The sequence below is a fragment of the Shewanella sp. BC20 genome (assembly GCF_003129585.1).
Taxonomy (GTDB): Bacteria; Pseudomonadota; Gammaproteobacteria; order Enterobacterales; family Shewanellaceae; genus Shewanella; species Shewanella seohaensis.
Map to the genome: position 1 here is coordinate 56,964 of NZ_NHRI01000007.1, position 115,343 is coordinate 172,306.

At 48.1% G+C, this 115,343-nt stretch carries 86 protein-coding genes (1 of these 86 only partly in view); 38 read left to right on the forward strand and 48 right to left on the reverse strand.

Annotated features, from left to right (window positions below):
- Positions 1-158 precede the first annotated feature (158 nt).
- Entirely contained in the window at positions 159-3,893 is a 3,735-nt protein-coding gene (metH, locus tag CBX96_RS09270) for a methionine synthase (protein WP_109286484.1), read from the forward strand.
- 491 nt (positions 3,894-4,384) lie between these two features.
- On the opposite strand, the gene CBX96_RS09275 is transcribed toward metH, so the two are convergent.
- The 3 genes from CBX96_RS09275 to CBX96_RS09290 form a co-directional block, all read right to left on the reverse strand.
- A complete protein-coding gene (locus CBX96_RS09275; RefSeq protein ID WP_109286485.1) occupies positions 4,385-6,115 on the reverse strand; it encodes a DUF262 domain-containing protein in 1,731 nt (576 codons plus the stop codon).
- A gap of 370 nt (positions 6,116-6,485) precedes the next feature.
- Positions 6,486-6,905: a hypothetical protein gene (locus CBX96_RS09280; protein ID WP_109286486.1), complete on the reverse strand. Its 420-nt coding sequence runs from the start codon at positions 6,903-6,905 to the stop codon at positions 6,486-6,488.
- Between the two features lie 850 nt (positions 6,906-7,755).
- The gene (locus tag CBX96_RS09290) at positions 7,756-8,718 is read right to left on the reverse strand and encodes a dienelactone hydrolase family protein (RefSeq protein WP_109286488.1); all 963 of its coding nucleotides are present in this window, start codon (positions 8,716-8,718) and stop codon (positions 7,756-7,758) included.
- Positions 8,719-8,989: 271 nt separating this feature from the next.
- Here CBX96_RS09290 and CBX96_RS09295 point away from each other — a divergent pair, with 271 nt between their 5' ends.
- From CBX96_RS09295 to CBX96_RS09305, 3 genes are all read left to right on the forward strand, one after another.
- Positions 8,990-11,278 carry a hypothetical protein gene (locus CBX96_RS09295; protein ID WP_109286489.1) on the forward strand — a complete coding sequence of 763 codons (2,289 nt, stop codon included), beginning with the start codon at positions 8,990-8,992 and terminating at the stop codon, positions 11,276-11,278.
- A 9-nt stretch (positions 11,279-11,287) separates the two neighbouring features.
- Positions 11,288-13,021, forward strand: coding sequence for a toxin-antitoxin system YwqK family antitoxin (locus tag CBX96_RS09300; protein ID WP_109286490.1), 1,734 nt, complete (start codon positions 11,288-11,290; stop codon positions 13,019-13,021).
- A gap of 160 nt (positions 13,022-13,181) precedes the next feature.
- Positions 13,182-15,491: a toxin-antitoxin system YwqK family antitoxin gene (locus CBX96_RS09305; RefSeq protein WP_109286491.1), complete on the forward strand. Its 2,310-nt coding sequence runs from the start codon at positions 13,182-13,184 to the stop codon at positions 15,489-15,491.
- Positions 15,492-15,578: 87 nt separating this feature from the next.
- Here the strand turns inward: CBX96_RS09305 and CBX96_RS09310 are convergent, their stop codons facing one another.
- The 4 genes from CBX96_RS09310 to prfB form a co-directional block, all read right to left on the reverse strand.
- On the reverse strand, positions 15,579-17,141 hold the full coding sequence (locus CBX96_RS09310; protein WP_109286492.1) for a rhomboid family intramembrane serine protease: 1,563 nt from the start codon (positions 17,139-17,141) through the stop codon (positions 15,579-15,581).
- Positions 17,142-17,595: 454 nt separating this feature from the next.
- Positions 17,596-18,552, reverse strand: coding sequence for a D-alanyl-D-alanine endopeptidase (pbpG, locus tag CBX96_RS09315; protein WP_011621623.1), 957 nt, complete (start codon positions 18,550-18,552; stop codon positions 17,596-17,598).
- Between the two features lie 376 nt (positions 18,553-18,928).
- Positions 18,929-20,431, reverse strand: coding sequence for a lysine--tRNA ligase (gene lysS / locus CBX96_RS09320; protein ID WP_086902673.1), 1,503 nt, complete (start codon positions 20,429-20,431; stop codon positions 18,929-18,931).
- A gap of 29 nt (positions 20,432-20,460) precedes the next feature.
- A protein-coding gene (gene prfB / locus CBX96_RS09325; RefSeq protein WP_161629216.1) for a peptide chain release factor 2 occupies positions 20,461-21,559 on the reverse strand; the annotation gives its coding sequence in 2 pieces (ribosomal slippage) (positions 20,461-21,483 and positions 21,485-21,559; 1,098 coding nt in all).
- Positions 21,560-22,086: 527 nt separating this feature from the next.
- Between prfB and fdhF the strand changes: the two genes are divergently transcribed.
- Positions 22,087-26,385, forward strand: coding sequence for a formate dehydrogenase subunit alpha (fdhF, locus tag CBX96_RS09330; RefSeq protein WP_109286494.1), 4,299 nt, complete (start codon positions 22,087-22,089; stop codon positions 26,383-26,385).
- A 119-nt stretch (positions 26,386-26,504) separates the two neighbouring features.
- Here the strand turns inward: fdhF and CBX96_RS09335 are convergent, their stop codons facing one another.
- The 3 genes from CBX96_RS09335 to CBX96_RS09345 form a co-directional block, all read right to left on the reverse strand.
- The gene (locus CBX96_RS09335) at positions 26,505-28,169 is read right to left on the reverse strand and encodes a methyl-accepting chemotaxis protein (RefSeq protein ID WP_109286495.1); all 1,665 of its coding nucleotides are present in this window, start codon (positions 28,167-28,169) and stop codon (positions 26,505-26,507) included.
- Positions 28,170-28,304: 135 nt separating this feature from the next.
- On the reverse strand, positions 28,305-29,456 hold the full coding sequence (chrA, locus tag CBX96_RS09340) for a chromate efflux transporter (RefSeq protein ID WP_109286496.1): 1,152 nt from the start codon (positions 29,454-29,456) through the stop codon (positions 28,305-28,307).
- Positions 29,457-29,639: 183 nt separating this feature from the next.
- Positions 29,640-34,757: a S8 family serine peptidase gene (locus tag CBX96_RS09345; protein ID WP_109286553.1), complete on the reverse strand. Its 5,118-nt coding sequence runs from the start codon at positions 34,755-34,757 to the stop codon at positions 29,640-29,642.
- 353 nt (positions 34,758-35,110) lie between these two features.
- Here CBX96_RS09345 and CBX96_RS09350 point away from each other — a divergent pair, with 353 nt between their 5' ends.
- From CBX96_RS09350 to CBX96_RS09365, 4 genes are read left to right on the forward strand one after another with little or no spacing between them, the layout of a single operon-like run.
- Positions 35,111-35,893, forward strand: coding sequence for a MipA/OmpV family protein (locus CBX96_RS09350; RefSeq protein WP_258294392.1), 783 nt, complete (start codon positions 35,111-35,113; stop codon positions 35,891-35,893).
- On the forward strand, positions 35,883-36,302 hold the full coding sequence (locus CBX96_RS09355; protein WP_109286498.1) for a DUF3019 domain-containing protein: 420 nt from the start codon (positions 35,883-35,885) through the stop codon (positions 36,300-36,302). Before CBX96_RS09350 ends, CBX96_RS09355 begins: the two co-directional genes overlap by 11 nt.
- Positions 36,299-37,015, forward strand: a complete 717-nt coding sequence (locus CBX96_RS09360) for a response regulator transcription factor (RefSeq protein ID WP_089067087.1) — start codon at positions 36,299-36,301, stop codon at positions 37,013-37,015. Before CBX96_RS09355 ends, CBX96_RS09360 begins: the two co-directional genes overlap by 4 nt.
- Positions 37,016-37,026: 11 nt before the next feature.
- Complete coding sequence (locus tag CBX96_RS09365) at positions 37,027-38,256, forward strand: ATP-binding protein (RefSeq protein ID WP_109286499.1); 1,230 nt, start codon at positions 37,027-37,029, stop codon at positions 38,254-38,256.
- A 14-nt stretch (positions 38,257-38,270) separates the two neighbouring features.
- On the opposite strand, the gene rlmC is transcribed toward CBX96_RS09365, so the two are convergent.
- The 3 genes from rlmC to ohrR form a co-directional block, all read right to left on the reverse strand.
- Positions 38,271-39,425, reverse strand: a complete 1,155-nt coding sequence (gene rlmC / locus CBX96_RS09370; protein WP_011627086.1) for a 23S rRNA (uracil(747)-C(5))-methyltransferase RlmC — start codon at positions 39,423-39,425, stop codon at positions 38,271-38,273.
- Between the two features lie 179 nt (positions 39,426-39,604).
- Complete coding sequence (locus tag CBX96_RS09375) at positions 39,605-40,780, reverse strand: glycerol-3-phosphate dehydrogenase/oxidase (protein WP_109286554.1); 1,176 nt, start codon at positions 40,778-40,780, stop codon at positions 39,605-39,607.
- A gap of 80 nt (positions 40,781-40,860) precedes the next feature.
- Positions 40,861-41,358 (reverse strand): hydroperoxide resistance transcriptional regulator OhrR, encoded by a 498-nt coding sequence (ohrR, locus tag CBX96_RS09380; protein ID WP_089067084.1) that lies wholly within the window; start codon positions 41,356-41,358, stop codon positions 40,861-40,863.
- A gap of 128 nt (positions 41,359-41,486) precedes the next feature.
- Here ohrR and CBX96_RS09385 point away from each other — a divergent pair, with 128 nt between their 5' ends.
- The 3 genes from CBX96_RS09385 to CBX96_RS09395 all read left to right on the forward strand — a co-directional run bounded on the left by CBX96_RS09385 (position 41,487) and on the right by CBX96_RS09395 (position 43,847).
- Positions 41,487-41,912, forward strand: coding sequence for an organic hydroperoxide resistance protein (locus CBX96_RS09385; protein WP_011627089.1), 426 nt, complete (start codon positions 41,487-41,489; stop codon positions 41,910-41,912).
- A gap of 226 nt (positions 41,913-42,138) precedes the next feature.
- Positions 42,139-43,563, forward strand: a complete 1,425-nt coding sequence (locus CBX96_RS09390; RefSeq protein ID WP_109286500.1) for a cytochrome C biosynthesis protein — start codon at positions 42,139-42,141, stop codon at positions 43,561-43,563.
- A gap of 98 nt (positions 43,564-43,661) precedes the next feature.
- A complete protein-coding gene (locus CBX96_RS09395) occupies positions 43,662-43,847 on the forward strand; it encodes a hypothetical protein (protein ID WP_011621607.1) in 186 nt (61 codons plus the stop codon).
- Positions 43,848-43,967: 120 nt separating this feature from the next.
- Here the strand turns inward: CBX96_RS09395 and CBX96_RS09400 are convergent, their stop codons facing one another.
- The 3 genes from CBX96_RS09400 to CBX96_RS09410 all read right to left on the reverse strand — a co-directional run bounded on the left by CBX96_RS09400 (position 43,968) and on the right by CBX96_RS09410 (position 45,251).
- Positions 43,968-44,258 (reverse strand): hypothetical protein, encoded by a 291-nt coding sequence (locus tag CBX96_RS09400; protein WP_109286501.1) that lies wholly within the window; start codon positions 44,256-44,258, stop codon positions 43,968-43,970.
- 61 nt (positions 44,259-44,319) lie between these two features.
- Complete coding sequence (locus tag CBX96_RS09405; RefSeq protein WP_109286502.1) at positions 44,320-44,844, reverse strand: bifunctional 2-polyprenyl-6-hydroxyphenol methylase/3-demethylubiquinol 3-O-methyltransferase UbiG; 525 nt, start codon at positions 44,842-44,844, stop codon at positions 44,320-44,322.
- On the reverse strand, positions 44,841-45,251 hold the full coding sequence (locus CBX96_RS09410; RefSeq protein WP_109286503.1) for a hypothetical protein: 411 nt from the start codon (positions 45,249-45,251) through the stop codon (positions 44,841-44,843). The genes CBX96_RS09405 and CBX96_RS09410 overlap by 4 nt, the downstream gene beginning before the upstream one ends.
- Positions 45,252-45,755: 504 nt before the next feature.
- Here CBX96_RS09410 and fccA point away from each other — a divergent pair.
- The 3 genes from fccA (at position 45,756) to CBX96_RS09425 (ending at position 49,586) form a co-directional block, all read left to right on the forward strand.
- On the forward strand, positions 45,756-47,546 hold the full coding sequence (fccA, locus tag CBX96_RS09415; RefSeq protein ID WP_086902662.1) for a fumarate reductase flavoprotein subunit FccA: 1,791 nt from the start codon (positions 45,756-45,758) through the stop codon (positions 47,544-47,546).
- Positions 47,547-47,791: 245 nt separating this feature from the next.
- Positions 47,792-48,781: a lactate dehydrogenase LdhA gene (ldhA, locus tag CBX96_RS09420; RefSeq protein ID WP_011621602.1), complete on the forward strand. Its 990-nt coding sequence runs from the start codon at positions 47,792-47,794 to the stop codon at positions 48,779-48,781.
- A 67-nt stretch (positions 48,782-48,848) separates the two neighbouring features.
- On the forward strand, positions 48,849-49,586 hold the full coding sequence (locus CBX96_RS09425) for a dienelactone hydrolase family protein (RefSeq protein WP_011621601.1): 738 nt from the start codon (positions 48,849-48,851) through the stop codon (positions 49,584-49,586).
- A gap of 96 nt (positions 49,587-49,682) precedes the next feature.
- On the opposite strand, the gene CBX96_RS09430 is transcribed toward CBX96_RS09425, so the two are convergent.
- Both CBX96_RS09430 and CBX96_RS09435 read right to left on the reverse strand, forming a co-directional pair.
- Complete coding sequence (locus CBX96_RS09430; RefSeq protein ID WP_011621600.1) at positions 49,683-50,228, reverse strand: DUF3332 domain-containing protein; 546 nt, start codon at positions 50,226-50,228, stop codon at positions 49,683-49,685.
- Positions 50,229-50,476: 248 nt separating this feature from the next.
- Positions 50,477-51,022, reverse strand: a complete 546-nt coding sequence (locus CBX96_RS09435; protein WP_011621599.1) for a mechanosensitive ion channel family protein — start codon at positions 51,020-51,022, stop codon at positions 50,477-50,479.
- 100 nt (positions 51,023-51,122) lie between these two features.
- On the opposite strand from CBX96_RS09435, the gene CBX96_RS09440 reads away from it, so the two are divergent.
- The 4 genes from CBX96_RS09440 (at position 51,123) to ahpF (ending at position 56,217) form a co-directional block, all read left to right on the forward strand.
- A complete protein-coding gene (locus CBX96_RS09440) occupies positions 51,123-51,866 on the forward strand; it encodes a spermidine synthase (RefSeq protein ID WP_011621598.1) in 744 nt (247 codons plus the stop codon).
- Between the two features lie 89 nt (positions 51,867-51,955).
- The gene (locus CBX96_RS09445) at positions 51,956-53,491 is read left to right on the forward strand and encodes a leucyl aminopeptidase (protein WP_011621597.1); all 1,536 of its coding nucleotides are present in this window, start codon (positions 51,956-51,958) and stop codon (positions 53,489-53,491) included.
- A 341-nt stretch (positions 53,492-53,832) separates the two neighbouring features.
- Entirely contained in the window at positions 53,833-54,402 is a 570-nt protein-coding gene (gene ahpC, locus CBX96_RS09450; protein WP_011621596.1) for an alkyl hydroperoxide reductase subunit C, read from the forward strand.
- Between the two features lie 237 nt (positions 54,403-54,639).
- The gene (gene ahpF, locus CBX96_RS09455; protein ID WP_109286504.1) at positions 54,640-56,217 is read left to right on the forward strand and encodes an alkyl hydroperoxide reductase subunit F; all 1,578 of its coding nucleotides are present in this window, start codon (positions 54,640-54,642) and stop codon (positions 56,215-56,217) included.
- A gap of 74 nt (positions 56,218-56,291) precedes the next feature.
- On the opposite strand, the gene CBX96_RS09460 is transcribed toward ahpF, so the two are convergent.
- The 6 genes from CBX96_RS09460 to brnQ all read right to left on the reverse strand — a co-directional run bounded on the left by CBX96_RS09460 (position 56,292) and on the right by brnQ (position 62,185).
- On the reverse strand, positions 56,292-56,711 hold the full coding sequence (locus tag CBX96_RS09460; RefSeq protein WP_109286505.1) for a GNAT family N-acetyltransferase: 420 nt from the start codon (positions 56,709-56,711) through the stop codon (positions 56,292-56,294).
- A gap of 13 nt (positions 56,712-56,724) precedes the next feature.
- Entirely contained in the window at positions 56,725-57,054 is a 330-nt protein-coding gene (locus CBX96_RS09465) for a hypothetical protein (RefSeq protein WP_011718131.1), read from the reverse strand.
- A 38-nt stretch (positions 57,055-57,092) separates the two neighbouring features.
- A complete protein-coding gene (recJ, locus tag CBX96_RS09470; protein WP_109286506.1) occupies positions 57,093-58,817 on the reverse strand; it encodes a single-stranded-DNA-specific exonuclease RecJ in 1,725 nt (574 codons plus the stop codon).
- A gap of 91 nt (positions 58,818-58,908) precedes the next feature.
- Positions 58,909-59,634, reverse strand: a complete 726-nt coding sequence (gene dsbC, locus CBX96_RS09475) for a bifunctional protein-disulfide isomerase/oxidoreductase DsbC (protein WP_109286507.1) — start codon at positions 59,632-59,634, stop codon at positions 58,909-58,911.
- 150 nt (positions 59,635-59,784) lie between these two features.
- Positions 59,785-60,687: a site-specific tyrosine recombinase XerD gene (gene xerD, locus CBX96_RS09480; protein ID WP_109286508.1), complete on the reverse strand. Its 903-nt coding sequence runs from the start codon at positions 60,685-60,687 to the stop codon at positions 59,785-59,787.
- 82 nt (positions 60,688-60,769) lie between these two features.
- Positions 60,770-62,185: a branched-chain amino acid transport system II carrier protein gene (gene brnQ, locus CBX96_RS09485; RefSeq protein WP_055647416.1), complete on the reverse strand. Its 1,416-nt coding sequence runs from the start codon at positions 62,183-62,185 to the stop codon at positions 60,770-60,772.
- 526 nt (positions 62,186-62,711) lie between these two features.
- Here brnQ and CBX96_RS09490 point away from each other — a divergent pair.
- Positions 62,712-63,437, forward strand: coding sequence for a tRNA1(Val) (adenine(37)-N6)-methyltransferase (locus tag CBX96_RS09490; RefSeq protein WP_109286509.1), 726 nt, complete (start codon positions 62,712-62,714; stop codon positions 63,435-63,437).
- 57 nt (positions 63,438-63,494) lie between these two features.
- Here the strand turns inward: CBX96_RS09490 and CBX96_RS09495 are convergent, their stop codons facing one another.
- Positions 63,495-64,490, reverse strand: coding sequence for a two-component system response regulator (locus tag CBX96_RS09495; RefSeq protein WP_109286510.1), 996 nt, complete (start codon positions 64,488-64,490; stop codon positions 63,495-63,497).
- A gap of 2 nt (positions 64,491-64,492) precedes the next feature.
- On the reverse strand, positions 64,493-67,843 hold the full coding sequence (locus tag CBX96_RS09500) for an MHYT domain-containing protein (RefSeq protein WP_109286511.1): 3,351 nt from the start codon (positions 67,841-67,843) through the stop codon (positions 64,493-64,495).
- A 400-nt stretch (positions 67,844-68,243) separates the two neighbouring features.
- Between CBX96_RS09500 and srmB the strand changes: the two genes are divergently transcribed.
- The 5 genes from srmB to CBX96_RS09525 all read left to right on the forward strand — a co-directional run bounded on the left by srmB (position 68,244) and on the right by CBX96_RS09525 (position 77,442).
- A complete protein-coding gene (gene srmB / locus CBX96_RS09505) occupies positions 68,244-69,506 on the forward strand; it encodes an ATP-dependent RNA helicase SrmB (RefSeq protein WP_109286512.1) in 1,263 nt (420 codons plus the stop codon).
- Positions 69,507-69,761: 255 nt separating this feature from the next.
- Positions 69,762-70,979, forward strand: coding sequence for an efflux RND transporter periplasmic adaptor subunit (locus CBX96_RS09510; RefSeq protein WP_037430327.1), 1,218 nt, complete (start codon positions 69,762-69,764; stop codon positions 70,977-70,979).
- On the forward strand, positions 70,979-74,182 hold the full coding sequence (locus tag CBX96_RS09515) for an efflux RND transporter permease subunit (protein ID WP_109286513.1): 3,204 nt from the start codon (positions 70,979-70,981) through the stop codon (positions 74,180-74,182). Before CBX96_RS09510 ends, CBX96_RS09515 begins: the two co-directional genes overlap by 1 nt.
- Before the next feature lie 187 nt (positions 74,183-74,369).
- The gene (locus CBX96_RS09520) at positions 74,370-75,074 is read left to right on the forward strand and encodes a TatD family nuclease-associated radical SAM protein (RefSeq protein WP_089067067.1); all 705 of its coding nucleotides are present in this window, start codon (positions 74,370-74,372) and stop codon (positions 75,072-75,074) included.
- A 133-nt stretch (positions 75,075-75,207) separates the two neighbouring features.
- Positions 75,208-77,442, forward strand: a complete 2,235-nt coding sequence (locus CBX96_RS09525; RefSeq protein WP_109286514.1) for a PAS domain-containing protein — start codon at positions 75,208-75,210, stop codon at positions 77,440-77,442.
- Here the strand turns inward: CBX96_RS09525 and CBX96_RS09530 are convergent.
- The 3 genes from CBX96_RS09530 to CBX96_RS09540 all read right to left on the reverse strand — a co-directional run bounded on the left by CBX96_RS09530 (position 77,426) and on the right by CBX96_RS09540 (position 80,174).
- Positions 77,426-78,823, reverse strand: coding sequence for a hypothetical protein (locus tag CBX96_RS09530; protein WP_011627107.1), 1,398 nt, complete (start codon positions 78,821-78,823; stop codon positions 77,426-77,428). The two genes, CBX96_RS09525 and CBX96_RS09530, sit on opposite strands and share 17 nt — an antisense overlap.
- Positions 78,824-78,907: 84 nt before the next feature.
- Positions 78,908-79,438 carry a hypothetical protein gene (locus CBX96_RS09535; RefSeq protein ID WP_011627108.1) on the reverse strand — a complete coding sequence of 177 codons (531 nt, stop codon included), beginning with the start codon at positions 79,436-79,438 and terminating at the stop codon, positions 78,908-78,910.
- On the reverse strand, positions 79,431-80,174 hold the full coding sequence (locus CBX96_RS09540; RefSeq protein WP_109286515.1) for a helix-turn-helix domain-containing protein: 744 nt from the start codon (positions 80,172-80,174) through the stop codon (positions 79,431-79,433). The genes CBX96_RS09535 and CBX96_RS09540 overlap by 8 nt, the downstream gene beginning before the upstream one ends.
- Positions 80,175-80,618: 444 nt before the next feature.
- On the opposite strand from CBX96_RS09540, the gene CBX96_RS09545 reads away from it, so the two are divergent.
- Both CBX96_RS09545 and CBX96_RS09550 read left to right on the forward strand, forming a co-directional pair.
- The gene (locus CBX96_RS09545) at positions 80,619-81,440 is read left to right on the forward strand and encodes a hypothetical protein (protein ID WP_041408969.1); all 822 of its coding nucleotides are present in this window, start codon (positions 80,619-80,621) and stop codon (positions 81,438-81,440) included.
- Positions 81,441-81,450: 10 nt separating this feature from the next.
- Positions 81,451-81,975 (forward strand): hypothetical protein, encoded by a 525-nt coding sequence (locus CBX96_RS09550; RefSeq protein WP_109286516.1) that lies wholly within the window; start codon positions 81,451-81,453, stop codon positions 81,973-81,975.
- A 60-nt stretch (positions 81,976-82,035) separates the two neighbouring features.
- On the opposite strand, the gene CBX96_RS09555 is transcribed toward CBX96_RS09550, so the two are convergent.
- The 8 genes from CBX96_RS09555 to tkt all read right to left on the reverse strand — a co-directional run bounded on the left by CBX96_RS09555 (position 82,036) and on the right by tkt (position 91,791).
- Complete coding sequence (locus CBX96_RS09555) at positions 82,036-82,584, reverse strand: hypothetical protein (RefSeq protein WP_109286517.1); 549 nt, start codon at positions 82,582-82,584, stop codon at positions 82,036-82,038.
- Positions 82,577-83,326, reverse strand: coding sequence for a helix-turn-helix domain-containing protein (locus tag CBX96_RS09560; RefSeq protein ID WP_109286518.1), 750 nt, complete (start codon positions 83,324-83,326; stop codon positions 82,577-82,579). The genes CBX96_RS09555 and CBX96_RS09560 overlap by 8 nt, the downstream gene beginning before the upstream one ends.
- A 166-nt stretch (positions 83,327-83,492) precedes the next feature.
- Positions 83,493-84,962 (reverse strand): sodium:proton antiporter NhaD, encoded by a 1,470-nt coding sequence (gene nhaD, locus CBX96_RS09565; protein ID WP_089067060.1) that lies wholly within the window; start codon positions 84,960-84,962, stop codon positions 83,493-83,495.
- A 240-nt stretch (positions 84,963-85,202) separates the two neighbouring features.
- On the reverse strand, positions 85,203-85,940 hold the full coding sequence (locus CBX96_RS09570; RefSeq protein WP_039977835.1) for a YdiY family protein: 738 nt from the start codon (positions 85,938-85,940) through the stop codon (positions 85,203-85,205).
- Between the two features lie 136 nt (positions 85,941-86,076).
- The gene (gene fba, locus CBX96_RS09575) at positions 86,077-87,144 is read right to left on the reverse strand and encodes a class II fructose-bisphosphate aldolase (protein WP_011621571.1); all 1,068 of its coding nucleotides are present in this window, start codon (positions 87,142-87,144) and stop codon (positions 86,077-86,079) included.
- A 199-nt stretch (positions 87,145-87,343) separates the two neighbouring features.
- On the reverse strand, positions 87,344-88,519 hold the full coding sequence (locus CBX96_RS09580; RefSeq protein WP_011718153.1) for a phosphoglycerate kinase: 1,176 nt from the start codon (positions 88,517-88,519) through the stop codon (positions 87,344-87,346).
- Between the two features lie 132 nt (positions 88,520-88,651).
- The gene (gene epd / locus CBX96_RS09585; protein ID WP_109286519.1) at positions 88,652-89,668 is read right to left on the reverse strand and encodes an erythrose-4-phosphate dehydrogenase; all 1,017 of its coding nucleotides are present in this window, start codon (positions 89,666-89,668) and stop codon (positions 88,652-88,654) included.
- Between the two features lie 128 nt (positions 89,669-89,796).
- Positions 89,797-91,791 carry a transketolase gene (gene tkt / locus CBX96_RS09590; protein ID WP_109286520.1) on the reverse strand — a complete coding sequence of 665 codons (1,995 nt, stop codon included), beginning with the start codon at positions 91,789-91,791 and terminating at the stop codon, positions 89,797-89,799.
- A gap of 479 nt (positions 91,792-92,270) precedes the next feature.
- Between tkt and metK the strand changes: the two genes are divergently transcribed.
- Together metK and CBX96_RS09600 are read left to right on the forward strand one after the other, a co-directional pair.
- Positions 92,271-93,422 carry a methionine adenosyltransferase gene (gene metK, locus CBX96_RS09595; protein WP_011621567.1) on the forward strand — a complete coding sequence of 384 codons (1,152 nt, stop codon included), beginning with the start codon at positions 92,271-92,273 and terminating at the stop codon, positions 93,420-93,422.
- A gap of 129 nt (positions 93,423-93,551) precedes the next feature.
- A complete protein-coding gene (locus CBX96_RS09600) occupies positions 93,552-94,001 on the forward strand; it encodes a hypothetical protein (RefSeq protein ID WP_109286521.1) in 450 nt (149 codons plus the stop codon).
- A 6-nt stretch (positions 94,002-94,007) separates the two neighbouring features.
- Here the strand turns inward: CBX96_RS09600 and CBX96_RS09605 are convergent, their stop codons facing one another.
- The 3 genes from CBX96_RS09605 to CBX96_RS09615 form a co-directional block, all read right to left on the reverse strand.
- Positions 94,008-94,349: a hypothetical protein gene (locus CBX96_RS09605; RefSeq protein WP_109286522.1), complete on the reverse strand. Its 342-nt coding sequence runs from the start codon at positions 94,347-94,349 to the stop codon at positions 94,008-94,010.
- Complete coding sequence (locus tag CBX96_RS09610; protein WP_109286523.1) at positions 94,342-96,357, reverse strand: EAL domain-containing protein; 2,016 nt, start codon at positions 96,355-96,357, stop codon at positions 94,342-94,344. Before CBX96_RS09610 ends, CBX96_RS09605 begins: the two co-directional genes overlap by 8 nt.
- Before the next feature lie 117 nt (positions 96,358-96,474).
- Complete coding sequence (locus CBX96_RS09615) at positions 96,475-97,023, reverse strand: GNAT family N-acetyltransferase (RefSeq protein ID WP_089067053.1); 549 nt, start codon at positions 97,021-97,023, stop codon at positions 96,475-96,477.
- Positions 97,024-97,196: 173 nt separating this feature from the next.
- On the opposite strand from CBX96_RS09615, the gene CBX96_RS09620 reads away from it, so the two are divergent.
- The gene (locus CBX96_RS09620; protein WP_109286524.1) at positions 97,197-98,210 is read left to right on the forward strand and encodes a GGDEF domain-containing protein; all 1,014 of its coding nucleotides are present in this window, start codon (positions 97,197-97,199) and stop codon (positions 98,208-98,210) included.
- A 15-nt stretch (positions 98,211-98,225) separates the two neighbouring features.
- Here the strand turns inward: CBX96_RS09620 and CBX96_RS09625 are convergent, their stop codons facing one another.
- Positions 98,226-98,480, reverse strand: a complete 255-nt coding sequence (locus CBX96_RS09625; RefSeq protein WP_109286525.1) for a hypothetical protein — start codon at positions 98,478-98,480, stop codon at positions 98,226-98,228.
- A gap of 70 nt (positions 98,481-98,550) precedes the next feature.
- On the opposite strand from CBX96_RS09625, the gene CBX96_RS09630 reads away from it, so the two are divergent.
- Positions 98,551-98,967, forward strand: a complete 417-nt coding sequence (locus CBX96_RS09630) for an META domain-containing protein (RefSeq protein WP_011621560.1) — start codon at positions 98,551-98,553, stop codon at positions 98,965-98,967.
- A 55-nt stretch (positions 98,968-99,022) separates the two neighbouring features.
- Here the strand turns inward: CBX96_RS09630 and CBX96_RS09635 are convergent, their stop codons facing one another.
- Positions 99,023-100,345 carry a dicarboxylate/amino acid:cation symporter gene (locus CBX96_RS09635; protein ID WP_089067050.1) on the reverse strand — a complete coding sequence of 441 codons (1,323 nt, stop codon included), beginning with the start codon at positions 100,343-100,345 and terminating at the stop codon, positions 99,023-99,025.
- 161 nt (positions 100,346-100,506) lie between these two features.
- Entirely contained in the window at positions 100,507-100,803 is a 297-nt protein-coding gene (locus tag CBX96_RS09640; protein ID WP_109286555.1) for a DUF4234 domain-containing protein, read from the reverse strand.
- A gap of 220 nt (positions 100,804-101,023) precedes the next feature.
- On the opposite strand from CBX96_RS09640, the gene CBX96_RS09645 reads away from it, so the two are divergent.
- On the forward strand, positions 101,024-101,467 hold the full coding sequence (locus CBX96_RS09645; RefSeq protein ID WP_109286526.1) for a GNAT family N-acetyltransferase: 444 nt from the start codon (positions 101,024-101,026) through the stop codon (positions 101,465-101,467).
- A gap of 59 nt (positions 101,468-101,526) precedes the next feature.
- On the opposite strand, the gene CBX96_RS09650 is transcribed toward CBX96_RS09645, so the two are convergent.
- Together CBX96_RS09650 and CBX96_RS09660 are read right to left on the reverse strand one after the other, a co-directional pair.
- Complete coding sequence (locus CBX96_RS09650; RefSeq protein WP_109286527.1) at positions 101,527-102,819, reverse strand: serine/threonine transporter; 1,293 nt, start codon at positions 102,817-102,819, stop codon at positions 101,527-101,529.
- A gap of 442 nt (positions 102,820-103,261) precedes the next feature.
- On the reverse strand, positions 103,262-105,829 hold the full coding sequence (locus tag CBX96_RS09660) for an acylase (protein WP_109286529.1): 2,568 nt from the start codon (positions 105,827-105,829) through the stop codon (positions 103,262-103,264).
- A 256-nt stretch (positions 105,830-106,085) separates the two neighbouring features.
- On the opposite strand from CBX96_RS09660, the gene yjjX reads away from it, so the two are divergent.
- From yjjX to CBX96_RS09675, 3 genes are all read left to right on the forward strand, one after another.
- Positions 106,086-106,625 carry an inosine/xanthosine triphosphatase gene (gene yjjX / locus CBX96_RS09665; RefSeq protein ID WP_011627128.1) on the forward strand — a complete coding sequence of 180 codons (540 nt, stop codon included), beginning with the start codon at positions 106,086-106,088 and terminating at the stop codon, positions 106,623-106,625.
- A 107-nt stretch (positions 106,626-106,732) separates the two neighbouring features.
- Entirely contained in the window at positions 106,733-107,713 is a 981-nt protein-coding gene (locus CBX96_RS09670; protein WP_258294411.1) for a GNAT family N-acetyltransferase, read from the forward strand.
- Positions 107,714-107,952: 239 nt separating this feature from the next.
- Complete coding sequence (locus CBX96_RS09675; RefSeq protein ID WP_109286530.1) at positions 107,953-110,403, forward strand: ankyrin repeat domain-containing protein; 2,451 nt, start codon at positions 107,953-107,955, stop codon at positions 110,401-110,403.
- Between the two features lie 136 nt (positions 110,404-110,539).
- Here CBX96_RS09675 and CBX96_RS21750 read toward each other — a convergent pair whose 3' ends face one another.
- Together CBX96_RS21750 and CBX96_RS09680 are read right to left on the reverse strand one after the other, a co-directional pair.
- The gene (locus CBX96_RS21750; RefSeq protein ID WP_258294412.1) at positions 110,540-110,821 is read right to left on the reverse strand and encodes a hypothetical protein; all 282 of its coding nucleotides are present in this window, start codon (positions 110,819-110,821) and stop codon (positions 110,540-110,542) included.
- A 45-nt stretch (positions 110,822-110,866) separates the two neighbouring features.
- Entirely contained in the window at positions 110,867-111,724 is an 858-nt protein-coding gene (locus CBX96_RS09680) for a serine hydrolase domain-containing protein (protein WP_258294413.1), read from the reverse strand.
- A gap of 499 nt (positions 111,725-112,223) precedes the next feature.
- Between CBX96_RS09680 and CBX96_RS09685 the strand changes: the two genes are divergently transcribed.
- The 3 genes from CBX96_RS09685 (at position 112,224) to CBX96_RS09695 (ending at position 114,104) form a co-directional block, all read left to right on the forward strand.
- Positions 112,224-112,703: a hypothetical protein gene (locus CBX96_RS09685; RefSeq protein ID WP_109286531.1), complete on the forward strand. Its 480-nt coding sequence runs from the start codon at positions 112,224-112,226 to the stop codon at positions 112,701-112,703.
- Between the two features lie 477 nt (positions 112,704-113,180).
- On the forward strand, positions 113,181-113,744 hold the full coding sequence (locus tag CBX96_RS09690) for a hypothetical protein (protein WP_109286532.1): 564 nt from the start codon (positions 113,181-113,183) through the stop codon (positions 113,742-113,744).
- Between the two features lie 42 nt (positions 113,745-113,786).
- Positions 113,787-114,104, forward strand: coding sequence for an ankyrin repeat domain-containing protein (locus CBX96_RS09695; RefSeq protein WP_109286533.1), 318 nt, complete (start codon positions 113,787-113,789; stop codon positions 114,102-114,104).
- A 97-nt stretch (positions 114,105-114,201) separates the two neighbouring features.
- Here the strand turns inward: CBX96_RS09695 and nqrF are convergent, their stop codons facing one another.
- Positions 114,202-115,343 carry the 3' portion of an NADH:ubiquinone reductase (Na(+)-transporting) subunit F gene (gene nqrF / locus CBX96_RS09700; RefSeq protein WP_109286534.1) on the reverse strand. The gene runs 76 nt beyond the window's last position, so only the last 1,142 of its 1,218 coding nucleotides appear in the window; its start codon lies off the right edge, out of view — the gene reads right to left on this strand; its stop codon occupies positions 114,202-114,204.

The window sequence follows — 115,343 nt, forward strand, 5'->3', positions numbered from 1 at the left end:
AACTTTAGCCTTGCCCTGACAATCCGATGTCGCGTATTATGGACGTCTATACGTATAAATGTCCAAAACATAACGAACGACATTCAATAATAAAATGCAATTTGTCACCCGATTGCGTACTTTGGACTCAACTTAGCTGTAGTAAAGGTAATCATTTTATGGCGATATCTCTCCATCGAGCCAGCCAAACACTGGCAGACATTCGCAACCAGTTGTCAAAGCGCATTCTGATTTTAGACGGCGCTATGGGCACTATGATCCAAGGCTACAAGCTGGAAGAAGCCGATTACCGTGGCGAGCGTTTCAAGGATTGGCATACCGACGTTAAGGGCAATAACGATCTTTTAGTGCTCACGCAGCCACACATCATCAAACAAATTCACACCGACTACCTATTAGCCGGTGCCGATATTATTGAAACCAACACCTTCAACGCCACCACGATCGCCATGGCCGACTACGACATGCAGTCACTGTCCGCCGAAATTAACCGTGAAGGTGCGCGTCTCGCCCGTGAGGCCTGTGATGAAATCGAAAAAGCCACGGGGAAACCACGTTATGTTGCCGGTGTGTTAGGGCCCACTAACCGCACTTGCTCTATCAGTCCCGATGTTAACGATCCCGGATATCGCAATATCCACTTCGATGAGTTAGTGACCGCTTACTGCGAATCGACCCGCGCCTTAATTGAAGGCGGCGCCGATATCATTATGGTCGAGACCATCTTCGATACCTTAAACGCCAAGGCCGCCTTATTTGCTATCGAAACCGTGTTCGATGAACTCTTTGGGCCAAATTCGCCAGCGCGTTTGCCCGTGATGATCTCAGGCACCATTACCGATGCCTCGGGCCGAACCCTGACCGGACAAACCACCGAAGCCTTTTATAACTCCCTTCGCCATATCAAGCCCTTATCCATCGGCCTTAACTGTGCCCTTGGCCCTAAGGAGCTGCGCCCCTACGTCGAAGAGCTGTCTCGCATCGCCGAATGTTATGTCTCGGCGCACCCTAACGCGGGTCTGCCAAACGAGTTTGGCGGTTACGATGAAACCCCAGAAGATATGGCGAGCGTTATCCAAGAATGGGCCCGTGAAGGCATGCTCAACATTATCGGTGGTTGCTGTGGTAGCACGCCCGAGCATATTAAGGTCATTCGCGAAGCCGTTGAGCCGTTTGCGCCACGGGTACTACCCGAGATCCCCGTCGCCTGCCGTTTATCGGGTTTGGAACCGCTCACTATCGACGCCCAAACCCTGTTTGTGAACGTGGGTGAACGTACCAACGTTACTGGCTCGGCCAAGTTCTTAAAGCTGATCAAAGAAGGTAAATTCGAGCAGGCGCTCGATGTCGCCCGTGAACAGGTAGAAAGCGGCGCGCAGATCATCGACATCAACATGGACGAAGGCATGCTCGATGGTGTGGAGGTGATGCATAAGTTTTTAAATCTTATCGCCTCTGAGCCGGATATCAGCCGTGTGCCTATTATGATCGACTCCTCAAAGTGGGAGGTGATTGAAGCGGGCCTCAAATGTATTCAAGGCAAGGGAATCGTCAACTCTATCTCCTTGAAGGAAGGCGAAGAGAAGTTTATCGAGCAGGCAACCCTAGTGAAACGCTACGGCGCTGCGGCGATTATTATGGCGTTCGACGAGCAAGGTCAGGCCGACACTAAGGCGCGCAAAGTCGAGATCTGTACCCGCGCCTACCGCGTGCTGGTCGATAAGGTCGGCTTTCCGCCCGAAGACATTATCTTCGACCCGAATATCTTCGCCATCGCCACGGGTATCGATGAGCACGATAACTATGCCGTCGATTTTATTGAAGCCATTAAAGAGATTAAGGCCACCCTGCCCCACGCGATGATTTCGGGCGGGGTGTCGAACGTGTCGTTCTCCTTCCGCGGTAACAACCCAGTGCGCGAGGCGATTCACGCGGTATTCCTGTACCACGCGATTAAAGTCGGCATGGACATGGGTATCGTTAACGCGGGCCAATTAGCGATTTACGATGATATCGACCCCGAACTTAAGGATAAGGTCGAGAACGTCGTGCTCAACCTGCCTTGCCCAGTTGAAGGCTCAAACAATACCGAGCAATTGCTTGAGATTGCTGAAAAATTCCGTGGCGATGGCTCAAGTGCCGCCAAGAAGGAAGACTTAGAATGGCGCTCATGGCCAGTTAATCAACGTCTCGCCCATGCGCTGGTCAAAGGCATCACCGAATTTATCGACGAAGATACTGAAGCGGCTCGTCAGCTCGCCTCCCGTCCGCTGGATGTGATCGAAGGCCCGCTGATGGACGGTATGAATATCGTCGGCGACCTGTTTGGCTCGGGCAAAATGTTCCTGCCACAGGTGGTGAAGTCGGCGCGGGTGATGAAAAAGGCTGTGGCCTACCTCAATCCTTTTATCGAGCAAGAGAAGGTCGAGGGCCAATCTAACGGCAGAATTTTGATGGTCACGGTTAAGGGCGATGTGCACGATATCGGCAAGAATATTGTCGGCGTGGTGCTCGCCTGTAACGGCTTTGAGGTGTTCGATTTAGGCGTGATGGTGTCGGTGGAGCGCATTCTTGAGGCCGTGAAAGAGCACAATATCGACATTATCGGCATGTCTGGGCTTATCACCCCAAGCCTCGATGAAATGGTGCACAATGTGAAAACCTTCCACCGTGAAGGCCTCACCATTCCAGCGATTATCGGCGGCGCGACCTGCTCGAAAATCCATACCGCGGTGAAGATTGCGCCCCATTATCCCCATGGCGCGATTTACATTGCCGACGCCTCGCGTGCCGTGCCTATGGTCAGCAAACTAGTCAGCAATGAAACTCGCCAAGCCACTATCGATGAGACTTACGCCGAATACGAAGAGATGCGCGTTAAGCGTTTATCGCAAACCAAGCGTAAGGAAATCGTCTCGCTGGAAGCCGCCCGCGAAAACCGCTGCCAGCACGACTGGGCAAACTACACCCCGTTCAAGCCCAATGTGCTGGGTCGCCAAGTATTTGAAGACTATCCATTAACCGACTTAGTCGACCGCATCGACTGGACACCCTTCTTCCGCGCCTGGGAGCTGCACGGCCATTACCCCGAGATCTTAACCGACAACGTAGTGGGGGTTGAGGCGCAGAAACTGTTCGCCGATGGTCAGGCGATGCTTAAAAAAATCATCGATGAAAAATGGCTCACCGCCAAGGGCGTGATTGGGTTATTCCCCGCCAATACTGTCGGCTTCGATGATATTGAGCTTTATACCGACGAGACTCGCACCGAAGTCGAAATGACCACCCATCACTTGCGGATGCAGCTTGAGCGTGTGGGTAACGATAACTTCTGTCTGGCCGACTTTGTGGCGCCAAAGGACAGCGGCGTTGCCGACTATATGGGCGGTTTTGCCGTGACCGCAGGCCATGGTATCGATGAGCATATCGCCCGCTTTGAGGCCAACCACGATGACTACAACGCCATTATGCTCAAGTGCTTAGCCGACCGTTTAGCCGAAGCCTTTGCCGAGCGGATGCACGAGCGCGTGCGTAAGGAATTCTGGGGTTATGCCGCCGATGAGCAGCTCGATAACGAAGCCTTAATTCGTGAGAAATACAAAGGGATCCGCCCCGCACCGGGTTACCCCGCCTGCCCGGATCACACCGAAAAAGGCCTGCTGTGGGAACTGTTAAAGCCGAATGAGACCATCGACTTAAACATTACCGAAAGCTACGCCATGTTCCCCACCGCCGCAGTATCCGGCTGGTACTTTGCCCACCCGAAATCCCGCTACTTCGGCGTGACCAATATTGGCCGCGATCAGGTGGAGGATTACGCTAAGCGTAAGGGGATGACAGTCGCAGAGACGGAGAAGTGGCTGGCGCCAGTGTTGGATTATGATCCTGAATAATCAGGATCTTTATTACGCTAACGCGGTATGAGATCTAAGATCGGTCTTGCGACCGAAAAGGTCGTGGGGCTTCACCCCACACCCGACCAAGGAGGACTGCTCGTCCTATCCTCCTTGGATTCTCCAAGACGCCCCTAGCGAAGTTACATGCATTGATTAGTGGCTTCGTGCTTATTCGAAAATAGCTAACGCTTCCGATGGGGCGTCCCTTCCCCCCGAAAGCTACGCAGACGTCCTGTCTGCGTCACGCGATTTCCTTCAACGCCCTTCAGCAACTTCGCAGGGGATAGGTGAACTTCTCTGGCATTAGAATTCACTTTTCGCATTGAAAGATTTATGCCAGTTCCATCTCTTTTGTTTGGTAAAGATTATCTGAATGATATCCTAAAAAGGCCAGTTACTAAAACCGTAAGCTATTAAAGAGTAAAAATTATATCTTTATAAATAGTATAAAAAATTTATTAATCGTACCGACAATTAAGGATGCAATGTTATCTCCATATAATATCATATGCATATTCAGCAAGATTTTGTGTTCTTGCCATTATTAATTCTTCAGTCCACTCATCTTGTGGATTTCCATTCAAAAATTCTTGAACAACATAATAATTTGAATTTTGATATACCATTTTTTTTGCAATAAAATCTACTGTTGCCGCATTACCATTAATCATTTCACCCATAGGTAACAAGTTACCAATAGAACCGATAATAGCTAATGGAATAGTCTGGTCAGATTGATTTTTTATATGCTCCAGCGATAAATCGCTTGGTTCAAATTCGTTAGTAGAACGTAGTTTTCTTTCCATTTTAGTAAAAATATATTGTATCAGTTTCTTATTACTTGTATTTTTATTTAAAAACTGTAGTCCTACAAATTTATTTATAAAGTATTCTCTGGTTGGTTTTCTCTCTTCCAACGTCTGGATTACATCTGCAATTATTTCACTACACTCTCTTGTATTTGTGGCATATGTCAAGTTTCTTGCGTTTTTTGCATATATACCTTCAATACCTGATGGGCGCAAACTACAAATTGCATTAAACATAAAATGAAAGTTTTCAATTTTATTTAATGTTTGAATTAACCTTCTTTGCTTTATAAAACCTCTGGATCTTGCCTTGAATAAAGAAAGTAAAAACGAACGCATAATACTCACATTGAAAATACTTAAAGAATTTAGTGAGTTATATATCCCCCTCTGATCTGATTGCGGCCAATCAGTGAGTAACGGTACTGAAATTTTTATATAAGCGTTACAATCAGCATGCAACTCTAAGAGATAATTTTCAGATGTTATATTTCCAGCATCCCATTGCTTTTTAAAAGCTTTATATATATTACGTTTACTTGTGTATGCAAACTTTGTGGTCCAATGATTTATGGAATATTCCTCTAAACTAATTCGTGTTTCTCTAGATGATAGCTCCCTTATTATCTCATTCCATTTTGTTTTAGCAAAATCAATTGGATATGTACTAACCCACTCTTGTAGAACTTTATTTTTAATCAAATCAATAGGGCTAAGATTAATTCCTCTTGCATTTAAAATTTCAAATATAGTATAAGCATCATCACTATTTAATACGTTTACCCTGATAACCTTTAAATGATCTAGTATTAAATCTAGAAACAGATTAAGCAATTCACTATATCTTTGATTATCAATTTCATCTTCAATTCCTAAAGCCTTCTTTAATGATGGTTTTGATATTAACCTAGAAATTTGAGCAAAAGCAGATCTAACTAACTCGTCCTCTTCTGACTCTGGTTCAGATGGATGTCTTTGTAAATCTTGAATTGCGAGTTTAAAATAATTAGTTTGAGATCTTTTATCTAATTTAGGGAATTCTACACCTCGCCTATCTGATGCTTTAATATACGTACTGAACGTTGAGCTTGCAGCACGAACATCACCTATCTCATTCATTGCTCTACAAATTGCTGAAATAAACATTGTAATAACAGTTAATCGCTGTTGACCATCAACAACTTCGACTTCAAAGTCTTCTTCACGTCCAGCAAGAACAAGAGTACCTAAAAAATATTCCTCACAAATAAACGAGTTCTCTTCTTTTTGCATATTCCCAATCAAATCAGCCCATAGTTCATCGATATTCTCTTTAGTCCAAGAGAAGTCACGTTGGTAACGAGGAATAAAATATTGTTTATTAACGGATAACAGGGCATTGATTGTTACTGGATCGGCTTGAAAGTGCATAGAATATACTCTAAAATTTTTCAGATTATATGCTTGTCATTAATCAATGACGAACATGTTAAGGTTATACATTAAGCAGCATTACTGCTCATGATTTCCGGCTTGCTTGAATTATTACATTTGCTTTCAACCAAAAAACAATATGCCTGAGGGCTTCAATTACTTGAAGTTCGTCAACTGAATTATGCCCCTCGATTTCAACACATTGATCGTTTAGATAAGCATTAAACTCATTAAATTTTGTCTCATTTTATTGTAAATATCCGCTTGAATACCTTCGGCAATAGCACAAAAGAACAGGAAAGCCATTACTTTATGGCCAAAAAATATACCATCCTCATTTTTCACGTGATAAATATCCACGATTCTATTACGGCAGTACTAATTCCCCTGAATCGTATGCCCTATCAAATTCTGCTTTGGCATCGGCTTTATGGTTTAGGCAGTTAACCATATGTTCATCTGACTTATAGTTTTTGCAGTCTTCAGGGACGATATAGTATTTGCGCCATGCTTCGGCTTTACGTATGCGTGCCGCTTCGTTTTGTTGTGCTATTCGTCGTTGTTCCGCAGCCCGCTGAATTGCAATTTGTTGCTGTTGGTATTCAGCAAGCTGACGCTCTTTTACAGCTTGTTGATGAGCTTTTTCTCGCTGTTGCTGCTGTAGCGCGATTTCGTTTATTTCTTGCTTAACCCGATATTCGACATAGCTTAGATAGCCAATTCGAACTAACAAAGTAACCAAGCTCGCTAGCAAGATCCCTAAGGTAATTTGTAAAACTGATTTCATTCCAAAATCCATTTCTATTCTGAACAGCTCTTTTCATCAGAAAACATAAATACTACGGGATACACCCGAATTGGCATTGTTGCACCAGTGACCTTCTAAAACATGGATGTTTTAGTAGAGCCTACAGGGATGTATTTACGGCGTGTCACTGGTGTAACAGTGCAAAAGCCTGCGGCAGGCAATTAGCTACACTGATAATCGGCAGAGATAACATTGCTAATTAGCAGCGCCCAGCAAAGCAGCACTATCAAAACGTTTTAACTTTGTCGTTCGACAAAGCTTTCCCATAGCTACCGCACTTGGCTAACGGTCATTAGCCAATCATGGTAAGGGCTGGATAGTTCAGGAGGCGTTTCTTGCGAGATAAAGATACATCTTCCTGATGCAAGTGAACTGAACCGAGGTCACGATTAAGTTTCATCCTTGTTAAAAACCTAAGATAACGTTCTGTTTAATATCTGTCTACCACTTTCACATTACAAATTAACTAGTTAAGTGATGACTAATCTTGGCACATAGCTTTTATGAGCAAACCCACAACACCACTGCTAATGGGAACGCCAGAAGTGGCACTGTTGCACCAGTGACCTTCTAAAACATGGATGTTTTAGTAGAGCCTACAGGGACGCATTCACGGCGTGTCACTGGTGTAACAGTGCAAAAGCCTGCGGCAGGCAATGAGTTACAAAGTTACTTTGCAGCGACACAATTGCCAGTTCGCGATACCAAGCGAACCAGCAATATCATCGGGTGTGGGTTGAAGACCCACGACTTTAAACATATCTCGGCCGAAAGGCCGCAGCAAATGTGCCCCCGCATCCCAAAATTCCCTTTTGCAATTCGGCAACCCCTAACCTTGTAGGTACTTCCCAAAGAAATCCAAGGTTCTTGCCCATGCGAGCTCGGCGGTTGGCTCATCGTAGCGGGCGGTGGAATCGTTATGGAAACCATGATTCACATTGGGATAGAGGTAGGCAATATACTCGGCCTTGTTAGCCTTTAATTGGATTTCGTAATCGGCCCAAGTGTCGTTAATCCGTTGATCTAAAGCGGCAAATTGCAACATCAGCGGGCCTGTGACTCGGCTGCGAAGCTCTGTTGCCGCAGGGGTACCATAAAAAGGCACGCCAGCCGCGAGTTCATCGGGAATGCTGGCGGCGATCATATTTACTATGTAGCCACCAAAGCAGAAACCGACGGCGCCGAGTTTGCCATTACTCTGGGGATGCGCCTTTAAAAAACGGGCGGCAGCGATAAAATCCTGCTCGATTTTGGCTCTGTCGAGGCTGGCTTGCATGGCGCGGCCCGCATCGTCATTACCGGGATAACCGCCGAGGCTGTAAAGCGCATCGGGGGCGAAGGCGATGTAACCCTTGGCCGCTAAGCGGCGGGCCACATCTTCGATATAGGGATTCAGGCCACGATTTTCATGCACCACTAACACCACAGGGGCTTTTTTAGTGGGGTCTAAGGTCTTAGGATCGCCCGCCTCTTTACCGGGAATAAGCATAGAAGCTGGCATCACTAAATAGCCGCGCCCTTCGCCATAGCCCTCGGGGGAGGGAAACTTCACATAACTGGCTTGAATGCTGGAATCGTTAAAGGAGACTTGTTCGGCTAAGGCATAGTTGGGCATGAGTGCGCCAGTGAGCGTTGTCATGGTAAACCCCAGTGCCACAAGACCGGCGAGGCGAGCCATAAACTCGCGGCGGTCGATGATGCCGTGGGCATATTCATCGTACCAATCAAAGGCCTCCTGCGGGATAGGCTGCGAAGCATGCGCGTTATTATCGGACTTGGGTTGTGGGCTCATCGTTCTTTCTCCATTGAACAAGCTACCACAGGTTTATCTTCCCTAGCTTGTGAGTTATCTAGCGGCGTTAACAAGAGTAAAGGATGAAGCCTTATCAGGGCAATCGGCTTTCTCTCCTTAAACCACTATTCATCATGCAAACTTACGACTGATCTTGCCCCCAAATTGGCATGAGCTTTTTATTCCCTAGAGGATTTTTTGTGTATAATGTCGCCAATTTTTAGATTAATAGATTTACATTTCAATAACATAAGTTGCCGATGGAGTTCAAATGGCTATAGGGATATGCAGGGTAATTTGTACCAGTCTCACGCTCACCTTGGGATTAACGGCGTGCGATAGCGCTGGCTCCAATAAATCGGGGGGCATCCCCAGCGCACGCGAATATCAGGTGATTTCGACCCTCAGCATCAATGATGGTATCGAAACCCAAAAGCACATGCAGGGGCGCGTGCTACTGAATTACCAGTTGCAGGATGCTCAAGGTAAAGCGACCAGCTTAACTACCCCATTAACCAATGATGCCCACTTCTTCGTTCAGCCGAGCCTGATGCAATTAAGCGATCGCGGCCTGCCTATCCCCATCAGCAATATCGATCCGAAAAACAGCGGCAAAGAACTCACCTCCATCATTCAAGCGGGCTTTAATCTCGAACTGAAAAATGGTGACAACAATCGGCTTACGCCCGTTACCAAGATAGAGGAGAAGGATATCGCCGAGCTGTTTAACCGCTGGACGAGCCTTAAGTCCCTACTTGAGCAATCGCCTACCCTGCCCGTGCAGCTTGAGCCCCGCGTGGGTTATAGCACCAGCGCCCCCATGGATGAGCGGTTAATCTGGACGGTTGAACAAGTGAGCGACGATAGATTGCAGGCTTTGTTGCAGACTAAACAGCAACCGGGCGAAAACAGTCATCTTAAGGTTTACGGCAAGTTCGAGCTTAACCGTAAAACCGGTTGGTTAGAGAGCATGGCACTGTTTAAACAGGATGAACAGCGGGGTAAAACCTTTGTCCAGCGCATCGTTATGGCACCTAAGGATCGCCCCGATGTGATGAGCCTGCTTTGGTATGCCGATGACAACTACGATGCCGAGCGGGATATAGATGATAAGCAAAAAGAGCTTTATCCCATCAGCGATGTGCCGCGGGAATACAAGCCTATCGACAAGGCATTTATCCAATCCTTATTAGCTGATCACCAAGGGATTATTGATAATATTGGCGACTGGGGCAGCGATACTCCCGAGGAGATCCAACTGCGCTTTGTGCATGCCATGAGTCCGCAATATGTGGTCGGCAATATGCGCTATGAGGACATCACCGCCTTTGATGAGAGCGGAAAAGCGTTAGATCTCGACTTCTGGCAACACAGCACGGGGGCGGCGGTCAATTTCAGCCGCAACATTGAGTCGTCGACCAATATTATCGCCACGGGGTGGGATAACACCGCCGATAAACTCAAGCGGATAAGTTATATCAACGCTAAGCTCACCTTGGTTCCCGAGGCGAATAGCATCATCGATAAATCCTGGGACGAACTGCTCGCTACGCCCTATACCTTTGGCGATGCCAGCCTCACGATTCAGCCCCTAGATGCCAACGCTAAGCTATTTAAAGTAGTCATCAAGCAGAGCGACAGCCACAAGATCCACCTCGGTCTTCAGCAGTTAACAGGCAAAATGGCCTATGCCAGCCCCGAATCAGAATATCCTAAGTGGCTCACCCTGACCGATAAAGAACTGCTAACGGAATTGACCAGTGCCAATGATAGTCATCCGCTGACCACCAACGCACTGCTGCTTAAGTTAGACGAAATCCCAAAAACCTTAGTGTTAGTAACGAGTCAACCCCAACCTGAGCTCAGCCAAAGCAAGCAGATCCGTTTTGTTCCCGAAGCCGAGTACAACCAAAATCTTGCCAATCCCCTGAGCGAGTTTGGCAGCGTCAGCATCGGCGACCCCTTCTCGGATAAGCTGGCCTCGTCCAAGCCAGAAATCAGTGCGGTGAAAGATATAAAAACGGCAACTGAAAATGGCCACAACTTGTATATCCCCATGTCTGCCGCGTTAGCGACGGCCTGTAAGCCCGAAATAGAACAAGGCTTTAATGAAGGCACACAGACTGTGGCTTGGCAGTTTGTGCCCAATGGGCCCGAAGGCGCGGCTTACCATTTGATGACACCCGACCGCGTGCGCCAGTACTTCTACGATAAGCGCATTCAAGGCACTATCCATTGCAAAGGCGATATCCACTGGCAAACCTTGCCGCAATCTGTCACCGAGCGTCCTTGGTTAATCGATTTGCAAACCTGGCTGACCGATACGGGTTATGGCAAGGAGCCGAGCAAAGATTTACCCAATTACATTAGAGTCGAGAATGCTCAAGGCAAGCCACTAACGATTCGTTTGCCCGAAGAGACTGAGTATAGGATTGATGAGGTGCTGTTAGATGGCCGCTATTTAAGTGTCACAGGCGCCGCCGCTAAGGTGAGTTATATGACTATCTCCCAAGAAGCCGTCGATATTCCCTATGAATTCACCTTTAAACCTTTGCCTTAAGGAGCGGTTATGCGTCCATTTACTGTAAAACTGCTCCTAGGAGCGCTCGCCCTCATCAGTACCCATGCCAATGCGGAAAAGGTATTACTCGATGCCAATTGGAATGTCATAAAGGATGAAAAAAAGGCTCTGTACTATTTTGAGCAACCCGTTGATCAGACTGATGGTTACTACAAGATCGAGGTTTACTACAAAGAGAAGAATAGGCTTTTCTGCTCAACGGCCATCGCCGATAAAAATATTGGTAAGGCACTCACTAGCGAGCAATTTCGCGGACCTTATCAATGTAACTTCGACGATGGAAAACCCTACGAACAGGGCTTTCGTAACGCGCAAGGTCAGCTTGATGGCGTCATCAAAAAGTACATTGCCACGGGTCAGTTATATACTGAGTCACACTATGAAAATGGTGTGAAACAAGGCCTAGAAACGGGTTATTGGAATGGCGGCAATATCCGCTACAAAACCACCTTTAAAGATGGCCAAGAAGTCGGCATCAGCGAACATTTTGGACCAGAAGGTGAAGTCACCGCCAAAATCTGCCATGACCCTACCTGTGTGAGCCAATATTTTAACCTAGGCAAGCTCAATCGAGAGGAGCATAAGGTTGATGGTCTACTGCAAGGCACTGAGACCACTTGGGGGCTGAATGGACAAGTCATCTCGACCCAAGAGTGGTTTAAAGATAAAAAACACGGCGACTATTTCAGCTATTTTGACAATGGCAAGGTAGAGGAGCACTTCCAGTATCAACAGAATTATAAGGTCGGTGAGCAGCTTACTTATTTTGAAAATGGCCAGCTCAAATTAAAGGAAGTGACCAACGATAAGGGCGACGTCATCCAGTCCATCGAATACGATGACAAGGGTGTGATAAAACGCACCGCCGACAGCAAATACCAAGGTAATCGCTGGGTTTATCGCAAACAGCAGCGCTATCGCGACGGCCAATTGATTGAGACTCAAGAAGAGGACAAACTCAAAAACGGGTCGCTTTCTGAAACCTTCAAACAAGGCTTGTTAATCGAGCGTCAGGAGCTACTCAATAAGCAATTGAATGGCTTACAAATCAAATCCTTCGACTACAACGATGTCATCACCCTCACCCGTGAATATTATCAGGCGGGTAAGCGTGAAGGCGCCTATGAGACGGTAAAAATTGAGCCTGCCACGGGCAAAAGTCAGCTGGTAGAGCAAGGCCAGTATGCCAAGGATAAACAAGCAGGCACTTGGAAGAAATTTCAAGATGACGCCACTATCACCTATAGCCACGATGATAATGGCCAGCTCCACGGTGAATATCTCAACAAGACCAACTCAGGGCAGTTGCTTGAATCCATGCACTTTAAACATGGCAAACCCGATGGTTTAGTCCAGCGTTACGCCAGCAATGGCCAAGTGTACGAAAAAGGCGAATACCTTAATGAACTGCGCCAAGGCGATTGGGTATTCACCGATAACGAATTCCAATATCGCCCAAGCCCGAATCCTGAAAGACGCTCTTGGCATGGTCGCTTCGACAAGGGTAAGCAAGTCGGCCACTGGGAACTGCGTACAGTCGAGGATTATGTGCTTGAAATTGCTAGCTATGACGACCAAGGTAACTTGCATGGTAAGCAATACCAGTTTGAGAATAATGGCTCGATACAGGTGATTAATCATTACAATCACGGCCAGTTTTTAAATCAGGAAACACCGCCGCCCGTCTTACCCGTTGAAGATAGCGTGTTTCCTTTTTATTGACGAAAGCAAGTGGCGTTAAGCTGTTTAGCTTAACGCCAATCGCGTAAACTAACTCGCCGTGCACTCGGCCAAAGTGTACAGCATCAACATAGTGTAAACGTTAGGATTCTTATACTGGCCGCCCATTGCGCGGCCCTAAGATCCACAGCAAGGGATCAGCATGTACAACTCGCCATTTCGCTTTATTAGCCTCGCCATTGCCGGGAGCAGCCTAGTCGGCGTCCATGCTCAGGCGGCGCAAAACCTCTCCTCCATGATGGTCGAAATTCGCCAGCAGGACGGTATTCCCAGCTATTACAATCTCGCCACGGGCATGCCCTTAAATGGTGATATCGCCATCGTTCGCGATAACCAAGGTTATACTTTAGGGCAATTTTCGCAGGGGATACCGAATGGAAAATGGCAAGTATTTCATAGTAATAACAGCAGAATTGTCGAAGGTAACTATCAACTCGGTTACCAAGATGGCACCTGGCGACTGTTCGACTTAGATGGCGCCATGACCGAGGAGCAGCAATTTGCCAAGGGGGTTCCGGTTGGCGAATGGAAGGAATTTAGCGCCACGGGCAATGTTACCCAAAGCACCCTCTATAAAAATGGCCAAAAGTCCCAAGTAAAACGTTTCTTCCCGAGTGGCAAATTACAGGCGCAAGAAAGCTACCTCGATAACCTTCGCCACGGTAAATGGGAAAGCTTTTATGAAAACGGCACTCTATCCCAAAGCCAAACCTACGCTAATAACCAACTCTCAGGCCCCTACCTCGAGCAAAATGCCGAGGGTCAAGTCGTTGTAAGTGGCCGCTTCGATGCCGATGGCCGCCGCCAAGGTTTATGGGAAACCTTTTTCGACGATGGCACTAAGGCCAGTGCCAGCCAATTTAATCTCGATAAACTCGAGGGTGAAGAACGCACCTTTTATCCCAATGGCGAACTGGCAAGCCTGTGCCACTATCAAGCCGGGCTTCGCCACGGTAAATGCCAACAATTCAACGAACTGGGCAAACTCCAAGTGGAGGAGCAATACCTCAACGATGTACTAGAGGGACGCCAGCAATACTTTAACCTTGAGGGTGTGCTGACCAGCGATTTGAACTATAAGCAGGATATGCTCGCTGGCACGCAAAAGTATTTCCATCCCAACGGCCAACTGAAAGAGCTGCGAACCTATCAGAACTCGCAACTGGCCGATAATGGTCAATACCCCTTGCATGGCCCATCTGAGCGTTATGATGCGGACGGTAATCTTATCGAAAAAAGCAGCTACAACATGGGCTTGAAAGATGGGTTATTTGAACGCTATAACGGCGGTAAACTGCAAACCGCAGAGGTATGGAAGCTAGGTCAACGGGACGGAGAATTCCGTCGTTACCACACTAATGGCCAGCTCCGCAGCTTAGATGTGTACGTCGATGGCAAACTCACTGGCCGCTCCGAATCCTACTATGAGGATGGCTCGGTGAATGAACGCGGTGAGCGCATCGAAGGCGCGTGGGTCGGTAAATACGAATCCTTTTACGACAATGGCAAGCCAAGAGAACTCGCCCACTATCCCCACACGAAAGCGGATAACAGCAATAGCTATCCCCTCGATGGCCACTTTAGTCGTTGGTACTACAATGGCGATCTCAATGAGGAAGGAGATTATCAAAGCGGCGTAAAAGAAGGACTGTGGATCCAATATCAACAGGGGCAAAAACAAAAAGAACAGACCTTTGTTAACGGCAAACTCAATGGCAATTATGCCGAGTATTACCAAGGTCGCCGCCGCGTCACTGGCCAATATGAGGATAATCAAAAAACTGGTCTCTGGATTGATTACCGCTATGAAGCCAAAGACCCAACCTATGGCGCGATCCCCGAGGGCAATATCAGTCAGAAAACCCATTGGAAGGATAATAAACGTAACGGCACAAGCGAGTACTACAGCTTTAAGCAAGTGGTTTATCGTTTAGAAACCTATGATAACAATGATAAAACGGGCACCTATGCCGAATATTATCCTAACAATGGCCAGCTCAAACTGAGCGGCACTATGGATAAAGGTCAGCAAACAGGACTGTGGGAAAGCTGGTATGAGGATGGCATTTTAGCCGCCAGCAGCGAATTTTTAGATAATCAGCAGCATGGCAGCAGCAAAGAGTATTACAGCAATGGCCAGCTCAAACTCGAAGCCCAATACACTAAAGGCGAACTCGACGGCGAGCGCAGGGAATACCACCAAAATGGTAAACCTAAACTGAGTGAAACTTGGCTAAAAGGCCAGAAGGAAGGCAATGCCAGCTATTACCACACCAATGGCAAACTCGCCGAACAAGGCTCTTACCTTAAGGATCGCAGGGAAGGTTTATGGCAACAGTTTTGGCCCAATGGCGAAAAACGCAGTGAAGGCAGCTATATCGCCGACCGCCAAGCAGGGGATTGGAGCCACTACGATCAGCTCGGTAAGTTGATTAATACCGAGCATTTCTAATAGCTTACCGTTTCGATTCAACCCTCAGTGTTTAAAGATTGCTGAAGCTGCCTGTTTACGGTCAGCTTCAGCAATCACCTTAGGCTGTCATTTATGCTGTATGGCCGCCTTTCGCGTTGGCAGTAAAACGCATCCCAATAACAAACCACTCCCTAAACCACCTAGGTGCGCGGCATTATCCACACCGCCAAAGAGCCCCATCACAAGACTTGCAGTAACAAATAGGGTCAGATTCAGGGCGAGTGGCATATTGTCCGCCAAGGGCAATAAGCCTAACCAAATCCACATGATCAACACCCCAAATAATCCCATAATGGCGCCCGAGGCACCGATACTGATCATCGCCTCATACCAGCTAATACTGGCAATACTCGCCACTAAACCACAACATAAGTAGACCCCGAGTAAACGCCATTTACCCAGCAGAGGCTCCAAAAACATCCCCGCAAAAAACAGCCCATATAAATTAAAAACCAAATGCATCAGGCCGCCATGCAAAAACACATTACTGAGTAAACGCCAAACTTGCTGCTCAAGCACCAACTGCCGAAGGTTTGCACCCCAATCGAGTAACACGCTGTTTGGAAAAGCGATAAAGTGTTGACTGGCAAAGGCCATCAATACAAATATCAAGCTGTTGATATAGAGCAAGATAGGCGTGATAACAAAGCCCTGCCGAGGTTTAAATTCGGCTAAAAAGCCATACAGCTCCGCCTTAGGTTTTTCTAGGCTTAGCTGTGCCGCCTTAGACGCCTGTGTTTCATCCAGCTTTAACATCAGACTCATCAACAACCACAGAATGGCCCCAAAGCTTAACCAAGCGATAATCCACGCCAGTTTATGACCATTACGCGCCTCGAAGGGTTGATTCACTGGCATCAAGACGGTTTGATACCCCTCGAAGTAGACTGAGCTTTTTTGGGCTGCGGTGAGTAACTGACTGTAACGGTTCGACGGGCCGATACGGTCAAGATAGATAAAGTCATCAGGATTTAAGGCATTAAACTCTTGTTGGCTATGATGAATAAACTCTTGAAATAGCGCTTCTTTCTCCTGTTGTTCGAGTCGATTACTGATCGTTTTCTCATAAACTTTGCCATACCATGCCAAGGCCTTAGCACCGACCCGCCAACTCTCGTTACGTTTAGCGAAAATTGGCATCGCAATATACAGACTCATGCGCAGCTCACTGTTGCCCTTGCCTATGGGCTCAATATTGCGCTGCACCCCTATGTGTTTTTTGTCGATATAAAACTGATTTAATTGGTAATACTTGGTCTGCGGCTGATGCAATAGTGCATTGATGGACTCGAGTTGAGTCAACTTGCCCGTTGCGCTATTAAGGTATTCCTGCGCCACGATAGTGGGTACGGCCAGCAACAGCACGGCAATCACAAAATAGATAAAACGGCTATTACTCTTGGTAAAACGGAATAACTTAAGCCGAGGTCTTAAGTAGAAAAACAGTAAGGGCCAAGGCAATATCAGCGGCAACCAGAAATTGATAATCGATTCGTCAATGCTCAGCAGTTGGAACTCGATAATCAACAACCAATGGAGCAAGCTGTAACCTAAGACAAATAGCAGGCTGAGCAGTATAAAGGGCACATAGATCAACTGGAGTTTTTTTAAGATTAACGCCACACGCATATCATCCTTGAGAGAAAAATCCCGCCAATGATACGGCGTATCGCCACACAACGCACCCTTAGCGGGATGATTGCTTGGTTTTATACCAATCACATTAAATATCTAATCAGTTCAGAGCCTCACAGGCATCTCAATCCAAGGCGCATTGACGAAGAAATGGTTATTCCCTTTTAAGTCAATGTAACACGGGAGTGAGATGCCAGTGAGACTCCCCAAGGGCGGGGTTAAACGTACTTTATACTGCGTTTAAGGCTTTCGACAGAGCGCCACTATGCCTTCAAGCCTTCGCCTTGTCTAAAGCCCGTTTAACTCCCGCTGAATGAACAGATATTTAATACGATTGGTATTAGTGAAGCCAATCAATCCCCTACAACAAAAGTGCTAGAAAAATGACAACAAAAAGGCCAGAACGATTCTGGCCTTTTTGTTGAGTGGATAAGCAATTAATGCATGCTTAGGTCTCGCTGACTTTGGCAAACTGCTGTTGGCTGCGCTGCTTTTTATACTGCTTAGCTTCGGCTGGGATAGGAGTCACTTTGCCTGTTTCTAACCAGTTACGTAAACGGTTGGCATCCGCCATATGGGTGTATTTACCATAGGCATCGAGTACCACAAAGGCCACTTGGCGTTTAGCCATTTCGGTACGCATTACTAAACAATGGCCTGCTTCATTGGTAAAGCCGGTTTTAGTGAGATGAATATTCCAGTTATCTTTGTAAACCAAACGGTTAGTGTTTCTAAAGTCGAGGCTGTACTTAGGTTTACCAAAGGTGACGGTTTTCTTTTCGGTCGAGCTTAACTGACCTAACATGGGATAGCCTTCGCTGGCCTTGAGTAACACCACCAGATCGCGGGCACTCGAAACGTTTTTCTCTGACAGCCCAGTCGGCTCCACATAACGAGTATTCTTCATACCTAGGGCTTTAGCCTTAGCGTTCATCGCCTTAATAAAGGCCTTATGACCACCGGGATAATGGTGGGCAAGACTCGCCGCAGCACGGTTTTCTGATGACATTAATGTCAGCAATAACATATCTTTACGGCTAATTTCACTGCCGATACGCACTCGAGAGTAGACACCGCGCATTTCCTTAGTGTCATTGATATTGATGGCAAGCTTTTCATCCATAGGCAACTTAGCATCTAAGGTCACCATGGCGGTCATCAGTTTAGTCACTGAGGCAATGGGCCTTACGGCATCGGGATTACTGGAATAGAGAATTTCGTTGGTTTTTAGATCCACCACCAGCGCACTATTGGCGGCCACTTCCTGCTGTTTTGCAGGGGCTTTTTTCGCCGTGGCGGTGCTTTTTGTAGTGACAGAAGCCGAATCGGCAGAATGCGCTGTCGCGGCAACAGTTAAACTGCTGCATACCAAGATAAAACTACCAAGCAGAGAAGGGATCTTCATGTAGATTTCACTGAGTCGTTAAAATAAGTCGAATGTGCTACGCACAAGGTTGAAGCTAAGTATAAGAGGTCTGTGGAAAAAGGAATAGAATCCCCATCGACTTTTATCAGTAATATCAGCACTTTTTACATTAAAAAATGAATGAAAAATAACAGCGTAAAACATTAGCATAAATGAATAACTAAGCAGCGCGATCCATAGGCATAGCCACTAGCAGTAACTAAACCTATAAAATCACTTTTTTATAGTGAAATGATTCAAAAGCTTTACACATAAAAATATCACAGCCATAAAAAAACCAGCCATTAGGCTGGTTTTTTTATGATTGCTTTATGCGCTGTTGGGGCTAACGTTTAATCAACAACCCCAATAAGGCTTAGGCTTGTGGGCGCATTGCTGGGAACAGGATCACGTCACGGATAGTGTGAGTGTTAGTGAATAGCATCACTAAACGGTCGATACCGATACCTTGACCCGCTGTTGGTGGTAAACCGTGTTCCAGTGCAGTGATGTAGTCTGCATCGTAGAACATGGCTTCGTCGTCACCCGCGTCTTTCGCATCAACCTGCGCCTTAAAGCGGCTGTCTTGGTCTTCAGCATCGTTTAACTCGCTGAAACCGTTAGCGACTTCACGGCCACCGATGAAGAATTCAAAACGGTCAGTGATGAAGTGATTGTCATCGTTACGACGTGCCAGTGGCGAAATGTCCGCTGGGTAGCCAGTGATGAAAGTCGGTTGCATTAGCTGCCATTCAGCGGTTTCACCGAAGATTTCTTCTAATAACTGACCACAGGTCCAAAACTTCTCGATCTTGATGCCTAGGCTGATCGCCAGTTCACGCATGAATTCAAGATCTTTCACTTGCTCGTAGGTCATGGCTTGGATAGTTGCGTTGTCAGGATTGTACTTCTGAATCGCTTCTAACATGCTTAAACGGGCATATGGACCACCGAAATCAACAGTGTGCTCGCCGTATGGCATTTGCGCGCTGCCTAACAGTTCAATCGCGATAGAGCTTAACAGTTCTTCGGTTAAGTCCATCAGATCTTTGTAGTCTGCATAGGCCATATAGAATTCCATCATAGTGAATTCTGGGTTATGGCGTGGCGACAGACCTTCGTTACGGAAGTTACGGTTGATTTCGAACACACGCTCAAAACCACCTACCACTAAACGCTTGAGGTATAACTCTGGCGCGATACGCAGGTACATTGGCATATCCAGCGCATTGTGGTGAGTGATAAATGGACGGGCTGAAGCGCCGCCTGGGATCACGTGCATCATTGGAGTTTCAACTTCCATGAACTCTTTTTTGATCATGAAGTTACGGATAGCAGCAACCACTTTTGAACGCATAACGAAGGCTTGACGAGATTCTTCGTTAACGATTAAGTCCACATAACGTTGGCGATAACGAGTTTCTTGGTCGGTCAGGCCGTGGAATTTTTCTGGCAGAGGACGCAGTGCTTTAGTCAGCAGTTGGTACTCTTCCATGTTCACGTACAGATCGCCTTTACCAGACAAGTGCAACTGACCCGTTACGCCGATGATGTCACCGATATCCAGACCTTGGTATTTATCCTTCAGATCCGCTTGAACGCCCTTTTCAGCGTAAGCTTGGATACGACCAGACACGTCTTGGATCACCAGGAATGGGCCACGTTTTGCCATGATACGGCCAGCGATGCTGGTTTTAAAACCTAAGGCTTCGAGTTCTTCCTTAGTGTTTTGACCGTATTTTTCCTGCAACTCAGCCGCTTTGTGGGTGCGACGGAAAGTATTAGGGTGAGCATTAGCGCTGCAGTTCGGGCGAATGCTTTCTAGCTTGGCACGACGCTCGGCAATCAGTTTGTTTTCATCTTGTACTTGTTCAGTCATCTTATTTCTCGTCTATACCTTTGAATTAATTACAGCCCTGATTTCAAACTGGCTTCGATAAACTTGTCCAGATCGCCATCGAGTACCGCTTGGGTATTGCGCGTCTCCACGCTAGTGCGTAAGTCTTTAATACGGGAATCATCTAATACATAAGAACGGATCTGGCTGCCCCAACCGATGTCAGACTTGGCATCTTCGGCGGCTTGCTTTTCCGCATTTTGCTTATGCATTTCTAATTCGAACAGTTTGGCTTTTAACTGTTTCATCGCCGAATCTTTGTTCTTGTGCTGTGAACGGTCGTTCTGGCACTGCACTACCGTGTTGGTCGGTAAGTGGGTAATACGTACCGCAGATTCGGTTCGGTTAACGTGCTGACCACCCGCTCCCGAGGCGCGGTATACATCGATACGTAAGTCAGCAGGATTGATATCGATGGTGATATCGTCATCAATCTCTGGGTAAACGAATACCGAGCAGAAAGAGGTATGGCGACGACCCGATGAGTCGAATGGCGATTTACGCACTAAACGATGCACGCCCGTCTCGGTACGTAACCAACCGAAAGCATACTCACCGGTGAATTTAATGGTCGCGCCCTTAATACCGGCGACGTCACCGTCGGTGACTTCCATCAGCTCAGGGCTGAATCCGTGGGCTTCGCCCCAACGCAGGTACATACGCAGTACCATGTTGGCCCAGTCTTGCGCCTCAGTACCGCCACTGCCCGATTGAATGTCTAAGTAACAATCGGAGGCATCATGTTGACCAGAGAACATACGGCGGAATTCGAGTTCGGCCAAACGGCTCTCTAAATAATCCAGCTCTTTGGTGGTTTCATTGAAGGTGTCTTCGTCTTCTTCTTCGATGGCAAGCTCTAGCAGACCTTCAACGTCTTCGAGACCAGCGTCCATATCATCGATAGTTTTGACTACGGCTTCGAGGCTGGCGCGCTCTTTACCTAGGGCTTGAGCACGTTCTGGCTCGTTCCACACCTCAGAACTTTCAAGTTCACGGCTGACTTCTTCTAGACGCTCATGCTTAGCATCGTAGTCAAAGATACCCCCTAAGAAGCTGCGTACGCTCGGCAAGCTCCTTAATTTTGAATTTTACTGGATTAACTTCAAACATGGATTTTCAACTTCGCTTTATTTTTGCCGTTTCAATGGATTTTCCATCAAAGGAGGCGGCGATTAACAGTATTTGCAACCGCGCATTTTAACCTAACAACGGCTGTAAACCTAGGGCGTGTTGACACTTCAGGGCGATTTTATCAGCCTAAAAAGCACCGCTGGCGCCAGCAGATTAACAGACAATGCCGAGTTAAGACTGTGATCCTACATGAAATAACCCGTTTAACGCCGCGTTCAAACATAAATTTGAGCAAGCTAAACAGTGATAATCACTAAAAACCTCAAAGGATTAAGCAAGATACAGATAAATCAAATGCAAAACACCAAGCAAATCACAACTTTCCACCAGCAAACCTTCATCAGCGCACAGTCTGGTACGGGATTGTGATGACAACAGCAATTTAGCGTCAAACTTCCCCAGCCCATAAGCGTCTTCTAAAGCGCTCTAGTTATACTCAAACCCACCTTAAGCCTGCCGCTTTACGCCAATGCAGCAAGTACCCTACAAATATAAAAGGCCTTGGGATGATAGAACTTAACATCGACAATCACAGCGTCACGGCCGAGCCGAGCGAAACCCTATTACAGGCGGCCCGTAAGGCGGGCATAGCCATTCCGAGTCTGTGCGAACCAACGGATGCGACACGGCAATTAGGCGCAGCGCCTAACGCCGATAAACAGGACTGCAACCTCTGCTTAGTGCAAATCGAAAACACCGATGCCAGCCTGCGCTGCGTAAAAGCCTGTGAAACGCCCGCCGAAGCGGGCATGAAGGTCATCACCCAATCGGCATATTTAACCAAACAGCGCCAAGCCGCACTGAGCACAATTTTAACTGACCACTTTGCCGACTGTGAGGCGCCCTGCCAGCAGGCCTGCCCCGCGGGCGTCGATGTGCAAACTTACCTGTACCACATTGCCCAAGGTGACCATACCCAAGCCATTAAAGTCATTAAAGACACCCTGCCGCTGCCGCTGTCGATTGGCCGAGTCTGCCCCGCATTTTGCGAAACTGAATGCCGCCGCGGCCTCGTCGATGACCCCATTGCCATTCGTCAACTTAAGCGCCACGCCGCCGATTTAGACTTGGCCGACGATGAACAAGGCGGCTGTTATCAACCACCACGCCTCGCGGATACGGGCAAAAAGATTGCCATTATTGGCGCGGGCCCAGCAGGATTAAGCGCGGGTTATTACCTATCAAACCAAGGGCATCATGTTGAGATTTTTGAAGCTATGCCCAAGGCGGGCGGGTGGCTGCGCTACGGGATCCCCGAATACCGTTTACCCAAGGCAATTCTCGATAAAGAAATCGAGCTGCTGTGCCGCAATGGGTTAACCATTCATACGGATACTCGCCTCGGCCATGAAATTCATTTAGCCCAACTGGTCGCTGATTTCGATGCTGTGTGCCTTGCCATCGGCGCCCAAAAGGCGGTGCCGATGAACTACAAAGGCTCAGAACTTGCGGGCTGTTACCTTGGGGTGGATTTTCTTAAGGATCATTGCCTCGACAAACAATTGAAGTTGGGCAAAAAAGTCGCCGTGATTGGTGGCGGCAACACCGCCATCGACTGCGCCCGCACCGCCGTGCGCGAAGGCTGCGATGTCACCTTAATCTACCGCCGTACCCGCGCCGAAATGCCCGCCGAAGCCTACGAAGTGCACGAGGCCGAGGTTGAAGGCGTCAAATTCCACTTTTTAACCAATCCCATTGAAAATCATAGCGATGCCAATGGACAGGTAGAAGCTGTCACCTTCAGCAAAATGGCGCTCGGCGAAGCCGATGCCTCGGGCAGACGCGCGCCCGTGGACACTGGGGAAACCTTTACCGAGACCTTCGATACCGTTATCGCCGCCGTCTCCCAAGCGCCGGATCTGAGTTTTATGCAGGATCCTATGGGGCAACTCAGTCATGGCGAACTGGCGCTGAGCCGCTGGAACACCCTGATAGGCTGCGAGCAAACCATGTCATCGGGAGTCGAAAAACTGTTTGTGATGGGCGATGCCCGCCGTGGCCCCGCGACTGCCGTCGCCGCGATTGGCGATGGCCGTAAAGCGGCCATCGCTATTGATAAGATGTTAAAAATTGGCCTTAGCTGCGATTTACATGCCCATGAGTTTAACTCGGTCAAAAGCATTCCAAGCGCCCTCATTCCAAACGCCCTAAAGCAAACCGAAACAAGTTCAAAAGCAGGATCAACGCTTTATCCCCATACGCCGCGTCAGCCCCGCTTGAAGATGCCCGAACTCACGGCGCTGCAACGGCTACTGAATTACAGTGAAGTCGAGTTAGGTTTTCCCGCAGATGCCGCCATGCAAGAGGCGGCGCGCTGTCTCGAATGCGCCTGTCAGGCCAATACCGACTGTAAGCTGAGGGATTACGCCACGGATTACGGTGTCGAGTCCAAACGCTTAGCCACTGAAAATGCACGGCATTTCAGTGTTGATAAGAGCGCGCCCTTTATTCAATTCGATGCTAATCGCTGTATTAGTTGCGGTAAATGCGTCGATGTGTGTCAGCAGCAGAGTGGCCACTGCGCCATCCAATTTAGCCAAGATTCCTATCAGGCGCTGCCGCAGGAAATAAGTCAAAACCTTGAGCGCCGCGCGCCGAGAGTCGGCTTTAATGCGAGCATGGCCGATAGCCAGTGTGTGCAATGTGGTAACTGTGTACAGGTTTGTCCAACGGGCGCACTGGTCGATGCTCGGGATAAACGCCAAGGCGATAGCACAGAGTTAAAAACCGCCTCGACAATTTGTACTTACTGCGGCGTGGGCTGTCGTCTCGACCTTAAAATCGACCCCAACGCCAATCGCATTCGTCATATCGAAGGCAATAAGGACTCGGTCGTTAACCAAGGCATGCTGTGTGTTAAGGGACGTTTTGGCTTCGATTTTATTCACAGCGACAAACGTCTCACTACGCCACTGATCCGTAAAAATGGCGAGCTGCAACCGAGTAGCTGGCCCGAAGCCATCGCCTATGTGGCAAAACGCTTAACCGAAATAAAACAAAAAGATGGCAGCAATGCCCTCGCCAGTCTCGCCTCGGCCAAGGCCACCAACGAAGATAACTTTGTGCTGCAAAAGTTTGTCCGCAGCGTTCTTGGCACCAACAATATCGATCACTGCGCCCGCCTATGCCATTCATCGACGGTAACAGGCTTGCAGCAGAGTATTGGTAGCGGCGCCATGACCAATGATATTCCGAGCATTAAGGACTCGGACGTCATCTTTATTTTAGGGTCGGATACCACCTGCGCCCATCCGATTATCGCCTCGAAAATTCAGCAGGCGGTGATACAGCACGGCGCGCGTTTGCTGGTTGCCGATCCGAAGCGGGTTGGCATTGCTGAAAAGGCCGAGCTGTATGTCGCCCACAGACCGGGGACGGATGTGATGCTGCTCAACGCCATTATGGCGGAAATTATTCGTAACGATTGGCAGGATAAAGCCTATATCGCCCAGCGTACCGAAGGCATTGAGGCCCTCTATGCGGAGTTAGCCAAGGAGGATTACTCCCTCGAAAACGCGGCGCTCATCACGGGCGTAAAAGCCGAAGACATTGCCCGCCTCGCGCGCACCATAGGCACGGCGCAAAAGACCGCAGTTTACTACGCCATGGGTATCACTCAGCATACGACGGGGCACGATAACGTCACGGCTATCTCTAATTTGCAGTTACTTTGCGGCAATATTGGTGTGTCAGGCGCGGGGATTAATCCACTTCGCGGCCAGAGTAATGTCCAAGGTGCCTGCGACATGGGCGCACTGCCCAACTATTTTAGCGGTTACCAAAAGGTCACGGATATTCATGCCAGAATGCGCTTCGAAGACCACTGGCAAACGCCGTTATCGAGGGAGATTGGCGTCACCGCAACCCATATGATGCACGATATTGCCAAGGGTAAAATTAAAGCCTTGTATGTGATGGGCGAGAATCCCGTACTCAGCGACCCCGACCAAGCCCATGTACTTAATGCATTGAGCAAAATCGAGTTCTTAGTGGTGCAGGATATCTTTTTAACCGAGACGGCCGAGCTTGCCCATGTGGTCTTGCCCGCCGCCGCATTCGTGGAAAAACGCGGTCACTTTACCAATACCGAGCGTCGGGTACAGCGACTCGAGCAAGCGCTTGCCTCACCGGGTGAAGCCTTGCCCGATTGGCAGATAGTGCAAGCGGTCGCTAACGCCATGGGCGCTAACTGGGATTATGCCAACGAAGAAGCTATCTGGCGCGAGATCAACGAGCTTACTCCGCAGTATCGCGGTATTCGCTGGGACAGATTAAGTGCCAATGCCGAAGGTCAAATCTCCCAAGGGATTCAATGGCCCTGTCCGGATGAAACCCATCCTGGGACGCCGATTATGCACCAAAGCCAATTCACTCGAGGCTTAGGCTTATTTACGCCCGTCAGTTATCGCCTGCCCGCTGAGATGCCCTGCAACGAGTATCCACTAACGCTATCGACGGGGCGGTTATTGGAACAATTCCACACGGGTACACTCACCCGTAAAACACCTGGGCTGGATTTACTCGGCGCGCCTAAGGTAATGATTTCTGTCTATGATGCGGAGCAATTGGGGATAAACAATGGCGATAAACTTCGCCTCACCACCCGCCGCGGAAAGATTGAAATCGATGCCTTTGTGACTAAACGCGCCCAAGCTGGGGTGCTGTTCCTGCCGTTCCATTTTGTGGAAGCAGCAGCGAATAAACTCACCATCAATGCCTTAGATCCTGTGGCTTATATTCCCGAATATAAGGTCTGCGCGGTCAGGGCTGAAAAGGTGACTGCAATCGAGAGTGAACCAGCCTAGGACTGCATAGCAAGCATAAAATTAAGCCCAAAGATGAACATAAAAAACGGGAGACACTGTCTCCCGTTTTTATTCGCTAGCTTAATTAACTGCTTAATTAACTTGCTTAATTAGCCGAGTTAAATCTTAAACTGCCCTACTAATTTACCCAGGTTAACCCCTTCCTGGGACACGGTTTGGCTCACCTTGGCCGCATCTTCACTGGAGTGCAGCAGCTCGTTAACGATCTCTTGTATGGCATAAACGTTACGGTTGATTTCTTCGGTCACAGAGCTTTGCTCGGTCGCCGCCGTCGCAATTTGGGTACTCATATCATTAATCGCGGTTACCGCCGATGTCACAGAGCCTAAGCTTTCCGAAATAGCGCGGGAAGAATCCACCGAGCGCACGCAGCTCTGCTGGCTCTCGTCCATGGTTTTGACTGCCAAGGCCACCAGCTTATGGAGTTCTGAAAGCATTTCATTGATTTCTAAGGTGCTTGCCTGAGTCCGGCTGGCAAGATTACGCACTTCATCGGCCACCACGGCAAAGCCACGGCCTTGCTCACCGGCGCGGGCTGCTTCAATCGCCGCGTTAAGGGCCAGCAGGTTGGTTTGCTCGGCAATGCCACCAATCACAGACAAGACACTGTTAATCTTTTGCGATTGCTCGCTTAGGGACTTAATGCTGCCCGCGGCATTATTAATTTGCGCCATTAGACCTGCAATCTCTTCGAGTGAGGCATCGACGCAGCGCTGCGCATTAGCCACATCACCTGTAGCAGCTTGGGTCGCCTCGGCCACTTGGGTGGTATTTTGCGCCACTTCACTGGCGGTAGATGACATCTCGGTAATTGCCGTCACCACTTGGTCTGTCTCGTTGTTGTGGCTCAGCAGTTGGCTCGACATCACTTTGGTTTGATCATGAATCGCATTCGCGGCGGATTTCACCTTAGCCGTGGCGTTGGCCACATCGCCAATAATGGTTTGTAGCTTATCGACGAATAAGTTAAAGGCTTGACCTAACTGAGCAATTTCATCCTCGCCCTTCACGCTTAAGCGTTTAGTTAAATCCCCTTCTCCCTTGGCGATATCGTTCAGACTATCCGCCATATTTTTAATCGGCACCACCATACGATGGGCTGCAACCATAATGATAAAGGCCGTGATCCCCGTCAGCACGAGAGCAATTAACAGGATCATGAAGGATTTATCGGCCATTTGTTCGGTCACGGTTTGGCGGTAATCCTCCACCACGGCTTCGATATCGTCGATATAGGCCCCAGTACCGAGCATCCAGTCGGTCCCGGGAACCATCATCACGTAGCTAATCTTCTCGATTTGCTCGTTGGTATTGGGCTTTTGGTAGTAATAGGAAAAGTTACCGTCGCCGCGTTTGGCCGCATCCAACAAACCGACGATGATCTTAGTACCGCGAGGGTCTGTCATATCGATTTTGTTTTGACCTTCGAGATTCGGCATTAAGGCATGGAAAATGTTTTTACCTTGGGAATCATAAATAAAGAAATAACCGGCACTGCCAAAACGAATATCACGTAGGGCTTGGTTCACATTGCCTTGGTCCTTGAGGGACAGTTGATACTGCACGATCCCGGCGGCAATTTCGGTCGCTTCTTTGATTTGTTGTTTACGTTCGCCAACCAGTTTCGTCCTAAAGGTCACTACTTCTTCCGCGAGGGATTCTTGTTCGACATAGTAGGAAACAGTCATGAGCACTAACAGGGTCAAAATGAGGGGAAACAAAGACAACAGCAATAATTTATTACGCAGGCTTAAATTCGACATGCTTGCTTACTCCAGGGTGATCGAGCTTATATTTTTTTATATTTTCAAAGTATAGCCAAAACGGTGCAACATCTTTGGGTTTAACTTAACAAATATTGTATTAATTTGCGCCAGCCAGCATGTCGAAAATTGAGTTTAACCAAGTAATATCAATCCGATACCGCATACGCTAAAGCCAAGGACCAGCAGTACCATCTGCGGTTTAAAGAGTTTTAATGCACCAAAACCCAGCAGAACTACGGCCATATCCATGGCAGATAACACGCCTTGAGTAAACACGGGTTGATACAGTGCCGCCGCCAATAATCCCACCACACAGGCATTCACGCCCGAGAGCATGCCGGCAATCTTGGGTCTGGCGGCAATAGCATGCCAACTCTTTAAACCCACCAGCATCAATAAAAATCCCGGTAAAAAGATAGCTACAGTTGCAATGGCGGCACCGACAAAGGGATTGTCTAGCATCATCTCGGCGCCAAGGAAGGTGGCAAAGGTAAACATAGGCCCAGGCACGGCTTGGGCAAAGGCGTACCCTGTGAGAAAACGATCGCCGCTCATCGTATCACCCACCGCAGTTTCAAGCAGTGGCAGCACCACATGGCCGCCACCAAAGACTAAGCTCCCCACACGAAAGAACTCGCCAAAGATCCCCGCCTCGGCGCCGAGGTTAATGGCAAAAAAACTCGCCGCAAACAAGGCGATAAATATAGCGAGGCTCAGGTAATTTAATCGAACAGGTTCAGGTTTTTGTGATTCGCTCTCACTCGCACTGAGGAATGATAAGCCTAAGAGAGCGGCAAGAATTAACAATACAATTTGGGTCCACAAAAACGGAAAAATCAAAATCGCCGCGGCGCTGCCAAGCATAACTAGACGGGCGGCTTGACGTTGGCAAAACTGCTTAAACATCGCCAGCACAGCATCTGCAACCACTACGACCGCCAGCAGTTTCAAGCCATGGATGATGCCCTGCATATATTCATTGCCTAACCAGGCCGCGGTTGTCACGGCCAGCAGATACATCAACACAAAGGAAGGTAAGGTAAATCCGGCAAAGGCCGCAATGGCGCCTAAAAGCCCACCGCGGTGGTAACCAATGGCAAATCCTACTTGGCTCGACCCTGGTCCCGGCATAAATTGGCTTAAGGCGACCAAGCTGGCATAGCGTTTATCATCGAGCCAGCCGAGTTCGTTAACAAAGGTTTGTCGAAAATAGCCGATATGCGCCGCAGGTCCACCAAAACTCATCAACCCAAGGGAAAAAAAACGTAAGAATATCTGCAGCATAAGCTTTGCCTTTCGATGCATAAAGTGAGCAAGATTATGCCACTAAAAAGACAATTTAATGAAAGTGAAATGTGAAATCTTCGAAGTATCGCGGATTCCATAAACAAAAAAGCCAGCAAAATCCATTTGCCGGCATCCTAAATTCAGGATAAATATCAATTGACTAGGAAGTCAAACCCATGATTAGTGAGTTTTTCTTCTTCTGATCAATGCCCCGAGAGCCAGTAGCATAGATAAACCACCTAATGCACCACCGCTGCTATCTTTAGCTGGTGTTTCTGGTGTAGTCGGTGTCACTGGAGTGGTCGGTTCAACACCATCGGATTCAACGGTCAGCATAAAGCTGGTGCTCGCTGCATCGGCAGGGTTTTCCACATCACTTACCGTCACTGTGACTTCTACGTCGCCGTGGAAGTTAGCTTCTGGTGTAATTGTGATGGTTGAACCTGAAGTATTGCCATTCACTACAGCGCTGATGTGCTCTCCGGTTACGGTGATCTTGTTCACGCTGTTTTGCTCATCGGCAAACACGACCTTAAGACCTTCTAGGCTAGTGTTTTCCGCGATCGTTTGGTCGGCAATCGCACCAATACTGATATTGGACGGCACAGTTACACTGTGGCTCATGCTGATGTCGGCCATACCTTCAACTTGGCTAACCGCATCAACCGTCAACACTTGGCCTGCGGCGTTATTTTTCACGGTAGTCCATGCAGTCACTTCAAACTGTGACGACTCTGGGCCAACGTAGTCATAACAAATCACTAAACCGTTGTGGATTTTGTCCTTCAGATTATTGAAGGCATATTGCTCACCTAGGTACTTCTGCAGTGGACCATAGGCATATAGACCGCCTTGGAAGCCTTGCAGACCAATAGAACCACGGTCATCTTGAGAACCAAAGTTGATATTGTCGTAAGCCATCATCAATTCGTATTCACCATCACCGAAGCGAGTGTTAGCGTTGAAGATCAGCTCGAAGTCGAACCTATCATCCTTCTCTTCCCATTGGTAAACACGGTTTGCATCGTATCCTAAAGGCTTATAAGAACGAGCATTATCGTATTCCAAAATACCCCAACCGCTTGGTGTACTCGCGATAGAGATACCCGCACGTTCAGTAGTCTTATTAATCAATGGCACACTCAGAATATCTTGAGTTGCCCCCGCACCTAGACCAAATCCACGCCACAGCATACCGATAGAAGCGTATGGGAAGCTGTTGTACGGGAAGATGTCATGGTATGGGTAGAAGAATGGCTGATTTTGGAATAAGGACACGATACCGTGACCACGAATATCCAAGTGGTTCTGCTTCCAAACGTTGATGCTATCTTTGTTGTTGTACAGGTGGAAACTGTCATAGGCACCATTAAAGACGGTACTGATTGGTAAGGTAATACCGTTGCGATACAGGATATTATTATCCTTACCACTTAATGCCTTACCGTTAGCACCATACTCAACTGGCGCAAAACCACTGAAGATTGGGTAGATAGTGAACTCTTCTAAGTTCACGTAACCGCCCGGTTTCTTGTTACCGAAGTCCGGCGTACGGCACATAGCATCATCAACGTTAGTGGTGATGTTGTAACGTGGCTCAAGCTCGCTGGTATCGGGTTGAACACCGCTGATCGTCAGCTTGCCATTTTCCAGTTTCACATCTTTAACGATAGTGCTTGAAGAGCTTAGAACGTCCTCAGCACGTAGGCTAAATCCTGACGGAATGGTCGCGACAATGCTAAATGCACGGTCTGCACCCGTATTGTTAGGTTGCACCTCGAAGGTAAACGGAATTTGATCGCCAGCCACTGCCGCAGTTTGGGTTGCGTCTAAGTGAACATCGTCCACACCGCGTTCCAGTTTAAAGGCAACTTTACCAATGTTACCGGCGTTCACCTCTGAGGTTCCAAAGTCCAGTAACGAGTAGTACACGTCACCTTCTTTCATCTCTGGCATATCCCAGTTAACTGTAATATCAACCGGATCACGACCATTACTCGCAGGAACGTCGACACTCATTTCGCTGGCAACTTGGTCCATCACAACTGTCGTTGCATATTGGAAGGTTTCTTCCAACGCATTGTAATAGTTGTTACTCGCAGAGCCTTTTCTTGGGTTATAGAACAACGCCCAATACTTACCTTCTTCTGGTTGGTTAATATTACAGAAGTTGTTGTATTGGATGTGGTTAGACACACAAAGCAGCTCTTCGAAAGGATCGGCCTTACCGTTACCGTTATAGTCCTTACCAACGAAGACGATCAGGTTACCTTTGTCTAAAACTTCACTGAGTTCAGACTGAGTCGTACCAAAGGATTCGACGATTAAACGGCGAGCATTAGCAGGCACATCAATCATTTCCACATGGGTGGCTTCATCGATACGCTCGTCCATACTGACGGTTAAATCAGCATTGCTACTCCATGGGAAGTTACCATCGTTGTCCTTCGGCAGCACAACGGTTTTCACATCCGCTTTCACAGGGCTAAAGATACGACCATGAATGTTGTCGCCCTCAGGTAAATCGATACCTTTGATGACAGCATTTGCCTCATTACGGTGAGCCACGGCACTCAAGCGTCCTGGCATACCATTTTTGTCGTATTTGAATACCACAGGCCAGTGCGCTTCTGACGCTCTACCACTGGTTTCGGTGAAGGTTAAGTTTGAATGCAGTTCAACTTCTGCGTTACTGAACCAGTCTTGAGTATCCATGATCGATGCTTCGACCACGATATCCATGGTTTCGCCGGCCGCTAGAGTAAACTCGTTTGGCGTAACTTTAATTGACACACCGTTTTGGACGAACTGTGAACGTGAATCGACGCTCCAGTTAATCACATCACCGTTGGTCACGCTCCAAGTGCCATCTTTGGTCGCCTTGATAGTACGGATCCATTGACACTTAGGCTTACATTCAAAGTTCACTAACTGCGGAATATTCAGCTTATGAACGGCACCGCCATTATGTGGATCAGCCGCTTTAAAGCGTTCAACGGTTTCATCCATCACAAAGCCAGCATTTACTGCGTTGGCCACGTTGATACGGCCAGTCCCCGCACGGTAGGTTGAAGCTAAAGCCACATCACCATTCTTGTCATCCAAGCGGTAGTATTGCACTTTGTTTTCAGCCGTCATCGCCAATGCAGATTGGATCTCAGTCGCGCTCCAGCTTGGTTGAGCCTGACGTAACAGGGCCATAGAGCCCGCTACATGTGGCGATGCCATTGAAGTACCACTTAGGAAGGCAAAATCACCCGATGCTGCTGAACTGCTGAATGGGTGTTCATCGGCGAAGGCTGCATAAATATCCACCCCTGGCGCAGCAACGGCAGGGATCAGCGCCTCAGGCGTTGATGGGCTTGGACCGCGAGATGAGAATGCGGCTAACCAATCGGCACGCTCTGGATCCATTGTACGTTCGATGGTCGTGCCAGAAATGGTCAGCATGTGATTGCTACCCTTTGCCAGCCAATCACTTAGACCATAACCCGCCAAACCATTATCATAGCGACCATCCCACTCTTCCTTAGTAATATGGATACTTGGAACAGAGTAAGAAGCGGTAGGCACCAACGCATCGGCGGTCGCATAGTTGTACATGATCATGCCATCTGCGCCGCCAGCTTTGATGTTATCAGCCTTAGCAGTACGGGCTACCGCATTGGGATCTTCTAGGCTATTACGCTTACATACCACGATCACATCAGTTGGATTACCGTCGCCATCTTTCAGATCGAAGGTACCCGCTGGGAAGGGTTTAGCACAGTATTCATCACCAAAGTTTTTAGCGTTAACCACCATACCTGTGACTGGTGCCGTGTTGATTGCACCACCAACAATTTCGCTCCATTTTGGCACTTCACTGCCGCCCATAGGGTCAATCAGCTTAGTGGTGATTTCAACTTCGCGAGCATGGGTACTAGCAGCAACGTTCATTAACCAAGGTGACGCGTGGTCAATTCGGCCAAAATATTCTTTGTAACCCACTGGTTGACCAGAGTTACCCGCAGCCACCGCAACGGAAATACCGGCTTCGCGAGCCGATAAGAAAGCTAATTCCACATCGTCAGCCCATGGGTTTGAATCCTGACCGCCGATGGAGAAGTTGATCACGTCAACACCATCGTTGATCGCATCTTCAATACCCGCAATTAACGCTTCACCAGGACAGCCTGCATTGATTGCGTTAGAAGGGTGACACACTTGGTAAGCAACGATGTTCGCGTGTGGCGCTACACCACTCATACGAGGGAATAGTTTAGGCTTAATCACGGAACCATCTGATGCCTCAGTCCCCGAATCAGGGTTGACATAATCGACATCTAACAGGACGTTACCCGCAGCGGTTGAAGCAACGTGTGTACCGTGGCCTTGATAATCTTCACCCACGGCTGGACGAGTCGCACCATAAACACCACTGGTAAAATTATCAGTGATAACAGGATATGAGCGAACGCCAATTAACTTGTCGTTACACATGGTCTCAAAACCGCTCTTGGTACAGTCACCTATGTAGTTACCCGCACCCCATGGGTTAGTGTGGTCGTAACCATCATCACCGACATCGGCGAATGAACGGTGATCCGAGTTAATCCCAGTATCGACGATACCAACGATAATCCCTTCACCTTTGTAAGGTACTGAATCTGTTGCCTCACCAGACCAAATCTTATTGGCTTGAATTAGCTCAGGGCCCGCATCCGATAATAATTCATAGGTTTTAGAGCGACGAACCGAGGACACATTGGCCAGTTGAGACACGCGCTGCGCCTCTTCCTGTGTCATTGCGATAGAGAAGCCGTTGACCGCATTGGTAAATTGTTGACGTACTTGACGGGCACCCAAGGTGGACTGAACGTCAGCAATCACTTGTCTTTGGCTGTCGAGTAAGCGGCTACGATAGTTTTTTACCGCGCTGCTGGCAGGTTGACCGGCAACGAATAATTTTGAGTTTGACGATTTGCCAAAGGTTTTGCTGGCAGCCGTGCTGGCTAACAGTTCCGTACTGACTTGCGCCAGTGGTTTTTGATTCAGACGAACGATATAGATCTGCTCACCCGTTATGCCATCCTCAAATTCGAATTTGTTAGCTTGAGGGGTAATTTGAAGGTTGAGTCCTATCCCTAAATCAGCGTCATCGATCTTCGTTTCAGGGGCATTTAACTTTGCAATTTGATCAGATGTTAACTGCAAACCTTTAAGTTTATGTACATCGCCTATGCTAGCAGCAGCCTGCATAGCACCAGCACCATAAAGGGCGGCAGCAATAGTACAAGTTAGTATTTTAAGCTTCACTTTGCTTTCTCCGTTATTGTTATCGCGAGCCGTTATCCACGGGCAAGCTGCCAAGCGGCATACCATCTAAGCATCCAAATTGGAGAAAACATCAACACTTTCACGTAGCATTTTGTACAACTGATTAACACTAATTAAACACAAACAGCACACATTCCTTTACAGACAAAGATGTAGCATTTTGTAGCGCAATGAATAATTATGCTTAAATTTTGTGAACAAGATGATAGGCTGAGGCTCGTCTTAATGCGGTTTAGCAATGTATTTGAACAACATTGGGGATTATCTAAGAAGTGACTGTTAACGCTAGCAAACGATTCTTACTGCTCGCACTATTACTAAGTAATTGTGCCATGCTGCAAGCTAAAGAAATTGAAACAGTTTCCGCTGGAGACTGGCAGATTTCCCTTGCCGCGGGTTATGGCGCACTCGAAAACCCAAGGGCGAAGGTGGATAACGTCAACACTTGGATATTGCCCACTTGGTATTACTACGGTGAGAACTTTTATGTCGAGAACTTCACCTTAGGTTACAGCCTGTATGAGTCGGAAAATTTTATTGTTGACCTGCAGACACGCTTTAATGAGGACGGTTTTTTCTACGAATTCGATGGACTGAATAAACTATTACTGAGTGATATTTTAGGTTACACCCCAGTGAAGCAGCCCATTAATCCAAAAGTCGTTAAATTTGAGGAAATTGAACGCAATCTTTCCTATCTAGGTGGCGTCAATACCACTTGGGTGACGCCCTATCTCGATGTAAGTCTCGGGTACTTCCACGATATTACCGGGGTACACCAAGGCAATGAAATTCAGCTCAGGCTCAAACGCAGTCAGGCGTTTTCTTGGGGCGCGCTCGGCTTTGAAGTCGGGGCGATTCGAAAAAGTGAAAACCTCGTCAGTTACTACTACAAACTCACCAAGGAGGAAGAAGGACCACTGCATCCTAAATATAATCCCTCGGCCGCAATCAATTATCATGCCCGTACAGTCGTCAACGTCCCCATTTTCGACAACGTCAACTTTGTCGGGATCCTCGAGTATACTTGGTTAGGGCAAGAAATCACCGACAGCGTACTGATCGATAAGTCCGGCTATTTTTCTGGCTTTGTAGGGTTTAGCTATGATTTCTAAACCTTATCATTCAAGCTCACTCTGGCTCACCTATTGTACCTATTGCAGCTTAATCTTGGCCTGCTTCGTCAGCCTGACGTCCCTCGCCGACGAGCTGAAAATCACACCGAATACCTGTGCAGTCACCCTCGAAAAGCCCGACTGCCATCTGGACTTACTCATTGAGTATCAATCGGATATTCCACAGTCACTCTGTGTGTGGCTCACTACGGAAGCGGTCGCACTCACCTGCTTTGAGGACAGTCTCAATTTTAAATACCAAGTGCAATTGACCCTCGCAAAAGATGCCTTATTTGAACTCAGGGATCCGCAAAGCAACCACATAGTGACTACAGCGTCAGTCAAAGTCGCTAAGTTTGAACCCGCCAATCCCAGAAGACGTCGCGGACTAAACTGGAACTTATTATGACAAGCGCGCCAATGTCCGAGCCCCAATTGCAAATCCTGTTGATTGAAGACGACCAACCCCTTGCAGACTTGGTCTGTACCTATTTAACCCAAGAGGGTTATAAGCTTATCCATTTAGATAATGCCGAAGATGCACTCATCCGCCAGGATACCGATGATTTTGACCTCATCATTTGCGATGTCATGCTGCCAGGACAAGATGGCTTTAGCAGCTATCCCCAGTTGGCCGCGAGTTATCCCTGCCCGATTATCTTCCTAACGGCGCTCGATAATCATGCCGATCAAATTCGGGGATTAAATCTAGGCGCCTGCGATTACTTGCTCAAACCCGTGGTGCCGCCTTTACTGCTGGCGCGGATTAAGGCCAACCTGCGCAAACAACAATCCAGCAGCAGTCGCAGTAAACTTAAGCTACACGACTTATTTTTAGACCCAAACCTCCAGCAAGTGAATCTGGGGGATGAAGCCCTCTCCTTTACCACTAAAGAGTTTTCACTGCTGTGGATCTTCGCCCTGCACGCCGGCAAAGTGTTATCACGGGAGTTTTTATTCGAACAACTCGTCGGCCGCGAATATGACGGTTTAGACAGGGCCATAGACTTAAAAATCAGCCGCCTGCGTAAACGCTTAGATGAGCTCAATGTGCCAGGATTAGCCATTACGACTATTCACGGCAAAGGCTATTTATTCAATTATTTACCCAAAAAAGGCTAGGTTTAACCGAAATGAAATTTCAGTTCTACCGCTTGTTTATATTTTTATTGTTGTCCTGCGGATTAGTGATCTGGAGCTTTGGTGAACTCGCCGAGCATTTTGCCCACGATGAGTACAACTACCAAATCGACGTCGACGACCTGCTGCATAACTATGATGAGCAGCTTCCGAAGATACAACGCCTCCCCATCGGCGCTATCTCACTGCCGGAAAACCTAGAGGACTCGCTGCAACAGGGGGCAACCATCGCTCTGCGCCATAGCAGCAATGAACTTTATTATTACCACTTAGATAAAGACAAACAGCACATCTTGATGCTGGGCCCATTGCAAACCTCTGCGCCAAAAGAGCGTAATACTAGTTTGATTTTATTAGGGTTGTATTCATCACTCTGCTTAGTTGCCCTCTGGTGGATCTGGCCAGTATTTCGGGATCTTAACCATTTGCAGGAGGCCGCTATCGAATTTGGCCAAGCCCCGCGTAAACGTCCCAACGAAGTCCATAAACACTCGGCAATTTTCCCGCTTGCTAAGGCTTTTAACAGCGTCAGTCACCAAATCGTCGACTTTATCCAGATGCATAAGGAGCTGTCCCGCACCATCTCCCATGAGGTACGTACGCCTCTTGCGCGGATGCGCTTTGCGCTGGAAATTATTCGACCACAGATAGACAGCAATTACGCCAATCGCTTAAATGAAGATATCGATGATATTGAACAACTTGCTGCAAATTATCTGTCTTTTGCCCGTCTAGAGCATAAGGAAGAAACCCTCAGCCAAGAGTCGCAAGCCATCAGCTTGTTTATGGAAAAGCTGGCCCACAAATACGCCATCTACCAGCCTAAGTTCAACATAGTGTTTCACCATGACTCGCAGCAGGCCCACTTCGACCCGATTGCGATGACGATTGCGATTCAAAACCTTATCCAAAATGCCATGCGGTTCGCCCAGCACGACATCCATGTCCACTTCCATCAGCAAGGTGGCATAAATCGGCTCAGTGTCGAGGATGATGGTCCAGGGTTTGAGGGCAAAGGTAAAAAACTGGTGGCGGCCTTCGAGCGGGATAGCCAGCAAAGCGATACCAGTGGCTATGGTTTAGGGCTATATATCGTTAAGAAAATTGCCACTTGGCATTATGGCACGCTGGAGTTAAGCCGCTCACAGGCCTTAGGCGGCGCCGAAATCAGCATTAGCTGGGACGATGCCTTAACGCCTAAAGCCGACACTGACGCCGAGTAATGGCGTGTTGAGGTTTAGTCTTTCACTAATAAGGCTAATACTTCGAAATGATCCGAGTGGGGAAAGAGATCGAACAACTGCACCTTAGTTAACCGATAACCTCGAATATGGCCGAGATCTTTGGCTAAGGTTTTAGGATTGCAGCTGGAATACAAAATCGCCTTAGGGGCAAACTCACTTAAGGAATGGCACAGAGACTCGCCGATCCCACGGCGCGGCGGGTTGACAATAATCAACTCGGGCTTAGTTTGCGCCGCATCGCCCTTGGCAAAGTCAGTGGAATCGAGCGCCATAAACTGCACCTTATCCAGCCCCATCAACTGCGCCGACATCTTAGCGCAGGCAATGGCTTCGGCCTCAATTTCAATCCCTGTCAATGGGATATCCTTAGCTGCACAGTGCAAACCAAAACCGCCCACACCACAAAATAAGTCCCAAAGTGAAGCTGGTGCGAAGTCGGCCACCCACTCACGGGCGGTTTGATACAGCTTTGCCGCGACCTGCGGGTTGGTTTGAAAAAAGCTCTTGGGACGAATAAACAGAGGCACATCGTTAAAGCGCTCTTCGAGGCGAGTATTTTCGGTTAGGAAAATCTCCTCCTCACCTTCCAAGATGGCCATATGAATAGGCTGCAAATTGACTGAGACGACTTTGATCTGTGGATATTCGGCCATCAGCGCTGGCAATTCACGCTCGATACGGGCGATGGCATCCCGCGAGCGCAGCACAAACCGCAGCATGTACTCGCCACGCACTTGGCTGCGCGTCAGTAGGATAAATTTAAGCTCGCCCTTGGCCTTATCGACACGGTAAGGCGGAATGCCCGCCTGCTGCACAAAGCGCTCTAAACGGTGGAGTAAGGCTTGCATATCAGCAGGATACAACAGACAGTCACACAGGCTCACCGCCTCGCCGCTGGGGCTGACAATCCCCAGTACAGGCGCATGGGCTGCGCCCAAGACGACCATTTTCGCCTTGTTACGAAAACCGCTGCTGTCACCCACAACCGGAGGTAAAAACTGCGCTTCGGCGTTATCGACAAAAGGCGCTAACAATTGCTGCAATTCTTGAGTTTTGGCCGCCAGTTGCTGCGCCATAGGGAGTTTAATATGGCGACAGGATTGGCATTGGCCTCGTTCAAAATACCCACATTGTACTAATGTACTCACAGCATCGTACCCACAGCAGTGCCCGTCTATCTTATCTATTGAGATGGCGAGTGAAATTTGGATGACAACTGAAGCATAACAAACACGATTTAGGCTCCAGTCAAAAAGCGCCACACTTTAGCGTTTTTATGCCGAAAAATCACCTTGAAGTGCAGCCTTGGCCGATTATTCGGCCCAGATTAACTTAATCTCAGGCTATCGACATCGGCGATGGGAGTACGTTTTCCGAGTTTTTGTTCAACCCACTCAAGCACTTCGGCCGAGGTGCTCCTAAAGGTCGTGAGTTTTCCGCCGTAGAGACTCAGTAATCTCGGGTGAGAGATCGAGGTTTGCATTAGGGTATCCCTTGGGCGCTCAAAGGCGGAGCTTGCCTGTTTAGGTAACACCCTCACGCCACAAAACGTCTGTACTATCTTAGTTTTGAGTTCTTCAATCGAAGGTGACATAGGAAAGTAGTGCCGATAAATACCTAAAAGGTAATTTATTTCAGACTCAGTCACTTGGGGTGGCATATCTAGAGATGTCAGCTCGGTTTCTGTGGTGCCAATTAGCAGTTGACCATACCAAGGCATCACAAAAATCACCCGCTTATCGAAGCAAGATTCTAAATATAAGATGCCGTCGGGGGCGGGTAAATCCAGCAGTAAATGCGCGCCCTGCACCCAATCAAGTTCGACTCCAGCCAGTGGCGGTGACACCTTTGCCAGCACCTCATTCACCCAAGGACCAGCGGCATTAATCACCAGCTTAGCCTCAATCTGTTGCACTTCGCCGCGATGGCGAAAGCTTAGGTCAATCTGCTCACTCAGATGATTAAGCTGTAAAAACTCCGCCTCGGCATACACATGGGCACCCAATGCCTCGGCACTTCGCGCCACCGCTTGGGTCAGCAATTTATCGTCGGTTTGCGCATCCCAATACTGGAATACCGCCTTTAACCCCGAGAGCTTAAGCCCTTTAAAACGATGCCAATGCACGGCGGGAATAGACACAAAGCGACCGAGCGGATCAAATTCACTAAGAAGCGCATACAGACTCAAGCCCGCCCGAATCGTCCAGGGGTTACGCTGACTGTCTTGATAGACGGGAATATAAAAAGGCACTGGCTTGACTAAGCTGGGCGCGAAGTCGAGCAGATGGCGCCGCTCCTGCAAGGATTTGCGCACTAGGTTCACTTGTCCGCTTTCAAGATATCGCAAACCGCCATGGATCAACTTGCTGGAATTGGCCGAGGTTTGGCCGCCTATCTCGCCTTTTTCGATAAGCAGGGTCGAATACCCCGCCGCTGCCGCGTATTGAGCGATACCGACACCGCTGATCCCACCACCGATAATCGCAATATCGTATGAACTCATACCGACTTTATCCATCCCAGCGCCTTGATGGTGTGTTTATCCATGTTCCACTCCCTTGCTATCACAGATTGGCTTTCACACTATTCGATACTGGCGTGCAATTGCTTTAACGCTTTGTCACACATGGCTTTTAGCGCCTTAAGATCTTCTATCTCTGCACCGATTTTACAGCGCATCAGATGCGGGATCTCACTCGCCTCGAGTTTTAGCGCCTGTCCAGCAGTTGTCAGAGACAATACCCGCACCCTTTCATCTTGGTCGCTGCGTCCACGACTCACCAGTCCTTTCGACTCTAAACGTTTTAACAAGGGCGTCAACGTCCCCGAATCGAGGAACAATTTATCCCCTAGGGTCTTCACGCTGATCCCCTGCTCCTGCCACAACACCAGCATGACTAAATACTGGGGATAGGTTAAATCCAACTTATCGAGCATAGGACGATAGGCGCGCACCATGGCATTTGCGGCGCTGTAAAGAGAGAAGCAAACCTGATTCTCTAAACATAAGGCATTGTCTGCTTGAGTATTTTCCGCCGTATCCGACGTTTTATCTAAGGATGATAACTCTGAGTTAGGCATAGTCGATCCAAAAAACTTAAATATATTGCGCACAATATACTTGCATTCAGGGTAAAAATCGAATTATAGTTTATCACAATTAAATTGCGCGCAACTTAAATTATCTTTGACACTATGAGGAACGAAACATGAAAACATTATATGAAACTCGAGCTACCGCCAGAGCCGGTCGCCAAGGCCAAGTCAGTACCGATGATGGTTTACTCGATGTTGCGCTGGCCTATCCAAAGGCGATGGGCGGAAGTGGATTAGCAACCAACCCAGAGCAACTGTTTGCAGCGGGTTATGCGGCCTGTTTCTCTAATGCGGTTTTACATGTCGCCAAAATCGGCAAAGTGGCCATTACTGAAGCGCCAGTCAGCGCAGTAGTTGGCATTGGCGCCAATGATGCGGGTGGCTTCGCCTTAACCGTCGCCCTAGAGGTTAATCTTGACCTTCCCCAAGCTGAAGCCGAAGCCCTAGTGCGTCATGCCCATCAAGTGTGTCCTTATTCCAATGCCACGCGTAATAATATCGATGTAAAACTGAGTGTTAATGGCGCGGCGTTAAACTAAGCCCATAAGACAACAGTCACTCTCGTCTAAAAAGCACCTCAGGGTGCTTTTTAGTTATCTGCGGCGAATCGTCCTTCCCATAAACCTGCCTTACTTCCCAAAAAACAGCTAATCGCGAGTTAACTAACATTTCTTAATGCTTAATTTAATCAAGGGGATTGAATTCAGTAGAGTAGTAGTCAGAGAACCGTTTTAATACCTATAACCCCACTATTGTGGAGGCGCTATGACTAAATACTTAACCAAATTCGCTCTACTATGCACCCTTGCATTGGCCATGCTGAGCACACCAAGCTGGGCCGAAGATGCCAATAATGCGGACCAAACTTGGCATTATGTGAACGCCCAAGGTGATCTGAAGATCAAGCTCTACTTCTTTTGGTCGAAAACCTGCCCACACTGCGCCGAGGCCCATCCCTTTATCGACTCGCTGCCGCAGAAATACCCTTGGATAGAACTCGAATCCCATATGGTTTCGGCTCCTGGCGTGCAGGACATTTGGCAAGGTATCGCGGCTAAAACCACTACCGAAGCCCGTTCTGTGCCTTATATGGCAAGCTGCGAGAAGGCCATTGTCGGTTATTCCAGCGAGGCGGTGACAGGTGAGTTTTTAGTTAATCGCTTGAAGAACTGTTACTTATCCCTTGGCGGTCAGCTAAGTGAAGCGGATATGCCCACCACAGGAACGCCTGCAGCAGCGCCAACCAATAGTGAGCCCCTATTTGGCACCTGTGGAACCGACTCAGGCGAAGGCACCTGTGATGCCACCAGCCTTGCAAGTGCTGACCAAGCCGAAGTGCAACCCGTTGAGTTACCACTTGTGGGTGTAGTCACTCCCGAAAGCATGTCACTTCCCCTGCTGACTTTAGTGCTGGCGGGCGTCGATGCCTTTAACCCCTGCGCCTTCTTCGTGCTGCTGTTTTTACTGTCGATTATGGTTAACGCTAAGAGTCGCAGCCGTATGCTGTTAGTTGGCGGTATCTTTGTGTTCTTCTCAGGCTTTATTTACTTCCTATTTATGACGGCCTGGCTAAACATCTTCCAGCTGTTAGGTGCTGGCAGTGATGGCGGGATGATCATTCTAGCCGCGGGGATCCTAGCCTTGATCGCAGGCACGATAAACGTGAAGGATTACTTCTTCACAAAGGGCGATGTCACCCTGTCGATGTCGGCAGAAAACCGCACTAGCCTTATCAAACGCATGGGCAAACTGTCGAACTCCAGCAGCCTAGGCGCGCTGATTGTCGGCTCAACCGTGCTGGCCATTTTAGCTAATGCCTACGAGCTACTCTGTACTGCGGGCTTCCCGATGATTTATACCAGCGTGCTATCCATGCATAATCTGCCGGACATTGAGCGCTATATGTATTTGGTTTTATACAATATTGTCTATGTAATCCCTCTCGCGATTATTGTGATTGTGTTTAGCGCTACCTTAGGTAAACGCAAACTGACCGAAAAAGAGGGTCAAGCACTCAAGCTGATGTCCGGTGTGATGATGTTTGGTATGGGTGTCGCGCTAGTGTTAGATCCCACGGCACTGCAGAGTGTTGGGCTGGCACTGGGATTAATTCTTGGTTCATTGGGCTTAACCGCCATCATAGTTCTGAGTCGTAAGTTACTCACGGCAAAAGCGAATAAAGCGGTATAAGCAATAGCAGGGTTTTGGATTGGCAAACTTGGGATAAAGGGCTAAAGTAAAACCTGAGCTTGCCGATACAAAGACTCAGCTTACAATTGAGGTTAGTTATGTCTATTTCACTGAACACCCAAGCTATCACGCCTAACTTAGAAAATGGTGCCGTTGGCGTTAAAGTGGCGCAGTTAGCCAAAGAGCAGCAAAAGGCGGAAGGTCAAATTGCCGTTGATTTAATTAACGCAGCCACACCTCAACCCGTGGGAAATACCGGCCACAATATCAACACTACGGCCTAACCCACCCGCAAAAGATTGATAAAAAGCGCCCCGAACATCGGGGCGCTTTTTTTATTTAAGGAATTTGAATGGAGTTAAGCCATTTGAACGGGCTAACCTGAGGCTCTAGCCGGTTCAGCCCTAAGAAAAGGCGTTACCATTGACATGCATAATGGTGAATGTCCACACCACAAACGCGAGTGGAATATGCACTAAGGCGTAGAAGCATTGATCCAACCGACTCATTCCCTTGGCCAGCCAAATCAAATACAGATGCAGGCCAATCACCACAGGGAACAATATAAATAACGGATACAAGGCAAAAGGGCTGGCATCGGCTAATAGGCTGTGACTCAACAGCGCCCAAGCCACCATCAGCGCCGTGGTTAAAGGTGGCGTGGCAACACGATACTGCTCTGGATACGGGAACATCCTTGGCCTCTTACACTTCTGCAATACTGATACGGTCAGTCGCCCCGCGTTGGGGTGACGTCTAGGGTTTTCGTGCGATCAGCTGCGCCTTGGCACTTTCAGTACCAGCAGCATCGCTTAACCGACCTTCAAAGTAATGCAAAGGTTGCCAGTTAGCAAATACGGATTGCAGTTCGTTCTCTGTGAGTAAAAAATCGGGGTTGCGAGGTCGACCAATTTGCGCCTGTTGCCAAGTAAAGGTCTCATACACAATCAGTCCGCCGGACTTTAGGCTCGCAGCGATTTGCGGGAACAGTGGTCGATGTAAGTAATTAAAGACTAATACAATATCAAAGGACTCTTGGGGTAACTGAGGCGCGCTGCCGTCTTCTAAATTCCACTGCCATTGATGTGCTTTGTCGTGTGTCAGCTTAGCCAAGGCACTCAAATCCTGGTCGATAAAGGTCACTTCACAACCTTGGGAGAGAAACCACAGACCATTTCGGCCCGAACCGCAGGCTAAATCCAATACCTTAAGCCCTGTAAGCTCAGGCCATGAAAACTGGGTAATTAAGCTCGAGGCCGTGCTGAGTGTAGCGTGTGTCATCCCTTTATCTCTTTTTTAGTGTCTATCTGTTTGCGATGCACTATCGAATAGTGTCTCAGCCCCGATGGGCCATGGGATACTATCACAGATAAAAATAACACTAAGATAAACAGTTCAGGCTTGTAGTTGGCAAGCGGCACAAACAGGCAAAGTAGCCCTAATTTCCCAAGAGTTAACACGCCTTTCAGTTGAATTAACCAACGCCAATCTCGAGTAATTTCCCACAACATCAATATGCTGCCGGTCCCCATCGCCAGATACCAATAATTCAACCAGAGGGATTTATCAACGCTCAATAATATTCCACCGCCCGCTCCGGCAATACCCAATATATGTAAGGCTCTTAGGGTTGTTTTACTCAGCCGCTGTACCCAAAAACGTCTTTCAGACATCTGCTGCCTTGCCATAGATTTAACCCCTTAGCACCACTCAAGTAACATTTTTGAAAAAATACATGTTATTTTCTCAAAAAACACTGGTGAGATTTAATTATTTACTGAATACTCACAGGATAAATATTCGAATATTTACACTAAATAATCAAATCAAAAATAAATCATAAAAATTATAAAGTTAAAATAAATCCACCGTACAAGACTTTATTTTTTCACATCAATTCAGCAATGATAATTTAGCCCATCAAAATATGTTAACTCACGCAAGTTATACCGTATTCACTGAGTGATTAACTTCAATTTCGTTAATATTTTCAGCCATGTTGCACATTTCAAATATGTAATTCCTTTTGCAACAATCGTTATGTGACCTAAGTACGCATATACCTCTTTAGATAGTGGTAACTTTGTTCATGGAGAATACTCTAAAAGCGCGTGAGCCACGTAAAATATAAATATCACGCCATGATGAATAACCCTTATTAAGTAGATGAAATGTACGGCGGAGGAACGATTATGTTCACAAGAAAGATTCAAAAAACAGCACTAGCCATGCTGATCTCTGGCGCAATGGCAGGCACAGCCTATGCCGCGCCAGAAGTACTAGCCGATTTTCACGGTGAAATGGGCGGCTGCGATAGCTGCCACGTATCAGACAAAGGTGGCGTGACTAACGACAACCTGACCCATGAAAATGCCCAATGCGTTAGCTGCCACGGCGATTTAAAAGAACTGGCTGCTGCAACGCCAAAAGATAAAGTTTCTCCGCACAAATCTCACTTAATTGGTGAAATCGCTTGTACTAGCTGCCATAAAGGCCACGAAAAATCAGTAACTTATTGTGATGCTTGCCACAGCTTCGGCTTCGATATGCCATTTGGCGGCAAGTGGGAACGTAAGTTTGTGCCTGTTGATGCAGACAAAGCGGCTCAAGATAAAGCCATTGCCGCTGGCGTGAAAGAAACCACAGACGTCGTGGTTATCGGTTCGGGTGGTGCAGGTCTTGCTGCCGCCGTTTCAGCCCGTGATGCTGGCGCGAATGTGATTCTGTTAGAAAAAGAACCTATCCCAGGTGGTAACACTAAACTGGCTGCCGGTGGTATGAACGCTGCAGAAACTAAGCCACAGGCTAAGTTAGGTATCGAAGATAAGAAACAAATCATGATCGACGACACCATGAAAGGTGGTCGTAACATCAACGATCCTGAATTAGTGAAAGTCCTGGCCAACAACTCTTCAGACTCTATCGATTGGTTAACCTCTATGGGTGCCGACATGACTGACGTGGGCCGTATGGGTGGCGCAAGCGTTAACCGTAGTCACCGTCCAACCGGTGGTGCGGGTGTGGGTGCACACGTTGCACAAGTGCTGTGGGACAACGCCGTTAAACGTGGTACTGACATTCGTTTAAACAGCCGTGTTGTCCGCATCCTTGAAGATGCAAGCGGCAAAGTGACCGGCGTTTTAGTGAAAGGTGAATACACTGGCTACTATGTGATCAAGGCCGATGCCGTCGTGATTGCTGCCGGTGGTTTTGCGAAAAACAACGACCGCGTTGCTAAGTACGATCCTAAGTTAAAAGGCTTTAAAGCGACTAACCACCCAGGTGCAACCGGTGACGGCTTAGACGTTGCGCTGCAAGCGGGCGCAGCAACTCGTGACTTAGAATACATCCAAGCTCACCCAACTTACTCACCAGCCGGTGGTGTGATGATCACCGAAGCGGTACGTGGTAACGGTGCTATCGTGGTTAACCGTGACGGTAACCGCTTCATGAACGAAATCACGACTCGTGATAAAGCGTCTGCTGCAATTCTGCAACAGAAAGGCGAAAGCGCTTACCTCGTATTCGATGACTCTATCCGTAAGAGCTTAAAAGCCATCGAAGGCTATGTTCACTTGAACATCGTTAAAGAAGGCAAAACCATCGAAGATTTAGCGAAACAACTCGATGTGCCTGCCGCTGAACTGGCGAAAACCGTCACTTCTTACAACGGTTTTGTGAAATCAGGTAAAGACACACAATTCGAGCGTCCAAACCTGCCACGTGAAATCGCCACTGCGCCTTTCTATGCTTTAGAAATCGCACCAGCGGTTCACCACACTATGGGTGGTATCGTTATCGATACTCAAGCCGAAGTGAAGAGTGAAAAAACCGGCAAACCTATCAGCGGTTTATACGCTGCTGGTGAAGTGACTGGTGGTGTTCACGGTGCTAACCGTTTAGGTGGTAACGCCATCTCTGATATCGTGACCTACGGCCGTATCGCGGGTGCATCTGCCGCGAAATACGCGAAAGATCACTAGTATCAAACGTTTCTAGGTTAAGGGACTAACCTAAGGCTCACATAGCACGACCCATTTGAGCCCAGCTTGAATCTTCAAGCTTATCAGTACAAGCGAGCCGTCAGGGGCTCGCTTTTTTTATGATTTTTTGTGCAATTGATGACAAAGCTCACTCTTTTTACGGGGTAAATTCATCACCAGAGGACAAACGTCGCCGAGTCACATACACTCAGTGCCAGTAACAATGTAACCTTTAGGTGATTGAAATGAGAATTGGATTTTTTAGCGCAAAACACTACGACATGCAGCATTTTAACCGTACAAATGCCGCATTTGGTGCGCAAATTGAGTATTTCGATTATCGCCTCTGCATGCAAACCGTTAAGCTTGCCGAAGGTTTTGAGGTGGTGTGCGCCTTTGTTAACGATTCCCTCTGTGAAGAAGTGTTGGTCGAGCTTGCCAAAGGTGGCACGAAAATCATTGCCATGCGCTGCGCGGGTTTTAACAATGTCGACTTAGTCGCCGCCAAACGCTTAGGCATGCAAGTGGTCAACGTGCCCGCTTATTCCCCCGAATCTGTGGCCGAGCATACTGTCGCCTTAATGCTGACCTTAAACCGTAAAATCCATAAGGCCTACCAACGCACCCGTGATGCGAACTTCTCCCTCGAAGGCTTGGTCGGTTTTAACATGTTTGGCAAAACCGTTGGCGTAATAGGCACAGGTAAGATTGGGGTCGCCACGATTAAAGTATTGCTCGGTTTTGGCTGTAAAGTCATAGCCTTTGACCCTTACCCAAATCCTGCCGTAGAAGCGCTCAATGTGGAATATCAGGATCTGGATACCATTTACGCCAACAGCGATATTATCAGCCTGCATTGCCCATTAACCGCCGATAACCACCATCTGCTGAATAAAGAAAGCTTTGCCAAGATGAAACCCGGCGTCATGGTGATCAACACCAGCCGCGGCGGTTTGCTCAATGCCTTCGATGCAATGGAAGCCTTAAAGCTTGGCCAGATTGGCTCCTTAGGGCTCGATGTGTATGAAAACGAAAAAGAATTGTTTTTCGAGGACAAGTCGAACCAAATCATTCAAGACGATGTGTTCCGTCGCTTATCCGCCTGCCACAACGTGATTTTTACCGGTCACCAAGCCTTCCTCACCGAAGAAGCGCTGGGCGCGATTGCACATACAACCCTGAGCAACGTCAAAGCCCTACTCGCGGGCGAGCGCTCTGGTAACGAACTGTTTTAACTGACAGAACCATACCTGACTGCTAAAGTGAGGCTTCAACATTGAAGCCTCACAGAGGAAACTAAATATGTTAGTGACTCAGCAAACTCAGGATATCAACACGCCCACAGGGCCGATGCGTACTTATGTCTATCGCCCAGATGCCCCAGGGCAATTTCCCTGTATCCTCTTCTATTCTGAGATTTTTCAGCAAACCGCGCCCATCGCCCGCACCGCGACTATCCTCGCTGGCCATGGTTTTGTGGTGTTAGTGCCAGAAGTCTTCCATGAGCTTAATCCGATAGGCACAGTGCTGGCCTACGATGATGTGGGTAAAGATAAAGGCAATGCCGATAAATTTGCCAAGCCCTTAGAGCAGCACGACAGCGACACCCAAGCCCTTATCGATTTTGCCCGCCAGCAAAGTTATTGCACCGGAAAAGTCGGCAGTATGGGCGTGTGTATTGGCGGCCACTTAGCCTACCGCGCCGCTCTTAATCCCGAGATTTTGGGGGCGTTTTGCCTCTATCCGACCGACATTCACTCCAATACCCTGCCCTGCGCCTACGGCAATGACTCACTGAGTCGCAGCGGCGATATTCAAGGGGAATTAGTGTTAGTGTTTGGCAAGCAAGATCCCCATGTATCGCCCGAAGGTCGAGTTTTGATCCACCAACAGTTGATGGCTAAAAACCGCAATTTCAGTTGGTTAGAGGTTAATGCTCAGCATGCTTTTATGCGTGATGAGGGTGAGCGCTACGATCCCGCACTGGCGCTGCAAATGTATCAACAATCCGTGGCGTTTTTTCACCGAGTATTGAGATAGTCAAAACCGAAAGCATCAAGCCAACCCCTTAACCAATATGATTAATGGGTTGGCTTAGCTAAATGCTTAACTTTAAGAGCTTAAGCCTCTTAATCTTTACACCTCAGGACTTACCTGCCCTTGTAAGCGGCTTTGGCTATAGGCCACCAGCTCTTGGTTGCTCACGCGGGCAATAAACGTATCGTCGAGGAAGAAGTCCACATCATCCCCAGATTTACGGCCCGACAATAACTGAGAGCTGCCATCTTCGTAGGCTAACGTCATAGTGACCGTGTGCTCATCGGGATAGGCAATTTGCGCCTGAGTCAGTTTAACGGGCGCCGATTTCAACTCATCACTCACATGAGGATTCACCTTAAAAATCGCGTCCACTGGCATATCAACTACCGCAGGCGATTTATCGGTGATCGGATTCTTACCCGTCCAAAACTCAATAGTGTTAACAATAAACAAATCGCCCGTTGCCGCCAGACCATACACAGGGCTTAACAAAATAAATAAGCCCGCGCGGCCATAACGGTTGTCCACCGCACTTAAGTTGCCCTTAGTCACCATTTGGCTCAGGCCCATTTGTCCCATACAGCCAGTTAACTGAGTGGTTAACAGCGCGCCGATCGTCACAGCTAAGAGTTTAGATTTCATCAGGTTTGCTCCAATTCGCTAAAAACAAAAACACGAATTCTAAGGATTAGACAGGGCTAAACCGTGCGACGGGACACAAACCAAGGTAAACAAAAGGGAGTGGATGTAAGCAAGAACGCTGATTTTGTTATGAAAAACGCATCAAGAAAGTAAAGCTCACGGGAAGATAATAAAACTGAGTATCTCACCCCGCGCCGACAACAGTTTGCTAATAAATGTACTGCTGCGGCGCACGAATGCAAGAAGACCTACTCGAGATCAAAGCGCTTTTTCCCCTCCTGCAGCGCTTGGCGCTCGGCGAGCGGCGCTTGATCCGCCAGCTTTAACACCGCCTTTTGCAGCATTAAATTGTTGGGATAAGTGATGGTATCGCCATTATCCCTAAGGATAAGCACATGAAACAGCGCGATTTCAATAATCACTCCGCTGATATCTTCATCCTTATCCACCACCCGAATACGTTCACCAATCCGATACGGGAACACAAAGAAAATCAGCACACCAGCGGTTAAATTGCTCAGTATCGACCACTGAGCGACTAAGGCGACGCCCATCACCGCAAACGCGGAGGAGACGAAAAGCGACACGTCCTGATAACCCAAGCCGAGGGATACCGCCATCAAAGACAAAGTGATAAAAAACATCACATAGGAAATAAACCGAGTGACAAGGCTGGTACGGGCGGCACTCACCTGCTTCATCAATGAGAGTTTTTTCACCCATTGAGTTAAGGCACGCTGCAAAAAGAGAAACACCGCAAGATAAATACAGGCAAGCAGGATTTGATTTGTCATAATAGCCACTTAAAAAACGAAACCAGCTGAATTCTAACTTTTTTGCACCAGCAGTTATAGAGTCCCAAATCAGCCCAACGCAAATAGAGTAATAAGTACTATGGCCGACGCAACTTTACTACATGAAACCCAAGATGCCCTAGGGCCGATCCGCGTGCTCGACTATGGTGATACCCGCGTGCTGTCCTTTGGCGACAACGATGAGCAGAGCAAAATTCTTAAAACCGCCCCGCATATTCCGCAGCATACTTATGTGCAAGGCATGCTACTGGTGTTGTTGTTTTGCCAACCCAAAAGTGCCATCGTACTCGGCCTTGGTGGCGGTGCCCTCATTCATGCCCTGCGCCGCTTCGATGCCGCAATCAAACTTACTGCGGTTGAACTTCGCCCGGCGGTGATTGAACTTGCCAAGCGTTATTTTCAATTACCGATTGGCAAAAAGCTTAATCTCATCAACGAAGATGCCGTCGCCTTTATGGCATCGGCCGAGCATAAAAAGGTCGATGTGATTTTCGCCGATATCTACAGCGCCAAAGGGGTCGACACAGGGCAGCTCTCGCCCACTTTTCTTCAGCAGTGCACACAGCTAATTAAACCCAATGGTTATTTAGTGTTGAATTGCTGGAAGGAACACAGCCAAAATCGTGAGTTACTCGCCGATCTGCAGCACCATTTTGCCCACGTGCATGCCTGCCTCACCAGCGGTGGCAACTGGGTGATTTTTGCCAGCCAAACACCACAATCTTTGGGCGCGTCGGCGCTGAAAAGTCAGGCGCAAACCCTGTCACAACAACTGGATTTTGCCCTTGAACGTTCACTGACTCGTTTTGGCCCTTGGATTTAAGATTAATCTCAGTCAAATGACTTAAATTAGTTAACCCTAAGACTCAGCTTTGCTATGCTTCACACTCTCTATTGATATGAGCTGTCACCATGAAAAATAAGAATAAATTTTTGTTAAGCGTTATGGCGCTGGCGTGCCTTAACTCTCTCAATGCTAACGCCGAAACCTTTAGTTTTGACACTCGTAACTCACTCAATTCCGACACATTAGTGCTGTTCCAAAGCGCTGATTCGACAACCTATAGTCTCGATTTTTTACCCCAATCGACCCAAGACCAACTTAACCTTGCGGTCGCCGACAACAGTTTTGCGGGTAAACGCGGTGAAATCCTCGAAATCCTAGTCCCGAGCGAAATCGACGCTAAGCGAGTATTACTGGTTGGGATTGGCGATGCAAAAACCTTAACACCCGGTGAAATTAATACCTTAGGTGGCAATATAGCCGCCAAGCTTGAAACCGTGCCTCAAGCCACTGTGCGCGTACTGACTCAAGGCTTAAGTAACGCGCCGCTGTTTGGCTCAGAACTGGCCCACGGCATTGAACTGCGCAGCTACCGCTATACTCAATTTAAAGCCAGCAATCGCGCCGAGAAGAACTATCAAATCGGGGTTGATGACTTAAGCCAAAACCAAAAACACCATAAGAATCTACAAGCTATCGAAGCGGGTGTGTTTTTAGCGCGAGATCTCACCAATGCCCCGGCTGGGATCATGTATCCCGAAAGCTTTGCCAACGAGGCGCGTAAACTTAAGTCCCTTGGCGTAAAAGTCACTGTACTTGAGGCCAAAGATATTGAACGTTTAAACCTCGGCGCCTTAGCCGCTGTGGGTAAAGGCAGCGAGCGTCCACCTAAGTTGGTCGTCGCCCACTGGCCCGGCAGCAAAGAAGCGCCGATTGCTCTGGTGGGTAAAGGCATTACCTTCGACTCTGGCGGCTACAATATCAAGGCCACGGGTACCTCTATCGCGCGGATGAAGTCCGATATGGCGGGCGCGGCGACCGTGCTCGGCACAGTCAAAGCCATGGCCATTCAAAAGGCGCCGGTAAACCTAGTCGCGATTATGCCGATGGCGGAAAACATGGTGTCGGGACATGCGATGATCCCAGGCGATGTGATTAAAACCGCTCAAGGTCTCACGGTTGAAGTGCTCAACACCGATGCCGAAGGCCGTTTAGTATTAGCCGATGGCCTCTGGTATGCCCGTGAGAATTATCGCCCTTCGATTATCGTCGATGTGGCGACTCTCACAGGCTCGAAAGTGGGCGCGCTGGGTAGCGTTTATGCGGGATTGTTTACCGATTCTGAGCCGCTGGTGCAGCAACTCACCTTTGCGGGTCAACAGGTGGGTGAAAAAGTCTGGCGCTTGCCGTTAGATCAAGCCTACGATGATGAGCTGAAATCCACTATCGCCGATTTAAAGAATACTGGTAAAGAAGGCAGCGCGGGGGCATCGTCTGCCGCCATGTTCCTCAAACGCTTTGCGGGTGAGCAACCTTGGGCTCACCTCGATATCGCTGGCAACGCCTTAACCGCCACCGATACCGCCGTCGTGCCAGCTGGCGCCACGGGTTATGGCGTGCGCCTGCTCAGCACTTGGTTAACTCAGCCTAAGGCACAAAACTAACGCTATATTGTGAGTTAACTAGATCCAAACCCGCTCAAGCCGAGTCTATGGCTGGTTTGAGAAGCTAGATTAAGGGATATCGTCGATATCCCTTTTTTATTGCCCTGCACTTGTGCCACTTCATTAAAGTAAACAATCAATTAGCCGCTATGGCGCGCCAGTGCTGAAAAATCGATTAATCCCCCATCTCAAACCCGCCAGATTCGATAAAATCGATTAGGATGATAGTTTTTATGCGTTATATTTATAATTCTAGGCTGGGTAATATGCTTCACATCAACGGGACACAAGTTAAGTGCCTCGTACTTAATTCACCATAATCAACTAAATGGAAGCATAAAATGACTCAGTCAATTATCAACAGCACAATCAAACCATTCAAAGCCACTGCTTACCACAATGGTGAGTTCGTTCCTGTAACTGAACAAGATCTGTTAGGTAAATGGTCAGTTGTATTCTTCTATCCAGCAGACTTCACTTTCGTTTGCCCAACTGAATTAGGCGACATGGCGGATCACTACGCTAAGTTACAATCTATGGGCGTTGAAGTTTACTCAGTATCGACTGACACTCACTTCACTCACAAGGCATGGCACGATACTTCTGACACCATCAAGAAGATCAACTTCCCAATGCTGGCTGACCCAACTGGCGTGATCAGCCGTAACTTCGGCGTGATGATCGAAGAAGAAGGTTTAGCACTGCGTGGTACTTTCGTTATCAACCCAGAAGGCCAAGTGAAAGTTGCTGAAATCCATGACTTAGGTATCGGCCGTAGCGCTCAAGAGCTGGTTCGTAAGATCCAAGCGGCTCAATACGTTGCCACTCACGATGGCGAAGTTTGCCCAGCTAAATGGCAACCAGGTGACGAAACCTTAGCACCATCTTTAGACCTAGTAGGCAAAATCTAATCTAGCCTAACAAGAGTCAACCCCGCCAACCTAGCATCTCAAGCTAGTTGGTACCGCAGTAAGGTGGCAATTGCACGAATCCCCATGAGCTTAGTCTCTAAGTGATTGGGGTAAGTGATGCAGCCAACGCCACTGCGGTGCCAAATAGGAAGAGATAACCGCCCCCTGCAAGGTTCTAGGTTGGCACCCTCGCGTTTTTCTCTCTTTTCAATTTTTTATAATGATTTTGGAGTCATCATGTTAGATGCGAATTTGAAAAATCAACTGCAAACCTATCTGCAAAACCTCAAGAGACCAGTTGAACTTGTCGTGTCAGCAGATGAAAGCAGAAAGTCTCAAGAATTAACAAGCTTAGCCAATGACATCGTTAGCCTTTCAACATTAGTGAGCCTCAAAGAAGCTCAAGGCCTCCGCACGCCAGCGATGACAGTGGTTAACCCAGAACTCAATACTCAGATTAGCTTTGCTGGTCTGCCTATGGGTCACGAATTTACCTCACTCGTGTTAGCCCTGCTGCACACGGGTGGGCACCCCATCAAACTCAGCGACGAAATTATTGAGCAGATCCGTAATCTGCCTGGCAAATATGAGTTTGAAACCTATGTGTCTCTCACCTGCCAAAACTGCCCTGATGTGATTCAGGCGCTGAATATGATGGCGGCGATTAACCCGAACATCACCAACGTGATGATCGACGGCGCCCTGTTCCAGGATGAAGTTGCCAGCCGCAATATCATGGCCGTACCGTCTGTGTACTTGAACGGTGAAGTCTTTGCCGCGGGTCGTATCAGCATTGGTGAGATCTTAAATAAACTCGATACTGGCGCGGCCAGCCGCAAAGCGGAAGAACTCAGCCAAAAAGCCCCATACGAAGTCTTAGTCGTCGGTGGTGGCCCGGCTGGCGCAGCAGCTGCTATTTACGCTGCCCGTAAAGGTCTGCGTACCGGTGTGGTGGCCGATAAATTCGGTGGTCAAGTCGCCGAAACCGTCGGGATCGAAAACTTTATTTCGGTTAAAGCGACTGAAGGTCCAAAACTGGTGGCTAACCTTGAAGCCCATGTGCGTGACTATGAAGTCGATATCATGGATAACCAAAAAGCCGTTAAACTGGCGAGCGATGGTTTATTCGAACTCGAACTGGCAAGCGGCGCTAAACTGCGCAGCCGTACCATACTACTGGCAACCGGTGCCCGCTGGCGCGAAATGAATGTCCCCGGCGAGAAAGAATACCGCGGTAAAGGCGTAGCCTACTGCCCACACTGTGACGGCCCATTATTTAAAGGCAAACGTGTTGCAGTGATCGGTGGCGGTAACTCAGGTATCGAAGCGGCAATCGACTTAGCCAACATCGTTGAGCATGTCACAGTACTCGAGTTCGACAGCAAACTGCGCGCCGATGATGTGCTGCAACGTAAAGCGGCCTCTATGGGTAACATCAAAATCATTACTCAGGCGATGACCACTGAAGTAACAGGTGACGGTACCCGTGTAGACGGCCTGAACTACACCGACCGTGCAACGGGTGAAAGCCATCATATCGCGCTGGCGGGTATCTTCGTACAAATCGGTTTAGTGCCCAATGCCGAATGGTTAAAAGGCACTGTGGATTTGACTCCTCGCGGCGAAATCATCGTCGATGAACGCGGCCAAACCTCAGTACCGGGCGTATTTGCCGCAGGTGACGTGACTAACTCACCTTACAAGCAAATCATCATCGCCATGGGCAGCGGTGCCAATGCCTCACTGGGTGCATTTGATTACTTAATTCGCCATAGCGATGACAGTACCGAGACTACAGCGACTAAAGCGGCTTAATCGTTAACCGATTAATCCCCTCACTAAAAAGCCAGCTTATGCTGGCTTTTTGTTTTAGCGCCAACAATCCTGTTCTACAGGTAAGCATTCTCAAGCCGAATTTGCATTAGGGTTTCTGGTGTATCGACCGCTTTAAAACCAAATTGGGCATAGAGTCCATGGGCATCGCGGGTAGCGAGCATTATGCGTCTTAATCCTTGCAGATCAGGATGTTCCATTATTGCTGCCATCATCATCTTACTTAAACCTAAGCCACGGTGAGATTCGAGGACAAACACATCGGCAAGGTAGGCAAAGGTGGCTTTATCGGTAATCAGTCGCGCAAAGGCAAGCTGCTGATTATCCTTATCAAACACCCCAAAACATAAACTGTTACTAAGCGCCTTTCGCAAGAGTTCTGGCGGCATACCCTGCGCCCAATAACTGTTGGAAATAAAACCATGGATAAGCTCAAAATCCATTTCCGTTTGCGCTGTGCTGACCCGGTATTCCATCACTCGCCTCGATTTAGCTGTTGTTGACGCTTACCAATAACATAAAAGCCATGGCAAATAACACTAATTTAGCTAATGAATACAAGGCTCCCGCCAGCGTGCCACCGCCATGGTTAGTAAATGCCAAGTGGCGATTGATTTCATATTTAAATAAATGGGCGAGATGACGATAAGCCAAAAAATAAAGCAGTGAAGCCGCAGGCCAAATGCCGATAATCAGCATTTGGCCCTGTTCCTTGGTCGTCAAAAGCGCTGACAGAAAGGGGATACTCAAACATGCCGCGTATATCCAAGCGAAACGCTTGAGTAACTGACGAATTTTTTTATCCGATAACGGCTTCAACTGAACTCCTTTTCATCTTACCTCCACGCAATCACTGACTACATTGGCTCGATTTGCTCGACCATCAACTGCAGGGTGAAATTACCGCGATATTCGTTCACATCCAACTTATAGACGATGCGCGCATGTTGAATCGTCGCATCGGGCCAAGTGTGTAAATCCACATTAAAGGCAATCGCATCTAACATCACGGTACTGCATGGGGTTTCAAGCACTAATTTAAGATGGCGCTCCCCCACAATCCGTTGCTGGATAACCTTAAAATAACCATCGAATAATGGCTCCTCGAAGGACTGACCCCAAGGTCCGGCATTACGCAGTAACTGGGCGATTTCGAGGGTAAGTTCCGTCGGCGTTAATTCGCCATCGGACCAAAGCTCACCCGTGAGTTGCTCAGGCTTTAACAGTTCACGCACCCCATCATCATAGGCTTTAGCAAAGGTTGCGAAGCCACCGGACTTTAAAGTTAAGCCAGCCGCCATTGCATGGCCGCCAAATTTGCTGATAAGCCCAGGATGGCGAGAGTTAACCAACTCCAGCAGATCGCGCATATGCAAGCCTTTGATAGAACGCGCCGAGCCTTTAATTTCACCATTACCCGCGTCGGCAAAGGCGATAACGGGTCTGTGGTATTTATCTTTAATCCGCGAAGCAAGAATACCTATAACCCCTTGGTGCCAATCCTCTTGAAAGAGGGCAATGCCCCACGGAAGTTGCTCTTCATTAAGCTTTAGATACTCAAGACTTTTCAGCGCCTCTTGCTGCATCCCGACCTCAAGCTCACGTCGCTCTTGGTTGAGACTATCGAGTTCTGCCGCCATCCGCCTTGCATACATGATGTCTTCGCACAGCAGGGTTTCGACCCCTAGCGCCATTTCATCCAGCCGGCCGGCGGCATTGAGCCTTGGCCCTACGGCAAAGCCAAAGTCCGAGGCAACAATGCGAGCTGGATTACGTTTGGCCACTTCGAGTAAGGCGGTAATGCCTACGCGGCATCGACCACTGCGTACCCGCTGCAATCCCGCCTCGACCAGAATACGATTGTTGGCATCGAGCGACACCACGTCGGCCACAGTGCCAAGGGCAACAATATCCAGCAGAGTACCGAGGTTGGGCTCGGCAATACCACGGGCTTGATACCAATGACGAGCGCGCAGCTCTGCCCTAAGCGCCGTCATCAGATAAAAGGCAACCCCGACGCCAGCAATGGATTTACTGGCAAACTGACAACCGGGCTGGTTGGGATTCACTATGGCATCGGCCGCCGGTAACTCATGGCCGGGTAAGTGATGGTCGGTGATCACCACCTGCATGCCAAAGGCTTTGGCGGCGGCAACCCCCTCAATCGAAGAAATACCGTTATCAACAGTGATAAGTAATTCTGCCTGTTTGGATGCCGCCACGGCGACAATCTCAGGGCTTAGGCCATAACCGTAATCGAAACGATTGGGGATCAGATAATCGACCTTACTCGCGCCCATCATCCGCAGCGCTAGCAAACACACACTGGTCGAGGTAGCGCCGTCGGCATCGAAATCGCCGACGATCAGTATCGACTTATCCTGCTGCATCGCATCGGCAATCAACTTAGCGGCCGGCTCCAAGCCCTTCATTGTATCGGGTCTTAACAGGCCTTTGAGCACCAGTTCGCATTCGTTGGGCATAACACCACGGCGGGCGTAAAGCTGTCTTAATAACGGCGGAAGGTGAGCGGGTAAATGGCTATCATCAACGGTTGGACGACGGACTATCTTATGGATCAAGGGAGCAAACTCTTAAGCAATCATGGGGCTAAGATAACAAAAAGGTGAGCCTTAAGCTCACCTTTAATGGGATAAATTTATCCGAAATGGATTATTTGCGAGCTTCTAAAGTACGCAATAGATCGGCAGGTGGTTGATATCCTGGGATCATATTACCGTCTTCCAATACGATTGCAGGCGTGCCGTTAACGCCAAAGCTGGTGCCTAGCTCGTACTGCTCAGCAATCTTGGCATCACAGGTCGCGGCAGACACTTTTTTGCCCGCCTTGGCTTCTGTCATGGCCTTTAATGGGTCCTTAGCACACCAAATAGCCTGCATCTCATCGGCATTGGCAGATGGTACACCAGCACGTGGGAAGGCTAAGTAACGCACGGTAATGCCAAGCTTGTTGTAGTCGGCCATTTGGCTATGTAACTTACGGCAGTAGCCACAGCTCACATCGGTAAACACAGTCACAACGTGTTTTTCATCCTTGGCTTTATATACCAGCATATGATCTTCAAGCGGCTTCATCATCGCCAGACGAGGTCCTGCAAGCGCCGCTTCCGTCAGGTTTTTCATGCCCTTATCAATATCGTATAAATTACCGTGGAACAGTTTTGAACCATCGCGGCTGATATAGAGCACGCCACGGTTGGTCATGGCTTGATATAAACCTTCGATGGGTGAATCCTGCACTGTAATCACTTCAACATCTAACATCTCGCTGAGTTTTTGCTTAATCGCAGCTGTGTCGGGAGTGGTCGCCGTAGCGGCGCTGGCCAGAGGCGCAACAACAAGCGCGAAAACTAAAGATAATGCTCGGGTCAACTTCATGGGACTTCCTATTAAGTAAATCGCTACTGCGACATATGGGTCATCTTATTAGACCCTGTATGGGGGCAAAAAGTTACAGACAAGCTAGATAGAATGCAAATTTATACTGTAACTAAATTCAACCATTCGCGGTTTTGTGAAGGATCCAACTTAACCGCGAGGATGATGCTGTTGGTGCAACTCTTGTAATCTCGCTCGCGCCACATGGGTATAAATTTGAGTCGTCGATAAGTCACTGTGACCTAAGAGTAATTGTACCACCCTAAGGTCGGCGCCATGGTTGAGTAAGTGGGTGGCAAAGGCATGGCGCAGAGTATGGGGTGAAAGTTCGGTTTCGATGCCGGCGCGGCTCGCATAGAGCTTGATCCGATGCCAAAAGGTTTGCCTCGTCATCATCTGTGCTCGCTTCGAAGGAAATACCACATCGGACTGGATATTGCCCAAGAGTTCGTGGCGTGCAAAGCTTAAGTAGTGCTCAACCTCGGTAATGGCCAGCTCGCCCATGGGCACTAAGCGCTCTTTACCGCCCTTACCCACAATCCGTACTAAACCTTGGCGCAAACTCATCTGCTCCAGGGTGAGTCCCACCAGTTCACTCACCCGTAATCCAGTGGCGTATAAGAGTTCAAGCATGGCTTTATCACGGCACTCTACAGGATCGTCCACATTGGGCTCGGCCAGCAATCTATCGACCTGTGACTCACTTAAGGAATCGGGCAACTGCCGACTCAATTTGGGCGATTCAATCAGCGCCATAGGATCGCCAGCAATCTGTTTGGTCTGCAATAAATAAGTGTAAAAGCGCCGTAAACTGCTAAGTAAACGTGCGCTACTGGTGCGGGCAAATTGTTGTTCAACTCGGTAGGCTAAGTAGGCGCGCACATCGGCTTGCCCCACCTCGATTAACCGCAGGCCTTGGCTCTGTTGATAGCGGTCAAAATGGCGTAAGTCGGTGCGATAGGCACTCAAGGTGTTATCACTTAAGCCCTTACTGGACCAAAGATCATCGAGAAAGGCATCAATAAGCGGATCGCACTGATAGGTTTTAGCCACAAAAACTCCATAAAAAAACGGCGTATTCTAAGGATACGCCGTTGATATTAACTCAATTGTTCTGCTTGTGGCAGCGTCTTGTTTATGCCGCGCTGACCGCTTTCGCACCGCCGCGACCAAACAATAAACACAGCACGATCACGACTAAGGTGGGCAGTAACCACGCCATGCCTTCTTCGTACAGTGGCAGGATAGACAGTGTAGGAGACATACCGCTAACGAGATCGATAAAGCTCTGCGCCGCTTCGGTAATGCCTTTACCGTCTTCACCAGTGAGGCCTTTTGCCGCGACTTTCATCCCATCGAAAATACCAAACAGCAGCGCTACAGACAGTGCTGCACGGTGGGCAAACTGTGGACGCGGGAAGTGTTCGGTCAAGAAGGTCACCGCCACTAAGGCAATCGCCACAGGGTAAACCGCCATTAACACTGGAATACTGATAGCAATTAACTGAGACAGGCCCACGTTTGCGATCAAGGCACAGATGGCACTCAGCAGAACCACTAAGAAACGGTAAGACAGCTTTGGCATCAGCTCATTGAAAAACTCAGAGCAGGCACTCACTAAACCGACCGCCGTGGTTAAACAGGCTAAGGTCACAACGGTCGACAGTAATACTGTGCCTAAACTGCCAAACTCACGAGTCACATAGTTAGTTAAAATCTCGCCACCGTTTTTAGCGCCTACGGCAATATCACCCGCCGTCGCACCTAAAAAGAACAGAGATACATAAACAAAAGCCAGACCTGCCGCCGCAATAAAGGCTGCGCGGATCAAGTATTTAGTTTGCGCGCTAGGCTGGTCGATCCCCTTTTTACGCAGCAGATCGATAATCAACATACCAAACATTAACGACGCTAGGGTATCCATGGTGTTGTAGCCTTCGAGGATACCTTTGGTTAGCGGATGGTTTTGGTAGTCACCCACGGCCACGCCAACTTCTGCAGCGGGCAAAAACACCACAGACAGGGCTAAACCCACCAGCAATAACAACAGGATAGGCGTTAATACCTTACCGACGCTGTCGAGTAATTTTCCGGGGAACAATGCCAGCAGCATAGTCACAGTAAAGAAGCACAGGGTATAGATAAGTTGCGACAAATTAAGCGACAAACTGCCGAGCATAATGGTCGCACTAGTGTTGTCGATAAAGGGCTTAGCACCGATTTCATAGGCCACCAGACCCGTACGTGGCGCCGCAAACGCAGGCCCAATAATGATATAAATCGCGATGGCCAATGCGGTTGCCGCAAACACTGGTAGCATAGCCATAACCTTACCTTGAGCCTTAGCAACAGCAATGAGCCCTACTAAAGGTAAACCTACGGCAGTGATGAGAAAACCTAACATAGCAAGGGGCATATTCTCCCCGGCCAACATGCCCGCAAAGGGTGGAAAAATTAAGTTACCCGCCCCCAAAAAAAACGCGAAGGTCATAAAACCTAAGCCTAATGTATCCCCGATACTCATCTGATTGTCTTGCACGGAAAGCCCCATCTTGTCTTATTGTTTTTAATAAACTTAAGTGATTATGTGTCGATTAGCCATAGCTAAAACAAAGCCCATCCGGAGTGCAAATCTATGTTTACACAATTCCGTGGTAAATATGTGCGATATCTGCTGAGTTTATAAACAAAAATGAACTAAAAATTGGCTTCACTGCCGATTTATTCACCTAAAAACCCGTTCACCTATCCGTTAATCATAAAATTGATTAAAAATGGGGGCGAAACTAATATCAGAATTTAAAAACCAATACAACAGACAAGATTGTTTTCACCTAAAAAAGCCCTGCAATGCTAATTAACTGCTAACAATGCGTTACCGGGGTAATAAATTAAACCGTTAATTAAGTGAACTTCGACTCAAAACAGCATAAAAAACACAAAAACTAGATCTAAATGGAAGAATGAACTTATTTGTATCAGGCACAAAAATCTTAGCGAATATGCGTTATGCCCTTTAAAATAACGCCAGCCCTTATGGGCAAGCTCTTTATTATTCACTTAATGATGTAATTTCCATGGCATTTACCTTTAAACAATTCCACATTGACGACCTTAATTGCGGCATGCCCGTCAGCACCGACGGCGTGATATTAGGCGCATGGGCTCCCCTATCGCAGGCTAAGCATATTCTCGATATTGGTGCGGGAAGTGGATTGTTAAGTTTAATGGCGGCGCAGCGTAGCCAAGGGCAAATCATCGCTATCGAATTAGAAGAAAAAGCCGCAGCGGCCTGTAGATACAATATGACGCAAAGTCCGTGGGCGCAGCGCTGCCAGCTTATACATGGCGATATTCAGCACGTTTGCCAACAACCTGAGTATCAAGGGCATTTCGACCATATCATCTGTAACCCGCCCTACTTTGAGCATGGCCCCAAGGCGAACGAGCAACATAGGGCGATGGCGCGCCACACTGACACCTTAGGCTTTACGCCCTTACTCGAGGCGATAAATCAGTGCCTATCGCTTGAGGGTTACGCCAGCCTTATTTTGCCCATCCAAAGCCTGACGCGCTTTAAGGCTTGCCTAGATCAGACTGAACTTTATCTTGTGCAGGAAGTGAGGGTTAGCAGTGTGGAGAATAAGGTCGCCAATCGCGTGTTACTGCTGTTGGCTAAGACTGCGCAGACTAAAAGTCACGATGAATCCCGTCAATACACAGAGCTCACTCTACGCCGGGAAGATGGCCGCTACACCGAGAAAATGATTGCCCTGACAAAAGATTTTTATCTAAAACTGTAATTCAAACGAGTGATAAGGCTCATAGCAAGAGCCTTATCTTTTGTCGCTAATCTAATATCAGCTATCTACCCATTTATTTTTAATCTCTAGCACTTTATCTAAGTTATCGCTAAATAAGCGCACCAACTCAGGATCGAAATGCACCCCGCTCTGCTCATGGATATAGTCCATGGTCTTCTCGACTGACCAAGCCTCTTTATAGGGGCGTTTACTGGTCAGGGCGTCAAACACATCGGCGAGGGCAACTATGCGTCCTTCTAAGGGAATGGCTTCGCCTTTCAATCCATTAGGATAACCAGTGCCGTTCCATTTCTCGTGGTGAGTTAAAGACACGGATTTCGCTAACCGTAGCAGCTCAGAATCCGCCTCACCGATAATTTCGGCGCCAATATGGGGATGGGTTTTCATAATGGCAAACTCTTCATCGGTCAACTTACCCGGTTTGAGCATAATGCTATCGGGAATACCAATTTTACCTATGTCGTGCATGGGCGCCGCGTGTAATAAATCATCCGCCTGCGCCTCACTCAGGCCGTAGGCCAAGGCCAAAATTTTAGAATAATGGCTCATGCGCAGCACATGGGTACCGGTTTCATTATCTTTATATTCGGCGGCGCGACCTAAACGTTGGATCACTTGCAAGCGAGTGCGGCGCAATTCATCGGCCTGCACTAAGGATAAATGGGTTTTCACCCGTGCTTTGACTACGGTGGCCGAAATCGGCTTCACAATATAATCCACCCCGCCCACGGCAAAGCCCGCCGCTTCATCGTGCTCATCATTCAAAGCGGTAACAAAAATCACGGGGATCGACTGGGTCTCAGGGATATTTTTCAGCAACTGACAGACTTCTAGCCCCGTCATATTGGGCATCATAATATCGAGTAGGATCAGCGATGGCAGCTCAGTTTGCGCGAGGCGCAGGGCCTCTTCGCCACTTTTGGCAAAGATAAGATGGTAATCCTGATGTAAAACTTGCTTGAGCACCCGTAAGTTAACGGGCTCATCATCCACCAACAATAAGGTTTTCTTATGTTCAGATGTAGACTGCATTGCTACTCCTTATTCGCGGTGATAGAACGCCGTAACTCGGTCAATTCGTTATGGGCAATATCAAAATCAAAGTTGTCTAAGGCTTCGGTAATCATGGCCACATGAAGGCGCAGATGCTCATCAATACGAGCCGTGAGTTCCTCAAGATCAGACTCTTCAAAACTATGGTGCGCAATCGATGCCAGCAAGGCATCAATATACGCTAATAATTCTGCGGGATCGCTTGTCCCCACATGGACGGATGCGCTGGCCGTTGGCATTGTGGTGCCCTCGATATAATCCCCAATCTCGACGAGGGAGTCGCTTACCTTAGCAACAATGGCCTCCATGGCTTCACGCGATGGCGACTCAGCTTGCGCCAACTGCTCTAACTGTCCAAAGTGCGCCATCCACTGCAATAGACCCAAATTCCCACTGACGCCTTTCAAACTATGGCTTAGGAGCTTAATGGTCACAGTATCTTGGTCACTTATCGCCTGTTGTAGCGCTTGGTTTTTCTCTGGCCATTGGGCAATAAACTTCATCAACTCTTTGATAAATTGCGGTTTAGAGCCCCACAATTTCACGCCCTTGGCTTCATCGACTAATTGCGTGCTAGCAGGCTGCGAAGAGACAAACTCGGCCTGAGGCGGATTAAGCTGCAACACTCTGGCAATTTCCCGCGTCAGCAGCACAAAATCGATGGGCTTATTGGCAAAGCCATCCATACCGGCTTGCTCGGCGGCGCTCTTATCTTGCTCTAGCACGCTCGCGGTTAACGCAATAATTGGCATACGGGGTAATTGAGATGCGACTTCTTGCTCACGACGCATCTTCGCCGCCGTCAGACCATCCATAACTGGCATTTGCAGATCCATCAACGTGATATCGATGTCGGCTTTTTGCATCCGCAGCAGCGCCTGTTCACCATCGCGGGCGGTGATCACTTTATGCCCTTGGCGGGTTAACCACACAGACAGGAGATCGATATTCTGCTGAATATCATCGACCACTAACATCGTCAGTGGCGGTAATGACCAGTTATCGTCGTGCTGGCTCGATAGCGGCTCAAAGCTAGGTTGCAAGGGAATAGTAAAACGGAAGGTACTGCCTTGGCCGAGGGCACTTTTCGCCTCAATCTTACCGCCCATCAACTCAACCAACTGTTTACTGATAGTCGTGCCAAGCCCTGTGCCGCCGTATTTTCGGCTCATGGACACATCGGCCTGGGCAAATGCCTCAAAGACCCGATTTAGCTGCTCGGGGGACATGCCAATACCGGTATCGACAATCTCGAAGCTAACCTGAGAGTCATCCTGCGGGAAGACGTTGACCGTGACTTTGCCTTCACAGGTAAATTTAACCGCATTACCAATTAAGTTGATCAGCACTTGGCGGATGCGCTCCGGCGAGCCAATAAAGTTCGCCGCCATCGTCGGCGCGATATTAACCTCGAGGGATAAGCGCTGTTTTTTCGCCTGCAACCACAGGGTTGAAATCACAGTATCGATTTCATCGGTTAAACAAAACACGCGGTTTTCTAACTCGAGTTTGCCCTTGTCGAGCTTGGCGCTGTCGAGCACATCGTTGAGTAAATGCAGCAAAGATTTGGCGGAGCGATTGATGGTGGAGAGCTGTTTTTGCTGATCAACATCTAATACCGACTCCAACAGAATATCGCTAAAGCCGATGATGGCATTCATTGGCGTGCGGATCTCATGGCTCATGTTAGCCAAGAAGGCCGCGCGGGCGGCAGCCGCCTGCTCGGCATTATTCTTCGCCGTCACTAAGTCCTGCTCCATCTCCTTACGCTCGGTGATATCCATCAGGAAGCCGTCAATCCACACCTCTTTACTGGTTTCATCGAGGATATAATTGCCGTGCTCGAACAGCCAACGCACCCCGCCGTCTGCGCGGATAATGCGATATTCCATCGAAAAGGTCGGCGGCTGCGCTTGGGCGTAAATGGTTTCAATATCGTCCGGGTGATAGAGATCCGAGAAGAAACGTTTCGGATGGGGAAGCTCGAAATCCTCGGCGGGATAGCCAGTGATGTTTTGCACCGCGTCGCTGATAAACACCATGGGCCAGCCCTCAGTGCTTTTGCAGCGATAGGCAATGCCTGGAATATTAGTGATCAGCGAACGAAACTTTGCCTCATTGTTTTTAAGCTCTTGCTCCATCTCATTACGTTGGCTGAGATCGGAAATAAAGCCGACAAAGTAATGGGCTTTACCCTGCATCACATGGCCAATACTTAGGCGCACAGGCACTAAATGGCCCGCCTTATGCTGCGCCTCGACCTCACGCCCCGTGCCGATAATCTGCGCCTCACGGGTTTTCACGTACTGGGCTAAATAACCATCGTGGTTCGGCCGAATTGACTCGGGCACAATTTTCTTCACATTCGCGCCCAGTAACTCGGCGGAGGACCAACCTAAAATAGTGGTCACCGCTTTGTTCACATTCACTATGATGCCTTGCCCATCGATCGTAATAATCCCATCAACGGCGGTATTCATCATGGCGCGCATACGGTCTTCGTTTGATTTTGCGAGCAAAGACAGGTCTTTATACTTAAAAATTACGTTCACGATCAGCACTAAGCAGATAATGATAACAGTGATCACCGAGACGCCGAGCGCCAGATAAAATGAGATTTCCGAGGTCTGCTGGCTCAGCTCCAAGCCTTCGGGTTTAACGAATCGCGCCGCCGCCATGCCAGTGTAATGCATGCCAGAAATCGCCAGTCCCATCACGATACTGGCGATAAAATTACAGCTAATGCTATTCATATTGGAGGAAATAAGCTGATTCAGCCCAGTGCGAACCCACAGCGCAATAATGGCGAGTAATACGGCGACTACGATCGAGAGCGCAAAAATCCATGGGTCATAACGCAGTAATGGCGCCATCTCCATGGCCGCCATCCCCACATAGTGCATAGTGCCAATCCCTGCGCCCACTAAGGTGCCGCTAATTAACACTTGGGAAAGTTGAAAACTCGGCTTTGAGAGCAAATTCAGCGCCACCCATGAGGCACCAATACTAGGTAAAAGGGATAGCGCCGTGAGCCCAAAGTTATAGGTTACGGGCGAACATAAATCGAAGGCTAACATTCCGATAAAATGCATCGACCAGACCCCACCGCCGAGGACGACGCTCCCCGTCAGTAACATGATCTGCTGCCGCGCTCTCGATTGACTCTGCACCGCTTGAGAGGTGACCTGAAAGGCCATAAAAGCGGCAAAAATCGCAATCAGAATGGAGATAGTGACTAGCAGGGGATTGTAATAGACATTCAGCAATAGGCTGTCTTGGGAAGAAATAAAAAACTGCGATAACCAATCAAAAGCCATATGTTCCAAGCCCATGTTTTAGAAACGTAAAACCTAATCGTAACCAACATTCGAATACGCCAATCCAAGCAGGGCTAACGCTTGGGTACTATGGGATGCGCTCATCAACCATAGGCACTATTTATTGTTAAGACTCCAGCTAACATCCCATCAATCCTTCGAACTCTCTCAACAACAGCCAATTTTTTACAAAATTCTCTTTATCTTATACATCTTTTGCAAAATGTCTGCCTTCAAATGCAATAGAGTACGGTAAAATCCACTCCCAACAGCCGCCACCAACGAGCCTTGAAGTGAGTAGACCCGCACTGCATCGGCCAAAGCACGTAAAAGTAAACCCTCTCCCGATTAAATGATTTAAGTTAACGACTATAACCTTTATAATACTTGGCTATTATTCGTCGAGACGCCGCGCATGCAATTTGAAGATTTTCAGCTTGACCCTAGCTTATTAGAGTCACTTAAAGCCATGGGGCACCTGTCGCCCACCACCATCCAGCAAGAAACCCTGCCACATGCCCTCGAGCAGCGGGATATTTTGGCGCGCGCCCCGACGGGTACAGGTAAAACCGCCAGTTTCTTATTGCCTGCGTTGCAACATTTAATCGACTTTCCCCGTCGCTATTCTGGCCATGCGCGAATTTTGATCCTGACGCCAACACGTGAGTTAGCCAGTCAAATTCACCGTTATGCCTGCCACTTAGCCACAGGCCAAGGGCTGAATATCGCCATCATCACTGGTGGTGTGCCCTATGGTCCGCAGGAAGAAGCCTTAAAAGACAATATCGATATTCTGGTCGCGACTCCTGGTCGTCTGATGGAATATTTAGATAGAGGCAAATTCAGCGCAGAATCGGTCGACATATTGATCATCGACGAAGCCGACCGCATGCTCGATATGGGTTTCTCCGCCGTGGTGAAGGCCATTGCCATGGAAGCCCAAGGTCGTAAGCAAAATATGCTGTTTTCGGCCACCCTCGAAGGCAGTGGCGTTATCCGTTTTGCCCGCGAAGTGCTTAACGATCCTATCGAAATCGATGTCGACGCACCGCGCAAAGAAAAAGCCAAGATCCACCAATGGATCCACCTTGCAGATGATAAAGAACATAAGATTGCCCTGCTGTGCCATCTGCTCAAGCAGGAAGAGGTTAAACGCGCCATCGTATTCGTAAAGACTCGCGATGTGGTTTCTAGCCTCGAAGGTCAGTTGCTGAAAGCCGGTATTCCCTGCGCCTTTATGCGTGGCGATATGGAACAGAAGAAACGCTTCCAAGCCTTAAGCCGCTTTACCAAAGGCGAAGTGAATGTGTTACTGGCGACCGATGTGGCCGCTCGTGGTATCGATATCGACGATATCACCCATGTGATTAACTTCGACATGCCACGTTCTGCCGATAGTTACATCCACCGCATTGGTCGTACTGGCCGCGCGGGCGCCAAAGGAACGGCGATTTCGTTAGCCGAAGCCCACGATATGCGCATTGTCGGTAAGATTGAGCGTTATATCGAGCAGCCGCTTAAGCGCCGTATCATTGAGGAACTGCGTCCTAAGCACAAAGAAGCGCGTGTACCGACCAAGAAAAAAGCGAAGGTGAAAGCCAAAGAAGCGGCCAAGCGAACCAGCAAGAAAGAGGCCGCGAAAAAGGCCACTAAAATTGCTCGTAAGAAGCAAGCTTAAACCCTCCAGAAAGCCGCATAATGCGGCTTTTTTTATGCTCGCCCGCCGCAAAAAAATCGCTATCACAAATGCAAACGGAGTGACCCAAACACTCTTATCTTCCGTATGCTTATCAGCAGTCAAAAAAGAGGTGGCGTACCGTAAAAACGCGCCATCACCTTTAGACACATTTTATTTACAAAAATAAATTTATTGCGCCGCTCGACTCTGATACTTTAGGCGCATTAAGCGATTTAGCACGGATGTAACAATCATATGATGAAAACTTTACTCAGGAGATTATCTCCTCTGTTTATACTGCTGTTATTTGTTGTTGGTGCGATAGCACTGATGTCAACCAAGGAAGCTCCCGAACAAAAACCTGAAGAAATGCCAGTACCTATCGTCGATGTCACTCAGGTTGAGCAGCAAACGGTATCGCTTAATCTTCCTTCCTACGGCGTGGTTACCCCTAAATATAAGACGCAACTGGTGACTGAAGTCCAAGGGCGGATGCTGAGCATTTCGCCGCAATTTGTGGCTGGTGGCATAGTGAAGAAAGGCGACCAATTAGCCCAAATCGAACCTTCGGATTACGAAGCCGATTTAATGCAAGCCGAAGCCACCTTGGCTCAGGCAACCGCGGCGCTCAATGAAGAAATCGCCCGTGGCGAAGTCGCTAAAATCGAATTTAAGGGTTACGACAAAGGCTTGCCGCCAGAGCTGGGCTTACGTATTCCGCAGCTGAAAAAAGAGCAAGCCAACGTTAAATATGCCCAGGCTGCATTGGCTCGCGCCCAACGTAACTTAGAACGTACTGTTATCCGCGCCCCCTTTGATGGCATTATCAAGGCCAGAAATGTCGATTTAGGTCAGTACGTGACATTAGGCACTAACTTAGGAGAGCTGTACGACACTAGCATTGCCGAAATTCGTCTGCCTATCTCTAACGATGATTTAGCCTATTTGGAATCCGTCGATCATCCCGATACCCAAGTCACCTTAAGCGCCTCTTTGGCGGGCAAGGAAAACACTTGGATGGGGAACATTATTCGTAGCGAAGGCGTGATTGATGCCGATAACCGCATGGTTTACCTCGTCGCCGAGATTAAAGACCCTTACCTACGTGAGCACAAAACCCAAGGCAGTTTACCGTTGAAATACGGCAGCTTTGTGAATGCCGTGATTAAGGGCCGCACCGTCGATGGCATAGTTAAACTGCCTCGCCACGTGGTGCGTAACGAGCATGTGGCCTTAATTAACGAGCAAAATATTGTCGAGATGCGCCATGTGAATGTCGTGCGTAGCGATCTTGAAAATGTGTTCATCAAGGACAGCTTAAAAACCGGTGAGCGCGTTGCCATCACTCACTTTAGCAATATGGCGAATGGCCAGTTGGTCAAAATCATAGGTGAAGATGCCAAGCCGGTGCAGACACCCACACCTAAGGAAGATGCTCCTGAGTCGAGTCTTGCGGCCGCTGGAGTGAACTAATGGATACTCAAAAAGGGATCTTAGCCTGGTTTGCCCGCAACAGCGTGGCAGCCAACCTGTTAATGTGGGCGCTGCTGATTGGCGGTCTATTTAGCACAGTGTTGATTAATAAAGAGGTCTTTCCCTCTTTTAACCTTAACTTATTGAGCATTACCGTTGCTTATCCCGGCGCTGCGCCGCAGGAAATCGAAGAAGGCATCAACATCAAGATTGAAGAAGCCATCCAAGATATCAACGGGATTAAGAAAGTTACTTCGGTTGCCAGTGAAGGGGTTGGTGCCATCACGGTTGAAGTCGAAGATGACTACGACGTGCAAACCGTACTCGACGAAGCCAAGTTACGATTGGACGCGATCTCCACCTTTCCGGTGAACATCGAAAAACCGCAAATCTATAAAATCGAACCCGAAAACAACGTGATTTGGGTGTCGGTTTACGGTGATATGTCGCTGCACGATATGAAGGAGTTGGCCAAATCGGTACGTGATGATTTGACCCAACTTCCCGCCGTGACCCGCGCAAAAGTCACGGGTGTGCGCGACTATGAAATCGGTATCGAAGTCTCTGAAGATAAGCTGCGGGAATACGGCTTAACCTTCTCGCAAGTCGCCTTGGCGGTGCAAAACTCTTCTATCGACTTGCCGGGCGGCTCAATCCGCGCCGAAGATGGCGACATACTGCTGCGTACTAAAGGCCAAGCCTATACCGGTGATGATTTTGCCAACATTGTCGTCACTACCCGCGCCGATGGTAGCCGAGTAATGTTGCCTCAGGTGGCAACCATTAAGGACGATTTTGAGGAACGTTTAGAGTACACCCGCTTCAACGGCAAGCCTGCGGCCATTATTGAAGTGACCAGCGTTAACGATCAAAACGCCCTCGACATCGCTCAACAGGTCAAAGACTACGTTGAGAAACGCCGTGCCACTCTGCCAGCCAATGCAAAATTAGACACTTGGGGAGATTTAACCCACTACCTCAAGGGCCGTTTGAACATGATGATGTCGAACATGTTTTATGGCGCCCTGTTAGTATTTGTGATCTTAGCCCTGTTCCTCGATCTCAAACTCGCCTTCTGGGTGATGATGGGATTACCCGTGTGTTTCCTCGGCACTATGCTCATAATGCCGTTGGAACCTTTCTCCATGACCATCAACATGCTGACATTGTTCGCCTTTATTCTGGTCTTGGGGATAGTGGTCGACGATGCGATTGTGATAGGCGAAAGCGCCTACAGTGAGGTCGAACGGCACGGACACTCAATTGATAACGTGATCCGCGGGGCGCAAAAAGTCGCCATGCCCGCCACCTTCGGGGTGTTAACCACTATCGCCGCCTTTATTCCTATGCTGATGGTTTCTGGCCCCATGGGGATTATTTGGAAATCCATCGGCATGGTGGTCATCATGTGTCTGGCATTTTCACTGGTGGAATCTAAATTTATCCTGCCAGCGCACTTAGCCCACATGAAGTTCAGAAAACCAGGTGAACCCACGGGTTTCTTTGGACGCTTCAAGGACAGATTTAACAATCGCGTTCAGCACTTTATTCACCACAGTTACCGCAACTTCCTCGAGCGCTGTATCCAACATCGCTACAACGTCGTCGCGGCCTTTATCGGTGTGTTGATTTTATCCATAGCCTTAGTCGCCAGCGGCAAAGTGCGCTGGGTGTTCTTCCCCGACATTCCATCGGACTTTATCCAAGTACAGCTGGAGATGGATGAAGGCAGCTCAGAGCAGAACACCCTCAAGGTGGTACAGGATATTGAAGAAGCCCTGTACAAGATGAACGCCAAAATGGAAAAGGACAACGGCAGCGAAGTGGTGAAGCATAGCTTTATCAACATGAGCTCACGCACCTCCGCCTTTATCTTTGCCGAACTTACCAAGGGCGAAGACCGGGAAGTGGATGGCGAGGCCATTGCCGCCGCATGGCGCGAACAATTGCCCGAGTTACTGTCGGTGAAGAAGCTCGACTTTAACGCCAGCGGTAACGGCGGTGGCGGTGGTGATATCTCCTTTAGATTGACCTCGAGCGATCTCGAAGAATTATCCGCAGCCGCCCGCGAGCTTAAGCAAAAGCTCGCCACCTACGAAGGTGTGTATGATATTGCCGATAACTTCTCTTCGGGCAGCCATGAGATCCGCTTAAAGATCCGCCCCGAGGCCGAAGCGCTTGGCTTAACCTTGTCTGATTTAGCTCGCCAAGTCCGTTATGGCTTCTATGGTTATGAAGCACAACGTATTTTGCGTAATAAAGAAGAAATCAAAGTCATGGTGCGCTACCCCTTGGAGCAGCGCCGTACCGTTGGCTACCTAGAGAATATGTTGATCCGCACACCGCAGGGCAAGTCGGTGCCTTTCTCTACCGTTGCCGAGGTCGAAAAAGGCGAATCCTACGCCTCTATCACCCGTGTCGATGGCAAGCGGGCAATTACCATTATTGCGAATGCCAACAAACACAAGGTTGAGCCTTCTAAGGTCGTTACTGAGATCCAGAAGGATTTCCTGCCGCAGTTACAGGCCAAGTATCCGAAAATCCAAACCACCCTCGATGGCGGCAGCTTGGATGAACAGAATGCTATGGTCGGTCTAATGCAGGGCTTCTTCTTTGCGCTGTTTACCATTTATGCCTTAATGGCGGTGCCGCTAAAGTCTTACAGCCAGCCGCTGATCATCATGTCAGTGATCCCCTTCGGGATTATCGGCGCGTTGTTTGGGCATTTGATCCAAGGTCTTGCCATGAGCGTCTTGAGTCTCTGTGGTATCGTCGCGCTCGCCGGGGTAGTGGTAAACGACTCCTTGATCTTGGTGGACTTTGTAAACCGTGCACGGGAACAAGGGCAATCGGTCAGACAAGCGGCGGTAGATTCAGGATGTTATCGTTTCAGGGCGATTATCTTGACCTCATTGACTACCTTCGTCGGTCTTGTGCCTATTATTCTTGAGCGCAGCCTACAGGCGCAGATTGTGATCCCTATGGCGACTTCCCTTGCCTTCGGTATCCTGTTCTCGACTGTGGTGACCTTAATTTTGGTGCCTTTGCTGTACATCATTCTCGATGATGCGAAACGCCTAGGTAGCCGCTTCTACCATTGGTGGTGGCGTCCAAAAACATCGCAGGAGAGGCATTTACATGCCAATGAGAGCCACAAGGTGTCCTTAGACGCCTTTAATGAACCTGACTATAAACAGGATTAGTGGTCGTTCAGTCACCATAGTCACCCATAAAAAGAGAGCCTAGGCTCTCTTTTTTATCTCTAACCTCCCCGAACGAGTAAAGCGCGTTGTGCGATCTAGGTGGCAGTTATCAAGGATCGCATTCGTTACACTCAACCTAAGTGACCGCCAAGATGCCAATAAAGTCGATAGTATGAAAACAGATCGGATGCCAAACTCACATTCTGCCCCAATCCATCCCGCCCCCATTAAAGCCACTGAAACCTTAGCCAATGGCAACACCACGGCGGAAGTGTGCACCAATGAAACCTGCGCCACCGAAACCTTAGTCTATGATATTCGCAGGAGTCGTTATCTGAATATCACGGGTCGCTGCACCCTGCGTTGTGCCTTCTGTCCTAAACACAATGGCAGTAAACAAATTCACGAGTATCAATTGGCATTGACCCACCAGCCCAAGCCGGAGGAAATTATCCCGCTGTTAGGCGAGGTGGAAGACTTTGAGGAATATGTGTTCTGCGGTTACGGTGAACCGACAATGAATCTACCGACCCTGCTGGCCGTTGCCAAAGAAATCAAACGCCGTGGCGGCCGCGTGCGGGTCAATACCGATGGCTTAGGCAACCTAGTTCACAGACGCAACATTCTGCCCGAGTTAGCGGAGTGCGTGGATGGATTATCCATATCCCTCAACGCCGACAATGAAGCCGCCTATAACCAACATTGCCGCCCAAAACTGGCAGGTTCCTACGCCGCCGTGAATGCCTTTATCGCCCTCGCCCCCCATTATATCGAGCGTGTACAAGTCTCGGCGATTGAGGGATTAGAAGGGGTCGACATCGATCTTTGCCGCGAACAAGTGCTCGCCTCGGGCTGCGAGTTTAAGCACAGAGTGTTAGGCGCACTCGGTTAACCGTTTCGCTCAGTCGCCTTGGGGTTGATGCATTGCTCGGGATAACAGAGTCGCCGAGCAACTTGCCACTGTCGTAACATTTCATTCGTGTTAACATAGCCTAATTAACAGTTAATCAACCCTAAATCGGCCCATGCTGAAAAAGAACCCTAACCTACACCCACTCGCGCCATTACTTTCATTGACCCAAGGGCTGCATTGGTCTCACCAACGCCTGTTGGCTGTCGCGAGCCAGTTATCGATGCTGGTGATAGGTATGATTATTTTAACTAACTTAATCATCACCTTAGGTGAACGTCGGTTACAGGAAGAATGGGCAACCCAAAGATATAGCGAACTACAAACCATAGGCACGCTGATCACTGATAAGGTCGCCTTCCAGCAATTTCGCACTCAGCTATTTGCCAAAGACGAGTTACTCAAACAGTACCTCAAAAATCCAACGGCCTCGTCTCAACAGAAATTACAGGCAAGTTGGCAGGAACTAGTGCAGCATATCCCCGAACTCCTCGGGATTGCCCTGTTCGATCCCCAAGGTAATTATAAGTTTGCGACACCTTCAAACTTTAGTCAGGACGCGCTACCTGCCGCCCTGTTAGGCTCGAGCCGCAACTTAGGTGGCAAAGAAGTCTTTACCTCACCCTTAGAGTTTGTGCCCCTCAATGGCATGCTCGAACCCTATATGTATCAAATGACTTGGCTTGAGAAACCCGATCAAAGCTCCATGGGTTATTTGATTACCTACAACTCGATTGTGCAGATGCTAGAAGCGATAAAGCCTGCATTTTCAAGCAATAAATCACCGATGCTAGTGTTAGATACCCAAGGGTTACTCTATGCCGGCGTGAGTGAACTAGCGCCCTTAACCCATATTCCCGATACCTTAGGCGCCAGTCTGCGCCAGAGTTATCCAGCGCTGTGGCGGGAAATGTCGATGAGCAACTTTGGCCAATTCCATGGTGAAGATGCCACCTTCGTGTACCTCAAAGTCGAGTTAACTAATCAGCCCGAACTGCGACGCGAATACTTTTTGCTCTCTTATATTCGTAACGATGATATCGCCTCTAAGTTTTCCCAATGGCAGAATATCGTCATCGTCGCTGCGCTAATTCTGACCTTACTGGCCGCTTGGGTGATCTTGCTCAGCCATATGTACCGCCTGCAGTATCGCTCGCGCCAATACAGTATCGATGTGGCCAATGCATTATTTAACAATGATATCGGCTTTATTCTCGCCAATGAGCAGGCACGGATTATCAGTGCTAACCCTAAGGCGGCCGAGGCGACTCAAGTGCCGCAGGATGAACTCACTGACCGCAGCCTGCAGCGCGCCCTTAATCTCGATGACTTGACCCTAGCACAAATGCTCGACCAAGTGCATCGACAGGGTGAATGGCAAGGCAAACTGTCGCTAGACAATGATAAGGGCTCAAGACTTAGCGTGTGCGTTCGCCAAGCGCCAAGATTGGGGCGCGGCCTACCGCATCTGTTAGTCTCCCTTGAAGATATTAGCGCCATGATCGATTGCCAGAATCAAGCCTTCTTAAGCGACTTACTCTGCGATACGACTGTGGCCACCGCGTTGACGGATGCCAATGGTAAGCTGATAAAAATCAATCCAGTATTCGATCAATTGATGCAGCTTAATGGTGATTTGAACCATGATTTAGCCTCACTGCTCGCCAACGATCTGGGTAACCAATGGCAGCGGATCACCGCCCAAATCAGCATGCAGGGTCAATGGCAAGGGCAGATCCTCTGCTCGCCCAATCTGCGCCATTCCAATTGTTTACAGGCGACCTTGAAGGGCCATGTGGCCGCCGACGGTGAGATTGACTACATCATCTGCACCTTAGAGCAAGCCGCCGATAGCCTAAGGGGCACAGAACCGCGCAGCTTTGTGCCGCACCGCAGCACTATTTTGCAGCATCTCTCCGATTTGGAACGCTATTTTGCTTCGCTATCGCCCCAAAGCCGCAACCACTCAAGTCTGCTGGTGATGGATATCAACCCTGAAGGCTTACTCAGCCATATGAGTGATATCGACCAACTCGAGACGCGTCAGCAGGAAGTGGAAGTGCAGCTCTTGCTCGAAATCCCCGCCCATTACCAAATCCTTCACTGGCAACTCGGTAAACTGTTGTTGTTATTGCCTGATACCGACGCCACGGCGGCGCATCACTTCGCCCTCAATACCATAGAAAAGCTCAACAGCAATGGCTTAGGTGAAGGGATTAGCATTGGGATTGCCAGCTATCAGGAAGGACAAAGCCTAGAGCAATACCTAGGCAATGCCGAGGTGGCGCTCAAACGGGCGAAGCAGAATAACGATCAGAATATCGGCCAGGCCTTTACTCGTCAGCCTTAGCGGGCGGATTAAAGGAATCGGGTAACTGACTTTGGGTGATCTCGATAATGGCCGAGCGGTTCATGGTGATTTTGTAGCGCGCGTATTCAGGTTCTTCACGGCCATCACGCAGTACTAAAATCAGATTCACTTGGTAGCGACGCTCGACCGACTCGTGGCTGATCTTGCCCTCAATTTCCTTATAAATTTTTGCCTTACCCCGCTCTAAGTAGCGGGCAAAGGGCACAAAACTAAAGTTCACTTGCTCTTGTATCGTCGAATATCCCGCCTGAAACTCGCCATGGTTTACCCGAGTGGCAATCTTGTAATGCAGGACTTCGGCATCGACCTTATTCTGGCTATGCCGTTGTTTTAGAATTTCGTTAACCTTTTCTGGCAAATCCTGTTGCCGCATAAATTCGAGCCAAACTAATTGTTTAGCGATTACCGACTGACTGGTGGTATCCCTTAAGATACGGCTCCAACGCGGCCGACCACGCTGAATAAAGCGCCAGAGAGCATTACGCACATCGTCCTTAAAGATTTCACGAAATCCGTAAATGACCGCCAGCGTCAGCACCAACGCTATGGTAAAGCCGCTAAAGACGCCCTGCGCCTCGATGATCAGCGCCGAGACCACCAACATCACCAACGCGGTCGCAAGTCCAGTCGTAAACTTTTTAAGGCCAATGCCTAAGGGTTTTAATTCTTCTTTGAGTACCACACCTTGCTGAATTAAGCGCCGTAATAACAGCATCTTATTCGAAATTCGGTTGGGATCTTGCTTGGTCTGCGCCGAGTTATAGTTGTTGGCATCGCGGTAAGCACATTCGTTGCGGCACAGGGTCAACACTCGTTCTTGGATGTCGGCAAAATCACTGGTGCGCGTGGCGTGGGCGAGCACTTTTAGCAGTTGCTGCTCGCAGAACCAAGAGAGATAGTTATCGGCATTCTCGAAATAGGATTTCCATTTCGGATCGCCCGGCTCATTACGGCGAAACTTTTTCAGCAGTTGCGTCACTTGCTCGCACAGCTCATCGAGCGCCAGATAGAAGTGCGCCACATCGGCGATACGATTGAGTTCTTTGACATCGTTTTCAACCGCGACGGCAAACTGGTAGGCAAATAGGTTTAAGTACAGCCGGAATTCTTCAACTGTGCGGCGATTCATACTGGCGAAGCGCCCTTGCACCAGAGGCAAATGCAGCCCTTCGGAGTAGTAGGAGCGGCGTCCGACAATCGCGCTGTGGTAATACTCTTCTTCGTTTAAAGTGTGCGCGCCTATGCCCATTTCCTTTGGTAAAAAGAAATAGAGATCAAGCTGACGATTATCGCCCTTTTCCATCTGATGGCTGAACTTAATCGACAGGGATTCTTCTTGTTTGACACGTATCTTAAACACAACAACCTTATGATTGAGATGGAAGAGTCGGCATTAACACCATGGAAAATATAATCTAAACCGAAAGCGCGGCAAATTCACTGATTAAATTCGGCTATTGACGATTCTACAGCCACAAACGGTATTGCTCGGCTGAAATAGGACTACCGCGTAATCTTGGTTGGCATCGCTATCTAGCACTTCAATACTGAGATTGTGTCGACCAGACTCACTAAAGTGCAAACTGCTGATGTAAGAAAGGTACTTCATGTGCTCGGGCCAATACTTTTTATCGACGTCTTCGGACTCAGTCTTGGTTTTGACCGACACATTGTAGGTCATGCGATTTAGCTCCATGCTCTTGACCTCGCCCTGCATCAGAATAGCCCCCGCACTTGAGCCATCGAGGTTAAAGTAGCGGTAATTGATCTGTGCATTGCCCGCCGAGATCAACACATCGACCAAGAGGTAAAATTTCCCCTCATCCACTTGCTGGCTATGGCGGTCAAACAACTCGGAGCTGCAATTTAAGATCACCGCCTTATTGGAAACGGATTGCAGGTAAATTACCCCGCAGGCGACGATTAGCGCCGAGAGTATGGTGAGATTTATCGTCCACTTGAGCCACTTAGCCACAGATCCCGACCTCCTGCAGCCAGTTTGCATCAATAAATTCCTTCGGCCGTCTAAAGTCGCTGATCTTCAAGTTGCGAATCACCGATTGCCCGAGTTTATAACCCCGCATAGTAATGTTGAGCACCTGCTTATCGTGGGAGAGCGAGGAGTACACTTCGGACCAATCACTGTGGCCGCAGCGACTCAGCCCTTGGCCCAAGCGGTCGCCTAACTCAAACAACAGGGTGTTGTTGGTTTTCGAATTGGCATACAAATGCAGCCGAATATGTTGCCCCGAGGCTAAGGGCAAATCGGTAGAGAGCAAAGGTTGAGTCGGTACGCTGTGGTCGATTCGGCTAAGATAAAAGCCTGAAATCGCGAGCATAAATCCAAAAACCAGCAACACACTCCACCAAGGTAAGGATTGCAGCCTAGGATAACGTAAGCTTTTAAACCTTTGTCCTTGGGTGCTGTGCAGCAGATAGCCTTGGCCTTTGACGGTTTCAATCAGTCCCTCATATTGGGGCCCAAGGAAGGAGCGGATCATAAAGACCGCCCGCGCTAACGAAGTGTCTGTAAGAGGAGGATGCGCCCCATCGCCAGTCTTCAGCTCATGCTTGGAGACCAGTTTGTCTTGATGTTCAACCAACAGGCTCAACACTTGCAACTCAGCACGGGGAAGGTGCCAAGATTCATCACGAGCCTGTTCGACAAGTAAGCCACGCTCACGGTCAAACCAACAGCCCCCCACCTGCATAACTCAAACTCCAACCTGTAAAATCATCGAATTAAGTCTATGCAAGCCTGCTAATGATTACTGTGATCCCGTTAACCCAAGGCGGCAAATAGTTAAATTTCGTGAACCAGCCCGCAAGCGGATCGCCATAAAACAAAAATCTGCGTTAGCTCACAACGATAAATGCCATTTGTAGCGGCTTAGCTTGGTGATAAATCCGCATAAATTTACATAAATGCCACAAATAATGTGCTTGGATGCACATTGAAATCGAGCATATCCACAAAACCACTTCGCAAACATCGGCTAAAACGATTGTTCTTCTCCCACTGCCAGCAATTTGGCGAGACCAAATATCCCCGGCCGCAAATCACACTATTTATTGCTGTAGTTTCTAGAATGATGCCATCAACCAATGGTTACTGATTGATAAATAAAAGCAATTAATAAAAGAGGATATTCATGATGAGCATTAATCGACGCCAAGCATTAACTCGCATTATCGGTATCAGCACGGCGGCTGCGGGCGCAACTTTAATGGGGACGTCAGCATTTGCGGCGACCAATGCCGACGGTCAATATCAATTAGCCCTCGGGGAAAAGCTCAAATATGTGCCACTCGATGCCATGGCGACCGCAAAACTCGCCTACGAGACGGGTGGCGGCTGTATGCACCAAGTGTTTCATTCGGTTATCACAATGCTAGCGCAATCTAATAGTGCCGATGCCGACAAGTTTAAAACCATCCCCACCGCTCTGGCGGGTTATGGATTTGCCGGGGTCACAGGCCAAGGCACACTTTGCGGCAACCTCAACGCCATCGGCATGTTAGTCAACATCTTAGATGATATTAACGGCCAGAATAGCGCGGTGATTGCCAATGCCTTCCGCTATTATGAAAACACCACCTTGCCACTATCGACCCCTGAGTTCGTTGCGGGTATCGGCTCGACAGCGGAAAAAACCGCCCTCGTAGGCAGCTCATCGAAGGCAATGAGCGTATTGTGCCACTCTTCCATCAGTAACTGGTCACGGGCCTCAGGCCTACCATTCGCCAAGAAAGGTGAGCGCTGCTACCGCCTATCGGCCTCTATGGCCTATTACTTGGTGGAACTGCTAAACCGTGCCTATCAGGGCGAGAATATTGGTGCTCTGCCCGGCAGCAAACCCTCACTCGAAGCGCAGGATTGCCAAGTCTGCCACGGCAGCACCAGCACCTTAGGTTCGGCGGCAAGTGTTAAAACCGATATGGAATGCACCACGTGCCACACTGGCCACTTCAATTAAGGAGGCAGTGATGAAATACCCATTACTCGCATTAACCCTAGGTACACTCGCCCTTGTTGGCTGTGGTAGTGACGATGATAAATCCGAGGAAGTCACACCTCCGCCGCCACCGCCGCCAGTAGAAACCACGGTGAGTATCGATGAGGCCAGCCAAATTAATCTGGCGGTCGAACAGTTTGACCCCAATACCGGCAGCTTAGTCTTCTCATTAACCGATGCTAACCAGTCGGCCATTACCGCCGCCAAGAGCTATGACATTTATTACTTTGGTTTCCCTGATAAGGATAAAGCCTCGGCCAATCCTAAGGCATGGAAGCGCTGGCATGTCACCCAAAGCTATCGCTGTCAGAGCCAAGGGGAATGTACGGGGCAGCTGACCGAAGTAAAGAATGGCCAATATCAATTTGAAATCGCGGGTCTCGATTGGCAACAACAGGACCCAAGCGGCGCCGTGTCCCAAATCAAGGTCGCCATTCAGATTTATGGTGCTAAAGCCAATAATGAACTGACATTAGTCCAAGTCACACCGCAGTAATCCCATCATCGCGCCCAAAAAAGGCATCCGATTGGATGCCTTTTCTACGTCTTAATAATGCTATTTGCTCTGGCAAGCCCACAAATGGCCGCTGGGATAAAACTTGATCAGTACGTAATTGTTTAAGGTATCCATATCCACAATCTGCATATCAAAACTCATTCCACCCTGCTCAAATAAGGCCTTACGGGATTTTTGCACTTCCGCACGCATTAAGTCCGGCACCTCGGTTTGCAACAGATCCATTTTTAAATTGGCCTGATCTAAGTTGAGCTTATAGGTCATAGTCCCTGGCGCTAAGGCGCTGACTTTTCCTTCGTAAATCAAGGCGGCGAGATCCTGGCCATTCTGCCCATAGCGATAACTTAACTTGGCGTGATTAGCCGCAATCTTCACATCCAGCGCCAAACTTTGGCTGTACGAGGGTAAAGACTCCGCCTTAAAAGGCGCCTCATACAATTTGGCGCGGCAACTCAAATTTAACTGTTTGCTGTTAAACGTCATCGCATAGGCGCCCAAACCTATGCCCACTAACACCAGCACTATGGCAATCACATGCCAGAGGCGAAGTCGGCGGTTGTGGTTTTTTATTTCTGTCAGTTTAAGCACAGATCCCCACCATTTTTAGCCATAGCTCATCAATCACATCGACATTGAAGTTTTCCGACATCATTTTGATGGTTTCAAACTCGAGTCCATTCGCATCGTTATTTTTCAGTACCAGACTGACAAACCTTTGATCCGTCGAAATAGTCGCCGCAATGGATTGCCACGGAAACACAGCACAAGCGGACACTTGCTCTAAAAAGTGATCGACTAAGGGTCGCATCGAATGATCCGACGGCTGACCGGTATAGAATTGAATTTCCGAATAATGCCCGTCGTGCGTCAGCAACTGCTTCGCATAATTCGGCGCGATGCTCGTCGGGTGAGTAATGTGCGATCCCACCCACAGCAGCGCGGCTAAGGTCAGGAGCGTGAGCACCATAAACTGCGGCATACTCAGCTTAAACAGGGGCGAGTTCAGCGCGGTACGTGAATGCTTTCGGGGCGTGGCGTAAAGGATATAGCCTTGATTGGCGATACTCACCAACAGATGAGCGGCGTCGTCACCGAGAAATAACCGTAAGCGACGGATAGTGCTATTGAGCAATTCATCGGCACGCATAGACAACTTGAGGTGCGGCGAAATCACTTGCAGCAACTCCATGCGTGAGACCACTTTGCCACGCTGCGCACTCAAGAGTGAAAGCGCTTGGAATTCATCCGCACTCAATAACCAGCTACGTCCTGAGGCTGCATCGACCAGCACTTGTTCCTGTGCGTTAAACCAACAAGTGCCTATTTGCATCTCGGCCCCTTTCACTATTTGATGTGGGGCCGAGTATACAATTTGAACGAAAACAACGCAGTGATCTTATCGCCACCTAACAGGGTTAGATGAATAATCTGTGAATCACATCAATAAAACATTTAATGCTGAAAACAAATGCAGATACACTATGTTTCATTTGTTTTTAGAACATTGCAGCATTGAGCCACATATGTACCAAAATGCTAGCGATATACCCTAGTGCGATCACAGGTGTCCAACGTAAATGGGCGCCAAAGGTGTAAATCCCCCTTGCCTGTCCCATCAAGGCGACCCCGGCCGCACTGCCGATGGACAACAAACTGCCCCCAACACCCGCGGTCAAGGTCACCAGTAACCATTGGCCAAGGGCCATCTCAGGGTTCATGGTCAATACGGCGAACATCACCGGAATATTATCGACAACCGAAGACAACAGACCGATAGCGACGTTGGCATAGGTCGCATCCCAATGGGAATACAGCGCCTCAGACACTAAGCTCAAATACCCCATAAAGCCAAGGCCACCCACACACAACACCACACCGTAGAAGAACAGTAAGGTATCCCATTCGGCACGGGAGATCCGGCTAAACACATCGAAGGGCACCACGCTGCCAAGCTGTTGCAGACGTTGTTCATCGCGGCGTAATTCCGCCTTTGCCCGCTCACGGGCAACGGATTTGTCGAAGGTCTTACGCAGGTAGTAACCGAAGAACTGTAGGAAGCCTAGACCCGTCATCATCCCAAGGACCGGCGGCATGCCGAAGAAGGAATGCGCGCATACCGCCGTCGCAATGGTCAGCAGGAATAACGCCACGATACGTTTCGCGCCAGGTTTAGTGTACACCTGCTCTTTTTCAGGCTCGGGCACATAACTTGGGATAAATACGCTCATGATGGCCGCGGGTAAGGCAAAGTTCACCAAGGCGGGAATAAACAGATGGAAGAAGTCCGCAAAGTGCACTAAGCCCTTTTGCCATACCATCAGGGTGGTGATATCGCCAAAGGGACTAAACGCACCGCCCGCATTCGCTGCGACCACAATGTTAATACACGCTAGCGTAATAAATTTGCGCTGCCCTGCGCCCACTTTCATCACCACGGCACACATCAATAACGCTGTGGTTAAGTTATCGGCCACAGGCGAGATAAAGAACGCCATAAACCCGGTCAGCCAAAACACGGTTCGCAGGCTAAATCCCCGTCCGACTAACCAGCCGCGGATCGCATCGAATAAGTTACGTTCCTCCATGGCGTTGATATAAGTCATCGCCACTAATAGGAAGAGTAATAACTCGGCGTATTCCAGTAGATTGTGCTTAAAGGCTGCCTCGGAAACCTCCGACATGCCATTTTGCACATATACAAAACCTATCATGCCCCAAATAATGCCGGCTGCGACCAATACGGGTTTGGATTTACGCAGGTGCAGCGCCTCTTCGGCCATCACCAAAATATAGGCGAGAACGAAGATGCATACGGCAATATACCCCACTGATGCAGCGGTTAAATCGAGCCGTTCTGTTCCTTCGGTCATTGCCCAAACTGCTGGTGAGAATCCGCTCAATATTGCAACGCAGAATAGGCTAGATAGCGCCACTCCACTGTTTTTAAACCACTGCTGTAATTTCATCAAAGTTGATCTCTGCAAGGGAAATTAGTTCGAAAATTACCATAGCTCGGGCTCTGTAAATTTTGACAAAACGCAACTTTCTACGTATTTCTCGGTAACTAAAGGGGCTTACAACATTAATTTTTGTATAACTACAGATACAACTAATAAAGAATTAACTAACTTTGTTTCAAGTTAGTCCAAAAACAGCCAATAAAAAAGCACCTCTCGGTGCTTTTATGTTGATATCAATCACATTGATTAGAACGAATAGAGCAAGGTCATATTCGTTTCGGTATCAGTGCTCTTTTTATCGTCCAGTGGCTCACTGTTGTAGCGCACAATAATCGCAAACTTCATCGCTAAGGCGCCAATGATATTGGCTGTCAGCGAGGTTTCTGAACGCGCATCTAATTTATCGCCGTAGTCAGCCACAAAACGTTGCTGGAATTTTGAGGTTTCAGTGATTTCAGTTTCGAAGTTGATCACGCCGTGGGCAACCACGCTGTCATTCGAATCTGTGCCTTCTAACAGGGCTTGCTCTGAATCGAGGCGTTGATAGATGTAACCGGGACCGATCTCTACATCTAGGAAAGTCTTGCTGGTGTCATAGAGTCTGTGACCATAACCCGCCGCGCCTGATACTGTGTAGTCATAACCGGTGAAAGGGTCGACTTCGTAATTAGCATTGGCAAACAAATAACTGCGGTCATTCATTCTATAGTTACCCTGGGCACCCGCTAAATAACGTTTAGCCGTGACCTCACCCGTATCTTCTTTATATAAACCTTCTAAAAGATACTGGTTTTCCCAGTCACCTAATTCATGCTTGAAGTTTAAGCGACCTTTGTAAGATGAGGTATCAGTGTTGCCTGTGGTTAAGGTTGCCCCTAGCTCTGCTTCACCTGCGAATGTCTTGTCGCCCTTAACAAAATCGGCTCCAGCATTCGCCATAAATGGCGCAGTCATCAACAATGCCGCGGTCAGTACTTTCTTCATGTTTATCCGTTCCTGTTCCGTTTAATCCCCTAAAAATCTGCGCAATACTAACATTTACGATTGAAAAATAAAAATTCAACGGTTTTTTGCATAAAAAAGCCCGCTAATTAGCGGGCTTTGAAAAGTGATTTAAAGCTTACAGATTGATCTTAGGATCTAAAGCACCTGACTGGTAAGCTTTGTACATTGCTTGTAAAGACAAAGGCTTAATCTTAGAAGCTTGACCCGCACAACCAAAGGCTTCGTAGCGAACAGTACAGATGTCTGCCATCGCTTCCATAGAGGCTTTCAGGAACTTACGTGGGTCGAACTCGCTTGGGTGTTCGGCCAAGTATTTACGTACCGCACCGGTAGACGCTAAACGTAGGTCGGTATCGATGTTCACTTTACGCACACCATGTTTGATACCTTCAACGATTTCTTCTAATGGCACGCCGTAAGTTTCAGGAATTTGACCACCGTATTGGTTGATGATCTGTAACCATTCTTGAGGAACAGAAGAAGAACCGTGCATCACTAAGTGAGTGTTAGGAATGCGGGCATGGATTTCTTTGATGCGGTCGATACGCAGTACATCACCCGTGGGTTTACGGCTGAACTTGTATGCACCGTGGCTAGTACCAATCGCAATCGCCAGCGCGTCAACATGGGTATCAGCAACGAAGCGTGCCGCTTCTTCTGGACTGGTCAGCAGTTGGTCGTGGCTTAATACGCCTTCTGCGCCTACACCGTCTTCTTCACCGGCAGTACCGGTTTCTAAGCTGCCTAAACAACCGATTTCACCCTCTACAGACACACCACAAGCGTGGGCGAATGCAACGGTTCTACGAGTTACATCGACGTTGTACTCGTAAGAAGCTGGGGTTTTACCGTCGGCCATTAATGAACCGTCCATCATGACTGATGACATACCTAATTGAATAGAACGCTGGCAGATATCAGGATCGGTACCATGGTCTTGGTGAATACAGACCGGGATATCGGGATACTGCTCAAGTGCCGCCGTCATCAGGTATTTTAAGAATTGTGGACGCGCATATTTACGTGCACCCGCTGAGGCTTGCACGATAACAGGGCTGTCTGTCGCTTCTGCGGCCTGCATGATGGCACGCATTTGCTCAAGGTTGTTTACGTTGAACGCTGGCACACCGTATCCATGTTCTGCCGCGTGATCGAGTAGTTGTCGTAGGGAAATTAACGCCATTTTTTAACTCCAATAATAGGGTGACTGTCACATCAACGTTAGGTCACCGAGGTCGCTATCGTTTGGATGGATTTTTATGCTCAATCGCTCTAGTGATGTGTAAATCCCTTTAGAGAAAGAGCGGTTTTTTTATAATTTTTTATCTTGTTTTTGTGCCATCGCGGCGCCCTGCCGCGATGGTGCAATACCTAAATCAATATTAGGCACCGCGTTGTTTTAGCATAGCTACAGCCGGTAACTCTTTACCTTCTAAAAACTCAAGGAAAGCGCCACCGCCAGTAGAAATGTAAGAGACTTTATCAGCGATATCATACTTGTCGACCGCCGCTAAGGTGTCACCACCGCCAGCGATAGAGAAGGCTTTAGAATCAGCGATAGCTTGTGCGATACGCTTAGTGCCTTCACCGAATTGGTCGAACTCGAACACGCCCACAGGGCCGTTCCATACGATAGTGCCAGCAGACTCGATGATTTTCGCTAAGGCTTCGGCGCTGTCGGGACCGATGTCGAAAATCATGTCGCTATCGCCCACTTCATTGACCGCTTTTAAGGTCGCAGCGGCCGTTGGGCTAAACTCACCCGCAACCACCACATCGGTAGGCACAGGGATGTCGCCACCGCGGCTTTGGGCATTCGCCACTAAGCGCTTAGCTTCATCAATTAAATCCGCTTCGTATAAGGATTTACCTACATTGTGGCCCGCCGCAGCGATAAAGGTGTTGGCGATACCACCGCCAACCACTAACTGGTCGACAATGCCAGATAAGCTTTCTAATACGGTCAGCTTAGTCGACACTTTAGAACCACCAACGATGGCCACTAATGGGCGCGCTGGGTTGTCTAAGGCTTTGCCTAACGCTTCTAATTCTTGTGCTAATAATGGGCCAGCACAGGCGATAGGAGCGTGTAAGCCAACACCATTGGTTGAGGCTTCTGCACGGTGAGCGGTGCCGAAGGCATCCATCACATACACATCACATAAGGCCGCCATTTTCTTTGACAGGGCTTCGTCGTTTTTCTTCTCGCCTTTGTTAAAGCGAACGTTTTCAAACACAACCACTTCGCCTACCGCCACTTCAACGCCGTCTAAATAGTCGGTCGCTAAGCGCACAGGGCAAGACAGAGCTTTGGCCAAGTAATCGACCACAGGTTGCATGGAGAATTCGCTGTTGTATTCACCTTCGGTTGGACGACCTAAGTGAGACATCACCATTACCGCAGCACCTTTGGCAAGGGCTAATTCGATAGTGGGAAGAGAGGCGCGCAGACGTGCATCACTGGTGACGACGCCGTTGCTGACTGGCACATTGAGATCTTCACGAATAAGCACTCGCTTACCTTGGAGATCTAAATCTGACATATTGATAATTGCCATGGTAACGCTTCCTTTTATAATCAAAAAAACAAACTGGTTTTGCATCAATCGGTTAGCTTAGATAGCTACTCGGCACTCGACATCCCGTCGAATTGGCCACTCGGCTTAACCCATTGGTATAAATTCTTATCTTCAGCTTTGTTTAGCTGCAATCATCGCCAAACTGGTATCTAGCATGCGATTTGCAAAGCCCCACTCGTTATCGCACCACAGCAACAGTTTAACCAACTGCCCAGCGCTCACCCGCGTCTGGGTGCCATCGACAATACTTGAGCGCGGATCGTGGTTAAAATCACAGGATACGAGCGGCTCATCAGTATAGCCTAAGATACCGTTAAATCGTCCATTGGCGGCCAATTCTAACACTTGATTGACGGTCGCAATATCCACTGTTTTATCTAATGTTACCGAAAGATCGATAGCAGTAACGTTGATCGTGGGAACGCGCACCGAAATCGCCTCAAACTTGTCCTTCATATGCGGTAAAATCCGCTCGATACCGCGGGCAAGTTTAGTATCAACGGGAATAATCGACTGACCCGCAGCTCGGGTGCGACGTAAGTCATCATGATAGGCATCAATCACTTGCTGATCGTTCATCGCAGAATGGATAGTGGTAATCGCGCCGCTTTTCACACCAAAGTGTTTATCCAGAACATCGATCACGGGCACGATACAGTTGGTCGTACAAGAAGCATTAGAAACCACTGTATGCTCGGCGCGCAGTAAGTCTTGATTCACACCGTAAACGATAGTGCCGTCAACATCGGCAGAAGAAGGGTGACTGATTAAGACCTGTTTGGCGCCAGCGTGGATATGGGCCTCGCAGCTGTTGCGATCTAAGATGGCGCCTGTCGCTTCATAGACGATGTCGATGTCCATCTCACGCCAAGGCAGCTTGGCTGGATCCGGTTCATGGAGAATTTTGATGACGTCATCGCCGATCAGCATCAGATCATCGACTAATTTGACTTTGGGCTGAAACCGACCGTGGGTAGTGTCGTACTGGGTCAGATGGATGATGGCTTCGGGCTTAGCCAACTCGTTGATTGCGACAATTTGTATTTGCTGACGTTTTCCGGACTCATATAAAGCGCGAAGGATTGAGCGGCCAATACGACCATAACCATTGATTGCGACTCGGATCATTGAGGTCTTTATTTCCTCTTAACAGTACTGCATATACAAAAACGGCCTGCAAACGATTGCAGGCCGCATTATACAGATTAACCTTTCAAAAGTTTAACCTTTTGTCGGTAATCCCATCACCTAAACAATTAGCCTAGTGATTTTGCAGCGTTCAGCACATTTTCAACGGTGAAACCGAAGTGCTTCAGCAGCACGTTGCCTGGCGCAGACTCACCAAAGGTAGTCATGCCAACAACTGTGCCTTCGAAACCAACATATTTGTACCAGAAGTCAGTATGGGCCGCTTCGATAGCAATACGTTTAGTCACAGCTTTTGGCAGTACAGATTCTTTGTAAGCAGCATCTTGCTTATCAAACTCAGTGTTTGATGGCATAGAAACAACGCGAACTTGTTTGCCTTGTTCGGTCAGCGCTGCAGCCGCTTCTACCGCTAATTGCACTTCACTACCGGTTGCAATCAGGATGTACTCAGGTGTACCCGCACAGTCTTGCAGTACGTAAGCGCCTTTTGCCACATTCGCTAACTGCTCAGCAGTACGAGCTTGAGCCTTCAGGTTTTGACGGCTGAATACTAGCGATGTTGGTGCATGACGACGTTCGATAGCCGCTTTCCAAGCCACTGCGGTTTCAGCCGCGTCACATGGGCGCCATACCGCCATATTTGGCGTCATACGCAGGTTAGCTAATTGCTCAACTGGTTGGTGAGTTGGACCATCTTCACCTTGACCGATAGAGTCATGGGTGTAAACGAAGATGTTTTGAATGCCCATCAGCGCAGACATACGTACTGCGTTACGTGCGTATTCCATGAACATCATGAAAGTCGCGCCGTAGTTGATGAAACCACCGTGGAGTGACACACCGTTCATGATGCCGCTCATACCGAACTCACGCACACCGTAGTACACGTAGTTACCCGCTGGATCTTCTTGAATACCTTTAGAACCTGCCCACAGGGTCAGGTTAGAACCCGCTAAGTCAGCACTGCCGCCTAACAGTTCAGGCAGAACCGCACCGAAGGCTGCAATCGCGTTCTGTGACGCTTTACGGCTCGCAATACCTTCGCCTTTCGCTTGGCATTCTTGGATAAAGGCTTGTGCTTTGGCTTCGAAATCTGCTGGTAATTCACCTTTCAGAACGCGGCGCTCGTATTCGGCAGCCAGTTCTGGGTAAGCTTTCGCGTAAGCGGCAAACTTGTCGTTCCATGCTGCTTCACGGGCGTTACCGGCTTCTTTAGCATCCCAACCTGCGTAAACGTCGGCAGGGATTTCGAATGGCGCATGTGGCCAGCCTAAGAATTCACGGGCCGCTGCGATTTCGGCATCACCTAATGGTGCGCCGTGGCAATCGTGGCTACCAGATTTGTTTGGTGAACCAAAACCGATAATGGTTTTGCAGCAGATCATGGTTGGCTTGTCGGTCACCGCTTTTGCCGCTTCGATAGCCGCGCGAATCGCATCGCTATCGTGACCATCCACGTTAGCAATCACATGCCAGCCGTATGATTCGAAACGTTTTGGCGTGTCATCGGTAAACCAGCCTTCAACATGACCGTCGATAGAGATGCCGTTGTCATCCCAAAATGCGATCAGTTTGCCTAGGCCTAAAGTGCCAGCCAGAGAACAAGCTTCGTGGGAAATACCTTCCATCAAGCAGCCATCGCCGAGGAAGCAGTAAGTGTAGTGGTCAACAATCTCGTGACCTTCACGGTTAAACTGTGCCGCTAAGGTTTTTTCAGCAATCGCCATACCCACAGCGTTGCTGATCCCCGCCCCTAATGGGCCAGTGGTGGTTTCAACACCTAGGGTGTAACCGTATTCTGGGTGACCCGGAGTTTTTGAATGTAACTGACGGAATTGCTTCAGTTCATCGATAGGCAGGTCGTAGCCAGTCAGGTGTAATAAAGAGTAGATCAGCATAGATCCGTGACCGTTAGAGAGGATAAAACGATCTCTATCTACCCATTTCGGATTGTTCGGATTGTGCTTAAGGAAATCATTCCACAGCACTTCAGCAATATCTGCCATGCCCATTGGGGCGCCAGGGTGGCCTGAGTTTGCTTTTTGAACTGCATCCATACTTAACGCACGGATTGCGTTGGCGAGTACTTTACGGGAAGACATGCTCTCTCCTGCTTAATTTGTGGGGTCTAGCGGGCAATTTGGACGCATATTTTCCCCTACATAGCGAAGCGACGCAAACGAAAATTGCATTCCACTGTCCAGTCTGGTGGATTACACCTTTGAAGGTTTAGGCTAATTCATCTTAAAACACATTAAACATATTTGTAATACAATAATTCAAATATGTTATATCCTTTGTCACATAGAGTCCCATAGCAATCAGACTACAACCTTGGTTTGAGCTTAGCTCAGCGATAACTTGCCCAACTCATCCAAGGCAAAAACCACATACCACTATCAATTCATTGAGTTAGAGCAGAAACTCCAGCGCCACAAACTCTATCCGATTTGGGGCTTACCTCACTTTACACACAAATATTTAGTTTAGGGGGTGTCAACCAAGGGAAATTCCACTAAAATAGCCGTCTAGATGTAGATGCTTCTACACGTTTGATTGCTAACGACGAGATTTTCCTACTATGGCAAAGCACTTGTTTACTTCTGAGTCGGTCTCAGAAGGTCATCCCGATAAGATTGCAGATCAGATTTCTGATGCTGTGCTAGATGCGATTCTGGCCCAAGATCCTAAAGCACGTGTTGCGTGCGAAACATATGTCAAAACTGGCATGGTATTAGTAGGTGGCGAAGTGACCACCTCTGCCTGGGTTGATATTGAAGAGCTGACCCGTAAAACGGTTCGTGAAATTGGTTATGTCCATTCAGATATGGGCTTCGATGCCGATTCTTGCGCAGTATTAAATGCGATTGGTAAACAGTCTCCAGACATCAACCAAGGTGTCGACCGTGCCGATCCAAAAGAACAAGGTGCCGGCGACCAAGGTTTAATGTTTGGTTATGCCAGCAACGAAACCGACATTCTGATGCCAGCGCCTATCACTTATGCCCACGCATTAGTGAAGCGTCAATCTGAAGTACGTAAAGATGGCACTCTGCCATGGTTACGCCCAGATGCGAAAAGCCAAGTCACCTTCGCTTACGAAGACAACAAGATTGTTGGTATCGATGCGATCGTACTGTCTACTCAGCACAGCCCAGACATCGCCCAAGCGGATCTGATCGAAGGCGTGATGGAAACCATCATCAAGCCAGTTCTGCCAGCACAATGGCTGAACAAGGACACTAAATACTTCATCAACCCAACTGGCCGTTTCGTTATCGGTGGTCCAATGGGTGACTGTGGTTTAACTGGCCGTAAGATCATCGTAGATACCTACGGTGGTATGGCGCGTCACGGTGGTGGTGCTTTCTCTGGTAAAGACCCATCAAAAGTTGACCGTAGTGCGGCCTACGCTGCCCGTTACGTAGCGAAAAACATCGTAGCTGCGGGTCTGGCTGACCGTTGTGAGATCCAAGTGTCTTACGCTATCGGTGTGGCAGAACCTACGTCTATCAGCGTTGAGACCTTCGGTACTGGTAAAGTGTCTGAAGAAGTCTTAATCAAGTTAGTCCGTCAACACTTCGACCTGCGTCCATACGGCCTAACCGAAATGTTGAACCTAGCTCGCCCAATCTATCAAGCAACCGCCGCTTATGGTCACTTTGGCCGTAACGAGTTCCCATGGGAAGCGACGGATAAAGCTGACGCACTGCGCGCCGATGCAGGTCTATAATCTGCATTAAGCTCACGCTTTCGCACAAAAAAACCGCCTAAGGGCGGTTTTTTTATGCTTAGGATGTATTGCCTAACTCCATTCCTCTCAGCAAGATGGCTTTCACTCTAGGCAAAAGACAGAGACTCAATGAAGCCGTTAATCGCACAACTCCAATCCTGTTCTTGGGCGAGCAAGGTGGGCCATCACGAGCCCATGGCCAACACCTTAGGCAGCCTAGAAGACATCGCCAATTACCTTGAAAGGGATCCCGACCGTTTTTTCGAACCGCCCTGCACTGAACCCTATGAAAGCTTATGTGTTAGCGACCATCAACAAGCCGACAGATTAAAGCCCCAAGTCTCTAGCGAAATCGTCGCTCAAATCGCGAAAACCGCCTATCTGGAAACGTGGAAAATAATGCCCGTTGCTGAGATTTGCGCGCTAGTCGCAGATGATGCCGATACCTTAGCCACCTTATTGTTAGCCGAAGTCACGCTATGCGACTTCACACAAGAACGTCTAGCCTGGTACTTGCAGGGACGGCTTCCTTTTGGCTATCAAGGTAATTACCCGACGGGGAAATGGTTAATCCTGTGATCCGGATTAACAATGGTCAAAATGGGCGTTTTGCATACACAAGAGGTTTATCTGCGCGGCGGATAACAGTGCACAGTCTTGCACGCTGATTATCCTTGCGCCCTTAACTGCCTCAGGCGTTAAACGGACTATAGCCGCACTGTAGGCATTGGTTTTGCCACAATCGAGCCAACAATCTTCAATCTGCAGCCAATAATGGGGGCGACTATCGTCGCAATCGACTTCAAATCCACGGGCTTCACATTGCTGCAACGCACACTCGGATAGCAAGACTCGCAAATTATCCCAAGCCGACAAGTTCGCATTGGCGTATGTCGTCAGCAGGGTGCTGACTAAGGTATTAGTCACTATTTCTCTCCAACCAAAAGGTTTTAGCCTCAGGGCCTGGCATCGCCTTGGCGTTTAACCAGCCCTGCACATAACCCACACCTGCCGCTTTAACAAACTCGCCCTCAGTGGTGGTTTCAACCCCTTCGGCAATCAAACTAAAGCCTAAACTATTACAAAGCTTACAGATTTGCAGATACAAGGTCCGCCCTTTTGGCTCGCTGGTATTGGCCAGAATACTGCGGTCGAGCTTAATCCAATCCACATTGATCCGGCTCAGCAGACTTAAGCTAGAAAAACCCATACCAAAGTCATCTAAGAAGAAGCTAAAGCCATGCTGCTTAAGCTGGCGCATGCTGCTATCGATGCGATTCAAATCCAACATAAAGGCCGATTCTAACATCTCAATTTCGACTCGGTTGGCAACACTGCCTAATCTTTCGTGCAGCGTCGCTAGCAACTGAGGATCGGTAATATTGTTAGGGTCGATATTGATGCTCACTTTAGGGAAAAATCCTTCTAATTCCCAGCGGGCCAGATCCTCTGCAACCGTATTAATCACAAAGCGGTCGATGATATGGGAATAGCCTGCACGCTGAAAGGCATCAATAAAGTAAGGCCCCTTCAAGTTGCCATGTTCATCCTTCAACCGAATAAGCGCCTCAAATCCCACCACATGGTCACTGCTGAGGGCAATTTTAGGCTGATAATGCAGCTGTAACTCCCCTGCCAAGACCTCCTTAATGGTCTTCTCGAGGTTTAATTCAGCTTTCAGTGATTCGGACTGCTGCTGTGAGTAATGCTGCTCACTCATCCGGTCGATATCCGCTTGAAACTGCACGCGTTTGATTAACTCACTATCGAACTCATAGTGCTCAGACATCAAGGAGAAACGCCTTACAAAGGGAAGATAAACCAATACTCCAAGTCCGATTAATAACACTTGGAACAACACCGCGCTGATATGGCCACTGGCAATGTAAGCGTTGAGCAGTGGCGGCGTGATCCAAGGAAAGCTGTGCCCCTCAAAGCTTAAGATCCCAACATTTATGGCACTGTAAGCTAAGATAAAATTTATCAGCGGTGACAGAATAAACGGCACTAATAAACGTGGGTTAAAGATAATGGGGAGACCGTAAATCAGGATCTCATTGATGTTAAAAATCGCAAAGGGCGTGGCAATTTTAGCAATATGCCGAGTGGCACTGTCTTTAGCACCGATAAAAATGGCAATGATCAAGGATAGCGTTGCACCACTGCCACCATAGAGAATAAACAAGTCCATAAACTGGCTAGCAGTCAAGTGCGGCACCAATTCCACTAAGCCATTATCGACACCGATCAACAGCAGATAGGCATTATCGCCATGCACCCCAAAACACCAAAGCACATGAGTGATTAGGATCCGCATAAACAATTGCACCCCAAGACTCGCCTGCTGCAGTGCATCGATGAATGGGGCAAACAACCATTCTAAAAAGATAGAGGCTTCAGCAACAATGGCGAACAGGCCAATAAAACCAATCACTAATGGGAAGAATAAGTTTAAGTGTTGCTTTAAGTAACGGCTAAGCGCCTTAGCCTTAATAAACTTTAGTCCATCCCACGCCGTCAAAAATCGTAATAAATAGGCCGAAATAATTGGTAAAACAGCAATGCGTGGGTCCGCCAAAATGGCACGCACATAATCGAGATTAAATACATTCCCCGTATCTTGGGCATTAATAGCGAGCAATAGACTCAGCGACAAAGAACACACCACAATCGCCGACAGCTGCAAATATTTAGCAAAATGGAAGGACAGGGAAATTAATGCCAGCAGCGGAAAAATCTTTAAAAGTTGTGCCGAAAAAAAACTGATCCCCTGATGAAATACAGAGCCCTGCCAAGTCGGCATGCCGATGTCGAGTAACGCAATAATCAGCGAGAGAAATGAATTAATTAAAATAAAAGGCAGTAACGCGATAAAGGATTCACGTATCGAGATAAGAAAGCTTCTATCGAGAAATTGGCGTAGCTCAAACTTCATAGCGCTATTTTTATAGATTGGTATGCACTAACCATAGTCGATACTCAGTATTCCTCATAACGATATGGGTTAAATACTGAGTTTCCAGGCAAGAACAAGCCTCATATTGCATGCCGATTAAGCTTGAGTCCGCGCCACCATCAAATAATAATCTCTTGCTGAAACCGTAAAAAAGTCAGCCACCTGCATTGCAGCCTTTTGGGTGTGGGCAGCAAAGGAACGCTCGTTTTCCTCCGCGATGAAGGTCACCGCATAGGCAAAATGAGGGGCAATTTGCTGATAAATCCCCTTCACTAAGGCCGCAAAAATCCCCTGACCTCGGTAATGTTGATCAATCCAAATCGGGCCATATTGGCAACTGTTCTGCTGCGTTAATCTAGGGCCATCCCACTCGGCCTTAGCCAAGCGGTTGAGGAGTGTGCGGTACATAGGCCAAGTGGTGAAAAACGCCCAGCGCCCGGCAATCACATAACCGATAATTCGCCCTTTATCTTCGGCCACTACCACCCAGTGCCGAGTCACTAATTCGGTCAGCTCATTACGGCCGAATGCTTGTCCCTCCAACCCCATCGCCGAAGACGCCAGTTCATCGTTGAGGAAAGTCCTTTCTAATACAACTAAGGAATCAATATCTTGCGTCGTAGCTGGACGTATATTCACTGTCATTATCTTCACTCAATTTGGTGAGCAATCTGGTTGGCGGCGCGCCAGTATACAGGAGTCACTAATCATCCCAATAATAGATGCACAAAAAATGGTGTTTTTTTAGCCCATTGATTTGCAAATTATCCTGTTGTTTTCCAAACTTAAGGCATATTTTTTGCCCATTAGGCGCCACCATGTTGCCCGAAACCATCAACCCCAATGTCAGCCTACTCGATAGCGATCACCAGCAAGTCAATCTCGGTCGCTGGATGCACCAATGTGAGTTGATTAAAAGCTACTACAGCGCCACCAGCGTGTTTGTGCTGCAAATGACTCAGTCTGGGTTTGAAGTGATTGTCAGTTCGGTGAGCGAAACCCCGCTGTTTACCTCAGGCACTTTGTTTGCGAGCGACTTCCCCCTGTTTGAACAACTTAAACATAGCCCTGCGGAAGGGGATTATCTTAATCTCGGCCGTTTTATGCTCGATGAATTGCCACGGGATTTTGATGGTATTCAACATATTCTCTCCCGCCCTATCGCTTGGCCCGACGGCAGTCAATTTGGTTCGCTGTGCGTGTTAAATCCCCATATGCTCGATCCCTTAAACAACAGCGCCATGCTGGAGCCCTTCCAAATTCTGCTGCAGCAGGAATTGTCCCTGCTATGTCAAAACCATCGAATCGAATCGCTGTCGATGCGCGATCAAGAAACCGGCATGCTCAACCATTATGGCTTTATGATGATGGCGCCAAGACAGCTCAATCTCGGCCGCCGTTTTGGCGCCCACGCGGGAATTCTTTTTTTCGAGTTGATTGAGGCAAACACCTCAGAAAACAGCTTAGAAGAGAAACACCACAGGCTGCTGGGCAATTTAGTCCAAGATACCATTCGCACCGCCGATGTGGCCGCCCATTTCAGCGCAACCCAGTTTGTGGTGTTAGCCTTTGTCGATAGTGAGCGCGATATATTGCACATTATGAAGCGGGTCGAAAAACAATTAGAGCAGCAAAATCACCATCTCAAGCTCGATGCCAGTTACAGCTTTTTTACCCCCGAATCGACGGCCAAGTTAGCGCCCATGATGGAGGACGCCCGCAGCAAACTCAAATCCATGCAGCCCGAACCTGAGCCAACACCTGCAAATCAAGCGCCCAAGTTCGATGCCAAACTGTACGATAATCCCGCCGCCGACTCGGCCGAACTCTAGTCTTTATACAGGCAATTAGTCTTTATGCTTAGGCAATTCGTTTTTAGTCAGCTCATCCTGACGCTTCGCCCATTGGATAAACAGCACCACGGGATAGGGAGACATCAGCACCAACCCTAAACCTATGAGACTTGAGATCAATAACATACCACTGATTTCTAGACTCCATTGGGTCAACATATAGATCCCAAGTCCACAAACTAACATCAAAACACCTAACCAATGTAAAAACTTCAATAAATTCATAGTGATTTTAATGGTATCTGTCATATAAACCTCTTTTTATCTCCCGCTAAACTTGTACACTATGGTCATGAATACGGAAAAAGGAACTGAGACAATGTTAAAACAAACATTTCTATTAAGCGCATTACTTTTTGGTTTAACCGCATGTCAGAGCACAGACGTTGCCAATCAGGACACAGTGCCATTACAGGGAAGCTGGCATATTGAAGCCGTTCAAGGGCAACCCACAGTGGATTACAGCCCAGCGCAAATCACCTTCGCCGATGAAGGAAAACTCTCTGGCAATAACAGCTGCAACAACTTCTTTGGCCAATATAGCCAACAGGGACAGGAGCTAAAAATCATTCCTGGCGGCAGCACGATGAAGGCCTGTGTCGATGCGCTGATGCAGCAGGAGCATAAAGTGATGCAAGCCCTACCATTGGTCGCTAAGGCCAAGCTAGTGCAAGGGCGTTTAACTCTGCTTAGCAGCGACGATAAGCCCGTCCTTGTCCTAAGCCAGCTTAAATAAGCTCGCTTCGATAATAAAAAACCGCCTAGTTGGCGGTTTTTTATTATTCAATGAATTAACTTTTCGTCGCGGCGTTTTCACTCGCGGCATTTTGCTCGGCAATCATAGCGCTCTGTACCATGTCGGCATTGTAATGTTCAACATCCAGCTCATCTTCTGACTTAGCAATCACAGTCGTCGCCACTAAGTCACCAGAAACGTTTACGACAGTGCGCGCCATATCGAGAATACGGTCAATCCCCGCAATCAAGGCCACACCTTCTAAGGGTAAGCCCACGGTCGAAAGCACTAAGGTCAACATCACTAAGCCCGCACCCGGCACACCCGCGGTGCCGATTGAGGCTAAGGTCGCGGTTAAAATAATCGTTAGATAGTCGACCCAAGTTAAATCGATACCAAAGGCCTGCGCCACAAACAGCGCGGTCACGCCTTGATACAAGGCCGTACCATCCATATTGATGGTGGTCCCTAAGGGCAACACAAAACTAGAGATCTTCTTATTTACCCCGAGATATTCGCTTGCACATTTCATGCTGGCCGGTAAGGTACCCGCCGAACTTGAAGTGGTAAATGCCACCGCCATCGCATTGCTGATCCCCTTGAAAAAATGCAGTGGATTGAGCTTGGCAAATAGGCGCAGCACTATGCTGTAGAAGCCTAACACGTGGATAATACAGCCAATATATACGGCAATAATCACTTTAATCAGCGGCCACAGCATATCGATGCCATACTCGCCCGCGACCCATGCCATCAGACCAAAGACCCCATAAGGAGCAAGCTTCATCACCATGTCGGTGAGTTTGTACATGGCCTCGGCAAGGCTTTCAAATACCTTGATTGCAGGCTTACCATGGTCGCCAATCAAGACCAAGGCAATCCCTAAGGCCACGGCAAACACAATGACTTGCAGGATTTGGCCACTCGCCAAGGCGGCAACGGGGTTAGTAGGGACAATGTCAATCAGGGTTTGCATCACCGAAGGCACTTCTTTCGCCGTTTGTACCGCTTCGTGTTGCAGTAAAGGCACGCCCGCACCGGGTTGCACCACATAGCCCACGGCTAAACCTAAACTGATCGCAATCGCGGTGGTGCAAAGGTAAAACGCAAAGGATTTAAAACCAATTCGGCCCATTTTGGCGGTGTCTTCCATTGAGGTCACACCGACAATCAATGAACAAAACACTAAAGGCACAATCAGCATCTTGATGGTATTCACAAACAGGGTGCCAATAGGTTTCAGGTAAGAAGCCTGCTCACCTAAGCTGACGCCCACCGCAATCCCCAACACCATACCAACGAAAATTTGCAGCCACAGGGGCACTGACATCCAGGAAGACCAGATCCGGCCTAGGGCTGATGACCTATGTTTTGACATGTTTATAACCTTGAGTTTGAAATGATGATAGGGCTGAGCCTTATCCTTGGCGGGACTAACTTAAATTAGCCAGCCGCCGAGTCTAACATAAGGGATAAAATTCTAAGGATGATCTATATCACGTTGATGCCAACCGCTGCAAAATCCAGCTAAGGCAAAGCCTAGGCCTCAAATTGCACCGAATTGACTGAGGCGGAAAAACGTTGGCGATAAAGGGATGCGGGCGGCTGCTCGCACTCGATAAGGTAGCTCCAATAGTCATCGTCAAAACCACTGAAGAGTGACTGATTATCCCCCTGTGATTTGAGGATCAAATACCACCAAACCAGCCCCCATAGCCCGAAGGTGATCAAGGTGAGCATAAAGTGCATGGCGTGATTAATCTGCAGATCTTTTTGCACATCATAGGGTTGTAAAAACCTTGGTTTAAAGCGACGAGTTGATTTTACGAATGCCATAATCGCACCACTCACTTAGGGTGAAAACCTTATTCAAGCCTAGCAGATTAGACTTTAGTCGTAAAAAAATCAGCCGCGATTAAAGCAGGATTTGAAACGCTGTTCACTCGTTCTTCTAAACGGTTCCGTGCTAAAGTGTGCCGCCGAATAAAAGCCGATGCATAAGCGTCATCCCCATACACAAGAGCGGTAGATGTACTAACCGCCGAGGAGTTGTTATATGTTGATCCGTAAAGCTAAAGTGCAAGATCTCACCGCCCTAGTTCAATTTAATCAGGCAATGGCGCAGGAAACCGAAGGTCTCGCCTTAGACGAAATGACCCTGATTAAAGGCGTTAATACCCTACTGAATCACCCTGAGAAAGGCTTTTATCTGGTAGCCGAAATTGATGGCGAAATTGTCGGTTCGCTGATGGTGACCTTCGAATGGAGCGACTGGCGCGCCAAAGATTATTACTGGATCCAAAGCGTTTATATTCGTCCACAAAATCGCCGTCAGGGGATTTATGGCAAGCTCTATGCTGAGGTAAAACAACTGGCCGAGGCCAATGGTGGCGCCGCGAGTTTCCGTCTCTATGTGGAGCAGGAAAATACCACCGCTCAGCAAACTTACCAAGCGCTAGGGATGAAGCAGAGTTACTATCTGATGTACGAAGAGAAGTAATAAAAAAAGGATCGGGCATAACCCGATCCTTTTATTTTAAACCGCTTTTAATTCCAAGCTTAGCTTAACAAGCCAAACAGAATAGCGGTCATCGCCAGCAGGCCCGCAATAATCACAAACACGTTGCTGATGCGGTTACGGTAAGCCTTCAGCGCCGGCACTTTGTACACGGCATACATTGGCATTAAGTACAAAATCGCCGCAATAATCGGCCCGCCCAGCGCCTCAATCATCCCCAAAATACTTGGGTTTTTAATCGCAACGGCCCAAATCGTGGCAAACATAAACACTAAGATAAACTTGTTCAGCTTGTTCTCACTGATTTGTTTGTTACTTGAGCGCAGCTGCTTAACGATAATGCCCTTCATGCCCTCAGTCGCGCCCATGTAGTGACCAAAGAAAGAAGACACAATCGCCACAAACGCAATGAAAGGCCCGAAGTAGCTGACAAAACCACTGTCATGCACGTTCGCAAGGTAAGATAAAATCGGCAGGTTCTTCGCCTTCGCGTCGGCCAACTGTTCTGGCGACAGTGACAAGACGCAGGAGAACACGAATAACATCACAAAGCCGACTAACATCATCGAGGTATTACGCAGGATCACATCGGCCTTACGGGCCGCATTCGCCCCATAGTCACGCTTAAGAGAAACCGAAAATTGCGAAATCGCCGGAGAATGGTTAAAGGCAAACACCAATACAGGAATGGTTAACCATACCGTGCCTAAAAAGGCGCCGGTGTCTGGCACGACTTGCAGCGCATCCATTTTCCACTCTGGGATCAGATAGATGGACATAAAAGCCAAAATGCCCACCAGCGGATAAACCAGCAGTTGAGTCACTTTTAGCATAAATTGCTCACCGGCAACCATTACAGCCATCATGCCGAAAATCAACACGCCAGACAGCAGGAAACGTGGCGGTGAGGCCATGCCCAACTGGTTGACGATAAAGCTGTCGACGGTATTCGTGATCCCCACACCGTAGATCAACACAATGGGATAAATCGCTAAGAAATACAGCAGCGTAATAGCCTTGCCCGCGCCAATCCCAAAGTGTTCTTCAACCACTTGGGTAATGTCACTGCCGGGAATACTCGATGAACATACGAAACGTGACAGGCCGCGGTGGGCAAGATAGGTCATAGGTCCAATGATAATGGCCATCAAGACTAAGGGCCAAAATCCGCCCATGCCCGCATTGATAGGCAGAAATAAAATGCCCGCCCCCACAGCGGTGCCGAATAAACTTAGCATCCAAGTAGTGTCTTGGCGCGTCCATGGTAAGTGTCTTGTTGTGCTTTCTTGCGTGCTTTGAGGTGTTTCGAGAACACTGATCGCATCTTTTTGCATATTAAAATTACCTTACGGTGATACCGCATAAAAAATTCGGCGTAAGGATAGCGAAAAAGCTTTAGCAAAAGTTGATCTAACGCCATTTTAAGTAATGAAATTTCAAATAAAACGGATATTGCGACCTAGATCCATGATTTTGCGTAATAAATTTTCAATAACGCATCAAAACGATCACAATAAATCACCAAGAAAACACAGTAAATTTACCCAAGCACCTAAGTTGCGACATCAGCATGTCGTCGATAAAAAAACCAAAGTGGCGTTAAGTCGCAAAAATCGTCCAATTGGGATCGAACTCAATCAAGTGCTAATGAAGTTTGAAGTAGATCACTCTCCATATTGTTAAATTTTTACATTTTGAAACAGCAAGCGTTGCGCCAGAGAAAGCCCATAAAAAGGCCCACCTAAGTGGGCCTATCGATTAACGACAACTCAGCCATTACTGGGCTTTTTGCAGTGTCAGCTCTGTAGTCGAAATCACCGCAGGGGCAATATCGGCTTCCTTAAACAGCAAAGGACGGAAACTCTTACTGCTGGAATACAGATTGCTTTGGTCGGTAAAGGAAGGTGACAGTATGTTGCTCGACTCCGAATAGGTGAGTATGCCGCGCGCGACAGGGCCTTCATCGGTAAAGCTTACCGCCATCATCCAGCTTGAGCCGTAACGCACTTGGTAACCCTTGGCCGTCATGCCTGAGGCCATCGCCTTACCCGTGACAACGTCCATCAAAGGCGCGTACTTATGCTGCGGGATCAGAGTGTCATCTCCCGATAAGCTCGTCGAAAATACGTTGAATCCACCTTCTGCGTTATGGCTGCCCGGCCAAGGTAAACGCGCGCCGCTAGCAGTGCCATCGGGGAGTGATTTCTCGACAAACTGCACATCACCTAACGGTGCATCTAAGGCAAAACCTGCGGCTTCAAGATTCAAGGCCGCATGGGCAAGCGCCACTAATGCGCTACCGTCGGTGGTGAGCGTGTTAGGCGTGGTCGCCGCATTCGCGGGGTCGAATCCCTTGGTCAGCATGGTTTTTTGGCTGAACTGATGGGCAAACTCACGCAGTAAGGCGCCGCCTTTACTGTCGTTATCTTGCTTACCGTTCCAAGCTTTGAGCGCTGCACAGGCTGATGTGAGATCCTTAGATAAACTCGCAGATACCACCACAGGCGTACTGCCCTGCGCCTCACATTGGGCAATCAAATCCAGTAATACCAACTCAGCTAAATAACTGCGATTCGACAATACCGCCGCTTCCAACTCTTCCAGATTGAACTTGCCATCGCTACCCGCCGCATCCTGCATTAGGGTTAAGCCCATACGAGTACGCAGCGATAATTGCCCGGCTTCTGGACCATACATGGGCGAGAAGTACGTCAGTGGCTCATTCAGGTTGGTTGACCAGAAGGAGTCATTGGAGTTTTGCACAAAGTCACTGCGCTCAAGCTTAGGCGCACGCTCATAGGGCGTGGGGCCACTAAAGCTAAATAACGAAGTATTCCCCGGCAGAATGGTAAAGCCGGCTTGCTCTTTTGCCGCCTTAATATCGGGCGAAGTTTTTAAGACCACCACGGCCGCCTCGGACAAACCGGGCACGGTCGAGTCGTCGATATAGAAGGCATTGCCCTCTTTATCGGCATACATAGTGTTATTGAAAATCACCCCGTCGTAGTCTTTAAAGGCTTGTTGGAATTCATCTTTATTGGTCGCTAAGTTCATGGCGAGCCAATGATCGACGGGATCCATATTCCCCATATTGGCATCTTGGATCATAAAGGCACTGCCATCGTCCCAACCAAAAGGTGCGAGCGAAGGCGGTGCCTCGACCATAGGGCCTTTTGCGGTGGTGTAAATATCCTTTTCAGCCACTAACATGCCTGCGGGGCCTGCGTTTACTAAGATAGACACTGTCTCTTTATTGATCGGCATCGGCTGCCCATCAAACAGATATTGCAATCTGTCGCCCGAAACCAGCTCAAGGTTATACATCACAAAGTGTTCAGCGGTAGAGAAGGTATGAGTCCAAGCTAAGTCTTTGTTAAACCCGATGTTGATAGGGCCTGGCATGCCCACCAGCGAGCCCCCCATCATATCCAATTGGCCTGGAATAGTAATGTGCGATTGCCAGAAGCGCAGGTTACCCGTGTGTGGGAAATGCGGATTGCCTAGCACCATGCCGCGGCCATTTTCGGTCTTATCTTTACCTAAACCCCAACCGTTAGAGCCTAAATCCCGTGGATTGGTCTCGGGTGTAGTAATGCGCGCCGCACGGGCAAGCAATTTAGACTGCATATCGCTGACAAACGCGGTTTGTTCTTGGCTTGGTGCAGGTCCGACGATACGCGGCATGTACTCCTGCCCATCCCCTGGGTTGGCGTAGAAAATCAAATCGAGGAAGTTAGCCGCGCCAGGTAATAGGGCGATAGAAAACAAATAAGTGACCACATCCTCTGGCACTATGGGCTTCACCCACGGCTGACCGCCACAGAAAGGTTCGGCGGTTTGTTTACCCGCCTCAACATCGGCAAGGTATTGGTTATAACCCGCCGTAAATCCTTGGATTAATGCACGGGAGCGTTCGCTAAACTGCGGCCATTTGGCCTCGGCTTGCTCACGGATTTTTAAGGCTTTATAGGCAAAGTCGGAGATTAAGTTGCCATTGTCTTCGGCGGTAGGCTGCCCTGTGGTGAAATCAATCGACGCATGGGGGCCAAAGTACATAGAGCGTTGGGAGTTGGCCTTAATAAAACCATCGGCGAGCACACAGAGGTTGTCCTGCGCCTGCGCGTAACCGCTACCAAAACCTAAGCTTTCTAAGTTATCGGCTTGGATATGGGGCACACCGTAGGTAGTTCGACGAATATTGGCTTTGAGTAAGCCGTTGGGGGCAAAGGTTTGCAGCTGGGTTTCAGGTTCGGTAGATGGAGTGCTATCTTCGCTGTCGTTACAGCCTGTGAGCATAACGCCACAGGCCATCCCCATCGCGATCATGAGTTTGTTGAATTTCATTATTATTATCTCTTAATTTTGGTTCCTTCAATGACATAGCTTTACTGCTTAAATCAGCTAAATCACTGAAGGAGCAATAGTTGTATGTCGCTTCCTGATGTTCGGCAATGGCTATTTGCTCCCCATGCATTCGCTTTTTTACTGAGCCAAGGCGATGAATATGGCAGAATAGAAAACCCAGAGGCGAGACACCTCCGACCATTTAAGCAATGATTCAAACGAGCGTCCACATTAAAAACCAAAATAAATAACTCATATGCAACAAAACATTATCAAAGTGATCGTCGGTTCGAAAAACCCCGTCAAAATTAACGCGGCGGCCAATGCCATGGCGCTGCTCTTTCCTGAATATGAGATCCAAACTCAAGGTATGGATGCACCCTCGGGCGTCCCCGCGCAGCCCATGACAGATAGCGACACCCGCCAAGGGGCTATCAACCGTGTCCACTATTGCCAGCAACAAGTTGAAGCGGATTATTACTTTGCGATGGAAGGCGGCGTCGATTGTTTCGAGTTTGGTCCTGCGACCTTCGCCTATATTGCGATTGCCCACCAAGCCCGCTTGAGCATTGGCCGAGGCGCCTTGTTGCCGCTACCTATGCAGGTCTATCAGGCTCTCGAGGCGGGTGAAGAATTGGGTCATGTGATGGATAGACTGTTTAATACGGTTAACATCAAACAAAAAGGCGGCGCGATAGGTCTACTCACCCACGGCCACGCCACCCGTGAGAGCAATTACACCCAAGCGATCATCCTCGCCATGGCGCCGTTTTTAAATCCTGAGTTGTACCCTTAAATTTTGTTAATGAAATATTGCAAAGCCGAGCAAAGCCCGCTAATTTCGTTGTAACTTGCAACTAAATGATTCGAACTGAGCCACTGCCAACCCACACAAGTGCTTGCATGGCTCAACTTTGGTTAACCCTGATGGCATTCAATCCGACTATGGCAAATGATCCCGGCTCATCTAGCCAACTGAGACACCTTTCCCGTTATATGGTCAGACACTTAGGCATGCTCAATGCGGCCTTTGGCGATTTACCTCTGTCCCCAGTACAGGCCCACGCCTTGTTTGAGATAGGTAATCAACCACAAACCATTAAGGAACTTGCCTGCAAACTGAGCATAGATAAATCCAATGCTAGCCGCGCAATCAAGCACTTAGTCGATAAAAACCTCGCCCAGAGCCAAATGCATCCACGGGATAATCGCTGCCTCGTCGTTCAACTGACTCCTGCGGGTAAAAAGCTGCTCGCTAAGTTAGATAGCCAGCAAAATCAACTCTTTCAAGAAATCTTGGCTCAGCTGACCCCTGAGCAAATTCAACAAATCGAGCAAGCCCTAATGCAATACAACCAAGCCATACATAAAGCCAAACAACAATCGGGTTATCTTATCCGTGAAGCCACCGCCGCCGATGATGCCGCCATTGCCCAAGTGATCCGCGCGGTTTCCGCCGAATACGGCTTAACCGCGGATAAAGGCTATAGCGTGGCCGATCCAACCTTAGATTGTTTAAGCCAAATCTATTCGCAGCCGGGCGCCAAATACTGGGTGATAGAACATGAAGGCCAAGTGGTTGGCGGCGCAGGCATAGCGCCACTGGCTAACAATGCCGGTATTTGTGAACTGCAAAAAATGTACTTTATGCCCGAGATCCGCGGTAAAGGCTTAGCCAAACGTTTAGCGCTGCAGGCCTTAGACTTCGCCCGTGAAACGGGTTATCAGAGCTGCTATCTCGAAACCACCGCATTACTCAAAGAGGCCCTAAAACTCTACGAACACTTAGGGTTTAACTACCTAAGCGCCCCACTTGGTAATACTGGCCACGACGCCTGTGAAATCCCAATGCTATTGCCACTGCACGCCGAACTAACCCCATAACCACTCGCCAATATCAGCAGGCTATAGGCCTGCTGAACCTGTAAATGAGTAATTTACTCATTGAATAATGTGTTGTGATTTATGCCAAAATTCGAGCAAGTCTGTTTTTATCCCTCCTAATTCACATAGTTTTTTATTCAGCACCTGTATTAAACTAGGCCTCTTTTTCATCCGGTAAAATGATATTTATCTAGATGAAATTTGCTGCATTTTTGTTAAAGCATTAAATAGGGAAGCATATGCTAAATTGGATTTTTGGTGATAATAACCTCACACTGCGGGAAATATGTTTAAATAACGAATTGTCGACGACCAAGAAAATACAAAAAATAACCAAGTACCTCGCCAATGGCGGTGATATTAATTTTATTGATCCCGATATTTCCCCCTGTAATGTGTTAGTCCCGCTTTCTCGTAGTCCTGAATCCGACCTCGAATTGATACAATATCTGCTGGATAATGGCGCTCAAATTGAATGTAATGGTTTTAGTGCCTTACACTCTGCACTTGAATTTAATAATCCTGAATTGGTAAAGCTCTACCTCAAGGCTGGCGCTAATCTTTACTACCAAAATCAATATAATAACTGCTGGTTAAACTACTTATACCACCCTAACCCTCAGCATATTTATCAAGATAATCAGCGCATCGCTATGCTAGAACTGCTGCTAGAGCAGGGACTGGATATCAATCATTCGGTGAGTTTTTGGACCAATGGCGAGTTAAATCATCCCTTAGAAATCCTTTATGCAGATCGCAGTAAAGAAGTCTTTTTACATATTATTAATAAAGACATTTATTTGGACATTGGCCAATTAAGCCTGATAGAAGAGATTATTCTTTCCAGCGATTTTTGGGGAGTTGAAACCTTCGAACCATTAGTGAAACGCTATCCTGAGTATAAAAAGTCACGTTATATTATGGCCAACGATAGCAGCTTTTGGGATGACGCCAATTTACTCGAACTCTGTGTCTACGCAAAAGCGCAGGAATACACTGAATATCTGCTAGATCATTATCCGCAACTCAAGGCCGACTCCCACGCGAAAAGTTTGCTCTATGCGGCATTGACCTCAGAATTTGACCTCAGAATTATCGAAAAATTGATTAAGGCGACCGTCGATATCAATCGCATCTATAGGATGACACCGCCTGATGCCGACCATTCACCCGTGCTCAACCAATTTATTGATAACGCCCAATTTACCGATGTGAATAAACGGGAGTATATCTACCAAGCACTAGAGCTGTTGCTCAAATATGGCGCGGATCCAAATTCCGTATTTATGAATGCGGGTAAACCCTATGAAATGTTAGCCTGGTCGAACTTGCGACTATTGGTTTATCCGATGGTCGAGAAGAAAACCTTTCTGCCGGAGTTTCTTGACCTCTTCATAAAATATGGCATGGATATCAATAAAAAGTTTGGTGCTGTGGATGAACCAAGCTTGCTGACTATCTGCCAACGTGGTTCGGGTAAGGAAGATCAGGCAACACTTATCCAAGTGATGGAATATCTGCTCACCAAGGGACTCGATTTAAGCCTTACCAATATCTACAACACTAACTATGTGTCCGCTGCGGCCATCGCCTGTCGAACCCAAGTACTTGAATGGCTGATTAACCAAGGCGGGGATATTTTTACCCATTGCGGCCATGATAATTCGCCTATTCTGCACAAGGCAATTTCAACCTATTGGTGGGATCAGATTACTGGCCCCATGCGACGTAATACCGTGGAACTATTACTGCGCCACGGAGCCAAAATTGAAGAATTCTCAGTAGATGAGCAATTTACGCCACTAATGTGCGCCTGCTATTACGGCGCGCAGTCCTGCGTTGAGGTGTTACTCGAACATAATGCTAACCCGAATGCCATCAATGCCGAAGACACCACTCCAGCGCTTTGCGCCGTGATGGGCGGCAGCTCGAATGAATTTCCACGCTTTGAGTCAACGGCGGTGCGGATTTTAAGACTATTGCAGCAATATGGCGCTGACTTAACCGTAAGTAACAGCTTAGGTTATAGCCCGCTGAGTGTGACTATGGAGCAGGAATATAAAGAGATTTTCGAAGTACTACTGCAAATCGTCCCCTACAGTGAGTCACAACTTGAGCAAGCCCTGAGCAAAGCCCAGCCACAAAGTTATTTCCAACGTCGGCTATTACAAAAGCTAGGGCGTAAAATACCAGCAGCCCCCACAATTATCGAACATAAGGTAGCGAAGCCAGAAGTCGCATCGCTTACTCTTGAATGTGGCACAACCCATGTGGAGGCGCCAAAAACCGCTCAACCCCAAAAAACTAGACTAGAGGTCAGTGATGCGGCGGTGGATAGAAGCCAAATCCCGACGCTGTTTGATCTCAAAAACAGAGTGCAGCATTTCTTTAAGCCGATAGCCAGCGATCCAAGTATCACAGCTCAACAGTTAAACTCGGTTAAAGAGCAGGTGGAACGATTGATTGAAAAGCTCGACAACTTTAGCTTTTTCCGCAATCAAGCGACTAAAGCTGAGTTTGAAGAAGGAGTTCAGGACTATCTCGATGAAATGGTGGATGAAATCAACAAAATTATCGGGGATGATTACCCCGCGCTTACCGAAACTTTAGTCGATTCTGTCTGGACAATTTTGCAATACTTTAGGGTAGAGATTGAAATCGAAACTGCGCTAAGAAATCGCTTTTGGTAACAGAGAGCTCCTTAGCTAGCAACCCAAGATAAAGCCCCTTTTATATCGTCATTTAAAGGGGCTTTATGCTTTCGAAGTTAAGCCTAACTTCGCACCTGCACACTTGGATGGCTATTAGCCAACATAATGGCAAGTCTTAAGCCTTAAACGCTTTAGCAAGCAACTGACTACGAATGATTTGGCGTATTTGATTATGCAGTTCAAATACCCGGTTACGGTCGTTAAGGTTTAAGGAGAGATTTTCCAGCATTACCAAGTCCAGATTAAACTCGGGATAATGCAGCGTCATCGACATATAACCCGAAACATACCCAGTATGGCTATATTCGACGAGGCCATCGTCCTTATTGATCCTTATTCCATAACCGTAGCGCATATTCGGCCACAAAAATGGCAACTCGATATACGCAGTAGTCATCCGCAGATAACTCTCAGGGCTCAATAACTTGCCAGCATGTAATTGCTACTGAAAGGTGGCATAAGTAGCCGTCGAGGCAATTAATCCCCCCGCGGGCAATAACGCTTCATCAATCACCAGCTCAGAAGGCGCAATCACTTCGCTTTCCTGCAATCCCTCTGCCAGACTTGGCACTTTGGCATGAATCGCCTCAAGGCTGCCCTGCTCGGCACTTAGGCCATTGAGTTGGTACCGCGCAGCAAATTGAGCCAGCTGCTCGGTAAAGGATTGATGATTAACCTTCTCAAGCACTTGCCCAAGCAATGAATAACCCAAATTAGAGTATTCAAATTGGCTACCCGGCTCGAAGCGATTGGCCTGTCCAATGCTGGCAACACCCGATGTATGGTTCAGCAGTTGGTGCAAAGTAATGCGCTCATCATAACGGTTGGGATTCAAATCCCCCGCATTGGCGCCCGCATCAGTGGCTTTTAGCGCCTTAGATTCCGCCTCAAGATCGCCAAAAAGGTAATGGTTTAGCGTTTGATTTAAATCGAGTTTCCCCGCATCAAGTGCCTGCAACACTAGCGTTGCGGTAATTTGTTTCGAGAGCGATGCCATCACAAAACGCGAATCTTGATTGATACCTTCGCCCTTTTGTAATTCAAGCAGTGGTTTCCCCTCTTCAAGCAGAATAACGCTACCGCTAAATGGCTGCGGCGAATCCATTATCGCCGCTTGGATTAAGCTCTTAATCTCCCCAAACTTAGATTCCGAGGATGCAGTTTGGCTTTCAAGCTTAACTGACTGACCGCCTTGCACGCTTTCCGACACAATCGCAGCTTCAAGCGACTCGCCAACACTATTGGCACTTGGGAGTAATAACAGCCCTGATAGCAGCGAGCCGATAACACTCAAACGCATGGGTTATCCTTAACTTAATTGGCAAATACTGCCTGATTAAAAAGCGGCCAGCTTATCACAAGTTTTTTAAGTAGTGCTGTGTTTGGAATTTAGCAATGACAGCCTAGACTGAGTTTCTAGAAACAAAGTCAAAGTCGTGGGGCTTCACCCCACACCCAAACTTCTGCAAGCTTTCGTTCTGTATGCTCGTCATACATAACAAACAGATTGATTCCTAACACCACTTTTGGAAAATTTAACAATGGGTGTCTCAATAAATTTCGCTGAATACCGCCCAAACACTATGGGACTAGGCACTTCATCTGAAATACATTATTTTTTAAGGAATTAGCTCTACTAATTGTCTTAGATACTGTCCCTGCAACTATTATGGTTCTTATTTAAGCCATTTAAACCCCCAACAAGTTGTAGACAAATCTAAAGTGCATTATGTTGTTGATTTAAAATGTATGGCTCGATTTATTTCATCAGTAGTGTTCAAGCAAGGAATATTAGAAGCATGGAAATTGATATTGTTTCATACGCGAGCATTATGGGTATTGAATTGGGAATGTCACCCGATGATGTTGAAAAGGTGTTAGGGAAGCCAACATTTTCAAGCATCAATCCCAACAATTATTTAGTGAATGAATATTTATTATCCAATAGGTTAGTTGTTGTGTGTTTCGACAAAATTGAATTTGGCTCAGCAATAGATGCACATGTAAATGTTTTTGATAGCGATATTTTTGTGGTCAATGATAGTGATCCTATTTCATGTAAATTGTTAGCTAACACTCTTAGTCAGTTAGATAATAAAAAGTATGTGTGGGATGATGAAATTCTTTTCTTAGAACTTGGAGTTATTCTAGGTCAATTTGACTATGAAGATGATGAATACCCTAAGTATGTTGATATATTCAACATCGGCTCACAGGATGATGCTATCGATAAAGGCATATTCAAGCCATCCATTATAGAACAACATAATGCGCTTTAAATTTGCCTACACCTTCCTAGGCTAAAATCATTTGAATCAAAATCTCAAAGTTATTAGAGATCCATTGTTAAATTTTACAAAGAAAAGACAAATTTGAAGCATATTCAAGCTAGCAGGATACGCTGTGGTCAGCAGGATTAAGCACAAAAGGAGTTTATTGAGACACCCATTGGTAAATTTTGCGACGAAAAAACAAAATTGAGCCATGTTCAAGTTAACCTGACACAGAATTATGAATAACCTCGACCGTTCGTAACATGGCCGCTCTTTCATATCCAGGTGATCACGGCATTTCCATTTCCGTATGCAGTAGATGTCACGGTCGAGCATTTGGAATTAGCAATGAGAGTATGGGTTGAGTTTTAAAGACAAACCCATTTATAAACCTTGGCTGCCACTCAGCAGCTATCTTTAGAGCAATCTCAATCACTATTCGCTTGAGGGGAAGCCGAAAGCAGATTATCTGGTTGATTTAAAATGGCAGATAGAATTATTGGTTGCCGTTTTCAATGGCTAAGGCGTGTAGTAACTGAAATGGATAACTTTGACTATAAATTGGGTAAGTTAAACGGGATACTCACGGGGCTATCCTATGTAAACAATAAAGCGAATCACGGCTATACGTTTGAAATCATTAAAATTGATGCATCAAAACCATTAGAGATTGCAACGGAAAATTATCTTAAGGGTTTTTATAAGGATGCCACGGTTCGCTTTAGTGAAGTCATAGACTGGCGTAGTGAGATCAATGCAGCACTTTATGATTGGCTTTTTTCCTATCTCCTACCTACAACACCGAGCGGTTGCGGCTCAGCTTTTGCTTCTCTTAAGGATGTCGATAGCGCCTTTTCAATGTCCATAAAAAGCTTTAGAGACGAATTTATCAAACAGATAAGTGATCAACTTGATGCGCTGCTAGAGGTCAAAAGGGTTTTAGCTGTTTCATTAATAACGGATGAATGGTACGAGATGGAATGGGTTGATTTTGCTATCGAGGGCAGGAAAGGAGTTGTATTTATTCACTTGGGTGTTTCTGATTGATCTCCTTTAAATTTGCTTCACAGGATCAGGTTAAATATCCCTATGAGCACTGAACTTATCCATGCAGTTAAAGCCAAGGATACACTTGCGGTTAAACGCATTATTGCCAATGACGCCGATCTTGAAGGCGTTGATAAGAATGGGATGACGGCACTGTTGCATGCCTGTGAGCTACAGTCTTTTGAATTGCTCAAACTATTGGTTGATGCGGGTGCCGATGTGAATCATCCAAATAAGCTGGGGTATCGTCCGCTCGATATTGCTTACTGGCAAGGAGAGTTTCGCATGGGATGCTATACCACTGAAAGTCAGCGTATGGTGAGCTATTTAAGCCACCATGGCGGTAAATCCTTTAGCTAGATATCAAAGCCTAAAACTAAAAGCCCTATAAACAAAAATCGCGTTAGGCTCAGCTGTACTAGCTGTGCCTAACGCGATTTTCTATTCCACTTACCGCTTAATCACCAAAGTCATCGAGCAGGATATTTTCAGGCTCGACCCCTAGGCTTTCGAGCATACGGATCACCGAGGAGTTCATGATCGGTGGGCCACACATATAGAACTCACAATCCTCTGGTGCCTTATGATTTTTAAGATAATTCTCATAGAGCACGTTATGGATAAAGCCAGTGTAGCCCGTCCAGTTATCCTCTGGTAGCGGCTCCGACAGTGCCACATGCCAGACGAAGTTGTCGTTCTCGGCGGCCAAGGTGTCGAAGTCCTGCTGGTAAAACACTTCACGGCTTGAGCGTGCGCCGTACCAGAAGCTCATCTTACGCTGGGTCTTTTTACTCTTGAGTTGATCGAAAATATGCGAGCGCATCGGTGCCATACCCGCACCACCGCCGATAAATACCATTTCCGCATCGGTCTCTTTCACAAAGAACTCGCCGAATGGGCCAGAGATGGTCACCTTATCCCCCGCCTTGAGGTTAAAGATGTAAGAAGACATCTTACCTGGTGGCACATTGGCCGATGGTGGCGTGGCAATCCGCACGTTAAGCATAATGCGGCCCTTTTCATCGGGATAGTTCGCCATCGAATAGGCGCGCAGCACGTCTTCATTGACGGTGGATACTAAGTCGAATAGGCCGTATTTTTCCCAATCGTCGCGGTACTTAACCGGAATATCAAAATCGGCGTACTTCACCACATGGGCTGGCGCTTCAATTTGGATATAGCCACCCGCCTTAAAGTGCACGTATTCACCTTCGGGCAGTTTTAGCAATAACTCTTTGATAAAGGTGGCCTTGTTATCGTTTGAGATCACCTCACATTGCCACTTCTTCACGCCGAAGATTTCTTCCTCTAGCTCGAGTTCCATATCGGTTTTCACCGCCACTTGGCAGGCGAGACGACAACCTTCTTTGGCTTCTTTTTTAGTGATATGCCCTTGTTCTGTTGGCAGAATATCACCACCGCCCGATTTGACTTTCACTCGGCACTGGCCGCAGGTACCGCCGCCGCCACAGGCCGAGGGAATAAAAATATTCTTGCTCGCTAAGGCGCCAAGCAGCTTGTCGCCCGCGGCAACTTTAATGCTTTTCTCGGCATCGTCGTTAATCCCGATAGTGATCTCACCAGTAGTCACTAATTTCT

Excerpts from the sequence above, each read along its gene's own strand:
- metH (WP_109286484.1), top strand. The coding sequence starts at position 159 with ATGGCGATATCTCTCCATCGAGCCAGCCAAACACTGGCAGACATTCGC.
- CBX96_RS09275 (WP_109286485.1), bottom strand. The coding sequence starts at position 6,115 with ATGCACTTTCAAGCCGATCCAGTAACAATCAATGCCCTGTTATCCGTT.
- CBX96_RS09280 (WP_109286486.1), bottom strand. The coding sequence starts at position 6,905 with ATGAAATCAGTTTTACAAATTACCTTAGGGATCTTGCTAGCGAGCTTG.
- CBX96_RS09290 (WP_109286488.1), bottom strand. The coding sequence starts at position 8,718 with ATGAGCCCACAACCCAAGTCCGATAATAACGCGCATGCTTCGCAGCCT.
- CBX96_RS09295 (WP_109286489.1), top strand. The coding sequence starts at position 8,990 with ATGGCTATAGGGATATGCAGGGTAATTTGTACCAGTCTCACGCTCACC.
- CBX96_RS09300 (WP_109286490.1), top strand. The coding sequence starts at position 11,288 with ATGCGTCCATTTACTGTAAAACTGCTCCTAGGAGCGCTCGCCCTCATC.
- CBX96_RS09305 (WP_109286491.1), top strand. The coding sequence starts at position 13,182 with ATGTACAACTCGCCATTTCGCTTTATTAGCCTCGCCATTGCCGGGAGC.
- CBX96_RS09310 (WP_109286492.1), bottom strand. The coding sequence starts at position 17,141 with ATGCGTGTGGCGTTAATCTTAAAAAAACTCCAGTTGATCTATGTGCCC.
- pbpG (WP_011621623.1), bottom strand. The coding sequence starts at position 18,552 with ATGAAGATCCCTTCTCTGCTTGGTAGTTTTATCTTGGTATGCAGCAGT.
- lysS (WP_086902673.1), bottom strand. The coding sequence starts at position 20,431 with ATGACTGAACAAGTACAAGATGAAAACAAACTGATTGCCGAGCGTCGT.
- fdhF (WP_109286494.1), top strand. The coding sequence starts at position 22,087 with ATGATAGAACTTAACATCGACAATCACAGCGTCACGGCCGAGCCGAGC.
- CBX96_RS09335 (WP_109286495.1), bottom strand. The coding sequence starts at position 28,169 with ATGTCGAATTTAAGCCTGCGTAATAAATTATTGCTGTTGTCTTTGTTT.
- chrA (WP_109286496.1), bottom strand. The coding sequence starts at position 29,456 with ATGCTGCAGATATTCTTACGTTTTTTTTCCCTTGGGTTGATGAGTTTT.
- CBX96_RS09350 (WP_258294392.1), top strand. The coding sequence starts at position 35,111 with ATGCTGCAAGCTAAAGAAATTGAAACAGTTTCCGCTGGAGACTGGCAG.
- CBX96_RS09355 (WP_109286498.1), top strand. The coding sequence starts at position 35,883 with ATGATTTCTAAACCTTATCATTCAAGCTCACTCTGGCTCACCTATTGT.
- CBX96_RS09360 (WP_089067087.1), top strand. The coding sequence starts at position 36,299 with ATGACAAGCGCGCCAATGTCCGAGCCCCAATTGCAAATCCTGTTGATT.
- CBX96_RS09365 (WP_109286499.1), top strand. The coding sequence starts at position 37,027 with ATGAAATTTCAGTTCTACCGCTTGTTTATATTTTTATTGTTGTCCTGC.
- CBX96_RS09375 (WP_109286554.1), bottom strand. The coding sequence starts at position 40,780 with ATGAGTTCATACGATATTGCGATTATCGGTGGTGGGATCAGCGGTGTC.
- ohrR (WP_089067084.1), bottom strand. The coding sequence starts at position 41,358 with ATGCCTAACTCAGAGTTATCATCCTTAGATAAAACGTCGGATACGGCG.
- CBX96_RS09385 (WP_011627089.1), top strand. The coding sequence starts at position 41,487 with ATGAAAACATTATATGAAACTCGAGCTACCGCCAGAGCCGGTCGCCAA.
- CBX96_RS09390 (WP_109286500.1), top strand. The coding sequence starts at position 42,139 with ATGACTAAATACTTAACCAAATTCGCTCTACTATGCACCCTTGCATTG.
- CBX96_RS09395 (WP_011621607.1), top strand. The coding sequence starts at position 43,662 with ATGTCTATTTCACTGAACACCCAAGCTATCACGCCTAACTTAGAAAAT.
- CBX96_RS09400 (WP_109286501.1), bottom strand. The coding sequence starts at position 44,258 with ATGTTCCCGTATCCAGAGCAGTATCGTGTTGCCACGCCACCTTTAACC.
- CBX96_RS09405 (WP_109286502.1), bottom strand. The coding sequence starts at position 44,844 with ATGACACACGCTACACTCAGCACGGCCTCGAGCTTAATTACCCAGTTT.
- CBX96_RS09410 (WP_109286503.1), bottom strand. The coding sequence starts at position 45,251 with ATGGCAAGGCAGCAGATGTCTGAAAGACGTTTTTGGGTACAGCGGCTG.
- fccA (WP_086902662.1), top strand. The coding sequence starts at position 45,756 with ATGTTCACAAGAAAGATTCAAAAAACAGCACTAGCCATGCTGATCTCT.
- ldhA (WP_011621602.1), top strand. The coding sequence starts at position 47,792 with ATGAGAATTGGATTTTTTAGCGCAAAACACTACGACATGCAGCATTTT.
- CBX96_RS09425 (WP_011621601.1), top strand. The coding sequence starts at position 48,849 with ATGTTAGTGACTCAGCAAACTCAGGATATCAACACGCCCACAGGGCCG.
- CBX96_RS09430 (WP_011621600.1), bottom strand. The coding sequence starts at position 50,228 with ATGAAATCTAAACTCTTAGCTGTGACGATCGGCGCGCTGTTAACCACT.
- CBX96_RS09435 (WP_011621599.1), bottom strand. The coding sequence starts at position 51,022 with ATGACAAATCAAATCCTGCTTGCCTGTATTTATCTTGCGGTGTTTCTC.
- CBX96_RS09440 (WP_011621598.1), top strand. The coding sequence starts at position 51,123 with ATGGCCGACGCAACTTTACTACATGAAACCCAAGATGCCCTAGGGCCG.
- CBX96_RS09445 (WP_011621597.1), top strand. The coding sequence starts at position 51,956 with ATGAAAAATAAGAATAAATTTTTGTTAAGCGTTATGGCGCTGGCGTGC.
- ahpC (WP_011621596.1), top strand. The coding sequence starts at position 53,833 with ATGACTCAGTCAATTATCAACAGCACAATCAAACCATTCAAAGCCACT.
- ahpF (WP_109286504.1), top strand. The coding sequence starts at position 54,640 with ATGTTAGATGCGAATTTGAAAAATCAACTGCAAACCTATCTGCAAAAC.
- CBX96_RS09460 (WP_109286505.1), bottom strand. The coding sequence starts at position 56,711 with ATGGAATACCGGGTCAGCACAGCGCAAACGGAAATGGATTTTGAGCTT.
- dsbC (WP_109286507.1), bottom strand. The coding sequence starts at position 59,634 with ATGAAGTTGACCCGAGCATTATCTTTAGTTTTCGCGCTTGTTGTTGCG.
- brnQ (WP_055647416.1), bottom strand. The coding sequence starts at position 62,185 with ATGGGGCTTTCCGTGCAAGACAATCAGATGAGTATCGGGGATACATTA.
- CBX96_RS09490 (WP_109286509.1), top strand. The coding sequence starts at position 62,712 with ATGGCATTTACCTTTAAACAATTCCACATTGACGACCTTAATTGCGGC.
- CBX96_RS09495 (WP_109286510.1), bottom strand. The coding sequence starts at position 64,490 with ATGCAGTCTACATCTGAACATAAGAAAACCTTATTGTTGGTGGATGAT.
- CBX96_RS09500 (WP_109286511.1), bottom strand. The coding sequence starts at position 67,843 with ATGGGCTTGGAACATATGGCTTTTGATTGGTTATCGCAGTTTTTTATT.
- srmB (WP_109286512.1), top strand. The coding sequence starts at position 68,244 with ATGCAATTTGAAGATTTTCAGCTTGACCCTAGCTTATTAGAGTCACTT.
- CBX96_RS09510 (WP_037430327.1), top strand. The coding sequence starts at position 69,762 with ATGATGAAAACTTTACTCAGGAGATTATCTCCTCTGTTTATACTGCTG.
- CBX96_RS09515 (WP_109286513.1), top strand. The coding sequence starts at position 70,979 with ATGGATACTCAAAAAGGGATCTTAGCCTGGTTTGCCCGCAACAGCGTG.
- CBX96_RS09520 (WP_089067067.1), top strand. The coding sequence starts at position 74,370 with ATGCCAAACTCACATTCTGCCCCAATCCATCCCGCCCCCATTAAAGCC.
- CBX96_RS09525 (WP_109286514.1), top strand. The coding sequence starts at position 75,208 with ATGCTGAAAAAGAACCCTAACCTACACCCACTCGCGCCATTACTTTCA.
- CBX96_RS09540 (WP_109286515.1), bottom strand. The coding sequence starts at position 80,174 with ATGCAGGTGGGGGGCTGTTGGTTTGACCGTGAGCGTGGCTTACTTGTC.
- CBX96_RS09545 (WP_041408969.1), top strand. The coding sequence starts at position 80,619 with ATGAGCATTAATCGACGCCAAGCATTAACTCGCATTATCGGTATCAGC.
- CBX96_RS09550 (WP_109286516.1), top strand. The coding sequence starts at position 81,451 with ATGAAATACCCATTACTCGCATTAACCCTAGGTACACTCGCCCTTGTT.
- CBX96_RS09560 (WP_109286518.1), bottom strand. The coding sequence starts at position 83,326 with ATGCAAATAGGCACTTGTTGGTTTAACGCACAGGAACAAGTGCTGGTC.
- nhaD (WP_089067060.1), bottom strand. The coding sequence starts at position 84,962 with ATGAAATTACAGCAGTGGTTTAAAAACAGTGGAGTGGCGCTATCTAGC.
- CBX96_RS09570 (WP_039977835.1), bottom strand. The coding sequence starts at position 85,940 with ATGAAGAAAGTACTGACCGCGGCATTGTTGATGACTGCGCCATTTATG.
- fba (WP_011621571.1), bottom strand. The coding sequence starts at position 87,144 with ATGGCGTTAATTTCCCTACGACAACTACTCGATCACGCGGCAGAACAT.
- CBX96_RS09580 (WP_011718153.1), bottom strand. The coding sequence starts at position 88,519 with ATGGCAATTATCAATATGTCAGATTTAGATCTCCAAGGTAAGCGAGTG.
- epd (WP_109286519.1), bottom strand. The coding sequence starts at position 89,668 with ATGATCCGAGTCGCAATCAATGGTTATGGTCGTATTGGCCGCTCAATC.
- tkt (WP_109286520.1), bottom strand. The coding sequence starts at position 91,791 with ATGTCTTCCCGTAAAGTACTCGCCAACGCAATCCGTGCGTTAAGTATG.
- metK (WP_011621567.1), top strand. The coding sequence starts at position 92,271 with ATGGCAAAGCACTTGTTTACTTCTGAGTCGGTCTCAGAAGGTCATCCC.
- CBX96_RS09600 (WP_109286521.1), top strand. The coding sequence starts at position 93,552 with ATGAAGCCGTTAATCGCACAACTCCAATCCTGTTCTTGGGCGAGCAAG.
- CBX96_RS09610 (WP_109286523.1), bottom strand. The coding sequence starts at position 96,357 with ATGAAGTTTGAGCTACGCCAATTTCTCGATAGAAGCTTTCTTATCTCG.
- CBX96_RS09615 (WP_089067053.1), bottom strand. The coding sequence starts at position 97,023 with ATGACAGTGAATATACGTCCAGCTACGACGCAAGATATTGATTCCTTA.
- CBX96_RS09620 (WP_109286524.1), top strand. The coding sequence starts at position 97,197 with ATGTTGCCCGAAACCATCAACCCCAATGTCAGCCTACTCGATAGCGAT.
- CBX96_RS09625 (WP_109286525.1), bottom strand. The coding sequence starts at position 98,480 with ATGACAGATACCATTAAAATCACTATGAATTTATTGAAGTTTTTACAT.
- CBX96_RS09630 (WP_011621560.1), top strand. The coding sequence starts at position 98,551 with ATGTTAAAACAAACATTTCTATTAAGCGCATTACTTTTTGGTTTAACC.
- CBX96_RS09635 (WP_089067050.1), bottom strand. The coding sequence starts at position 100,345 with ATGTCAAAACATAGGTCATCAGCCCTAGGCCGGATCTGGTCTTCCTGG.
- CBX96_RS09640 (WP_109286555.1), bottom strand. The coding sequence starts at position 100,803 with ATGGCATTCGTAAAATCAACTCGTCGCTTTAAACCAAGGTTTTTACAA.
- CBX96_RS09645 (WP_109286526.1), top strand. The coding sequence starts at position 101,024 with ATGTTGATCCGTAAAGCTAAAGTGCAAGATCTCACCGCCCTAGTTCAA.
- CBX96_RS09650 (WP_109286527.1), bottom strand. The coding sequence starts at position 102,819 with ATGCAAAAAGATGCGATCAGTGTTCTCGAAACACCTCAAAGCACGCAA.
- CBX96_RS09660 (WP_109286529.1), bottom strand. The coding sequence starts at position 105,829 with ATGAAATTCAACAAACTCATGATCGCGATGGGGATGGCCTGTGGCGTT.
- yjjX (WP_011627128.1), top strand. The coding sequence starts at position 106,086 with ATGCAACAAAACATTATCAAAGTGATCGTCGGTTCGAAAAACCCCGTC.
- CBX96_RS09670 (WP_258294411.1), top strand. The coding sequence starts at position 106,733 with ATGGCTCAACTTTGGTTAACCCTGATGGCATTCAATCCGACTATGGCA.
- CBX96_RS09675 (WP_109286530.1), top strand. The coding sequence starts at position 107,953 with ATGCTAAATTGGATTTTTGGTGATAATAACCTCACACTGCGGGAAATA.
- CBX96_RS21750 (WP_258294412.1), bottom strand. The coding sequence starts at position 110,821 with ATGACTACTGCGTATATCGAGTTGCCATTTTTGTGGCCGAATATGCGC.
- CBX96_RS09680 (WP_258294413.1), bottom strand. The coding sequence starts at position 111,724 with ATGCGTTTGAGTGTTATCGGCTCGCTGCTATCAGGGCTGTTATTACTC.
- CBX96_RS09685 (WP_109286531.1), top strand. The coding sequence starts at position 112,224 with ATGGAAATTGATATTGTTTCATACGCGAGCATTATGGGTATTGAATTG.
- CBX96_RS09690 (WP_109286532.1), top strand. The coding sequence starts at position 113,181 with ATGGCAGATAGAATTATTGGTTGCCGTTTTCAATGGCTAAGGCGTGTA.
- CBX96_RS09695 (WP_109286533.1), top strand. The coding sequence starts at position 113,787 with ATGAGCACTGAACTTATCCATGCAGTTAAAGCCAAGGATACACTTGCG.